Raw genomic sequence first — 113571 nt, forward strand, 5'->3', positions numbered from 1 at the left:
GCGTGGGACAGTGCCCGCATCTGCTCGACGCCCATGGGGGTACTGCCGGGTGCGCTCCCCCAGATCTCCTCGAACAGCGCGTCGACGCGCACGAGTTCATGCAGTTCGTGCAGTTCCCGTATGTCGAGGGTGTTCACCGGGTGACCTCCTCGACGAGGGCGGCGAGGAGCCGGGCGCGGGGGGCCAGCTCGGCGACGACCACGTGCTCGTCGTCGGCGTGGGCGCCGCCGCCGACGGCACCGAGGCCGTCCAGGGTGGGGCAGCCGAGTCCGGCCGTGAAGTTCCCGTCGGACGCCCCGCCGACCGCCGCGGACAACAGCGGCCCCAGACCCTGCCGCCGGGCGAGGAGGTCGGCACGCGCGAACAGGCCGGCGGAGGACGCCTCCTCCAGCGGGGGCCGGTTGGGTCCGCCGCGGACCTCCACCCGCGCTCCGGGGACCGTGGGTTTCATGGCGCGTATCGCGGTGTCCATCCGCTCCTGGGCCTTGCGGGAGGGGACGCGGACGTCCACGCTGACCGTGGCTTCGGCGGGCACCGTGTTGGTGGCCGAGCCGGCCTTGACCACCGTGGGGACCACGGTGGTGCGCCAGCCGTCGCGGGCACCGGCGTCGGCCACCTCGGCGAGACCGTCCAGGGCGAGGGTCAGGTGCGCGGCCTCCACCGCCGCGTTGACGCCCTTGTCCGGCTCCAGACCGGAGTGGGCCGCTCTGCCGCGTACCACCAACTCGTAGGCGGAGGTGCCCTTGCGGGCGGTCTTCAAAGCACCGCCGTCCGCCGACGCCTCCAGGACGAAGGTCGCCGCACACTGCCGCGCCATCTCCTCGATCAGCGCCCGCGACGTGTCCGAACCGACTTCCTCGTCCCCGGTCACCAGGACGCAGACGCCTTCCAGGGAGGGCAGCGAGGCGAGGGCGTGGAACATCTGCACCAGACCGGCCTTCATGTCGAAGACCCCGGGGCCGCGCGCGATGCCGTCGGTCACCGACCACGGATGAGTGGCCAGCGAGCCCATCGGCCACACCGTGTCGTGATGTCCGAGCAGCAGCACGCGGGGCGCGCCGAACGTCCACCGCAGGTGCGTGACGCCGTCGACGACGAGGCGTTCCGGCGAGGCGCCGAGGAGGCGTGCTCCCTGGGTGGCCACGACGTCCGCGCTGCGCGCCACGGCGGCCAGGTCGGCGGAGAAGGACTCGCACACCACGAGTTCTTCGAGGTCCGCGAGCATCGCGGGCAGCTGAGGCGCCGGCCGCCCCGGCAGCGCGCCGCTCACCGGGCACCGCCCGGCCTGCCGAGCTGCTCGCGGAAGAGCCGGTGCACATTGCCGCCGAGGACCGCGCGGATCGTGGAGTCGTCGAGCCCCCGCTCGGTCAGCGCCGCCGTCAGGGCGGGGAGCTCGGCGGGCCCGTCCAGGCCGGGCAGCGAGGCGTCGAGGGCGACCCCGGTGTAGTCGCCGCCGTCGCAGCACGGCGGGGTGATGTCGGCGGCGACCTCCCGCAGGAAGTCCGGGCCGATGCCGACGTGCTCGGCGCCGACCAGCTCGATGACGTACTCGATGTGGTCGACGACCCGGTCGACGGTCTGCCGCTCCGGCTCCGCCGCCAGGAAGTCGGGGACGAAGTTGACGCAGACGACGCCGCCGGTGGCCGCGACGCCCCGGATCTGGTCGTCGGTGAGGTTGCGGTGGTGATCACAGAGGGCGCGCACCGCGGAGTGCGAGGCGATCAGCGGCCGGGAGGCGAGCTCCAGGACGTGCGCCACACCGGCCGCCCCCAGATGCGAGATGTCGAACATGACGCCGAGGCGCTCCAGTTCACGGAGCGCCGCGACGCCGTCGCCGGTGAGCCGGGAGCCGGTGGCGTCCTCCCCGCTGCCGTCGGCGAGCGCGGACCGCCCCCAGTGGGCGAGCGAGGCCATCCGCACCCCGAGCCGGTGCAGCGTCCGGAACAGCTCCACGTCCGCGTCCACCCCGGGCGCACTCTCCAGCGCGAGCACGAGCGCGATCCGCCCCTCCGCCAACGCGGCGTCGATGTCCGCGCCGTCCAGGCACAGGCGTACGTGCTCGGGGTTCCCCTCGGCGAGGGCGTGCGCGCACTCGATCATCCGCAGGGTGCGGCGCAGCGCTCCCTCGGGCCGGAACTGGTCGTCCACGAACACCGGAAGCACCTGTATGTCCACGCCCCCCTTGCGCAGCTGCGGCAGCCACCGCTCGCGGAAGAACGCCGCCCAGCGGTGCGGGGGCCGCTCCACCACCGACATGAGCAGGTCGTTGTGCGTGTCGGCGACGAGCGCGCGCCCGTGCAGATCTTCGGTCACCTTCGGCTCCTCCTCGAATCCATGCCTGTGACGCTAGGCGAGAGGGAAGAGCCGGGGTTCGTCGTGAAGACCCAATTCCGGCGGAGTTCTCCGTATCCCCGAACGACAGCCGCGGCCCGTCAGCAGGGACGGATGAACCACGCGTCCGACCAGTTGCCCCAGCCCTTCTTGTTGTTCGGGGGTATCTCCGGCCACACGGACCAGAACTCGTGGATCTTCCAGCTCCTCTTCACCGGGTCCCATGTCTCGGTGCAGAAGCGGCCCTTGGGGCAGGAGCTCAGCCCGTCCGTCGTGTGATAGATCCTCTCGGGTGCGGGCTTGACCGTCGGTGAGACCGCCTGTGGCGACACCGGGGCCGCCTGGGCCTAGGTGCCCGCCAGGGCTGTTCCCGTCAGTGAGGCCAGGGCGACGGCCGTCGCACATGGTTTTGGCTCCGGCCGAAACGTCGGGCGGGCGCCGGCGGCTCAGCAGCTGCCGAGGAGCTGCTGACCCAAGGGTGTCGCGGTGTGCAGGACGCGTTTGCCGTCGCGTCGGGACGCGATGAGTCCGCCTTCGCGCAGCACGGCGAGCTGCTGGCTGACGCTGGGCAGCGACACCCCTGTCGCGTGGGCGAGTTCGGAGGTGGTGGGACAGGCGCGCGCGGCGGCCTCGTACAGGAGTGCGGCGCGGGTGGGCCCCAGCAGGCGGGCCAGCGCCGCCGGGGAGGCGGCGGACCATGGTGGCGTCTTGTCGACCGGGTAGATGAGCACGGGCCGCAGTTCGCTGTCGGCCAGGGTGATGGGGCGCCGCCAGCAGAAGTACGACGGGACCAGCAGCAGGCCCCGGCCCTGGAGATACAGGTCGTACTCGACCGGATAGTCGACCGTCAGCACGGGCGGCTCCCACACCGCCATCGGCCGCAGACTGTTCAACAGTGCCCGCGTCCCACCGTCCACCAGGGCGCGCATGCGCAGGGCCCGGTCCGTCGCCGTCGCCACGTCGATGTGCTGCCACACCGGCGCGATGAACTGCCGGTGGTACGTCCGGAGGTGCCCGCCCAGCGCGGTCAGCGCGGCCGTGTCTCCGCGCGCCAGCTCCGCGCCCGACCGGGGCCGTCCGCCGCCCGCCGACAGCAGCGCCAGTTCGTGGCGCAGTCGGCGCCTCGGTGTCGCGAGTACCCGGTCGATGCCTTCCCTCAGCTCAGGAGGGCCGCCTTCGACGGGCGGGGTGAGGAAGTCCGGGAAGTACGCCGCGCGCGGGACCAGGCTGGACAGTGCCGACGCCGCCCTTCGGGCCTCCTCGCCCCGGCGGACCAGCCCGCCGGCCATCCGCCGCCACGGCGCGAAGGCGAGGGCGCCCTCACGGGTCTGCAATCGGCACAAGCTGCACACGATCTCCCACAGAGGGTCCGGTCGCCGGGCAAGCCTCACGTTCCCCAGGTCACTGCCGGTGAAATGGATGCGCAGCATGGCTCCCCCGTCGGCCTTCGACGCTCCGACCAACACTGTGACACGCACGGAATGAAGGGGTGAGTGTCCATCCCGACACGGGCATGGTCCTGCGCCAACCGTCAGGCGCGCGTGCCCGGACCGCAGACCGAGGTCTTGCGGAGCATCTGGCCGGCCGCCAGTTCGCGGTAGAGGGGGCTGGCGGTGAGCAGTTCCTCGTGGTGTCCGGCGGCGGTGGTGCGGCCGCCGTCCAGTACGACGATGCGGTCGGCGTGCTGGACGGTGGAGAGCCGGTGCGCGATCACCAGCAGGGCGCATTCCCGCGCGACGTCCTTCATCACCGTGGTGAGCGCGGTCTCGTTGATGGCGTCGAGGTGGGAGGTGGGTTCGTCGAGCAGGAGCAGCGCGGGGCGGGCGAGGAGGGCGCGGGCCAGGGCGACGCGCTGGCGTTCGCCTCCGGAGAGGGTGTTGCCGCGGTCGCCGAGCATGCCGTCCAGGCCGCCGCTCAACCGCCGCACGACATGGTCGAGTTGTGCGAGCTCGACGACGCGCCGCACTTCGGCGTCGGTGGCGTCGGGCACGGCGTAGGCGATGTTGTCGCGCAGGGTGCCGTGGACGACGTGGGTGTTCTGGTCGACGACGGCGATCCGCTCGCGGCATTGCGCGCGGGTCAGTTCGGTGGCGGGCCGCCCGTCGAAGAGGAGTGTTCCGGAGTCCGGTTCGTAGAACCTGGCCACCAGGGCGAAGACCGTGCTCTTGCCGGCGCCCGACCGCCCGACCAGCGCCGTCTGGCGCCGGTGGGGCACGGAGAAGGTGACACCGCGCAGGACCGGCCGTCCGGGGTCGTAGCCGAAGGTGAGGTCCTGGAGTTCCAGGGCGGGTGCCTCGTCCGGTGTGGCGTCGCTCGTGCGGGCGCGTACAGAAGCGCGTACGGAAGGACGTTCGGCAGGTTGTCCGGCCGGTGCGGGCTCCGCGGGCAGGCGCAGGCCTTCTTCGATGCGCTGGTAGGCGCCCATGCCGCGCTGGATCAGGCCGACCGCGCGGAAGACCGAGGACAGGGGCAGGACGAGGTACGAGGCGTACAGCAGGAAGGCCACGAGATCGCCGAGCGAGTTGGCGTGGCCGGTGACGCGGAGGCCGCCGATGACCAGGACGAGCAGGAAGGAGCCCTGGACGGCGAGTTCGACGGCCGGGCTCATCACGGACGCGAGCTTCGCGGTCCGTACGCCCGCGTCGTGAGCGGAGTCGACGCGCTCACCGATGCGCCGCGCCTCGCGGTCCTCGGCCCGGTGGACGCGGACCATCGGCAGGGCGCCGAGCGCCCGCTCCAGGTCGGCGGCGATCGCGCCGACGGAGGCCTGCATGTGCTCCGACGCGGCCCGGATGCCCTTCAGGAGCGAGGCGACGACCGCGGCCGCGGTGGCCACGGTGAGGGCGACCAGGGCCAGCAGCAGCGGGTCGATCCACATCATGAGGGCGATCGCGCCGGCCGCGACGAGGGCTCCCGTGACGAGGTCGACGAGGGCCTGGGAGACCACCTCACGCAGCAGGGTGGTGTCGGTGGTGACGCGGGAGATCAGGTCGCCGGTGCGGTGCTTGTCGTACTCCCGCATCTCCAGTCGCAGCAGTCGCGCGACGAGGCCGTGACGGAGCTGTCGTACGACTCTTTCGCCCATGCGTTCCAGGACGAAGCGGCCGATGGCGCCGGTGGCCGCCTCGCCGACGAAGAGCGCGGCCAGGGCGAGCAGCAGGGGCCAGTACGCGCGCCCGTGCCCGCTCGCGTCCACGATCTGCTTGGCGACGAGGGGCTGGGCGAGCCCGAGGGCGGAGCCGGCGAGGGTGAGCACGGTGGCCACGACGACGGAGGCGCGGTGCCCGGTGGTGAGCCGGTACATGGTCGCCACCGCGGCCCGTGTCGAGCGGTCCGGCGCCTTCGCCGAGGGCTTCGCCCGCGTGCTGCGGTCCTCCTGCGCCCGGGAGTCGGTCATCGGCGGGGCGGCCGTTCCGCGGGCGGCGGCTCCACCGCGAGCAGCCGCGCGAAGTAGTCGTCGGGCACGTCCTCACCGACGGGGTGGCCCTCCGCCTCCAGCCACGCGTGCGCGTTGAAGGGCGGGACCACGCTCGCCCCGGTGCACCAGGTGGCCCAGCGGCCGGTCAGCCGGCACAACAGGGCGGCGCCCAACGAGCGGGGCAGACACCCTTTCGGGCCGGCGCAGAGCAGGCTGACCGCGCACATCGCGTCCCGGGCGCTCCTGGCCTGTGCGGCGGTGGCCGGTGCGGCTCCCCGGCGTACGACCTCCAGGACGGCACGGATCGTGCGCGGGGGCAGGAAGGAGAGCGCGACGGCCGGCAGCAGCACGAGGCGGGCGGCCAGCCGCCGGGCGAAGGGGACACCGGTGGGCCGTTCCAGGGCGCTCGGTGTCGTCATGAGGCCAGCCCTGACTCCCGGAGCTCCCGCACGAGTGCCGTGACGTCCTGCTCCGCGCGGGTGCGGCCGATGTCGAACTCGGTGACGAGCGCGTCGACGGCCGCCGTTTCATCGCCTCCGTCGAGGAGGGTCCGCACCACCAGGGTGCCGGTGGGGTTGAGCTCCCAGTAGTTTCCGCTGCGCTGGTCCAGGAGGACGGTGCCGTAGTCGGTCTCCGCGGTGGAGACGTCGGGGCCGAACCGCAGTGCCATGGTGGGTGACTGCCTTTCTCCGGGGGCGGGCGGGCCCGGTGGGCGTGGGCTCAACGGGCGCGCGCGGGGGACGTACCGCGCAGCCATACTTCGGCGGCGATGGTGGAGTAGAGGATGGCGTCGCGCAGCCCGGGGGCCGAGGGCCGCTGCGCGAGGTGGCGCAGCGCCGCGCCGTCGACCAGGCCGAGCCGCTCCAGCCGGGAGTCCTCCCACAGGGCCAGCAGGTCGGCGCGGTGCCGTCGCAGGCCGTCGGCCGCGTCCATGGCGGCGGCGGCCTTGGTGGTGCGCCGCAGGCAGGTCTCGGGCACGATGCCGCGCATCGCGGCGGTGAGGACGGGCTTGTACGCCCAGGGCGTGACGCGCTCGTCCGGCCTGATCGCGAGGCACGCCTCGATAACGCGGTCGTCGAGGAACGGCGACGCCATGGGGACGCCGGCGCGGGCCGCCATCCGGTCCCACTGGCGGATGATGCGCGTGCAGGAGCGGATCTGTTCCAGGTCGGTGTGCAGGCCGCGGTCCGGGTGCAGCGGCGCGGCCGTCTCGGCGGCTTCTCGCAGCGCCCGCCGGACCATGTGCTCGGCGTCGGGGGTGACCCAGTCGAAGAGGCGTGGGGGCATGCCCCAGCCGAGGCTGGTCGTGGCGGTGGCGGGGAGCGGTGCGCGGAGGTGGCCCGCCGCGTCGGCGAGGCACCTGCCGTAGGGGCGGGAGTCGGCGAGGGCACGGGCCGTGGCGCCGAGCGGCCACTGCCACAGGGCCCGGAAGCCGCGCAGCTGCCGCAGCGCGAACAGTGGGCGGGTGCGCGCCAGCCGGTGGTAGTACGCCTCGGAGCACCAGGCCACATGGTCGCCGCCGATGCCCGTGAGGTGCAGCCGACTGCCGCGTTCCGCCATGGCCGGCAGGTGGTGCAGCACCCGCGAACGGTCCATCACGCCGATGGTCGGTTCGTCCAGCAGGTCGTCGATGCCCAGCAGGTCGTCGTAGACCAGCGGGGAGGCGTCGGCGTCCCACACCACGTGCTCGACGTCCGGCAGGTGCTTCGTCGCCTGCTGCGCCCAGTGCAGGTCGGTGTCGGCCGGATCGCGCCCCGGCCAGGTGTTGGCCACCACCTTGGCGGGCGACCGGTCGGCCAGGAAGCAGATGGAGGTGGAGTCCAGGCCGCCGGACAGGTCGCAGCTGACCACGCCGCCCTGCCGGGTGCGGGCGTCGACGGCGGCGCCGAGGGCTTCGCGGACCAACGGGGCGCCGTCGGCGAGCGTACGGACCGGCTCCGGCGGGGTCCACCACCGCGCGTGGCGTACGGTTCGCCCGTCCGCGGCGACGAGCAGCGCGTCCTGCGGCGGTACGGCGGTGACGGCCCGCCACAGGGACGCCTCGGACAGCGGATGGGGCACCGGCCACAGCAGGCGGATGGCGAGCTGCTCCTCGTCGGGTTCGTGGCCCAGCGCGGCGGCGAGGACGTCGGCGCGGGTGGCGGCCACCCGCACGCCGTCCACGGCGGCGTGGAAGACCAGGCGGAGCCCGGACGCGGTGCCCTGCACCCTGAGCCGTCCGTCCATGGCGGCGACGAGGTGGAAGCTGCCGTGCAGGGAGCGGGCCACCGCGTCCAGCTCCGCGAGGTCGCGCAACCGGCCCGCCACGCCCTCCAGTTCGGCGGCATCGACGGGGCAGCAGCCGATGACGGCCAGTGCGGTGCGTCCGGCGCGTGCCGTGACGATCTCCTGGTCGTCCCACTGCCCCACCAGCCAGGGCCGGCCCGACGGATGTGCGAGGACGCGAGTTCCATGAGTTCCGTGTGTTCCGGAGTGGACGAAGGACCGGGCCACGGCGGCCGCGTCCTCGCGGTCGGTGAAGACCGCGAAGTGCGCGTCGCCGGGGCCCGTCCCCGCACTCTCGTGCGCTTCAGTCATGACGTCGGGTCAAGGACCGTCGGTCGTCAGTTCTTGCTCAGGATGAGCCGGTCGTTGCCGGACCGCTGCAGCAGCCCGGTCTTCTTCCGGAATGTCCCGAGCCGGACGAGTGCCGGCGCTTCGTAGGCCTTCTTCATGACTTCTCCTCGGGTTGAGGATGGACGCCCCTCCCCTGGTCGACGGCGCACTGGGCTCCGTCGACCTGCCCGGGACTCATCGGGAACCCCGGGGCGAGGAAGTGGTCGCAGCACCTAGGTATGTGCACAACCGGAACGCATGACAAGACCGCAGACATAAATATGACAATACGGAGAATTCAGGAAAAACGTTTCGACCTGCATTCCTGTGCAGGACCTGCATCCCCATAAAGTCCGATGAAATTGCAAGCGTCAGCTGCTGAACGGAACGGCGTCGGCGGGGTCGGCGTGCCAGTTGGTGCTCAGCGGCCTGTCGATCAGGGTCGTGCTGGGCAGCCGGACGGAGACGGCGCCCTCCTCGTCCCCGGCGACGGCGATGATCAGCTGGTCGAACTCCGCGCCGCCGTTGCCGTCGGTCGACTTGGGGTTGATGCCGGCATAGGCGGCGGTGGCACCGGAGAGCCTGACGGTCTCGGTCACGGCCTGCTCGACGGGGGCCACCTGCCGGTCGGGGTGCGAGCCGAACGAGGCGGAGGGGATGGTGCCCTCCAGGTAGCAGGTGATGCCCGCCTTGGCCTTGGCGGTCACGAGGAGGTAGCCACCGGCCTGGGTCTTCTCGGTGACCTTGAACGTCAGGTCGTTGGTCCCGCAGAGCTGCTCGACGGGGGCCTTGCTCTGGCCGCCGGCGGCGAGCGCGGTACCGGCGGCGGTGGTGGCGAGGGCGGTGGCGGCCACGGCGGTCAGGGCGAGACGGGCGGTACGGGTGGCAAGGCGCGAACGCATCGGGAACTCCATGGGTGCGGTGAGTGGTTCGTCCGGCGAGCCGCTCGGACGGACCACAGCCTGGGCCGTGATCCGTCCCGGCCGCCACAACAGGCCGGTGGTACGGAACGCTGGAACACCGGAACGGCCGCTGACCAGCACAGATGCACACACCCTGGAACGGGCGGCTGGAACGGGCGGCCGGGACGGACCGCGCAGGCGGCCCCGATGCCGTGCGGAGCGGTGGAGGCGGCCGTCGCCGTGTTCAGCGCAGCCGCGCGGCATGCGCCGGCTGCTCGCCCGTCCGCGGGCCCGCTGCCGCCGAGGGGCGCCACAGGGCTGTCGCGAGCCGTACGAGGGTGGCGCCGACCAGCATGTGCAGGGCACTGGCGAACACGGAGTCGGGCAGGGCGATCAGGAAGGCGAAGAGGGGCAGCACTGTCGCGTACGCCCAGGACGCAACCCGCGGCAAGACCCGGGCGCGGACCGTTGCCGCCCCGAACAGGGCGCAGCCCACGGCGAAGACGGCGGCGGAGCCGATGAGCGCGGCGACGGTGGCGCCCGTCAGGGTCTCCTCGACGACAGCTTCGTCGAAAGGGAACAGCACCAGGTTGGAGGCGAACGCGGCCCCGCCGAACAGGCCGAGCCCGATGAGGTTGACGACGTACGCCCGTTCGCCGAAGCGACCGGTGACCGCGCCCTGGCGCCGGTGCAGCGCCGCGAGCAGTGGCAGGGCGAAGGCGGGCGACAGTGCGAGGAAGAAGCTGGTCGTGGCGGTCTCCCCGGTGAAGGCCTCGGCAAGTGCGGGCACCGCGATGAGCAGCCCGGACAGCACGCCGCAGAGCGCGCCGATGCGGTCGGGACCGTAGCGGTCGCGGGGGTGTGCGGGTGAGGAGGTGGGCATGGGGTGCTCCGGTATCTCGATGGCGGGCCCGGCCGGTAAGTGCCCGGGCCGGGGCCGAGAACGCTAGGAAGCCGACGTCCACCGCCGACAGGTGCCGAACGGCGAAACCGGCTGCCGGTCGTCATGAAGTGACCGCCGCGGCCCGGCCGATGGACACATGCCGCTCGGCCGGTCCACACCTCGACCGCCGCCTTCCCCTCGCCCCCCGGCCGCCGCCGCGCCTAGCGTGGGCGGCACACGGGAGGGGGTGGCGCATGGTGGCGTACGTGCCGGTGGCGTGGGTGTCGCCCCTGCTTTACGGAGCGGTGCTGTCCGGTGGCCTCTACTACGTGGTGACCGGGATGGATTCCGGACCCGGGCCGGGCGCTTCGGGCTGGCGGGCGGTGGGGTTCGTCGTGGGGCTGGCGGCGCTGTTCGGTCTTGAGGCAGTGGAACGGTGTGCCGCGGCACGCGGGGCACGCTTGCAGGCGTCGCTGCTGTTCGGGCGCGGCGTCCTCATCGCCGCCGTGGCCGCACTCGACGTGTCCGGGCTCGCCCAAGTGCTGTTCGTACTGCTGCCGTTCACCGCGTACTTCGTGTTCGGGCGCGGTGTCGCGCTCGCGCTGGGGGCGCTGTGCGTAGCCGGTGCGCCGGCCGGATGGGCGCTGACCGCTCCCGGATGGCACCGCGACCCGGAGCACGTGTCGGATCTGCTGATGCTCTGCGTGGGCCTCGTCCTCGCGCTCTCCATGGCGGCCGTCGCCGTCCGCGAGCAGCGGGCGCGGCACGCTTTGGAGGCGTATGCCGAGCGGGTCGCGGAGCTCTCCGCGGCGGCCGAGCGCAACCGGCTGGCGCGGGACATCCACGACAGCCTCGGGCACCATCTGACCGCGGTCTCCGTCCAGTTGCAGCTCGCCTCCGAGTTCCGGGACCTGGACCCCGGCTCCGCCCGGGGCGCGCTGGACGAGGCGCGGCGGTCCGTGAAACGCGCGCTGGGTGACGTACGGAAGTCCGTACGGGCCCTGCGGGACGAGGTGCCGCGCGCGTCACTGGCGGAAGCGCTCGCGGAGCTCGCGCGGGAAGACGGTGCCGGCCCGCCACGCGTCACCGTGTCGGTCGACGGAACCGAAAGCGGTTATGGCGCGGCCGAGTTGGCCGCGTTGTACCGCGCGGCGCAGGAGGGGCTGACCAATGCCCGTCGGCACGCGCGGGCCTCGCGGGTGACGGTGTCGGTCCGGCTGGCGGAGCGTGCCGCGCGGCTTGAGGTGCGCGACGACGGCCGCGGCTTCGGCCCGGACGCGGACGTCGCGGGGTCCGGACTGGTCGGGATGCGGGAGCGGGTGGGCCTGGTGGGCGGCAGCGTGGTCGTCGACAGCGCACCCGGCGCGGGGACGCGGCTGACCGTGACGGTGCCGCGCGGCACCGGCGAGGGGGCGACATGAGCGAGGAGGGCGCACAGGACACGGCGGTGCGGGTGCTCGTCGTGGACGACCAGCGGCTCATCCGGGACGGCATCGCCTCTTTGCTCTCGGTCCGGCCGGGCATCGTGGTCGTCGGCACGGCCATGGACGGTCGCGAGGCCGTCGCGAAGGTGCTCGAACTGCGTCCGGACGTCGTCCTGATGGACGTCCGGATGCCCGGGATGGACGGCGTCGAGGCCGTCGCCGTCCTGAGCGGCGAGGCGCCGGAGTGCCGGGCGGTGATGCTGACGACGTTCGACGACGAGGAGTACGTCGTGCAGGCGCTGCGCGCGGGCGCCTGCGGCTATCTGCTGAAGGACCTGCCGGCCGACGACCTCGCCCGCGCGGTCCGCCTCGCGCACGCGGGCGTCACCCAGCTCGACGCCGCGGTCACCCGGCGCCTCACCGCGTCGCTGCCCGCCCCGGGCCCCGCCGCGGAGTCGGCCGCGGCCCTCAGCCCGCGCGAGGTCGACATCCTGCGGCTCGTGGCGCGCGGCAGGACCAACCGGGAGATCGCGGCACAGCTGTTCCTCAGCGAGGGCACCGTGAAGAACCACGTCTCCCACATCCTGGCCCGTCTCTCCCTGCGCGACCGCACCCAAGCCGCTCTGTACGCCCGTGACCTGGGTCTGCTCTGACCGGCTCTGCTCTGCCCCGGGGCTGCTCCGCCCTGGCGGTCCACTCGGCCGTTCGGGGCGCGTCCGAGGCCGCGTCGCCCGTACGGAGAGGGGTGGGAACGGAGCCGCCGCGGTAGGCATTCCGCGTGCAGACCTTCCTCCCGTACTCCGACTTCACACGATCCGCCGCGGTCCTGGACCGGGCCCGCCTCGGCAAACAGCGGGTCGAGGCCCTTCAGGTGCTGCGCGGCCTGACCGTGCCCGGCTACGGCTGGCGCCACCACCCCGCCGTGCGCATGTGGACCGGCTACGAGGAGGCCCTGGTCCGCTACGGCCTCGACGTGTGCGCGGTGTGGGTGGCGGAGGGACGCCCCGACACCTGTGCCGCCACCCTGGTCACCGACTTCACCCGGCACCGTCCCGGTGCATCCGTGCGGACCCGTGAGGAGCTCGCCGACGACGGCGAGCTGCCTCCCTGGCTGGGTGACCCGGCCTTCCACCGCAGCCACCAGTCGGCCCTGGTGCGCAAGGCGCCGGAGGTCTACGCCCCGCTCTTCCCGGGCGTCCCCGACGACCTGCCCTACGTCTGGCCGGGCTCCGACCGGGACCCCTCCTGACCCTTGTGCCGCCCTGCTCCGGCGCTCCGCTCCGGGCGCGCGGGACCACGCACCGGCCTACGCTTGCCCCCATGCATCTGCTGCTGACCTCCGACACGCACGTGCCGGCGCGGGCGAAGCGTCTGCCCGACGATCTGCTCGCGGGGATCGACCGGGCGGATGTGGTGATCCACGCCGGGGACTGGATCGACGAGGCCACGCTCGATCTGTTCGCGTCCCGGTCGCGCCGGCTGATCGCCGTGTACGGCAACAACGACGGCCCGCCGCTGCGCCGTCGGCTCGCGGAGGTCGAGCGGGCCGAGCTGGCGGGGCTCCGGTTCGGTGTCGTCCACGAGACGGGACCGGCTGCCGGGCGCGAACGCCGGTGCGCGGAGCGCTTCCCCGACCTGGACGTGCTCGTGTTCGGCCACAGCCACATCCCCTGGGACACCGAGGCGCCCGGCGGGCTGCGGCTCCTCAACCCCGGCTCCCCCACGGACCGCAGGCGTCAGCCGTACTGCACGTTCCTCACTCTGACGGTCGCGGACGCCGCGCTGCACGACCTGACCTGGCACCGGCTGCCGCTGAGGCACTGAGCGCTGAGCACTGAGCACGCCGAAGGCGCCGACCCGCGCGTGCGGGTCGGCGCCTCGGGGCGGAGTGCGGGTCAGAATTGCAGGGACCAGGCGTTGACGGTGCCGGTGTCGTTCGTCCAGTTGTCGGTCACGCGCAGCCGCCACGTCCCGTCGGCGGTCTCACTGGAGGCGTCGACGCGGTAGGTGGCCCGGACGTCGTCGGCGCTGTCGTCGCTGTCGTAGTCCTTCAGGACGTACGCGGTGCCGTCGGGGGCGACGAGCTCGACCTTGAGGTCCCCGCGGAAGGTGTGGCGGATGTCCACCGCGACGGACAGGTCGGCCGGGGCCCTGCCCGTGACCCCGGTGACCGGCAGGGGGGACTCGACGGTGGCGTTGTCACGGATCTGGTAGTCGTCGGTGTTCTCGAACTTCTTGCCGGTGGGCGGGGTGCCGTCACCCGCGCCCGTGTGCAGGAGCTTGTTCGGGGAGCCGGTGCGGGCGTCGGTGACCTTGCCGGACGTGGCGTCCGCGACCAGCTTGTCGCGGACCTGGGCCGGGGTCCACGTCGGGTTGGCGGCGAGCAGCAGGGCGGCGGCGCCCGCGACGTGCGGGGCGGCCATCGAGGTTCCGCTCATCGACTGGGACGCGCTGTCACCGGAGTTGGACGTGGAGACGATGCTGTCGCCGGGCGCGAAGAGGTCGAGGCAGGTGCCGTAGTTGGAGCCCTGGCCGTTGGACCAGCCGGTGGCACGGGCGTCCCGGCTGTTGGTGGCGCCGACCGTGATGGCCGACGGGGTGGAGGACGGGGAGTACGAGCAGGAGTCGGCGTTGTTGTTGCCGGCCGCCACGACCCAGGTGACGCCGGAGGATATGGACGTCGCCACGGCGTCGTTCACGGACTGGGTCCTGCCGCCGCCGATGCTCATGTTGGCCACGGCCGGCTTCGCCGCGTTCTTCGTCACCCAGTCGATGCCCGCGAGGACGGGGGCCCAGGTGTCGCCCGAGGTGCCCTGGCAGTTCAGCACGCGCACACCGGTCAGCCTGACCCCCTTGGCGACGCCGTGCGCGGCGCCGCCGACGGTCCCGGCGACGTGGGTGCCGTGGCCCTGGCAGTCGGAGGCGTTGGAGTCGTTGTCGATGAAGTCGTAGCCGCTGACCGCGCGGCCGCCGAAGTCGCGGTGGCCCATGCGGATGCCCGTGTCGAGGATGTACGCGTTCACGTTGGCGGCGGTCGTGTCGTAGGTGTAGCTCCTGTCCACGGGCAGGTCGCGCTGGTCGACGCGGTCCAGGCCCCAGGAGGGCGGGTTGGTCTGGGTGTCGACGGCGTGGGCGGCGGCGTCGGCCTCCACGCGGGCCACCGACGGGTCGGCGGCCAGCTCTCGGGCCTCGCCCTCCGCCATCCGCACGGCGAAGCCGCGCAGGGCGGTGGTGTACGTGTACCGCAGGCTGCCCGCGTGCCGCGCGGCCAGAGCCTTCGCCGAGGCGGGGATGTCGGCGCGGGCGACCGAGTTCTTGAAGGTGACGATGTACGAACCTTCGACCGCGCCGGGGCGGTCCGCGCCGACGATGCGGCCTTCGCCGTCGCCCGGCGGTACGGGAGCGGCGGCGGCCCCGGAGGTCGCGGCAACCCCTGCGAGCAGGGCGGTACTTGCGCCGACGGCGAGTACGCGCCGGACGGCGCGAGCGTCGATCTTCATGGTTTCTCCCTCAGAGCCGGCGTCACCGGTGTGTCGGACGGGCCAGAGCCTCGGACACGCCGGAGGAGCCGAGCAATCCGTAGCGCTACCCAAAGAGCGGCGGGCGGGGCCGGGCGCCCCTCCAGGGGCGCGGGGAACCGCGCGAGCAACCAGGGGCGGAGCCGCACCCGCGCGGCGGCCGCCGTAGGCAGACGCGGCCGCGGGTCCGTCGGCCCATTCCGTAGGTGGTGAACCCCTATTGCGACTCCGCCCGAGGGACGGGTAGACCACCGTTCAACGAACGCCGTGCTCCGGCGAGAAGGTGGCCTTCCCGGAGCGACGGCAGGTGAGAGGCGGAGCCGTGAGCAGACCTTCCTTCGGTACGGGCCGGGTCCCGGAGACGTCCGGGCGGCGCGAGGAGGCGCACCGGCTGCGGGAGGCACTGCGCGAGGGACCGGTCGTCGCGGTGGTACGGGGAGAGCCCGGCACGGGCGTGTCCCGCCTGGTGGACGAGGTTCTCGACACACCGGAGTTCACGGAGTGGCCACAGCTGCGCGGGACTTGCCCGGAGGTGGCGAGGTCCGCGACGGTCCCCGCACCGCCCGGGGCGGACGACGACGTACCTCTTGCCGGGGTCCCGGGGCCCGCTCCACACGCACCGGACACCGCACGTCGCGGCCGTTGCCTGGGCGTCGCGCCGGCCACGCCCAGCGGCGGCACCATCGGCGATGAGACCACTCCCCTCTCCCCCATCGCGGACGCGCTCGCCGGGTTGCCGTACCGGTGCCCTGTTCCCGGCCCGTCCCTGCCTGCCGTGGCCGGGGTCGTCGGGCTTCTCGTGCCCGAGTTGGCCGACCGGCTGCCGGAACCGCCCCCGGCCGCCGCCGACCCGGCGGTACGGCGAGGGCTGCTGCCGCGGGCCGTCGAGGCGCTCCTCGCCTCACTCGGGGACGCCGTGCTCGTCGTGGAGGACGTCCACCGCGCCGACCCGGCCACCCTCGCCCTGCTCCGTCACCTGATGACCGCGATGCCGCCCGGCCTGCGGCTGGTCCTCACCGAGGAGGCCGCTCCCGGGCTGCCGGTCCTCGGTGTCGGTCTGCCGGTGCGGGCCCGGGTCGAGGAGATCGACGTACGGCCCTGGACGTGCGGGGAGACGGAGGAATTCGTACGCCGGTGGCTGCACGCGCACCGGCCGCAGCCCGCCGAGGACCTGCACGACCTGGTCGTACTGGTGCACGAACTGACCGGTGGACTGCCGGAGGTGGCCGAGGCGTTGCTGCGGGCCGCCGGAGAGCTGCTGCGGGCGCGAGAGCAGGGCGGACCGCGGGCGGCGCGGGCGGAGGTGGCCCGGTGGAAGGTCCGGGACATCGGGGACGCCGGTGCGCTGACGGCGGCTCGGGAGCAGGGCGGTTCGAGCAGTGGGTGGCCCGGCGGTGACGGCACCGGACGAGCCGACGCGGGCATGCCGGGCCACGGTGACCGGTCCCCGGCACCGGACTCGGCACACCCCATGCTCGCGGCCCTGCGGGACGTCGACGTACCGCCGCCGCTGCGGCGCGACTTCGCCCTGCGGTCCGCGCGGCTCGACGAGGAGTCCCTGCGCATCGTGGAGGCGGCAGCGGTGCTCGACCGAGCCGTGCCCGTCAGCGTGCTCGCGGAGATCGCCGACATCGCCCCCGAACGCGCCGGGGCGGCCGTGGACGCCTGCGTACGGCAGTCCGTGCTGCGTGCCGACGGCGACCGCCCCGTCTTCCGGCACCCGCTGGACCGCCGTGCCGCGCTGGCGCGCATGCCGGGGACGCGGCTGGCGCGGCTGAGCCTGCGCGCCGCCCGCGCCCTGCACCGGGGCGGCGGCGAAGGCCCGTTGCCGCTCGTCGATCTCGCCCGGCTGTACCGGGCGGCCGGGCGCGTGGCCGAGGGCCTGCGCTGTCTCGTCGTGGCGGCCGACCGCGCGGCCACGGCCGGCGACTACTCCACCGCCACCAGCCTCTACACCCGGGCCGTCGCCGACGAGCCGCGCGCCGACGGCCGGATCCGCACCGCCGCGAAGCTGGCCCGCACGGCACAACTCGCCCGCGCCGGAGAGGAAGTGGTCGCCGCGGTACGGCACGTCCTCGACGAGGACGCGCCGCCGCCCCGGCTGCGCGGCGAGATCCGGCTGCACCTGAGCGTCGTGCTCCGCAACCAGAGCGGAGGCGCCCTGGACAGTCTGAACGAGGTCGCCCGCGCCATACCCGACCTGGAACTCTCGGACCCGCAGACGGCCGCCCGCGCCATGGCGGTCGCCGCCATCCCGTCCATCAAGGGCTGGCCCGTCGAACGCCACCTGCACTGGCTCGACCGCGGCGAGACGCTCACCGGCCAGGTCACGGATCCGGCCGCCCGGGCCGCCATCGCCGCCAACCGCGCCACCGCGCTGATGCTGCTCGGCGACCCCCGGGCCTGGGCCGCCGCCGAGGCGCTGCGCGGCCCGTCCCGCACCGCCATGGAGGCCGCGCACCACACCAGGGGCTGGACCAATCTGGCGCACGCCGCCACCGCCCTCGGCTACGACGTGCGGGCCCGCGAGTTCCTGGCACGGGCGGCGCACGGCCTCGCCGACACCAGCAGCCCCTACCTGGAAGGGCTCACACGGACCGCGGAGTTGGTGCTCGCCTGGCATGAGGGTCGCTGGCAGGAGCTGCACGCCACGGCCGACCGCACCACCCGGCTCTACGCGGAGATACCCGATCTGACCGCCGAGGCCATGCTGGTCCGCGGGCTGACGGCGCTGCATGTGCTGGGCGACGTCCCCGCGGCCCGCCGCGACCTCGCGGAGGCCGCCCGGATCACGCGGTACGACACCGGCGTCATCCTCACCGCGTCGGCCGCCGCCCTCGCCCGTGTCCACCTGGAGGCCGGCCGGCCCGGCCAGGCGTGCGAGGCGGTGGAGGAGACCCTGCACCGCCTGGAGCGCACGGGCGGCTGGGTGTGGGCCGGCGAGGTGGCGCCCACCGCCGTCGAGGCCCTGCTCGGCAGCGGACAGCCGGCGCGGGCCCGGCGGCTCGTCGCCGACTTCGCCGCGGGGACGGAGCGGTGTGACGCACCCGCCGCCCGTGCCGCCCTGACCGTGTGCCGCGCCCTGCTCGCCGAGGCCGACGGCAAGCCGGACGACGCCGTCGAACTGCTCGCCGACGCGGCGGGCCAATGGCGCGGGCTCGGCCGCCCCTTCGACGCCGCGCGGGCGGCGGAGGCCCGCGGACGCTGTCTGCTCGACCTGCGCGGGGAAGCGGCGGCCGACGGCGTCCAGGACGTGGTCGAGACCTACCGGGAGCTGGGCGCGCGCTGGGACGTGGCCCGCTGCCAGCGGCTGCTGCGCCGCCACGACATCGTCACCACCCACCGCCGCGGCCGCCTCGGCTACGGCGACCAGCTCTCCCCGCGCGAGCAGGAAGTGGCCCAACTGGTGGCCCAGGGCCGGGCGAACCGGGAGATCGCCGAGAGCCTGGTCCTGTCGACCAGGACCGTCGAGCACCACGTGGCACGCGTCATGCGCAAGTTGCACGTCACGTCCAGGACCGACATCGCCCGCGCCGAGTTGTCCGCGATTCCTCTCGGAATTGTCCGTGATCAGTAACAGACGCATCCCTTGGCCAACGTTCCTCGTCCTGCCGGGTGGTCACAGGGTGACCGCGGATCGGCGAGAGACAGCGCAAAGGGGCGGACATGGCACGGCACAGCGGCGGACGGAGCTGGTACGGCAAGATGGTCGGGGCGGCGCTCGGGGTCACGATGCTCGCCACCGGCGCCTCGGTGTGGACCGCGCAGGCCGGTTCCTCGGACGATGCCGCACCGGAGGCGACCGCGCCCGCCAAGCCGGGCGGCGCCGTCCAGCCGGTCGCGGAGACCATCGCGCACGCCTCGGAGAAGGGCAAGCGCGGCATCAACATCACCATCGACGACGGCCCCGACCCGGTGTGGACCCCGCGCGTGCTCGACCTGCTGCGGGAGCACGGCGTCAAGGCCACGTTCTGCATGGTGGGGACACAGGCGCAGGCCCACCCCGACATCGTGAAGAAGGTCGTCGCTGCCGGCCACCGGCTGTGCGACCACTCGGTGTCGCACAACACGGCCATGGACAAGGACACCCAGGCCTACCAGTCACAGCAGATACTCGACGCCGAACGCATGATCACCAAGGCGTCCGGGGGCGTCCGCCCGATGTACTACCGCGCGCCCGGCGGTGCCTTCACTCCGTACAGCCGCAAGCTCGCCGCTTCCCGTGGCATGCGCCCGCTGGGCTGGAACGTGGACACCAAGGACTTCGAACGTCCGGGCACGGACGCCATCGTCGCCACCGTCGAGCGGGAGCTGCCCAATGGGCCGACGCTCCTCTTCCACGACGCGGGCGGTGACCGCACCCAGACCGTCGAGGCCCTGCGCCGCCTCCTCCCGAGGCTCAAGGAGCAGGGCTACACCTTCGGCTTCCCGGTGCGCTGACCCGACCCCGTGGTGCGTCCGGCGCGCCCGCGCGCCCCCGTGGCCGTAGCGTTGCTGCCATGTGCTGGAGTGCTACGGCCGACCTCGTCGCGGGCACGGGCATCGCGGCCGTGGGCGTCGTCTCGGTCGCCCTGGCCGCCCGGCGCCCGCGTGACCTGCCGCTCGCCGCGCTGCCACTGCTCCTGGGGGTCCATCAGATCATCGAGGCCGAGGTCTGGCGCAACGACGGCGGCACCGGGTCCGCCACCCTCGCCTGGGCCGTCGTCGCGCTGCCGCTGCTGGCACTGTGGGTACCGGCGGCCGTGCTGAGCGCCGCGCCGCCGGGCGCCCGGCGCCGGCTGCTCGTGCCGCTTGCGGTGGGGGCCGCGACGGCGGCGGCACTCGCGCACGCCCTGGCGACCCGCACCGTGACGGCCGAGATCCGGGGGCACACCGTCGGATACTCCGTGGGGCTCCCGCAGCCCGGACTGCTCGTCGTCGGCTACCTCCTCGCCACCATCGGCTCGCTCCTCCTCTCCGGCGACCGGGGGCTCGTCCTGTTCGGTGTCCTGGTCGCCGTCGGGGCGGCGGTCTCCGCCGCGCTGTGGCGGCAGGAGTACATCTCGACGTGGTGCGCGTTCGCCGCGGTCTGCTCGGTGCTCCTGACGCTCTGGGTCGGACGGCGCCGCCCGCCGGTTCCGCGCGCGTCGGGACATGCGTCGCCTGGCTGACCAACTCGCAGCCAGAGAAGCCGACTTCAGTGCGTGTGACGCGGTTCCGCCGCGTGCGCACGGGCTCGTTCGCGCAGCGTGCCCGGGGCGAGGCCCAGGTGGATCTCGGCCGTCTCGATCACCAGGTCGCCCAGGTCCGGCACGGCCGACAGCGCGCCGCCGTCCTGACCGACGGCGTTGGCGTACGTTCCCATCCCGTCGACCGCGATCAGAATGTGCAGCGCCGCCCTGAGCGCACCCCCCGTGGTCTCGATGCCGCCCTCCTCGATCAGCTCGACGAGCGCCCCCCGCGTCCCCGCCTCCTGCGCGTCGACCGCCCGCGCCAGCGGCTCCTTGAAGCGGCTGAGGTGACGGGCGTTGAGCCACAGCCGGCTCAGGTCGGCGTACTCGCCGCCGGTGAGCCGCGCGAGGAAGAGCGCGAGCCGGTCGACCGGCGGCAGCTCCGCCTCCTCGCGCGGCAGCAGTGAGTCGCGCTCGCGCGTCGCGGCGTACGTGAACGCCTCGGCCACCAGGTCGTCGGCGGCCGGGAAGTAATGGCCGATCAGGCTGGGCCGCACCCCGAGTTCGTCCGCCACGCGGCGCAGCGTCACCAGTTCCAGGCCCTGTGCGAGGGCGATGCGCGCCGCGGTCCGCACGATCTCCGCGCGCCGCTCCTCGGGGGGCTTCCTGCTGCGCGCCGGTCGTTCCCGCAGGGGTCTTGACGTCATACCGCGCAGCCTATTGGATGAGCGACCAACAGCGAATTGGACAGCCGCCCAATAAGCGGGACCGGGCGTCACCCGAGAGGCCAGGATGACCACACAACCCCCAGTACGTGCAGGTCAGCCCGAGGCCCGGGGCATCGACGCGGTCTCCGACGCGGAACGCGTCGGACGCCCCCGCCAGCTCTTCGCCGTCTGGGCCGCCCCCAACGTCAGCTATCTGAGCTTCGCGGTGGGCGCCTCACTGATCCTGGCGGGGCTCTCGCTGCCGCAGGCCTTCGGCGTGATCCTGACCGGAAACCTGCTGTGGATCTGCACCGGCGTGGTGGCCGCGAGCGGCCCCGCGGCGGGTACGAGCGGTTCGGTGATCTCCCGGGCGTTCTACGGCGTGCTCGGCAACAAGATGGTCCTGATCGTGACCGGCTGGCTCATCGCCTCCGCCTACCTCGCCCTGAACTGGTCGGCCGCCTCCGTCGCCGGCATCGGCCTGGCCGGACAGTGGGGCCTGCCCGACTCCCCCGCCCTGGACGCCGCGGTGATCTGTCTGATCGCCGGCGTCACCCTCCTCGTCGCGATCTACGGCTACGCGACCATCGTGCGCCTCTACACCGCCCTGAGCGTCCTGCTCACCGTCGTCTTCGTCGTCGTGACCGGATACGTGCTGGACGCGGTCGACTGGTCGTACACCCCGGCGCAACCCCTGCACGGCGCCTCCCTCGCGGCCGCACTCGGCACCGGCTTCACCATCGTCGGGTCGACGGCGCTCTCGTACAGCAACAGCCCCGACCTGGCCCGCTATCTGCCGCGCGCCAGCTCCGTCACCGCCATCGCGGGCTGGACGGCCCTCGGCGCCTATCTGCCGAGCACCGTCTTCACCTCCGTGGGCGCGCTGGCGGCGACCGGCATCGACATGGCCGACCCGCAGGCCGCCCTGGAACAGCTCCTGCCCGGCTGGTTCGTGCCCGTCTTCGTGATCGCCGTCGTCCTCAACACCATCGCCAACAACGGCATGACGGCGTACAGCGCCGGCCTGTCCGTCCAGTCGGTGGGCGTACGCATCGCCCGCATCCCCGCGGTCCTCGTCATCGGCGGGCTCGGTACGGCGGCGACCCTGTACGCGATCCTCGTCTTCGACTTCCTGACCAGCGTCAACACGATGCTGCAACTGGTCGTCACGGTCACCGGACCGGCGATGGCGGTGGCCGTCACCGATCTGGCGCTGCGGCGCAACCGCTACGACGGCGAGCGCCTGCTGCACCAGGAGCGCGGCGGTCCGTTCTGGTACCGCGGCGGCTTCCACTGGCCGGGCCTCCTCGCCCTGCTCACCGGCGGTGTCGCCGCCCTGATGTGGGCGAACACGACCCTTTGGACCGGCCCCCTCGCGGCCGCGTCCGCCGGTGTCGACCTGGCGATACCGGCCGGAATGGGCGTCGCCGCCCTCGTCTACTTCTCCGCCGCGCGCGCCCTGCGCACCATCGGCGCCGACAGCCCCGAAACCCCTGACTCACCCGACTCCCCCACCACGAAAGGCACATCCCTGTGCACGCCGACGTCATCGTGACGGCCGCCCGTATCGAACCCCTGGAATCAGCCGGCCACCGGGAGGAGTGGGCCGGCCGCCCCGCCGACGCCCTCGCGATCACGGACGGCCGGATCGTCGCGGTCGCCGCCGCCGACGAGATCGCGGCGCTGCGCGGCCCCGCCACGGTGGTCCACCACTTCCCCGGCGCCACCGTCCTGCCCGGCCTCGTCGACGGACACGCGCACCCGGTGTGGGGCTCCATCGAGATCGGCAGGGGCGTGGACCTGTCGGGAGCGGCCACACTCGACGCGGTCCTCGCCCGCGTCGGCCAAGCCGCCCAAGACGCCCCGCACGATGCCTGGATCTCGGGTTACGACCTCGACGTGAACGTCTTCGCGGCCCTCGGCGAAGAGCCCTCGGGAGCCGTCCTCGGCGAACGCTTCCCCGGCCGCCCCGTCTCCCTCCTGACCCAGGACGCGCACGCCCTGGTCATCAGCCCCGAAGCCGTGGGACGCGCGGGGCTGACCGGCCGCGAGACCTTCACCGATGCCTCCTGCGTGGTCACCGGCCCCGACGGACAGCCGACCGGCCACATCCTCGAACTCCAGGCCATGGAGCTCGTCTTCGACCACTACCCCGAGGTGCCCGTCGCCACGGCCGCCGCCTACGTCCGCGAACAGCTGGAGACCCTCGCCCGCGGCGGACTCACCGGACTGCACGCCCTGGACTTCACCGACCCGTCCGAAGACGTCTACCGCTGCATCGAGGCGGACGGTGAACTCCCCCTGCGCATCCGCTGTTCCCCCCTCGTGCCCGCCGACTCGGGCCCCGCGGAGTGGCGGCGGGTCGCCGAGCAGCAGGGGCTCGGCGGCCACCGCTGGCACGTCGAGGGCGCCAAGTTCATGCTGGACGGCACCGCCGACAACGGCACCGCCTGGTTCGAGCACCCCGACCGCCACGGCGAGAACCGTGCGCCCCTCTGGCGCGACCTGGACGCCTACCGCGCCGCCGTCCGCTTCTTCACCGAACGCGGCATCCCCACCGCCACCCACGCCATCGGCGACCAGGCCGTGCGCCACGCGCTCGACGTCCTGGAGGAGGCGGGCCCCGCGGGCCGCGCCCCGCACCGCGTCGAGCACATCGAGTCCCTCCCTGACGACCTCCTCCACCGGTTCGCGGAACTCGGCGTCGTGGCCGGCCTCCAGCCCGTGCACGGCACCCGGCACACCCGCGCCGACGGCAGCGACAACTGGTCGCGCCGGATCGGCCCGGACCGTGCCGCGCGCGGCTGGCGCACCCGTGACCTGCTCGACCACGGCGCTGTCGTCGCCCTCGGTTCGGACTGGCCGATCGGGCCCGGCGACCCGCGCACCGGCCTCGCCGACTGCCAGCTGCGCCGCCCGGTGGACGAGCCGGAGACCGCACCGGTCCAGCCCGCCCAGGCGATCACCGCGCGGGAGGCGTACACGGGCATGACCCGGGCGGCCGCGCGCGCGGCGGGTGCCGAGCACGAACTCGGCCGGATCGCCCCCGGCTTCCTCGCCGACCTGACCGTCCTCGCGGCCAACCCCCTCGACCTCACCCCCGAGGAGCAGGCCCGCAACCCCGTCCTCGCCACCGTCGTCGGCGGCGATGTCCTGCTCCACTCCCGCACCGCTCACTGAGGAATCCCGATGCCCGCCATCCCCCGCCCTACCGACCGCCTCCACATCGCCGTGTCCGCCGCCGACCCGTACGCGCGCGGCGTGGCCCGCGGCACGCGCCTGCGCACCGGCATCCCCGCCGCCCTCGACGTCTACGCCCGTCTCTTCGCCCTCGGCGGCATCACCCCGGGCGGCGCCCGCGACGACGCCGAGCGCGCCCTCGACGTCATCGGCGGCTTCCGGCCCGCGGCCCGCGCCGAGATCGCGGGCCTCGCGCACGGCGCCGGTGTCGAGGAGTGGCAGGCCGGCGTCCTCAACGCGCGTACGGAGATCCTGGCCCGCTCCACCGCCGTGCCTCCCGGCGAGTGCACCACCGTCGTGCTCGGCGGTCTCGGCGCGCAGACCTGGGACTGGCACGTCGAGCTCGCCGACCACTGGCACACCCTGGAGTCGCGCGGCGCCCGCCACACCGTCGTCGGCCTCACCGAGCACGGCATCCTCGGCAAGATCGGTCTCAACAGCGCGGGCCTTGCCCTGCACTTCAACATCCTGGGCCATCTGCGCGACACCGTCGGCGGTGTCCCGATGCACGTCCTCGCCGCCGTCGTCCTCGCGGAGGCCGGCGGTGTCGCCGAGGCCGTCGAGCTCGTGCGCTCCGCGCCGCTCGCCTCCTCCGGCTCCTTCGCGCTCTTCGACGCGGCGGGGGACGCCGCGCTGCTCGACATCAGCCCCGCGGGCGTGCACGAGATACCACCCACCGACTGCGGTGTCCGCGGCGCCCTGCTGCGCACCAACCACTTCCTCACCCCGGCCCTCACCGCCGACGAGAAGTCCTGGCTCTACCAGCCCGACTCGGCCGAACGCCGCGCCTTCATGTCCGGCCGGCTGCACCGGACACCCCGGCTCCCCTCCGACCCCGACGCCCTGGCGTCCCTCCTCGTCACCGGCGCGGGCGAACCCCCGGTGACCTGCCTCCCCGACCCGGCCAAGCCCCTCGGCCAACGCTGGGCCACGCTCGCCACGGTCACCCTGGACCCGGCCACCCGCACGGCCCGGATACTGGACGGCACCCCGGCCGACATCGGCACCGCGGACTGGCACGTGCTGACCGCCACCCCCCGCCCGCCTGACTGAGGGATGCGGTGCCCGCTCATGCGACGGGCTCGGTGCGTATGCGGACGGCCGCGGCGAGCCGCCTGCTGTGGGCGATCGCCTCGGCGGCGGTGGCGCCGCGGGCGATGACGTGACCGGCCTTGTCCTCGTTCCAGGTGAGCGGCCGCACCCGGGCGCCGGGCCGCACCTCCAGGCGGAGGTCGACGCAGGCCGGGTCCGCGCGCACGGCGTCGACGCCGGTCACCTCCACGACCCGGCCGGGCTCCGGCGTGAGGAACCGGACGGCCGCACCGCCGCGCGGCGGGGGCGCGGCGGCGGGCGGGTCCAGCACGCCGAGTCCGGCGGCCAGGGCGTGGCGCTCCATGTCGACACCGTGGACGATGCGGGTCAGGTCGTTGATCCGGTCACCGCCGACGCGGTTGTGCGACTCCACGATCCGCGGGCCGCGCGAGGTCAGCTTGACCTCGGTGTGCGCGGGGCCGTCGCGCAGCCCCACGGCGTCGAGGAAGTCCGTCACCAACCGGGTGACCTCGGCCCGCGTCCCGGCCGGGCAGCCGCTCGGCTGGGCGTGTCCGATCTCGACGGAACCGGGGCCGCACTCCTTGTCCGTCATCGCGACGACCACGTGCCGGCCGTCGAAGGACAGGGTCTCCACGCTGATCTCCGGGCCGTCCAGGAACTCCTCCATGAGGAACTCGTCGAAGGCGCCGGAGCCCACCAGGTCGTGGGCGGACCAGGGCCTGTCGGCAAGGGACCGGAACCGTTCGGCGACGGCGTCCACGTCGGCCCGCTCGCGGACGTGGAACACGCCCAGGCTCCCCGACTCACGGACCGGCTTGACGACGACCGGCAGCCCGTGCGCCGCGGCGAACTCCCGGATGTCGCCCGCGTGGCGGCCGACCGCGGCGGCCACCGGGCCGATGCCCGTCGCCGCCAGGTGCCGGCGCATCCGCGCCTTGTCCGTCAGCAGCTCCACCGTGGCGACGGACGCGCCGCCGAGGCCGAGCGCCTCGTTGATCCGCGCCGCCGGGAGCAGCCCGAGCTCGAACAGCGAGACGGCGGCCCGGCAGGGGTACGCCTCGTGCACCGCTCGGACGAGCGGCAGCAGGCGGTCGGTGGCGCGGTAGTCGAGCAGCAGGGCCTGCTCGACGTGGGGCCAGTGGCCGCGGTCGTACGCGTCGGGGAACTGGATGTGCACCACGTCGAGGCCGAGCTCACGGGCCTTGCGCACATGCTGGAGGCTGCCGCCGACGACCATGACGCGGGGCCGTCCGGTGGCGGCGGCCGCCGGGGGCCGCGGGTCCGTCGCACCATGGTGGTCTGCCGCCCGGCCCGGGCCGAGCACGTGTCCGTCGGAGAAGCGCATGCCCTAAACGGTGCGTACGACCGCTCCGGTTGGCGCGCCGATTGACGAACGCCGCCAATCGGGGCGCCGGCCGCGGGCGGATCCGTGCACCATGAGGCCCATGAGCGTCGACATCGACATCTCCGGTCTCCCAATGGAGCGCATCGTCTTCGGGCCGTCGCCCCTCGCCGAGCTGGGGGCGGCTCTGCATGTGCTCTCCGAGCCGGCCCACCACCCCGGCCTGCACGGCTGGGCGACGACGACGGCCGCCGAGCTGAAGCCGGACCTGCTGGCCCGGATGTCGGAGGCGGAGTTCCTGTGGCGCTCGACGCGGTCCGACATCCTGCTGCCCCGCGGCCCCATGCCACCCGCCACGCTGGCCGAGGAGCTGGACCAGGTGGACGCCCTCGACGACGAGGCGTACGTCGCGGCCGCGCTCGAGATCAACGCCTCCGGCTGTGCGCTGCGCTCGGGCGGCGGGCGCTCCCCGCTGGTGGACGAGGCCGCCCGGGACGCCTCCCTGGAGCGGGCGTCCGCGCGCGGCCCGCGGCAGCTCGACTTCGCCCAGCACCTGCTGAAGGACCCGGCCGCGGTCCGCGCCTGGGTCCGGCGCCTCCTGGAGGACTGCGACGAGGCGTTCTTCGCCGACGTCTGGCAGCGGGTCCGCCCCCAACTCGCGGCGGACGCACGGCAGAAGACCGATCTGCTGCGCCGCAAGGGCCTCACCGACGCGCTGGCGGCGGTGTCGCCGACCGTCACGGTCGAGGAGAACGCGCGGGGCCGCCGCATCAGCATCGACAAGCTGGCCGACGGATGGACGGCGGCCACGCAGCCGGGCGTCGAACCCGGCGTCACGTTCGTGCCGAGCACGTTCGGCTGGCCGCACCTGATCGTGCGGCAGGCGCCGGGGTGGCGTCCGGTCGTCGGCTATCCGGTGGCCGCACCGGAGTTGAGGCCGGGGCCCCGCACGTCGCAGCTGACGGAGAAGCGCCTGATGGCGCTGGCCCATCCGGCCCGGATACGGCTGTGCTGGGCGCTGGCCCGGGCCCCGTACACGACGAGCGAGCTGGCGAAGGGCTTCGACCTCACCCCCTCCGAGGTGTCCCGTCACCTCAAGACCCTGCGCGAGGCCGAGATGCTCACCACGCGGCGGCACGGCAGGTACGTGCAGCACCAGTTGGACGTCACCGTGGTGGCACGGCTGGGCAGCGACTTCCTGGAGTCGATCCTGCGGTGACTCGTGGGAGAGTCGGGGCCATGACGACCGCATCCGGGGACTTCGAGCTGACCATGGACGAGCTGCGCGCCGTCGCGCGCTACGCCCTGGTGAGCGCCGAAGAAGTCCTGCCCGTCTTCGAGGCGGCGAGCCCCGACGACCTCCGGCCCCGCGCGGCCGTCGACGCGGCACGGGAGTTCGTGCACGGCGCCCGCAGGACCAGGCTCCAGCGCACCACCGCCCTGGACGCGCACCGCGCGGCGCGGGAGGCGCCCACGGAGGCCGCACGGCTCGCCGCGCGCGCCGCCGGCGATGCCGCTGCCGCGGCCTACCTCCACCCGATCGCGAAGGCGACCCAGGTGGGTCACATCCTGCGGGCCGCCGCGAGCGCGGCACGCGTGGGCGAACTGGCAGCGGGCGCCGATCCCGCCGTCGGCCTCGAACTGATCGAGCGGGCCCGGCGACGCGCCACCCCGGTCCTGATCGACGTCCTCGGCCGGTATCCGCTCGCACCGGCCGGCAAGAGCCGTGTCGCGGAGCTCATGAGCATCCTGGACGCGTCCTTGCGTACGACGGGCCGCTGAGCCACCCTCCGCCACCCCGGGGCACCCGGGCGCCGGTCGTGCCTATGAGGTCCGGTACGCCCGGAGGAAAGTCCGTACCCCCTCGACGACGAGTGGCCGCACGCGCGCGTCCTCCACGGCGTTCGCGGAACCGAGCCTGTTGATCGCGACGCTGAAGGTGAGCGCGATGAACTGGTCGGCCGCGAGCCGGGGGTCCGGGACGTCGAGCAGCCCGGCCTCGCCGAAGGCGGCGAACCGCTCGGCGAGTGCTTCGTCCGGGGCTTCGGCCAGGGGGTTCTCGCCCTGCTGCGGCGGATGGCCGCTCTCCGCCCGGACCAGTCGCTGCAACGTCGCGTACTCCGCCGAGCCGAGCATGTCGGTCGCGATGCGCATCGAGAACGCGACCAGGGCGTCCTCCAGTTCGGCGGCGTCGGTGAGGTCGGTCAGGGTGTCGTCGAGGGTGCGCCGGATCGTGGTGATCAGTGACTGGCCGACGACGTCCACGACGGCGTGCAGCAGCGTCCGCTTGTCGCCGAAGTAGTCGTAGACCGTCCGCTTGGACACCTCGGCCCGGGCGGCGACCGCGTCGACGCTGGAGCGGTCGAAGCCGTCGGCGAGGAACAGTTCCCGGGCCGCCGAGAGGATCGCGGCCCGCTTCGACGCGGATCCCTCGCGCAGGGTCTTCGTGGTCGACGTCTTGGTGGTCGGCGTCTTCGTCGTCGGCATGGGCACATCCTAACCGTCCTACACTGCACGGTGTAGTGTAGTTCTGGATCCTCCCCCCACACTTCGTCACCCGACCATGAGGGAAAGGAAGTCCATGACCGCAACACTGGCTCTCCCGGTACGCATCGGGAAGTCCGCTGTCGGGGCCCTCGGCGTGCTCGCCGTCGCCACCGGCGCCCTGGAGTCGGTGGTGACGCCGACCCTCCCGCTCCTGCAACGCGAGCTGGACATGAGTCCGGCCGAGGGGGCGCTGCTCAGCGTCATGCTCCTCATCACCGGCGCGCTCGTCACCCCGGTCGCGGGCAAGTTAGGTGACCGCTACGGCGGAAAACGGGTCCTGTTACGGCTGATGGCGGTGGTCTCGGCCGGTGGCCTGGTCTCCGCCTTCGCGCCGAACCTGCCCGTGCTGCTGCTCGGCCAGGTGTTGCAGGGAGCGATGGTGGGCGCGCTGCCCCTGTCGTTCATCCTGGTGCGCGCGCACCTCCCCGCCGGGGAGTCGAAGGTGGCCATCGGGGTGGTCAGCGGGTTGTTCGTCGGCGGCGGAATGGCGGGGACGCTGTCCGCCGGGCCCGTGGCGGAAGGGCTGTCCCGGCACTGGATGTTCGCGCTGCCGACGCTCGCGGTCATCGGGGCCACCGTGCTGGTGCACAGGCTGATGCCGCACGATCCGCCGGGCCGCCCGGACGGCGCGGGGATCGACTGGCCCGGCCTGCTCCTCCTGAGCGGGACGCTCGGCACGCTCATGCTCCTGCTGGCCCTCGCACCCGACCTCGGTGCGCAGCCGCTCGTACTCGGCGCCCTCGTCGTGATGCTGGCCGCCTTCGTGACCGGCTGGACGGCCGTCGAGCGCCGCGCGGTCTCCCCCATGGTCGACCTGCGCATGCTGGCACGGCCCGCGATGTGGAAGTCGTGTGTGCTGACGTTCGTGATCTGCCTCGGCACCTCGATGGCGGTCTATCTGATCCCGCAGCTCTTCGCGGTGTCCGCCGACGGATACGGCTTCGGCGCCGGCGCCACCGAGATCGGCTTCTTCCTGCTGCCGGGCGCCGTGGCCGCCGCACTGGCCGGGCCGCTCAGCGGGATCGGTGCGCGGCGTTCCGGCTCGCGGGCCGTGGTCGTCGCCGGGGCCGTCCTCATGACCGTCGGCCTGCTCGGCCTGGCGGCCGTGCACAGCGAGGTCTGGCACCTCGTCGTCGGCAAGCTGCTGATCGCGCTGGCCAACGGGTTGTGCGTCACGGCGCTCGTGACCAGTACCGCCACATCCGTCGACCGGGGCGACACCGGCATCGCCACCAGTCTGGTCCTGGTGACCCGCGTGGTCGGGTTCGCGGTGGGTGTGCAGATCGGCGGCGGCATCCTCACCGCCGGAACCCCTGCCGGGTCGGATGTCCCCGCGGAATCGGCCTTCACCACCGGATTCGTCCTGGCCGGTGCCGTCACGGCACTGTCCCTCCTCGTCGCCCGCACCATGAACAAGGGAGTCAAGTCATGACCCGCGCCGGCCTGTTGAAGAGCGTCCGTACCACGCCGAGGCGCACGGCCCTGATCTCCGGGGCCAGTGTCGCGGGGCCCGCCCTCGCCTTCTGGCTGAACCGCCACGGATTCGCGGTCACGGTGGTCGAGAAGGCGAGCGCGACACGCGGTGGCGGTTATCCCGTCGACGTACGCGGCACAGCACTCGAAGTCGTCCGGAGGATGGGCATCCTGCCGCGCCTCCGGGACGCGCACATCGACCTGCGCCGGCTGACCTTCCTCGACGGGGACGGCGGCGAGGTCGCCTCGATCGACCCGCACACCGTCACCGGCGGCGTCGCGGGGCAGGACCTGGAGGTGCGGCGCGGCGATCTGACCGACGCTCTCCACACGGCGGTCCGCGACGACGTGGAGTTCCTGTTCGATGACTCCATCGACACACTCGACCAGTCCGGCCACGGGGTCGACGTCACCTTCCGCGGCGGTGGCAGGCGTACGTTCGACATGGTCTTCGGGGCCGACGGCCTGCACTCACACACCCGCGAGCTCCTCTTCGGACCCGAAGAGCGGTTTCACCACTACCTCGGCTACTGCTTCGCCGGATTCACCCTGCCCAACACCTTCGGGCTGTCCCACGAGGTGCTGCTGTGGAACACCCCGGGCAGAGCCGCGGCACTCTACGCCCCGGGCGACCACGACGACGTGCACGCCCTCCTGACCTTCGCCCGCCCGGAACCGCCGTACGACACGTTCCGGAACCCGGCGGCCCAACGGGACCTGTTCTGCGCGGTCTTCGCCGACGCGGGGTGGGAGGTGCCGGGCCTGCTGGCCGCCCTGCGCGGCGCGGACGACCTGTTCTGCGACGTGGTGAGCCAGATCCGCATGCCCCGCTGGTCGAGCGGCAGGGTCGCGCTGGCGGGCGACGCCGCGTACGCGCCTTCGTTCCTCACCGGACAGGGCACCAGCCTCGCGCTCGTCGGCGCGTACATGCTCGCCGCCTCCCTGGCCGAGCGGGACCACGCCGCGGGCCTCGCCGCCTACGAACGCGACACCCGTGCCTTCGTGACCGTGAACCAGGAGCAGGTCGGCAAGGGCGACGCCGCGCTCTTCCCCACCACCGCGCGGGCCCTGGAGCAGCGCGACGCCATGCTGCGCGGACTCGCCGCCACGCCCCGCCCCGCGACGGGACGCCCGGCCCACACCGCGCTCACCCTGCCCGAACCAGCGCCCGCGCCGTGACCGGCTGACCGGCTACCGCCGCGCCTGTACGCCCGCGTGGGCCCGGGTGTAGGTGCGGATGCGGTAGCGCAGGCCGGAGCTGGAGGACTGCCAGCCCCTGTCCTCCGCGATGTGCCATGTCGCATCCGGTGTCGGTGCGTAGGTGTCGCCGGTGACCGTGGAGTCGACTTCGGTCACCGAGAGCGTCGTGGCGTGGGCCAGCGCGGCGCGGTAGATCTCGCCGCCGCCGATCACCCAGGTCTCGGCAGGGGGCGCCGGCTCGGACGTGTCGGCTCCGGGTGCGGGGAGCGCCGCCAGCTCCAGGGCCCCGGCGATCGACCCGGCGCGCTCCGCGCCGACGGCCGCCCACTCGGGGTCACGGGTCACCACGATGTTGCGCCTGCCGGACAGCGGGCGGAAGCGCGGCGGCAGCGAGTCCCAGGTTTTGCGCCCCATCACCACGGGGTGGCCGAGGGTGGTCGCCTTGAAGTGCGCCATGTCCTCGGGGAGCCGCCACGGAATTCCGTTGTCCGCGCCGATCACGCCGTCGAGGGTCTGCGCCCAGATCAGTCCGACGTTCATACGGCGACCGGGGCCTTGATCGCCGGGTGGTGCCGGTAGCCCAGCACCTCGACGTCGGCGTAGGCGTAGTCGAAGAGGGAGTCGGCCGCGCGCAGCCGCAGCTCGGGGAAGTCGAACGGGGTGCGGGAGAGCTGCTCGGTCACCTGGTCGACGTGGTTGTCGTAGATGTGGCAGTCGCCGCCGGTCCAGATGAAGTCACCCGGTTCGAGGCCGGCCTGCTGCGCCACCATGTGCGTGAGCAGGGCGTAGCTCGCGATGTTGAAGGGGACGCCGAGGAACAGGTCCGCGCTGCGCTGGTACAGCTGGCAGGAGAGCCTGCCGTCGGCGACGTAGAACTGGAAGAAGGCGTGGCACGGCGCGAGGGCCATCTTGGACAGCTCCGCGACGTTCCACGCGGAGACGATCATCCGGCGGGAGTCCGGATCGCGGCGCAGCGTGTCGAGGATCTCGCTCAGCTGGTCGATGTGTCCGCCGTCCGGCGTGGGCCAGGAGCGCCACTGGACTCCGTAGACCGGGCCGAGGTCGCCGTCCGCGTCGGCCCATTCGTCCCAGATGGTGACGCCGTGCTCCCGCAGCCAGCTCACGTTCGAGTCGCCGCGCAGGAACCACAGGAGTTCGTACACGATCGACTTCAGGTGCACCTTCTTGGTGGTGACCAGGGGGAAGCCCTGCGAGAGGTCATAGCGTAGTTGGTGCCCGAAAATGCTCCGGGTACCGGTGCCCGTCCGATCGGCCTTGGCCGTCCCGGAGGTGAGTACCGCTCGCAACAGGTCTTCGTACTGGGTGTCCGCCACAGTCGTCGAGTCTAACGGCACGCCGGGCAGGGGCCGACCCGGCGATACGTTTAGGCACCTGCCTCCATCGTGGCTGGTCAGCAGTGGAAGTAGCAGTGGGTCGTCGTGCCGTGGGCCGGGTCCGTGTGGACGCGGACGAGGTCGGCGATCACGTGCACCAGAAGGAGTCCGCGTCCCCCGCGCTGGTGCTTGGGAGGCGCGCTGCGGCCCGCGAGCGGATCGGCGAGGACGCCGGCGTCCTGGACCTCGAAGACGACGTGGCCGTCCTGGGCCCAGATCCGCAGCGCGCCCGTCCCTCCGCCGTGGATCACGCTGTTGGTCGTCAGCTCGGCGACGGCCAGGGCGAAGTCCGGCAGCCGGGCCTCGGGCAGGCCGAGCTCGGCCGCCCTGAGGATGGCGTGGTGCCGTACGTCGGACAGTGACTGCTTGGCGTAGGACATCTGGGGCACGTCGTCGGGCGCCGTCAGGGGCTGGTTGTAGCGGGAGACGACCGCCTCGGGGGCGTACGCCGTGCTGATGTCCTGCGTGCCGGACCGGATGATCGTGGGGTGGGTGGCGTGGGCGTCGGCCAGGACCGTCTCCGTCAGGTTCACCTCGTCGTAGGGACAGAGGATCGTCGCTTCGCGGCCCTGGAACGCCAGGTTGATCAGTGCCTCGTGCTGTGCGCAGGCGGGGTACTCGGTGTCGGTGCGCCCGGCCCAGATCGGTTCGCCGATGATGCGGACCCGCTCCCCGGGGTGCGCGTCGGCGAACGCCCGCAGCACTCGCGGGATGATCCGGCCGGGGTTGCGTCCCGCCTGCGCCATGTCGAGGAGCTGCACCTTCTCGGCGTGCACACCCAGGGCGGTGCGGATCAGGTCGAGGTTGGCCTCGGGGACGGCCACCGCCACGGCCTCGCCCGCGTCGAGCCCCTCGAGGACGAACGGCACGGTGCCCGCCAGGTACTCCTCTCGTCCCCGGTAGAACAGCGCCGGATGGACGAAGGGTTCGGTCTGAGCCGTGGCACTCATGGGGTGGACACCTCGATTGCTGACAGATCGGGCCAGAACAGCTCGAGCAGACGGGTCAGGGCGGGCGGCGGTCCTTCCAGCACGAGCCGCTGCCCGTCGGCCAAGCTCTGAGCGGCCACCGCGAGATCCGTGACTCCGGCCACATCGATGAAGGTCAGCGCCGAGAGATCCAAATGGTACGGCGGCTGCTGCTGCGGGGCCACCACCACCTGCTCCAGAGCCCGCTCCCACACGGGGTAGGTGGGCAGGCAGACCTCCCCGGCCACCTCCAGGCCGACCCGGTCGCTCAAGGGGCGGATCATCAGCCGAGAGTCCGAGGGCTCTGCTTCACCTGCTGACAAGTACCCCTCTTTCGGGTCTTCCACATCGCCCTCCCGCTTTCCTTCCAGGCACCACTAGTATCCCCCGCCTGGCTTGAAAGCAAGGCGAGTTGAAGTAGATCGACCGCCGCGGGCCCCTATCCGCCCCCTGTGCCGGCCCCCGTGTCGAGCTCGGCACCGACCGCGGTCAGGGCCGTGGTCACGGGCTGGAAGAACGTCTCACCGCCCGTGGCGCAGTCGCCGCTGCCGCCCGAAGTGAGACCGATCGCACTCCCGTCGCGGGTGAAGAGCGAGCCTCCGCTGTCGCCCGGCTCGGCGCAGACATCTGTCTGGATCAGTCCGGTGACCGTGCCCTCCGGGTAGTTGACGGTGGCGTCGAGCCCGGTGACCACTCCGTCGCGGAGCCCGGTGGTGCTGCCCATCCGGGACACTTCGAGGCCGACCGCCGCGTCGGCGGCCCGCACGATGGGGGTGACCTGTCCGTCGCCCGTGTCGACCTCGGACGGTCCGGCCGCGGCCGGGTCGTCGTACGTGACGAGAGCGAAGTCGCCGTCCCCCGGGAACGTCGCCGCCTCGACGGTGCCGATCGGCGGGCCGTCCGGCTCCTGCGACCACTGCCGGGCGGCGACCCCGCAGTGCCCCGCCGTGAGGAACCCGGGGCGCCCGTCCCCGGCCGTCACGTTGAACCCGAGCGAGCAGCGCGCGCCGCCGCCGAAGAGGGCGTCACCGCCCGAGGCGAAGGCCTTGAACTCGCCCGCGGACTTCTCGATGCGGGCCATGCCCGTGCCGAGCGACGCGACGGTCGCCTCCAGCTTGTCCCAGCGCTCCCCGGTGACCGTGCGGTCGGCCGTGACGAGGATCTGGTTGGTCCTTGGGTCGGTGGCCCACGCGGTTCCGGGCATGGCGGCCCGGCGGGCCAGTGTCCGCCCGGCGGCCCCCAGCGCGTCCGCGCTGTTGCGCACGTCGCGCGCCACCGCACCGGCTTCCCGCACCCGGGCGGCCGCGTCGTTGTCGTCGCCCGCGACGTTGACGACGAGCCGCCGCCTGTCCGCGTCGTAGTACGCCCCGCCGTAGGCGTCGCCCAGTCGCGGGGCCAGCCGTCCGGCGAGTTCCGTCGCCGATGCCGCGCCGATCCGGTGGGGCGCGGGCCCTGAAGCGGTCCCCTCCCCGGACTGTGCGGCACCGGCGTGCTGGAGCAGAACGCCCACTGTGGCGATGCCGGTCGCCGCGGCCACGGCCAGAACGGCCTTGCGCTTGGGTATGCGTTTGTGCCTCAACTCGTCGCCTCCTCTTGGGATACCGACCCCTGGTACGGATGCGACGAGAGGTGCGTTCAGGCCCGGCAAGGGGTCCTGCTGCGCCGGGGTGGCGGTGCCGGGCTTGCCCGGGGTGGGTGTACCGCAGTTGTGCCCGCCCCGGGGAGGACGGATTCTGTAGGGAATGAACGGGGCTGGTGTGGCGCCATGACGGCATGGAACGCATGGAACGCTGAGGCAAGCGCTGACTTCCGTGGTCCCCTCGATGTCACCAGGGCGGCCATGGCGGTCGTCGACGCGCAGAACACGGTGCTGGGGTGGAGCCCCGCGGCGGAGCGGCTCCTCGGGTACCGGCCGCAGGAGATCATCGGCCGGCCCCTGGCGACGTTCCTGCTGTCGCCGGGTCCGGCGCCCGCCGCCCGCCCGCTCTCCGCCGGCTCCCGGGGCAACGAGCTCCGCGTCGCCCGGCACCGGGACGGGCACGAGCTGACCGTCGCCACCGCGGTGTGCCCCCTGGCGGGCGCCGGGTCCACGGTGCGCGTCGTCGCCATCACGGAGCTGCGGGATCTGCGGCTGTGGGAGTCCCGGCAGGCGCTGCTGCACGGGCTGGCCACCCAGTCCCCCGTCGGCCTCGCCATCTACGACACCGACCTGCGTCTGACCTGGTGCAACACGGCGTACGAACTGGAGATGGGGCGGCCGTTCGAGGAGTTCCGCGGCTCCCGGGCCGACGAGATGTACTCGGAGGGACGGTTCGTGAGCAAGGGCCATCCGCCCACGCTCGACACGGTCATGCAGCATGTCCTCGACACCGGTGAGCCCTTCCTCGACCTGCACTTCCAGGGCCGGCCTCCCAGCGACCCGGAGAACGACCACCTGTGGTCCTGCGCGTACTACCGGCTCCAGGACGCCGACGGACATGTGTTCGGGGTCTGCGAGGACGCGTTCGACATCACCGACCGGTACAAGGCCCAGCAGCGGCTCGCCCTGCTCGTCGAGGCGGGCCGCGGCATCGGCACGGCCCTCGATGTGCGGGTCACCGCCGAGAAGATCACCGAGGTGGCCGTGCCGGAGTTCGCGGCCACGGTGACGGTCGACCTCGCGGAGGCGGTGCTCGACGGCGAGGTGCCGTCCACCAGCGGCGCGGCGGCGAAGTCGCTGATGCGGGTCGCCCGCTGCTCGGCCGGTGAAGCCGACTGCGCGCGGCAGCCGGGAGAGCCCCGCCCCGTGGAGTACCCGCCGGGTTCGCCGCAGTACCGCAGCCTCTCCTCCGGCGGTCTCGTGCTCGACGACGCGGCCCTGGTCGTGCCCCTGCGGGCCGGGAACAGCATCCTGGGCCTCGTCACCTTCGTGCGCGGCACCGGCCCGGCCACCTTCGACAGCGGCGAGGTGGCGCTCGCCGACGAATTGGTCGCCCGCACGGCCGTGTCCATCGACAACGCCCGCCGCTTCACCCGTGAGCGCACCGCCGCCCTGGCCCTCCAGCGGCAGCTGCTGCCGCAGCAGCTGCCGGAGCAGTCGGCGGTCGACCTGGCCCACCGCTATCTGCCCACGGACGACGTGACGGGGGTCGGCGGTGACTGGTTCGACGTCATCCCGCTCTCCGGGACCCGCGTCGGGCTCGTGGTGGGGGACGTGGTCGGCCACGGGCTCCAGGCTGCCGCCACCATGGGACGGCTGCGCACGACCGTACGCGCGTTCGCCCAGATGGACATGGACCCCGTGGAGCTCCTGTCGCGGCTCGACGATCTGGTGGGGCAGTCGGCGGAGGAGCAGTCGGGCGGGCACGGGCCGCCCGGCGGTTACACCGACGTGACCACCGGGGCGACCTGTCTCTACGCGGTCTACGACCCGGTGTCGCGGCGCTGCGTCATGGCCAGGGCCGGGCATCTGCCGCCGGCGGTCGTCGACCCGGACGGCCGGCTCTCCTTCCCCGATCTGCCGGCCGGGCCGCCGCTCGGCCTCGGCGGGCTGCCGTTCGAGTCGATGGAGATCGAGCTGCCGGTGGGCAGCCTGCTGGCTCTCTTCACCGACGGTCTGGTCGAGGCCCGTGACCGCGACATCGACCATGGACTCACCACCCTGGGACGGGTCCTCAGCGACCGACACGCGTCACTCGAAGAGCTGTGCGACCGGGCGGTGGCGGAGCTCCTGCCGGACGGGTCGACGGGCGACGACACCGCCCTGCTGCTCGTGCGCACCCGCGAACTCGACACCGCGCAGGTCACCGAGTGGGAGCTGCCCGCGGAACCGGTCGCCCCGGGCCACGCGCGGGAGCTGGCCACCCGTCAGCTGCACCACTGGGGCCTCGGGGAGCTGTCGTTCGCGACCGAGCTCGTCGTCAGCGAGCTGGTGACCAACGCGGTCCGGTACGCCGAAGGGCCGATCCAGGTGCGTCTGATCCGTGACCGCACCCTGCTGTGCGAGGTCGCGGACCGGGGCCACACCTCGCCGCACCTGCGCCACAGCGGCGACGAGGACGAGGGCGGGCGCGGCCTGTTCATCGTCGCGCAGCTCGTCCAGCGGTGGGGGACGCGCTACACCCGCTCCGGCAAGACCATCTGGACCGAACTGTCCTTTCCCCCTTAGCCGCGGTGATCTCGGGCATGCGGAGACGAGTGATCTTCGTTGCCGACCGCTGTTGGGGAGTGGCATGACCGTACCCATGCGCCCGGTTCGCCGGGCGGACCGTGAGCGGCGCTTCGATCTGCGGGTGACCGCCCTGTTCTTCGTGTTCGTCGCGATCATTCTGTGCGGCTCGGTGGTCGTGGTGCGTGTCGCGGCCCGGATGGTCGAGAGCAGCCCGCTGTGGATCGGCTCGCTCGCCGTCGTGGGCCTCGCGGCCTGTTTCCTCGGCCGGTCCAGGTGGCGCCGGTTCTCCGCGGCGAGGTACGCCCGTCGTACGGCCGAGGTGCTTGAGGAGGCGGCCGAGCGGGCGTCGGAGAGCCTGGAGAGCGTGCCGCCGCTCGTGCGGGAGACCGTGGAGGCCGCCGCCGTCGTGGTGGAGGCGCCGGTCGGTCCCGACTTCGCCGAGCTCGACCCCGACGCCTTCGAGCAGGCCATAGCCGAGCTGTGTGCCCGTGACGCGTGCCAGGAGGTGGAAGTCGTGGGCGGGGCCTGCGACTTGGGGGCCGATGTCGTGGCGGTCGCCCCCGACGGGCGGCGGATCGTCATCCAGTGCAAGCGGTACGGGGAGGACAACAAGGTCGGCTCGGAGGAGTTGCAGCGCTTCGGCGGCACGTGTTTCACCGTGCACGAGGCCGACATAGCGGCCCTCGTGACGACGAGCGACTTCACCGCTCCCGCCCTCGACTACGCGCAGCGGTGCGGCATAGTCTGCGTGACCGGTGCGGAGCTGCGGGCCTGGCGGGACGGCACCGGGCCGAGCCCGTGGGAGTCGGTGGTCCTCGACGCCTGACGGGGCTCGGCGCGGTCGCACGGGTCAGACCTTCGCTGCGTCCTTCTCGTGCGGGTGCGCGGTCGTCGGCGCGGGCGCGGGGCCGTGCTCGCTCAGGCCGAACCGGGCGTGGAGCCTGCGCAGCGGGCCCGGCGCGTACCAGGCCGTGCGGCCGAGCAGGCGCATGGCGGCCGGGACGAGGACGCCTCGTACGGCGATGGCGTCGATGAGGATGGCGAGCCCGCTGCCGAGGCCGAACAGCTGCATGAAGCTGATCTCGGCGGTGCCGAAGGCGAAGAAGCTCACCGCGATCAGGGCGGCCGCCGCGCTGACGATGCGTCCGGTGTGCCCGAGTCCGTTGACGACGGCGGTCTCGTTGTCCTCGCCCAGGTCGTGCAGTTCCTTGATGCGGCTGGTGACGAAGACTTCGTAGTCCATCGAGAGGCCGAAGGCGACGCAGAACATCAGGACGGTCATCGACGTCTCCATCGGCTGCGGGGTGAAGCCGAGCAGTCCGGAGAGGTGCCCGTCCTGGAAGATCCAGGTCATGACGCCGATGGTCGCCGCCAGGCTGATCGCGTTGAGGACGAGCGCGCGCAGCGGCTGCACGATGCTGCCGGTGAAGAGGAAGAGCAGCACGAAGGTGGTGACGGCGATCAGGCTTACGGCGAGCGGCAGCCTGCCGCCGATGGAGTCGTTGGAGTCGACGAGTTCGGCATCGGCTCCGCCCACCAGCGGGTGCGTCCCCGCGGGCGGGGTGGTTCCCCTGACCTCGGCGACCAGGTCCTTGGCCGCATCGGACTTCGGCGTCAGGTCGCTGACCACGTTGAGCTGCTGTGCCGTGGGGCGGCCTAGTGCCGCGTTGCCGGGGCCGGTCGGTTCGGGCCGCCCGTCGGCGTAGGTTCCGGTGCCGGCCTCGACGCGGGCGACGCCCTCCAGCGCGGAGAGCCGTGCGGCGTACGCCGCCAACGGCGCCTTGTCCACCGCCCGGTCGATGACGACGTGCAGGGCGGCGGCGTCGTTGCCGTCGAAGTTCTCCCGCAGGGCCGCCGAGACCTGGCGGCTCTCGGCGCCCTCGGGCAGCACGCGTTCGTCGGCCGTTCCGAAGGTGATGCCGAGGAGCGGGCCGGCCGCGAGCAGCAGTACGGCGAGCACGGGCAGCGCGGTGAGCGCGGGCCGCCGCATGACGGTGCGGGCCGCCCGTCCCCATCCGGAGGTCGCGGAGCCGGTGGCGCGGTCCGGCCTCGCCCACGGCATCCGGCCGCTGTTGACGCGGTGCCCCAGGACGTTGAGGAGGGCCGGCATCACGAAGAGGGTGGCGAGGGCCGCGATGACGACGACGCCGACGCCGGAGTATCCGAACGAGCGGAGGAAGTACTGGGGGAACACCATGAGCGCCGCGAGTGCGGCCGCCACCGTCGCCGCGGAGAACGCGACGGTGCGGCCCGCGGTGCTCATCGTCCCGCGCACAGCGTCCTCCACGCTCGCGCCCGCCGCGAGCTGTTCCCGGAACCGGCTGATCATCAGCAGGGCGTAGTCGACGCCGAGGCCGAGGCCGAGCGCGGTGGTCAGGTTGATCGCGAAGATGGAGACGTCGGTGACGCCGCCGACGAGCCGGAGCTCGGCGAAGACGCCCACGACGGCGATGAGCGCGACGGCCAGCGGCAGCAGCGCGGAGACGACGGTGCCGAAGACGACCAGGAGCAGCAGGAGGATGAGCGGTACGGCGATGGCCTCGGCGAGGACGAGGTCCTTCTCGGTCTGCGGCCCCATCTCGTGGCTCACGCCCGCGCTGCCGCCGGCCTTGACGGTGAGGGTGCCCTCGTAGGTTCCGGCGTACTTGTCGATGACGCCCTTGGCGTTCTCCTGCTGCTCGGCGTCGTGCCCCTTCACCCGGGCGAGCACGAGGGCCTCGCGGCCGTTCTCGGAGCGGAGGCCGGGGTTGTCCGTGTCCCAGTACGAGACCACGTTGTCGAGGTCCCGTTCGCCCTTGAGGTCGGCCACCAGGGCCCGGCCGGTCCGCTCGGCGGCCGGTGCGTCGACGCGGCCGTCGGAGGCACGGACCAGGAGCACCAAATTCGTCTCTCCGCCGAACCTCTCGTCGATGACGTCCCTGGCCCGGGAGGACTGGGAGGCCGGGTCGTCGAACCCGCCGCCCAGCAGCTTCCCGAACGCACCGGCGCCCAGGGCGCCCATGAGGACCACGACCACGGCGGTGACGACGAGTACCAGCCGGGACCGTCGAATCGTCAGCTCGGCTATGCGTTCGAACACGCGGGCTCTCCTTGTGTGTTGCGCGAGTGTGCGCGGAAACGTGCGCCGCCGCCGAACCTAGCGAGGATCAACTTCATTGAGCAGTGTTAGATTTTCTTCACAGGTCACATGATTCCGATGCGGTGTCAGGGACAGCCGTCGTACGGTCGCCGCATGTCCCCAGCCGAAACCCCCAAAGCCCCCATGTCCGGCCTGACGCTGCGCGAGCGCCGCCGGGCCGTCGCCGCGCAGGAGATCGTCGGCGCCGCCGAGTCCCACATCGTCGAGCACGGCCCGCACGCCCTGTCGCTGCGGGCGGTGGCCCGCGCCCTCGGCATGACCGTGCAGGCGCTGTACCACTACTTCCCTAGCCGGGACGACCTCGTCACCGCGCTGATCACCAAGGCGTACGACGACCTCGCCGACGCCGTGCAGGCCGCCACCGAAGCGCCGCCGGACGACCCGGGTCTGCCGGGCCTCGTCGTCGCGGCCGAGGGCTACCGCCGGTGGGCCATCGACCATCCGGAGCGGTTCCAGCTCCTCTACGGAGCGCCGCTGCGGCACTACCACGCGCCCGTCGACGGCCCCACCACGGAGGCGAACCGCCGGATGGCCGCGGTCTTCGAGCGGGAGCTGTTCCGCGACTTCACCCCGGCCCAACTGGCCGCCGCCGACACCCGGTCGCTCTCCCCCGCGTTCCTGGAGCACCTGGAGGATCTGTCACCGATGAGCGGCGACCCCCTGCCGCCTCCCGCGACCGCACTGCTCCTGAGCGTGTGGGGATACGTGCACGGCATGGTCGCCCTGGAGGTGTTCGGCCACACCGGGTTCCTCGGCACCCACCAGGCCGAGCTCTACCGCATGGCGATGCGGAACCTCCACGAGGACGTGCGCAGGCGGGTGGGGAAGCAGCCCTGACTTGTCGATTATCGATATGCCCGGCTAGGGTCTGGGCATATCGACAATCGATAGGAAGGGGCGCGGTGAACACGCGACTCACGAGGACTCTGGCCTCGGTGACCTTTGCACTGGCGGCGCTCTGCGGGCTCGCCTTCGCCGGCACGGCGCTCACCCACATGCTCGACGACGGAGCGGTCTGCGTGCAGACGGACTTCTGGGCCAACGCCTCACTCGGACCGGAGGCCCCACCGGTCGGCCGGGGCGTGGAGGCGTCTGCCAGCGCCACGCGCCTGTGTCAGGACAGCCCTTCCGTGGCGCAGCGCGCCGCCGACCTCGGGGGCCGCCTCCCCTGGCTGCTCTTCGGGGCCATCGCGCTGCTGCTCTTCTCCCGGCTGCTCAACGCGGTCGTGCTTCAGGGCCCGTTCACCGACACGGTGGCGCGCCGGCTCTCCGTCCTCGGCTGGTGTGTCGCCGTGGGCACGCCGCTGGCCGGGCTCGTCGTGGGCTGGTCGGAGTCCTGGCTCACCGGGAGCATGGCACCGGTCGCGGGTTCCGGGCCGACGGTCACCGGGCCGCAGGCACTCGTCCTCGCCGGTCTCGCCGCGGTGATCATGGGCAGGATCATGCGCGAGGGCGTGCGCATGCGGGAGGACCTCGAAGGGACCATCTGATGGCCGAAGAGGAACTGCACTCGATCCGGATCCATCTCGACCGGCTCCTCGCCGAGCGCGGCATGACACTCACCGAGCTGTCCGAGAAGGTCGGCATCACCGTCGTCAACCTGTCCGTGCTGAAGAACGGGCGGGCCAAGGCCGTCCGCTTCTCGACCCTGTCGCGGATCTGCGACGTCCTGCGGTGTCAGCCGGGGGACCTGATCACCCACGACCCGGCCCCGGCAGCGGACGTCGAGTAGGTCACGTCCGCCTGCCGGGGCCACTGCGCACCGCGCTCCTCCTCAGCGTGTGACGACGTGGCGCTCGTCGGGCACGCAGTGGGTCATGGTCAGACCGGAGACGTCCCGCGGCGGGTTCTTGCCCAGCCGCTCCAGGCGCGTGCGGTCCTCGTCCGTCAGCGTCTGGCTCGGCAGCGGTTCCAGGTGGGACACGTCGTCGGGCCCGATGCCGAGCCCTTCGCCGACGCGCAGCCCGAGGTCGTTCTCGACCAGCAGGAAGTGCCAGACCATGCGCTCCTGGACCTTCCGGTCGCACTGGGAGATCAGGTCCACGAAGTTGCGTACGAGATCGTCGCGCTCCCAGTCCTCCATCAGCAGGTAGCGCTGGCCGGCCTGGAGGTAGTCGTTGGTGAGCGGGATCCGCTTGCGGGTGAGCCGGCCCCGGATCTCCGGGCCCTGCTCGTCGTGCGTCGGGTACTGGCCCTCGCGGAGCCCGCCCGTGATCGACGGTTCGTAGTTGACCTCGGGGTTCTCGTTCGCCGCGCGGTTGTCGTACGCCATCGCGGCGTCGCGCTGGTTGGTGCGCACCTCCGCGTTCTTGGCCTGGTTCACCGGCAGTTGCAGGTAGTTCGGGCCGACGCGGTAGCGCTGCGTGTCGCTGTAGGAGAAGGTCCGCCCGACGAGCATCTTGTCGTCGGAGAAGTCGAGACCGTCGACCAGGACACCGGTGCCGAAGGCGATCTGCTCGTTCTCGGCGAAGTAGTTGTCGACCGTGCGGTCGAGCACCATGCGCCCGACGGCCTTCGGCGGGAAGTCCTGCTCCGGCCACGTCTTGGTGTCGTCCAGCGGGTCGAAGTCCAGCTCCGGGTGCTCGCCGTCCTCCATGACCTGCACGAGCAGCTCCCACTCTGGGTAGTCGCCCCGGCGGATCGCCTCGTACAGGTCCTTGGTGGCGTGGCCGAGCTCGCCGGCCTGCACGTTCGCCGCGTCCTCCTCGGTCATGCTGCGCACGCCCTGCTTGGGCATCCAGTGGTACTTGACGAGGACGGTGTCGCCGTCGGCGTTGACCCACTTGTAGGTGTTCACGCCGAAGCCCTGCATGTGCCGGTAGTCCGCGGGGATGCCCCGGGGACTGAAGAGGTTGACCAGCATGTGCATGCTCTCCGGGGTCTGCGACATGAAGTCGAAGATGCGGGAGGGCTTCTGCTCGTGCGAGACGGGGTCGGGCTTCAGCGCGTGGATGACGTCGGGGAACTTCACGGCGTCCCGGATGAAGAAGACGCCGAGGTTGTTGCCCACCAGGTCCCAGTTGCCGTCCTCCGTGTAGAACTTGACGGCGAAGCCGCGCGGGTCGCGGGCGGCCTCGGAGGAGTCGCGGCCGCCGATGACGGTGGAGAAGCGCAGGGCGACGTCGGTGCGCTTGCCTTCCTCCTGGAAGAGTTTGGCGCGGGTGTACCGGCTGATCGGTTCGTCGCCCCACTTCCCGTACGCCTCGAAGTAGCCGAAGGCGGTGACGCCCCGGGCGTGGACGACGCGCTCCGGGATGCGCTCGCGGTCGAAGTGGCTGATCTTCTCCAGGAAGTGGTAGTTCTCCAGCGTGGCCGGGCCTCGCGCGCCGACCGTGCGCTGGTTCTGGTTGTCGTAGATGGGATGACCCTGCCGGTCGGTGAGGACCGGCCGGGGGTCGTCCGCGGGTGAACCCATGCTGGATACGTCCGTCATGCCCATCGGCTCCTTGACGAGATGACCGCGTGCGCGGGCCTGCGGGCAGGCGCGCGTGCGGTCTGGATGGTTGAGCCCCAGTACCCCGCCCCGTCCACGATCACACACATGGGGCCGGGGCGCCGCGCCGGCCGCACGGGGTTCAGCCGTCCGGACGTCGGACCACACGAACGAGGCCGTCGCTCCCTGTTTCCGTCGGCGGCGACGGGTTACCTGTCGCCTGGGCGGCCCCCTCCTTGAGGCGCAAAGGCCGCCGACGCGCTTGAGTGGAGGCCTCGGTGTTTCATGACTCTCGTAAGGAAGGCACTGGCGTGCAGCGGTTCAGGGGAGTCCTACGGCGTGCGCGCAGGGCGTACTCCGGCGAAGAGGAACACCGGCTCGGCGGGCACCTCGGGGCCGTCGTCGCGTTCGGCGCGTACACGGCGGCCTGGGGCACGGCCGTCCACCTGCGCAAGACCAAGCTTCCCGAGCGGCCCGAGCCCTGGGACATCCTGCTCGCGGCGACGGCCACGTTCCGGCTCAGCCGACTGCTCAGCAAGGGATCGGTCACCAGCCCCCTCCGCGCGCCGTTCACACGTTACGAGGAGGGCACCGGCCCGGCGGAGGTGAAGGAGAGCCCGCGCGGCGGAGACCTCAAGGCGACCGTGGGCGAGCTCGTCACCTGCCCCTTCTGTCTGAGCGTCTGGCTGACGGCCACCGTCACCGGCGCCCATCTGCTGTGGCCGCGTGCCACGCGGACCGTGACGGGCGGCCTCGCCACGCTGGCGGTCGCCGACGTCATGCAGCTGGGGTACGACTGCCTGGTGCAGAAGAACGGCGAGTGAGCGCCGTGCACCACGAGACGGCCGTGCACCACGAGACGCCGGGCTCAGGTGCACAGGCGTCCGCGGGCCTCCGTCTCGTCGCCCGCGCGGCACGGGGCGTCGCGCGTCGCCGCCGCGCACCGGCCCTGCACCCCTCGGGCGTCAGCTGTGACGGCGTGCTCACCGTCCGGCCGGGCGGTGTCCCCTGGGGTGAGCCGTGGCTCGACGAACCCGGTGAGTACCGGCTCAGGATGCGGTGGTCGCGCGGCGTCGGCCTGCCGGGGAGGGTGCCGGACGCGCTGGGGCTCGCGCTGCGGGTGCGTGACGCGGGAGGCCCCGGCCGGCCGCTGGACCTGCTGCTGACCACCAGCGGCTCGGGGCGCCGCACCAGGCACCTGCCGGTGCCGCGGCTCAACGCGCTGGCGGGGCCGTACTCCACACTGCTCTCCTACCGCGTCGGCACCGGCGAGGCGCTGATCGCCGCACATCCCGACGTGACCTCGCCGTTCGTGCCCGGCGGCGTCGAGTCACTGCGCACCGCCCTTCGGACGGCTCCGCTCACCTTCCACCTGTGCGCGGCCCCGCCGGGACAGGCGTGGCGGGTGCTGGGCACCCTCACCACCGGCCGCGTCCACGGCGCGCCGCCCGCGGACGCGAATGCCGATGCGTACGACCCGTATGTGAACCGGCTGGCACAGCTGCGCCCCACGGCCAGGTTCGCCGCCCTGCGGGAAGCCGCCTATGCCGCGTCCAGGCAGGGCCGGCAGGCGGTCGACCCCGGAAAGCCGTGACGCGAAGGACAGCCGAGACGCGAAATATCCGACATGCGGAGGAATGCTGGCCGAGGGCCGGGACACAAGAGGCCGTGCACCCCTGCAAGCAGCGGATATGAGGGAGAACGACCCATGCTCATGGCCCATCTCGTCCTGAAGAACCTGCTCGAACAGTACGAGGAGCTGCGCGCTCTGCACGCCGAGACGGGCAGCGCGGCGGCGCGGCGGCGGATGGAGGACGTCGCCTACTCGCTGTGCGTGTCGACCGGCACGGGAAGCGTCGACGCCTCCCTCGCCGTCGCCCGGTTCCGGCTGCGCCGGGTCGGCGCGGGACGCGAACCTCTGGTCGCCGCCTGAGCCTCTGGCGCGCGAACGGCGTGCGGGGGGAGGGAGAGGCGGATGAAAATGCCTGGCGCCTTGGTCTACGCCAATGGGGTCCGTCCCAGTATTCTCATCCGTGGCCGGCCAGCACACCATGGTGACCTCCCCCCCCATTCGCCGCCTCCAGGAGGATCACGGTGAACGTTCGCACCAGAAGCTCGGCAGTCATCGGCAGCCTCTGCCTCGTCGTCTCCCTCGCCTTCACCTCGGCGTCCGCGGACGAGTCCGACCCGCCGCGCCAGGAAGCAGCCCCCAAGGTCGCGCTCAAGCAGGTGGCCATGGCCAAGAACCCGTCCGCCGGCGCCGCAGGCCCCGGGGGCACGGTCTGGATAGCCGAACGCGCGGGCACCGTAAGGGTCCTGGGGCCCCACGGGCTCGGCAGGCCCGTCCTCGACATCTCCGCCGAGACGACCACCGACGGCGAACGCGGCCTGCTGGGCATCGCGTTCGACCACAAGTTCGCGCACTTCTACATCTCGTACACGGACCTCGAAGGCACCAGCACCGTCGACGAGTTCGCCGTGCGGAACGGGCGGATCCGGCCCGAGACCCGGCGCACCGTCATCACCCAGACGCAGCCCTACGCGAACCACAACGGCGGCGACATCAAGTTCGGCCCGGACCGCTACCTCTACATCGCCCTCGGCGACGGCGGCTCGGGCGGTGACCCGCACGGCTACGGGCAGAACCTCGACACCCTGCTGGGCAAGCTGCTGCGGATCGACCCGCGCGGCGGCAAGCCGTACGCCATCCCGGCGGACAACCCGTTCGTCGGCGCCCCGAACGCCAGGGACGAGATCTGGGCGTACGGGCTGCGCAACCCCTGGCGGTTCTCCTTCGACTCGGGCACGGGCGACCTGCTGATCGGCGACGTCGGCCAGAGCGACTGGGAAGAGATCGACTGGGCCCCCGCGAAGAGCGACGGCGGCGAGAACTACGGCTGGGCCCGGATGGAGGGCAACCACCCCTTCCGCGGCGCCACCGAGCCCGCCAACCACGTACCGCCGGTGCACGAGTACGGCCGCGGCGGACTCGGCTGCTCGGTGACCGGCGGATATGTGTACCGGGGCAGGGCGATCCCGGAGCTCAGGGGTCAGTACGTGTTCAGCGACTACTGCGACGGCACCCTGCGCACCCTGCGGATCGAGAACGGCAAGGTGACCGGCGTCGGCGACCTCGGCGTCAACGGCGGCGAGGTCGTCTCGTTCGTGCAGGGCGGCAGGGGCGAGCTGTACGTGCTCGACATCGGCGGCAGCGTCGCCCGCCTGGACCCGGCGTGAGGGAGTAACAGCACACCCCGCGCGGTCCGGAGCGTCGGGAGGGCTACCGGCCGTTGGCCGAGAAGTGCTGGTAGTCCGGGGCGGGCCAGCGTCCGCCCCACCGCCAGCCCACCGCACGCATCGCCGTGGTGACGGCGTCGCCCGCCTGGATCATGCCCGGGGCGGTGCGGCGCCGGTCGAGGTAGGCGGCTCCCGCGGCGGGGTGAACGCGGCCGTTCCGGTCGACGTACGGGTTCTCCAGGGTGTTGATGTCGACCGCGTCCCCGTACGAGTGCCGGGAGAGCCTGGCCGGATTCCCCGTGACGCGGCGGCAGTTGAAGGCCGAGGTGTTGTCGTCCTTCATGGCCGCGACGTCGCTGCCGCCGTACTCCGCCATCGGCCGCATTTTGCGGATGGGGAAGCGGGCCACGAAGGCCCGGCCGAAGACGTGCAGCATCGGCCGCACGGCCTCCTTGCGCACGACGAGGCGGCCGGGGTGGACGCGGCCGTCGAATCCCCAGTGGTTCATCCGGATGAGCCGCAGCCCGGCGGGCGCGACCGGGCAGCCCGGATGCCAGCTGCGGCCCAGGTCGCGCGCGGAGACGGCCGTGACGCGCGCGTCGAGAGCGGGCGGCCTCGGTGCGTCGGCGGAGGCCGGGGCGGGGCCGAGTGCGGTGGGCAGGAGCATGGCCGGGGCGGTGAGCGCGAGGAGCGTGCGGGCGCGGAGCTTGGTCACCCCTCAGACATAACGCGCTCCCGCGGATCGACCCTGTCCGAAAAGCCGACCATCGGCCGCCATTCGCCCGATTGGTCCGCCGGGTGGGGCGCGAGGGCGGCAGCAGTTTTTCCTTTCTCTGGACAAAGTGTGGACGTCCTCGGACACCGTCCCTACGCTGAGCGTCGCTTTGCCACAGAAATCTGCGTAACCCATGCCGGAATCCACCGGAACCACGCAGGAGGAAGAGTGAAGCCACGCCACGGACCGATATCCGGCCGCACCCGCCGCAGAGCCCGAAGATCCACCGGACTGCTCCTGACCGCCCTGCTCGGCGGTGGACTGCTGACGCCCGCCGCCGCGGACGACGAGCCGCGGCCCTTCGCGGACCTGCCGCCGCAGGAACCCGGCGTCACCCTGCGGGTGTTCGACGTACAGACCCCGCTGAAGAAGCTGTGCGACCTCAAGCCCGCCCAGACCCCCAATGTCGACAAGCTGATTCCGACCGCCGACTGGACCTCCACGGACGGCTTCGGGTTCAGCAACAACTTCGTGTCGCAGATCATCGGCAATCTGCACGTGCCCGAGGCGGGCGCGTACGACTTCCGGCTGATCAGCGACGACGGTTCACGGCTCTTCCTCGGCGGCCAGCAGGTCATCGACCACGACGGACTGCACGGCGCCGAGCCCAAGGACGGCCGGATCACGCTCAACGCCGGGCCGCAGGCGCTGCGCATCGACCACTTCGACGCGGGCGGCGAGCAGCAGGTCACCCTCCAGTGGAAGCCGCCGGGCGCGAGCGGGTTCACGGTCGTGCCGAACTCGGTGCTCAGCACCGACGCCGATGTCGTCCGGGTCACGGCGCCGGGCCGCAAGGAGTGCGAGGGGACGTACGACACACCCGGCGACGGCCTGCCGCTCACCGAGGTCAACCCCGGCTACGACCTGACCGACCTGCGCCCGAAGGGCTTCGAGCCGCAGGTGTCCGCGATGGACTGGCTGCCCGACGGCCGGCTCGCGATCTCCACGTGGGGCGGCAGCCAGGAGACGAAGGGCGAGGTGTACCTCCTCGACCACGTCACCGGTGACACGAGCCCCGAGAAGGTCACGTACAAGAAGATCGCCGACGGGCTCAGGGAGCCTATGGGCATCAAGTACGTGGACGGGAAGCTGTATGTGTCGGAGAAGCACCAGCTGACCGAGTTGAACGACACGGACGGCGACGACGTCACCGACGACAAGCGGAAGATCGCCGAGTGGCCGTACGGCAAGAACTTCCACGAGTTCGCCTTCGGTCTGCTCTACGACAAGGGCGACTTCTATCTGAACCTCTCCGTCGCCATCAATTACGGCGGCGCGACCACCGACCCGCAGCCCGCCCCGAACCGCGGCACGACCATCAAGGTCAACAAGAAGACGGGCAAGGTCAGTTATCTCGCCGGAGGCCTGCGCACCCCGAACGGGATCGGACGCGGCCCCGAAGGCGACCTGTTCGTCACGGACAACCAGGGCGGCTGGCTGCCCGCGTCCAAGCTGGTGCACATCAAGCAGGGCCGCTTCTTCAACCACTACATGAACCCCGACGGGCCCTACGACGACAAGCCCGTCACCAAGCCGGTGCTGTGGCTCCCGCAGAACGAGATCGCCAACTCGCCCAGCACACCCATGCGGCTGAAGAAGGGTCCGTTCGCCGGGCAGATGGTCTTCGGTGACGTCACGTACGGCGGACTTCAGCGCGCGGACCTGGAGAAGGTGAAGGGCGAGTACCAGGGCGCGGTGTTCCGGCACACGCAAGGCCTGGAGTCCGGCATCACCCGGATCAGCGAGGGCCCCGACGGCGCGATCTACACCGGCGGGCTCGGCGCCGACGGCAACTGGGGCCAGGAGGGCAAGCTCCGCTTCGGCCTTCAGAAGCTGACACCGAACGGCACGACCGCCTTCGACGTCAAGACGATGCGCGCGACCCGCGACGGCTTCGAACTCGCCTACACCAAGCCCCTGTCCGAGGAGACCGCGGCCAAGCTCACCAAGGGCGCGTACGCCGTCGAGCAGTGGCGCTACGCCCCGACGCCGGCCTACGGCGGCCCGAAGATCGACGAGGAGGTGCTGCCCGTCACGTCGGCGAAGCTCTCCGAGGACCGGCGCAAGGTGCGGCTCACCATCCCGGGGCTCAAGAGCGACCGTGTCGTCCACGTCCGCTCCCCGCGCCCGTTCTCCGCGGCGTCGGGTGAGCGGCTCTGGTCCACCGAGGCCTGGTACACCCTGAACGCCAAGCCGGGCCCTGCCGAGCCCGTCACCACCTACGACGCCGAATCGGCGCGGCTGTCCGGCAGCGCGGACATCGACACCGAGCACGCCGGCTTCACGGGCGCGGGCTTCGTCGACGGTTTCGGTGCGCAGGGCGCCAAGGCGGCCTTCGACGTCGAGGTGGCGGAGAAGGGCGTGTACGACGTCGGCCTGCGGTACGCCAACGGCCCGCACCCCTCCCCCGGCACCAAGACGGTCGGCGTCAGCGTCAACGGCGCACCCGCCGAGCGGACGAGCCTGCCGTCGACGGGCCAGTGGGACCGCTGGTCCACCAGGACGGAACGCCTCGAATTGCGCAAGGGCCGCAACACCATCACCTACGGGGTGGGGGCCGGGGACACCGGGCACGTCAACCTCGACGCCGTCGAGATCCGGCGCCCCGGGGCGCGGATCGACCTCTTCTCCGGCGGCAGCGTCGCGTCGGCCTGGCAGCACACCGACGGCCGCAGCGCCGCATGGCCGCACACCGCCGAGCGGTCCATGGAGGTCTGCTGCGGCGACCTGCGGACGAAACAGCACTTCGAGGACTTCAGGCTGCACGTCGAGTTCCGGGTGCCGAAGCTGCCGGACGACGTCACCGGACAGGACCGCGGCAACAGCGGGGTCTACCTCCAGGAACGGTACGAGCTTCAGATCCTGGAATCGTACGGCGTGCCGAAGCTCGCGGACGACGAGGCGGGGGCGATCTACCGGAAGAAGGCCGCCGACCGCAACGCATCGAAGCCGCCGGAGACCTGGCAGACGTACGACGTGACATTCCGTGCCGCGCGCTTCGACGCGGACGGCAAGAAGACGGCGGACGCGCGGGTCACGGTGGTGTGGAACGGCGAGAAGGTCCACGACGACGTGGCCGTCGACGGCCCGACCGGCGGAGGTGACCCGGAGTCGGCGGCGGCCGGCGCCGTCAGATTGCAGGACCACGGCAACAAGGTCCGGTTCCGCGATGTGTGGGTGGAGCCGCTGACCTGAGCTGGCGGGGCCCGTCGGTTGCCGGTCAGCCGCCCGTGAAGAGCGCGGTCCCGTCGGGGCCCAGGGCCTCGACGCGCGCTCCGTGTTCGACGGTGCGGCTGACCGTGCAGTACTTCTCGTGCGTCAGCCGGATGGCGCGCTCCAGCGTCTCGGCGGCGCGGGGGTCGCCCTCCGCCATGTCGAGTTCGTAGGCGACCCGGACGACGCCGACACGGCCGTCGTCCTCGGGCCTCGACACCGACTCCACGACGATGCGGAGCCCGTCGTGGGGGACGGTGCGGGCCGTGCGGTCCACGACGAGGCCGCCGCATCCGCCGAGCGCGGCGAGGAGGAGCTCGACGGGGGTGAAGGAGGGCTGGGCGCCCGGGTCGTCGGCGGCGGCGACCCGGACCTCGGCGCCGCGGTCGTTGCGGACGGTCCAGTCGCGTTCGCCGTTGCGTACGGTCTCGATGCGGTAGTCGGCCATGACCGAACCGTAACCGGACATCTCCCCGCGAGCGGGGCGGCTTCCCCGGCTCTGGTCCGAACCAGGGAAACCTGGACCGGAGCGGCCCCCCGGGGGAACGCCACCGCCGGCCCTGTGCGCCAAGTCCCCCGATTCGCAATCTTCACGCATGCGCGCCCTGGAGCGTCCCACCCACGCGTTCCAGGCGGCTTGCGTTTCCCCTGGTCACAGCGGGTTTTCGTGTTCCAGCGTCCCCAACTTCCCGGCATTCGTGGCGGTCGGGACGGCTCGCCCCGCAGGGTGGATCCGTGCTCGCCGGGCGGCGTCCGCGGCCCGGTCCGCGAGCACTGTTCCGCAGCAACGACTTTGGGAGTACGCACATGGTTCGCAAGCGCTCACGTCTGATCGCCGTGCCGGTCGCGGCCGTCGCCCTGACCCTGACGCTCGCCGGTCACCAGGCCGGCGCGGCCGAGGCGTCCGCGGCGGCCCCGTGCCTCGCCGGCGCCACGACGCTGGTCGGCGACCTCGACGGCGACGGCCGCCCGGACAGGATCACGAATCCGGGGCACACCGGCACCAAAATGACGGTCCAGTGGGGAGCCGCCGACGGCACGTTCGGTGTGAAGCACAGCGTCGGCAAGCTGGTCGGCGCCAAGCCCGGCGAGGTCGCCACCGCCGCGGTCGCCGACTTCCAGAACGACGGAAAACTGGACATGGTCGTCAACATCGTCGAGCCGTCCGGCGGCGACGACCCGGCGACCGCCCGCGTCGCCGACTACCGCCCCGGCCCGCTCAAGCGCGCGAACCTGGCCTCGGCCCGCGCCCGGCACCTGGACATCGGTGAGGCCGGTGAGGCCCGCGAGCTCCGCGTCGCCAACTACGGCGACGACGCCTACCCGGACCTCGCGATCCTGAACTACGCCGGTGACGGCGTCCTGGAGCGGAACGTCCGCCTGTCGAAGCCGGCCAGTGGCCCGGGCGCGTACGACCAGGAGCACGAGCAGAAGTACGGCGACTGGGGCACTCCGGCCGAGCCGCCGGCCATGCCCGGCGACGGCTGGAAGCACTTCTACAAGTCCTGCTCCTGATCCACCCCTTCGGGCGCCGCCGGGTCCTTTCGGCACCGGCGGCGCCCTCCGCCCACGTGAGGAAGATCCCTTGTCCACGTCAGTCACCGACACGCCCGTCACCGGCATGCCTGTCGCCGAACCGAAGACGAACCGGGTGCGGGTCGCCGTCACCGCGCCCGACCCGATCAGCCGCGAAGGAGTCCTCAGCCAGCTGCGCCGGCACCCGGACGTCGAGCTGTGCGAGAACTCCGGGCCCGCCACCGTCGCCCTGCTCGTCGAGGACACCATCGACGAGGCGGCGCTCGCCCGGCTGCGGCGCACGGTGCGCAGCGAGGGCGCGCGGGCCGTGCTCGTCACGGGTGCCGTCCGCGAGCACGAGCTCATCGACGTCATCGAGTGCGGTGTCAAAGCCGTCGTCTGGCGCCGCGAGGCGACCGCCCAGCGCCTGGCGCAGGCGGTGCTCACCGCCGCACGGGGAGGCGGCGACCTGCCCGCCGACCTGCTGGGCCAGCTGATCGGCCAGGTGCGGCGCCTGCACCGGGGCGGCGCCGACGAGCCGGGCTTCTTCGCGGGCTTCACCCAGCGCGAGATGGACGTGGTGCGCCTGGTGGCCGAGGGGCTCGACACCGCGCAGATCGCGCTGAAGCTGGCGTACTCCGAACGGACCGTCAAGAACGTGATGTACGGCCTCACCACCCGCCTGCACCTGCGCAACCGCGCGCACGTGGTGGCGTACGCGCTGCGCGAGGGCTATATCTGAGGGTTCCACTCTCACACGGTGAAGCGGACCGATTCGAGCTGGAGGTTCAGCTCCATCGGGCTGCCGCCGTACTTCCAGTCGCCGGGATCGGTGCACACCTCGCCCGTCCACTGCCGTTCCTTGACATAGGTGTCGTGGCACACGGAGCCGTCGAAGACCTTGAGGGTGAATCCCTGAAGGGCGGGGTCCGCCTCCTCGGTGCTGCCGAGGACCATGTCCTCCTCGTCGTCCGCGTTCTCCCACTGGTCGCCGTTGCGCCAGCCTTCACCCACGTAGGCGCCGGCGCCGGTGACACCCTGGGTGTCGGAGACGGCGACGTCGAGGGCCTTGACGGCCGTGCCCGCCGTGCCGGCCTCGGCCCCGTCGCACACCGGGGCCTGCCAGCCGTCGCCCTCGACGAAGACGCGGTAGCAGATGTGGCGGCCCTCGCTGCCGCCCGCGAGGTCACGCACCGCGGTGGCCGCCGTCTCCTCCTCCGGCTCTTCCTCCCCGCCGCCACCGCCGTCTCCGCCGCCCTCCGGTTGTGCGGGTTCCTCCTTGTCGGGCTTCTCCGCGGGCTCCTCGGGTTTCTCCGCGGGCGGGGACGGCGCGCTGCTCGCCGGCGGGGGCGGTCCGGCCGGCTCGACCTTGCCTGCCTCCTGCGGCTTCTCGCGGGCCGTGGTCTGCAACTGCGGCCGGTAGGTCAGCCAGATCGTCACGACCGCGACCGTCACCGCGAGGAGCAGGCCCAGGGCGGCGGCCAGCCACCCCGGCAGCACCCCGCGCTGCACGAACGTTCCGGCCACGTCCACCGGCTCGGCGCCGGAGCGCCGCACGGCCAGCGAGTAGGGCTGCTCCTGTTTCGCGCCGAACCAGATGATCTGCTGGGGCCGCAGGGTCGCCTTCACGAACGCGGCCCGGCCCGGCGCGATCTGTACGTTGCCGGGCTCCAGGTCGTACGTCAGGTCGCCGCTGTCACCACCGCCGAGCGACGCGGTGACCGCGGTGTTGCCGAGGTTGTCCACCGCCAGCTGCGGCCGCCCCCGGAACCACCCCCTGACCGTCGGCGGCACGAGCTCGGCGCGCACCTCGGTGAACGGTGTGACGGTGAGGCTGCCCTCCGGGACGGTGACGGCGCCCGGCTGTTCCGTCGGCGTGATCCGTACCGCGTACAGGACCGGTCCCGCGAGCGCGTCCGGCGTGCGCGGCGGGGCGAACGTCAGCTCCACCGTGCCGGTCGTCCCCGGGTAGAGCCGCAGCACCGTCGGCTCCACCCTGGTCCAGGGGGCGGCGTCGCCGACCGGTTCGAAGCGGTAGGCGTCGACGATGTCACCGGTGTTGCGCACCCGCAGCAGCACCGTGGCGCTGCCGCCGGGGTCGACGGTCGTGGAGGCGGGTTCCAGAGAGGTCCAAAGGCTCACGTCACGACGGTAGGAAAGCCCGCGCCGCCCGTCAGGAGCCCACCGGGCAGATCCGGCTGCCCGAACAGGCAGGCGCGCCGCGCGCTCGTCAGACGGCGGGGTAGGGGTGGTCGTTGAGCAGGCGGGCGAGGTGGACCGCGTTGGCGGCGAGGGTGCGGGTGGTCTCGGCGACCTGCTCGGGGGTGGCTTCGAGATCCTGGTAGTCGGTGCCGTGCTGGGCTTCGCCGACCCAGTACGTGACGGCGTTGGGGGCCAGCGAGAAACCGATGTCGTTGAGGCCCTGGAACGTGTCGGCGCTGACCTTGTGCGCCCCGTCCTCGTTGCCGACGACGGCGACCACGGCGACCTTCCCGTAGGTGAAGGGGCGTCCCTGCTCGTCCGTCTCCGACGACTCGGCGTTGAGCCGTTCGAGGACGCGCTGGCAGATGCTGGAGGGGTGGCCCAGCCAGATGGGGGTGGCGATCAGGAGGATGTCGGCCTGGAGGACCTTCTCCCGCAGCCGCGGCCAGGCGTCGTCGCCGCCCATGTCGACGGCGACGCCGGGGAGCACGTTGTGGTCGGCCACGCGCACGGTCTCGGTGGTGACGTCGAGCTTTTCGAGCTCGCGCAGCACCTGGTCCGACAGGAGCTGGCTGCTGGAGGGTTCGGGGGACGCGTTGAGGGTGCAGACCAACGAGAGGGCGCGCATGGCTTTTCCTTCTGTGCTGTGACGTCGGAGGGTCCGCCACCAGGCTGCGCACAGGGTCGGCGGTGCCGCCAGGTGGCCGCCGGGGGCGGAGACCACCTCGCGTACCCGGGACCGGCCCCGTGATGCGCGCCGATGGGAGCGCGGCCGGGCGGCCTACTCCTCCGCCTCCTCGCTCTCGAAGTGCAGGGCGATGGACCTCAGCACGTCCGCGGAGGACACGTCGGTGCGTCCCTCGTCGTGGACCTCGGCGAGCTGTGCGAAGGAGAAGGCGAAGGCGGACGTGATCTGTTCGATGACCGGTCCCAGCTCCTGGCCCACCACCGCGGCGACCTCGATGGGGGTGGCCTCGGCGGGGAGTTCGATGCGCGGCAGCATCTCCTCGAGCATCGCGCCGACCGCGCCGCTGTTCTCGATCTCTCCGCCCGGGTTCTCCCGTACCTGCCTGCGCATTTCGAGCGACTCGGTCAGGATGCCGACGACTCGTTGAATGATCTCGCGCTGCTCCATACGGCGAAGCCTAGACGCAGGAGAGTGGGCGGGCGGGGACCGAGGAGCCAGCTCGCCGGTCCGCCGGGCGGGCGGCGGTCAGCCGTCGGGCGCGACGAAGTCGCACCAGACGGCCTTGCCCTCGCCGCGCGGCTCGACTCCCCAGCGCGAGGCGACCGCCTCCACCAGGAGCAGGCCGCGGCCGGAGGTTGCGGTCTCGGCCGGGGATCTCCTGCGGGGGCGGTCGCTGGACCGGTCGCCCACCGAGAGGCGGACGCGGCGCGGCGGGCCGGAGAGGACCTCCAGCGTGAGGATGGCGCCCGCGTCGGTGTGGACCAGGGCGTTGACGAGGAGTTCGCCCGCCGCCACCTCCACGTCGTCGGCGACGGCGCCGAACCCCCACGCCGTGAGGTGTTCGCGCAGCGCCGCGCGCGCGTCGGTGAGCCCTTCCGGGTCGGCCTGGTGGACGTACCGGTGGATGCGGGGTTCCTGGGGTGTGCCGGGGTCGGGGAGCCGGCGCAGGACGAGGAGCGCCACGTCGTCGCCGGTGCCCCAGCGCTCCCACAGGGCGTGCGAGAGGTGGTCCGCCAGGTCCTCGGCCGCCTCGGGGCCGGCGCGCATCTCGTCGGCGAGGTTGCGGATGCCGGTGTCGAGGTCGAGGCCGGCGTCCTCGACGAGTCCGTCCGTGCAGAGCACCATGGTCTCGCCCGGCACGAGGTCGAGCCGCACCTCGGGGTAGTCCTCCATGCCGAAGTCGGTGGCCAGGCCCAGGGGCAGGCCGCCGGCGACGCGCGGCACGCCCACCCTGCCGTCCACGTGCCGCACGAGAGGCGGCAGATGTCCGGCCCGCACGGCGCGCACGATGCCGGTGGCGGGGTCGAACTGGGCGTACGTGCAGGTGGCGAACCGCTCGGTGTCCAGCTCGGCCAGGAAGCGGGAGGCGCGGGACAGCACGGTGCCGGGCGGGTGTCCCTCGCCGGCGAAGGCCCGCAGGGCGATGCGCAGCTGGCCCATGATGGCCGCGGCGTGGGTGTCGTGTCCCTGTACGTCTCCGACGACCAGGCCGATGCGGCCCCGGGGCAGGGTGATGACGTCGTAGAAGTCGCCGCCGACCTCACGGCCGCCCCAGGCGGCGTGGTAGCGGACGGCGACCTCGGAGTCCGGGACGGCGGGGATGCCCCGCGGCAACATCGTGGCCTGGAGGCTCTTGGCGAGGTCGCGTTCCTCGTCGAAGAGCATGGCGCGTTGCAGCGACTGGGCGACGATCCCGGACAGGCCGATGCAGAGGTTGCGGTCGGCGTCGGTGAAGTCCTTCCTGCCGCGGTAGAAGAGCGCGAGGCCTCCGATGGCGCGGTTCTGCGCGACCAGCGGCAGGAACGCCGCCGAGTCCAGCTTCAGGTGCTCCATGTACGGCCGCAGGTGCGTGAGGCGCCGCGCGAGGTCGGGCAGCGAGCCCACGAAGCGGGGCTGCCGGGTCATGACGGCCTCGGCGAGCGGCAGCGACTGGTCGAACTTGTGCAGCTTGAGTTCGTCGAGTGCCTGCATCGTCTGGCCCACCAGGGCGATCAGCTTCAGGTTCTCGCCCTCGACCAGGCCGAGGACGAGGCCGTCGGCGGCGAACCGGTCGAGGCCGCTGGCGCCGGACAGCACGGCGACCACGTCGTCGACCGTGACGGCCCGCGAGAGCGCCTCCGTGGTGCCCTGCACCATCAGGGCGATGCCCTGGCGCCGCTCCTCCCTGGGGTCGATGGCGGCCAGTTCCGATCCGTCGTTCTCGGCCGTCCGCAGCACTCCGAGCACCCGTACGGCCCGGCCGTCGCCGTCGCGCAGGATGTGGCCCCGCGCGTGGCCGAGGTGGATGGAGCCGTCCCGGTGCCGGGCCCGGAAGTAGACGCCGTACAGGTCCTTGCCTTCGGTGACGGCCTGGGTCACGGCGTAGTTGATGCGCACGGCCTCCTCGGGCGGAATGCGCCGCTGCAACGAGGTCACGAAGCCGTCGAATTCGTCGGGCCGCAGGTCGAGCACCGCGAGGGCCCCGGCGTCGAGGCTTAGTGCGCCGCTCACCAGGTCCCAGTCGAAGCTGCCCACACCGGTCAGGAGCAGGCGCTCGGCCGGCTCGACGGGTGGCTTCTTGGCTGACGTCATGGCTGTCTCCGTAGGCCGCTCGGCCACCCTATGCGCCGGGTGCGCCACCCGCCTGCCGGGAACGGGCCCGGCCTTTCGTCCCGCGTCAAACAGGACCTTGGTCCTGTGTGAGCCGCTCTCGAAGGGACATTCGATGTGTGATGTCGGCCTGGCAACCCAGCGCCGACCGGTGCACAAGGAAAGGAACGTGCTCGTGGGCATCATCGCCTGGATCCTGATCGGCCTCATCGCCGGGGCAATCGCCAAGGCCCTCACTCCCGGCAAGGACCCGGGGGGCTGCCTGGTGACCATCTTGATCGGCATCGTGGGCGGCCTGCTGGGTGGCTGGCTGGGCAAGGTGATCTTCGGCGTCCACTCGATCAACGGGTTCTTCCACCTGTCGACCTGGATCGCCGCCATCATCGGCTCCGTGATCGTCCTGTTCGCCTACCGCCTGTTCACGGGCAAGCGGTGACCGTCGCCGCGGTATTCGGAAGCGCGCACCCTCGCGGGGTGCGCGCTTCCGCGCTTTCCGGGGCGGGTTACGCGCCTTCCGGGAAGGGTTCCGCGCTTTTCGGTGAGGGGCACCCGAACGCCTATTAGCTCAAGCGTTCGATTCGCGCGGTACAGTGGACGCATGGCAACGCACCAGCTCCAGGGATCGCTCTTCGACCAGAGCGACGACGTGCGCCTGGGCTCCCTGGACGGCATCCGCAGGACGGTCCTCGGCGACGGGGCCTGGCTCGACCTGCTGCCGGGCTGGCTCGGCGGCGCCGACATCCTGTTCGAACGGCTCGCCGCGGACGTCCCGTGGAAGGCCGAACGCCGGCAGATGTACGAGCGGGTCGTGGACGTACCGCGCCTCCTCGCCTTCTACGGCGCCGGGGAACCGCTCCCCCACGCCGTGCTCGACGAAGCCCGGCGGTCCCTCTCCGCGCACTACGCCGCCGAGCTCGGCGAACCGTTCACGACGGCCGGCCTCTGCCACTACCGCGACGGGCGCGACAGCGTGGCCTGGCACGGCGACCGCATCGGCCGCGGGGCCCGCGAGAACACGATGGTCGCCATCCTCTCCGTGGGCGCGCCCCGGGACCTGCTGCTCCGCCCGCGCCGCGGCGGCGCGACCGTCCGGCACCCGCTCGGACACGGCGACCTGATCGTGATGGGCGGCTCCTGCCAGCGCACCTGGGAGCACGCCGTCCCCAAGTCGGCCCGGGCGGCCGGAGGGCGCATCAGCATCCAGTTCCGGCCGCACGGGGTCCGCTGACGCACCGCCGCGCCGCTCGCCCCGCGTGCGGCCGCCCCGCCCGTCACCGCCCTGCCCGTCACCGCCTCGACCGCAGGGCGAAGAGCCGGGTGAGCGGGTGGAAGCGGTAGCGGCCCGGAGCGCGGGACTCCAGGAGCTGCACGTCGACCAGCTGCTCCAGGATCACCTCGGTCGCCGCCACCGCCCCGCCCGTCGTCGCGGCCGCCCCCGCCACCGTCAGCTCGCCCTGCCCCGCGGCGAGCAGCGGGAGCGCGAGCGCCGCCGCCCGGCCGGTGGCACCACGGGCCAGCAGGTCCCGGTGGCCCGCCTCCAGGGCCGCGTGCATGTCCAGATCCGCGAAGGACAGCTCCGCGAGGCGGCGCGCCGGATCGGCCAGCCGGTCGGCGAGCTCCCGCACCGGCCACCGGGGGCGCGCCGCGAGGCGGGCGCCCGCGATGCGCAGGGCGAGGGGGAGGTGGCCGCAGTGGCGCGCGATCGACTCCGCGGCGCCGCGCTCGGCGGCGAGCCGCCCCGGACCCGCCCAGAGGTCGAGCACCGCGACGGACGCCGGGGGCGGCAGCGGCGCCAGGTGGAGGTGGGTGGCGCCGTTCAGGGTGGCGAGGACGCCGAGGCTGGTCACGAGGACGGCGCAGCCGTGTGCCGCGGGCAGCAGGGGCCGCACCTGGGCCGCGTCCGCGGCGTTGTCGAGGACGATGAGCACCCGTCGTTCGGTGAGCAGCGTGCGGTAGACGGCCGCCGCGTCCGCCGCGCCGCCCGTGACCGGCCGCGGCGCGCCCAGCGCGGACAGGAACCGCCTGAGGACGACGGCCGGCGGCACGGGACGCTCGCCGCGGTGCGAGCCGCGCAGGTCGGCGTAGAGCTGACCGTCGGGGAACCGTTCGGCGAGCCGGTGGGCCGCGTGCACGGCGAGCGCCGACTTGCCGACACCGCCGGGCCCGTCGAGCGCGACCACGACGGGGCCACTGCCCCGCGGCCCCGGGCGCAGTACGTCGAGCGCCGCCGACTCGGCGCCCCTGCCGAGGAGTTCGGGGATGTCGGGCGGCAGCTGACGGGGCACGGGCGGCACGGCACAGGCGTCGCCCGCGCCCGGCGGACCCGTCCGGCCGTCGGCCGCCGTGCGGGAGCGGCGCGCCTCCTCCACCCGGTCGCGGGCCGTCGCGAGCAGCCGCAGCTCGCGGCCGGTCGCGCCCAGCAGCTGGACCAGGGTGTCGAAGCGGTCCGTCGGCGGCAGGGTCTTGCCCGCGAAGTAGTCGCCGATCACTCCGTGCGCCCAGCCGGTCCGCGCCGCCAGCTGGCGGTAGGTGAGCTGCGCGCCGCCGTTCCTGCGCGCGGCCCGCCTGCGCAGCTGCCGCAGCAGCGCGGCCAGCGCGTCGGCCGTGTCCACGGTGTCGACGGGGCCGAGGCCCGCGGCCGCCTCCCGCGGCTCCCCGCCCGCCGGGCGACCCGCCCCCGTTGCATCCGTCGCTCGTGTCGCACCTGTAGCTCCTGCCGCCCCCGTTGCCCCCGTCACTCCCCGCGTCCCCCTCCGGCCGTCAGCTGGCCGAGGTCATCCGGGGCTGCCCGGCGGTGCCCGATTTCGAGGGTCGCCCCGAAGACGCGTTGCGAGCATCCAGTCACCGCTCGGGCCCCGCGCTCCGGCGACCGGGCACCTCATCGGCCGTCACTACGGCATTCGTGGAATGCCACCCGCCGGTTTGGCCCCGGGTCTCCCTCGCGGGCGGCACCGGGCGGCGAACACCGCACGACCGACATCGGAGAACGAAGGAGACACGACCTATATGAGCAGGGTCTGCAACAAAGCACCCGGCCTGCCGGACGGCAGCATCGCCGAACAGTCCCTCTACGAGCGCGTGGACGGCCCCATCGCCACGGGCTCGGCCCACTTCATGCGGGCGGGCAGCGAGCTCCACCTGATGCACGCCGACCTGGAGCTCAACGACCAGCGCCAGGCCGCTCTGCGGGTGCGCTGCGCCGCCGCGGCCGTCCGGGCCGCGCTGGTGGAGTACCGCGCCTCGCACCGCATCGCCCAGGAGCTGGGCTTCTACCCGGTCCACGACGAGCGGCTGCGGGTCGCGGGCGGCGGTACCGCCCCGGTGCGCGAGACGCTGGACACGGCCCGCGGGACGGACCTGGTGCAACTGGACGAGGTCGACAGCGAAGCCCTCGCGCTGCGCTACGAGTCGGGCGGGGACGAGGCGGCGTACGGCCACTTCGTGACCGAGCTGACCGGGTTCTCGACGGAGCTCGACGGCTTCGCGGCGCGGGCCGAGCAGGCGCCGCCCGCCGACTGGCAGCGGCTGGCCTGGCAGTTCCTCACCGCCTTCGACCGCATCCGCATCTACGGCCAGGCGCTGGCCGTCATCAACATCCTCGGTACGACCCCCGGCGCCGTCACCGGCGCCGGACACGGAAGGAGCGACCGGACATGAGCGCAGTCTGCAACAAGGCCCTCGGCCTCAGCGAGGAGGGCCTGCGCGACAAGAAGCGGTACGCGCAGACCGCGGGCACCGAACTGACCGCTGCCACCAGTGAGTTGTGCCGGGCGCTGGAACTCGCCGAGCACGGCGACGGCACGGCGAGCGCCTCGGTGTATGCCGCGGCGGCGCAGGACCGGCTCGCCAACGCCGTCCGGATGCTGTCCGAGGTGGCCGGCATCCTGGCGACGGGCACCCTCACCGAGGAGACGGCCGCCTGGTACCGCAGGCTCGACTACGACCGGCTCTACCGGTCGGGCCTCGCCCTCGGGCAGGTGCCGCACGCGGCCGAGCTGTGGCAGTCGTTCGCACGGCAGGCCGCGACGGGCGGCCCCGTGGCCATCTGCCGCGACATGCGCGGGCGCACCGCCGCCGTGGCCGCTCTGATCGGCGCGTGGCTGGAGCGGGCCGACGGCCCCGACTCGGAGACCGAACTGCTGCGCATCCAGTCCGCGATGGCCGACCTGGCGGCGTACGCGCAGTTCGTGGCCTTCGCCAACAAGGTGGAGCCAAGGGACCCGGCGTGGCTGGTGCCGCTGGGCGCCGCCGCGTAGGACCAGCCTCCGCGTGGGACCACAGGTATGAGGGGAGCGCCGGCCCGGGGGGCCGGCGCTCCTTCCGCGTGCCCGTCACCGGTAGGCGCGTGTGCGCGTCACCGGTAGGCGCGCGCCTGAAGCCCGTACATCCGCGCGTAGTGGCCGCGCCGCGCCAGCAGTTCCTCGTGGCCGCCGGTCTCGACGACCCGCCCGTGGTCGAGGACGACGATGAGGTCGGCGCCGCGCACCGTGGAGAAGCGGTGCGAGACCAGCAGCGTGACCGTGCCCCGCGGGTGGGCGCGCGCCGCTTCGATGTACCGCTCGAAGACGAGGTGTTCGGTCTCCGCGTCCAGGGACGCGGTCGGCTCGTCCAGGATGCGCAGCAGGGGTGCCGGACGCATCAGGGCCCGGGCGACCGCCAGCTTCTGCCACTGGCCCGTCGACAGGTCGACCCCGCGCTCCCAGCGGCTGCCGAGCCGGGCGTCGAGGCCGTCCGGCAGCGTGCCGGGCAGGTCGGCGGCGCCGGCCCGGCCGAGCGCGCGGGTGACCGCCCGCCGGTCGGCGATCCGCGGCAGGTCCCCGACGCCGACGGTCTCGCGGACGGTGAACTCGAAGCGTACGAAGTCCTCGAACGCGGCGCCGAGCCGCTCGCGCCACTGCTCGGGGGCCAGGTCGGCGAGCCGGACGCCGTCGACCGTGATGTGGCCGAGGGTCGGCTCGTACATCCGGCACAACAGCTTGACCAGCGTGGACTTCCCCGAGCCGTTCTCACCGACCAGGGCCACCACTCCCCCGGCGGGCAGCCGCAGATCGACGTCCGCGAGCGCGGCCGACGCGGTGCCGGGATAGCGGAAGGACAGCCCCTCGACGGTGATGCCCTGCCGCAGCGTCGACGGCACGGCCGCCGAGGGCGTGCGGCTCTCCCCCTCCGCGTACGCCTGGAGCCAGCGCAGCCGTTCGGCGCTCTGGAGGAGTTCGACGACGGCGCCCGTGGCCTGTACGAGTCCGGCGGCGTGGCCGGTGAACCGGCCGGCCAGGACGACGGCGAGCAGGACCGCCCCGAGGCCGGTGCGGCCCGTCGCGGCGAGGTGCACCGCGAAGGCGACCGCGCCGAGCAGGCCGAGGGAGTTGAGCAGCCCGGCGGCGGCGCCGATCGCCGTGACCCGCCACTGCGCCCGGGTCCTGACACGGTCCGCGCGGCGGCGTGCGGCGGCGGCTCTGGCGCGCACCTCGGGTCCTGCTCCGTAGACGCGCAGTTCCTTGCCCGCCGACGGGGAGGTGGCCAGGTCGGCGAGGAGCGCGGCGAGGCGGTGGTCGGCCGCCGTGGTGTCCTGCGCGCGGGCGACGATGCCGCGTGCGGCGATCTGCACACGCATGGCGAGCAGCCCGATGAGCGGCAGCGCCAGCAGGGCGGGGTGGACGGTGGCGAGGAGCACGGCGGTCACCAGGAAGCCGCCGAGCTGTTCGAGCAGGTTGAGCACCCAGTTGAGCAGCGCGCCGATGGCGAGGGTGCGGTCGCGCAGCAGGTGGAGCCGGTCCTGGAAGGCGGGCGACTCCTGGTGGCGGACGCCGGGGATGCCCGCGGCGAGCCGGGCGAGGAGCCGGTCGAAGGCGAAGCCCACCCGCTCGCTGAGCCCGATCCTGGCCCCGAGGGCCGCCAGTTCGACGGCCTCCCACACGCCGAGGCTCACCACGAGCAGGAGCGCCGCCGACACCGTGGTCTCCAGGAGCCCTTGGTGCGCGCCCTCTGCCATGGACCTCAGCCACAGGCCCTGGAGGGCGGCGAGCCCGGCCGCCGCGGGCACGAGCAGCAGCCCGAGCACGGCCAGCCGCCAGGACTCACGGAAGGAGCCGACGACGAGGGTGCGCAGGGCGTCGAGCACTCCGCGCCCGCCGCGTCCGGGCGCCTCGGGCTCGTCCGCGTCGGTGGGTCCCGCCGGCGCCTCTCGCAGCGGCGGCCGGGGGTCGTCGGCGTCCGCCGCGTCCAGGGCGTACTGTTCGGTTCCTTCGTCGACAAATCGATCCGCCTGTAGCCGGTACATCCGCGCGTACGTGCCGCCGAGCGCCATGAGGGCGTCGTGCGTGCCGCTCTCGACGATCCGTCCGTGGTCCAGGACGTGGATGCGGTCGGCCTTGCGCACGCCCGAGAAGCGGTGCGAGACCAGGATCGTGGTGGCGCCCCCGCCGAGCGTCAGGAGCCGGTCGAAGAGGGCCGCCTCCGCGCGTGCGTCGAGGTGCGCGGTGGGTTCGTCGAGGACGAGTACGGCGCCGGGCCGTGCGGCGAGGAGCGCGCGGGCGAGCGCGACCTTCTGCCACTGGCCCGCGGACAGGTCGGCGCCGCCCGCGAACTGCCGGGAGAGCACGGTGTCCCAGCCCGCCGGGAGCCGGTGGAGCAGCTCGGCCCCGTCGGCCAGTTCCAGGGCGCGTGCCAGGTCGTGCGGGTCGCCGTCGGGGTCCGGGGCGCCGTCGGGGTCCGGGGCGCCGATCGCCACGTTGTCGCGCAGTGTCAGCGGGTACTTGACGAAGTCCTGGAAGACGACGGAGAGGCCCCGGCGCCACTGCCGCGCGTCGCAGTCCCGGATGTCCGTGCCGTCCGCCGTCACACGGCCGGCGTCGGGCTCGTACAGCCGCGCGAGGAGCTTGATCAGTGTCGTCTTGCCGGAGCCGTTCGCCCCGACGAGCGCCACGGACGTCCCGGCCGGGATCTCCAGGTCGAGCCCGCGCAGCACGGGTTCGTCCGTGCCGGGGTAGGTGAAGTCGACGGATTCGAAGGCGATGCTCCCGCGGAGTGCCGGGGCGCCGCCGCCCGGGGTGTCGTCGCGGGCCTCTCGCGGGCCGTCGCCCGCGGTGCCCCGCGACTCCAGCGCGGCGAGGGACCGGAGGCCCAGCAGGGCGTCCCGCACCATGAGGTCGTCGTCGCCGATCCAGCCGAGCGCGGGCAGGGCGAGCGCCGCCTGGACGCTGATCACGAGCTGGGTGAGGCCCACATCGCCGCGTGCGGCGGCGAAGGCCGCGTGGCCGAGGACCGCGCCCTCCGCCAGCACCACGAACCCGACCGCGCCGTACGCCTGCCGCGCGGCCCGCCCGCGGGTGGCCCAGACCCCGGCCATGCCCGACCGCCAGACGGCCGTCATCCGGTCGGCCAGCCAGTCGCCGAGCCCGAAGATCCGTATCTCCTTGGCGGGTCCCGGGTCCACGGCCAGTGACCGCAGGTAGCCCGCCTCGCGGAGCACCGCGCCCGCCTTCTCCATGCTGCCGTGCACGTTCCGTGCGAGGCGCAGGTAGGAGCGGTGGGTCAGGACCGCCGCGAGTCCGAGCAGCGGCGGCGCCCACCAGGCCAGCGGCGCCAGCAGGAGGAGCAGGCCGAGCCCTTCGAGCCGGGGCCGCACGATCTCGGGGAGCAGGGTGGCGAGTCGGTCCGGCCGGGTGCCCGGTTCGGTGGCCAGCCGCAGGGTGTCGGCGTAGCCGGGCTCTTCGAGGTGTCCGATGCCGTCCGGGCCCGTCCCGGCCGCGACGGCCCGGTCCTCCACCACACCGGCGGCGCGCAGCCGCAGCACCGCGGCGAGCCCGCTGTCCAGGGCACGCAGTCCCGTGCGTACGAGGATCAGCGCGCCGAACAGCGTGAGGGCGGCCAGGACGCGGCGGGTCTCGGCCGACCCGGCGCCCGCCCCGACCGCCGCGGGGAGCGCGCCCACGAGCCGCCCGGTGGCGACGACGACGAGGGGCCCCGCGAGCGCCTCGCAGACGACGGTCGCGGCGAGCGCGACCGTGTGCCGGGGACCGGCCCGCCACAGCAGCCGCACCGCTGCCGCCCACTCCTGCCACGTACGCATACCGGCCTCCTCGACCGCGCCCCGCTGCTGGGAGCCCGATGCTCACAGAGGAGGCGGGCGGCCGGACGACGGTCCCGGCCCCGGCCGGACACGGCCGGTCGGGGCCGCGTCGATCCGTCTCAGCCCGTGCGGCGGGTGAGCAGGCGGCGCACCACCTTGGCGAGCACGGCGGGACGGAACAGCAGCGTGGGCGGGGCCGTCATGTTCAGGACCCGCACGAAGCGCGCCCACACGTCCGGGTCGTGCACGGCGAGTGCGAACACCTGCTGGTTGTACCAGTGGGCGAAGCGCGCGGGCAGCGGCTGCCTGCCGGGTGCCCACATGAGGTCCGAGCTGGTGGCCATGGTCCAGGGGACCTGGATGACGCGGGCCGCCGCGCGCTGGTAGTCGCGGCTGAGGCCGTCGAGTCCGGCCGCCCGGCCCCGGCAGCGGTGCAGCAGCCGGCCGAGCAGTTCCGCTTCGAGCGCGGCGACCGTGAGCCCTTGGCCGTAGACCGGGTTGAAGACGCAGAGCGCGTCGCCGAGCGCGATCAGGCGTTCGGGCCAGCGGGCGTTCTTGTGGTGCAGGCGCCATTCGTTGCCGGGGTTGGTGTAGCGGTGCACCGGTCCCTGACGGGTGCCGCGCTTGATCTGTTCGGCGAGGCGGGGGTTGTCGAGGGTGTGGGCGAATTCGAGGTAGCCCTCGTCGTCGGTGGGCGGCACGTGCTCGTCGACGCCGAGCAGTGAGCACATCCAGCGGTGGTGTTCCACGGCGAGCACCACGCCGCCGCGGGTGATCTCGGGCGCGAAGGCCATCTGGTAGGCGACGTCGAAGTCCTGGTGGTCCTGCGGCGGGCGTTCGTAGAGCGCGGAGGTGTAGGTGATCTTCGCTTTGATGACGGTCTTGGCGGAGACGGGCAGGCCGGCGTCGGTGAGCCAGCGGTCGACCGAGGTGGCGCGGCCCGAGGTGTCGACGACCAGGTCGGCGGTGATGTCGGTGGCCTCGTCGGCGCCCTCGGTGCGGTAGCGGACCCGGTCGAGGCGGCCGGGGGCGCTCGCGGTCACCGTCTCGCAGCGGGTCGCCGCGAGCACCCGCACGGCCGGGAGGGCCGCCACGCGCTGCCGCAGGCGCCGTTCGAGCTCGTCGCGCGTGAAGGTCTGCACGGGGACGCCGACCGTGGTGACAGGGGCGTAACCCGTCGGCAGCAGGAAGTTGATCCGTTCGCCGTAGTCGAAGACGGGCGCGCCCAGCTCGGCGAGTTCCGTCCGGAGCCCGGGGAAGAGCCTCTCCAGGGCTTCGCCGCCCCGGGCGAGCAGTGCGTGCGCGTGGTAGCCCTGCGGAACGTGGGGGTGGACTCCGGTGTCCGACCGCACCGGGTCGCGCTCCAGTACCAGCACCTCGGCGAAGTGGTCGGCCAGGACCCGCGCGGTCACGAGTCCGGCGTACCCCCCGCCGACGACGACAGCCCGCTCCCAGCGGGTCTCGGGCGACGGGCTGTGCTGCTTCGTGGTCATGGCCGTCCCATTCCTCTCGGCTGAGGTCCACGCCACTCCAGCGGGTGACGGCACGGTGTTCAAGACCGCCGGGGGAGCGCACTGAAGCACGCGCCGGGCGGGGGATCCGGCGTCCCGGGTCTCATGCCGAAGATCCCGGGTACACGTCACGGGCCGCTCCCGCCCATGTGGCGGACCGGCGCACTGTGTGGGCAGCCTGGGAGGAGCCCACACCCGGCCAGACGCAAGCCAGCAAGGAAGGTACGTCCTCATGCGTGCTCTCACATGGCAAGGCAAACGCGACGTACGCGTCGACGAGGTGCCCGACCCCCGTATCGAGAAGCCGGACGATGTGATCGTCCAGGTGACGTCCACCGGCATCTGCGGTTCGGACCTGCACCTCTACGAGGTCCTCGGGCCGTTCCTCGACGTCGGCGACATCCTGGGCCACGAGGCCATGGGGATCGTGGCGGAGAAGGGTCCCGACGTCACCGAGTTGGCCGTGGGCGACCGCGTGGTGATTCCGTTCAACGTCTCCTGCAACACCTGCTGGATGTGCCGGCAGGGGCTCCAGTCGCAGTGCGAGACGACGCAGGTCACCTCCATGGGCAGCGGAGGCTCCCTGTTCGGCTACACCAAGCTCTACGGGCAGGTGCCCGGCGGGCAGGCCGAGCTGCTGCGTGTTCCCTTCGGCAACACGTTGCCCATCAAGGTGCCGCAGGGGCCGCCGGACGATCGGTTCGTGTACCTGTCCGACGTGCTGCCCACCGCCTGGCAGGCCGTGGAGTACGCCGACATCCCGCGCGGCGGCAGCGTCACGGTGATCGGCCTCGGCCCCATCGGCGACATGGCCACGCGCATCGCGCGGCTGCGCGGCGCGGAGCTCGTGATCGGCGTCGACCTCGTGGACACGCGGCTCGAACGCGCCCGGCGCAACGGCGTCACCGTCATCGACCTGCGGCACCACGAGAAGGACCTGGGCGACGCCGTCCGCGAGCTCACCCAGGGGCGCGGCACCGACGCCGTGATCGACGCGGTCGGCCTCGAAGCGCACGGGGCGCCGGTGGCGAAGGCCGCCCAGTGGGCGACCGGGCTGCTGCCCGACAAGCTCGCCCGCCCCCTGATGGAGAAGGCCGGTGTCGACCGCATGGGCGCGCTCCTCGCGGGCATCGACGCGGTCCGGCGCGGCGGCACCCTCTCGATCAGCGGTGTCTACGGCGGGGCGGCCAGCCCGATGCCGCTGCTGACCATGTTCGACAAGCAGCTCCAGGTGCGCATGGGCCAGGCCAACGTGTGGCGCTGGGTCGATGACATCCGCCCGCACCTCACGGACGACGACCCCCTCGGCGTCGACACCTTCGCCACGCACCACCTGCCGCTCCAGGACGCCCCGGCCGCCTACGCGACCTTCCAGGCCAAGGAGGACGGCATGGTCAAGACACTCCTGAAGCCATGACCGAGCGGCACGGTGACCGGAGCGCCCTGGTCGTGATCGACATGATCAACACGTACGACCACCGGGACGCGGAGCTGCTCCTGCCCTCGGCACGCAAGGTCGTGCCGGTCCTCGCGGATCTCCTCGCGGCGGCCCGCGCGAGCGGCGTCCCGGTGATCTACGTCAACGACAACTTCGGCCAGTGGCGCTCCCACCAGGGAGAGCTGATCGACGCCGCCATGGCGGGGCCCCACGCGGACCTGGTCGAGCCGATCCGGCCCGACGACGACTCCCTGTTCGTCGTCAAGGCCCGCCATTCGATCTTCTACGAGACCCCGCTCGCCTATCTCCTGTGGGAGCTGGGCGTCCAGGACGTGACGCTGTGCGGTCAGGTGACCGAGCAGTGCGTGCTGTACTCCGCGCTGGACGCCCACATCCGGCATTTCGACGTGACGGTGGTGGTCGACGCGGTCGCCCACATCCACCCGCACCTCGCCGAGGCCGCCCTGGAGATGATGCGGATCAACCTCGGAGCCCGCCTCGCCCACGGCAGCGAGGTCGCCTTCACCGAACGGCCCACGCAAGCAACCGAACGGCCCACGCAAGCAAAAGGATCATGACGCGTTTCGTAACGGTGGGCCTTCTGACGGCCTGCGCGGTGGGCGGTGTGCTGCTCGCCCTCCTGGTGTCCCCGTGGTGGTGGGCGGCCGCAGGGCCGCTGGCGGCCGTGGCGCTGACCGGGGTGTACGACCTCGTGCAGAGGCGCCACTCCGTGCTGCGGAACTACCCCGTCCTGGGCCATCTGCGGTTCCTCATGGAGGCGATGCGCCCGGAGCTCCAGCAGTACTTCGTGGAGCGCAACTACGACGGCAGGCCCTACGACCGCGACACCCGCAGCATCGTCTACGAACGGGCCAAGGGTGTCGCCGCCGAGGAGCCCTTCGGCAGTGAGCGCGACATGGACAACCGCGGCTACGAGTTCCTCGTGCCGTCCATGGCGCCGGTGGACGTCCGCGACGACCCGCCCCGGGTCAGGATCGGCGGCCCCGACTGCGCCGAGCCGTACGACATGGCTCTCCTCAACGTCTCGGCGATGAGCTTCGGCTCGCTCTCGGCCAACGCCATCGTGGCGCTCAACACCGGTGCGGCGCGCGGCGGGTTCGCGCACGACACCGGCGAGGGCGGCCTGTCCGGTTACCACCTGCGGCCCGGCGGCGACCTGATCTGGGAGATCGGGACCGGCTACTTCGGCTGCCGCACCCCCGACGGGGGCTTCGACGCGCGGCAGTTCGCCGAGAAGGCGGCCCACCCCGCCGTGCGCTGTGTGTCGCTCAAGCTGTCGCAGGGGGCGAAACCGGGGATCGGAGGCGTCCTGCCCGGCGGCAAGGTCAACGCCGAGATCGCCTCGGTACGCGGTGTGCCGCAAGGTGAGACCGTCGTCTCGCCGCCGTACCACCGCGTCTTCTCGACCCCGCGCGAACTGGTCCACTTCCTCGCCCGGATGCGGGAGTTGGCCCACGGCAAACCGGTCGGCTTCAAGCTGTGCCCCGGTTCCCGCGCGCAGTTCCTCGCCGTGTGCAAGGCCATGGAGGCGGAGGGGATCACCCCCGACTTCATCGTGGTGGACGGCGCCGAGGGCGGCACGGGCGCGGCGCCCCTCGAATTCGCCGACCACCTCGGGATGCCGCTCACCGACGGGCTCATCACGGTGCACAACTCCCTCGTCGGCGCCGGGCTGCGGGACCGGATCCGGGTCGGCGCCAGCGGCAAGGTGGCGACCGGCACCGACATCGTCAAGCGGCTCGCCATGGGCGCCGACTACACCAACGCCGCCCGCGCCATGATGTTCGCCGTCGGATGCATCCAGGCCCAGCGCTGTCACACCAACCACTGCCCGACCGGTGTCACCACCACGGACCCGCACCGGGCCCGCGCCCTCGACGTCGTGGACAAGGCCGCCCGCGTCACGCGGTACCAGCGGGCCACGGTCCACAGCGCGCTCCAGATCATGGCCGCGATGGGCGTCCGCGACCCGTCGGAACTGGGCCCGCACCACCTGCGGCGCCGCGAGGACCGCGGCAGGTTCCGGTCCTACGCCGAGCTGTACGACTGGCTCTCCCCCGGCGAACTGCTCGCGGCGCCGCCACAGGGCTGGGCCGCCGACTGGCGGGCGGCGGACCCGGACAGCTTCACCTCCTGACCGTCCGGGTCCCCGGCAGCCTGGTGGCGCCCGCGGCGGCGAGCAGGCAGAACCCGAGGACCCACCAGAAGGTGTCGGCGAACGCCGAGGCGACGTCCGGGCCCCGGGCGGCCAGCCGGTCCTGGAGGACCACCGCGAGAGCGGCCGTGCCGACCGACCCTCCCACCGTGTTCAGGAGGTTGAGCGCCCCGGACGCGCGGGGCAGGTGCTCGGGGTCGATGCGGCTGTAGACGATGTTCATCACGGGTGCGCCGATCATCGCCATGCCGACGCCGCGGACCGCGAGCGCGGCGATGATCAGCACGTCCGGGGGCTCGTGGCCTAGCAGGGTGAACGGGACCGTGCCCATGAGGATCAGCGTGATGCCGGTGACCACCAGGGTCCGCGGCGCGACCTTGTCGATGGTGCGGTTGACCAGGACGGACCCGGCCGCCGCGCCCAGTCCCTGCGGGGCGAGCAGCAGCCCGGCCTCCCATGCCGTGAGGCCCCGGCCGGTCTGGAAGTACAGCGGCAGCAGGAACGTCGTGCCGAACACCGAGGCGCCGAGGACGAGCAGCGCGAGGGCGGCGGCCCCGAAGGGCGGCCGGGTGAACAGCAGCGGGTCGACCAGCGGGGTGCCCCGCGTCCGCAGCCCGTGCACCGCGAAGCCCACCAGCATCGCGACGCCCGCCGTCACCCCGAGCACCGCGGGCAGGCCGCGGCCGTGGGCGACCTCGGTCAGCCCGTACACAAGGACGGCGAGGCCGGGTGAGAGCAGCGCGGCTCCCCGCAGGTCGAACGCCGTCCGCCTGGTCGACGGCGGTACGTCGGGGACGTAACGGCGTGCGAGGAGGACGGCGGCCGCGCCGATGGGCAGGTTGACCAGGAACAGCCACTGCCAGGACGCCACCCCGAGGAGGGCACCGCCGACGAGCGGGCCGAACACCGGCGACAGGAGCGGGACGACCGCGACGACGCTGATCACCCGGCCGGTGCGGCCGCGCCCCGCGATGCGGGCGAGCAGCGCCTGGCCGGTCGCGGGAAGCAGGCCACCGCCGAGCCCCTGGACCACCCGGAACACGACCAGGCCGGCCGCCGACCAGGCCAGCGCGCACAGCACCGAGCCGAGCAGGAACACCCCCACGGCGGCGAGCCACGTCCGCCGGCCGCCGAACCGGTCGGCCAGCCAGCCCGAGGCGGGCACGGCGGCGACGACGGCGAGCAGATAGGCGGTGCTGACCCACTGGATGTCGGCGACGGACGCGTCGAACTCCTCCGTCAGCCGGTCGATGCCGACGCTCACGATGGTGGCGTCCAGCGTGGCCATGAAGGTGCCGAGTACCAGGATGAACGCGATGCGCAGCAGCTGCCCGTCCACCCGCTCCCGCTCGGCGGGTGGTGCGACGTCCTTGGTCATCGGCGCTCCAGAAGGTCGCGGACGTCGTGGTCGAGGTGCTTGTCCAGGGTGCGGAGCACGTCGAGGAGTTCGTCGGCGAGCCCGTCGACGGCCACGCCCGCCCGGTGGGCGAGTACGCCGGTCCAGCCGTCGCCGTCCGGCATGACCGTCAGGGTCGCCGGATGGTGCGTGGCCTCACGGAAGCGGGTGCCGACCAGGGTGAGTCCGGGGGCGGGTTCGCGGAGGCGGTCCGGATCGACCGGGTAGTTCTCGAACACCACCAGGCTGTCGAAGAGTTTGCGCCGCCCGGTCAGCCGCTCCAGGTCGGAGAGCGCGACGTGGTGGTGCTCGACCAGGGCGCGCTGGCGGGCCTGGAGGTCGGCGAGCGTGTCGGCGAGGGTGCCGGTGAGGCGTGCGCGTACCGGCACCGTGTTGGCGAGGAGACCGACGATCTCCTCGACGCCCGCGAGCTCCGGCGGACGGCAGGCCACCATGGCGCCGAAGCACACGTCGGCGCGGCCGGAGCGCCGGGCGAGCAGCACCGACCAGGCGCCCTGCACCAGGGTGTTGCGGGTCAGGCCGCGCCGCGCCGCGAGGTCGGTCAGCTCGGCCACCAGTGCCGCGTCGAAGGTGATGAGCGTGGGCTCCTGCCAGGCCGGGCCGGGCTCGCCGCCGCCGAGGTGGTCCCCTTCGGGCAGTCCGGCCAGCTCGGCGGCCCAGATGTCGAGGTCGGGCTCGTGGTCGGCGCGCCAGCGCAGGTAGTCGCCGAACGGCACGGGGGCGGGCAGGTCGGCGGCGACGCCGCGGACGCGTGCGGTGTAGAGGTCGAACAGTTCGGTGAGGATGCGCGGGGCCGACCAGCCGTCGGAGAGCACGTGGTGACTGGTCATTACCAGGTGGGCGAGGTCGGTGCCCTCCCGGATCACGGTCAGGCGGAGCAGCGGGCCGCGTGCGAGGTCGAACGGTTCGGCCAGGTCGGCCGCGAGGACGTCCTCGGCGGACCCGTCGACCACGCGGAAGTCCGGCACGGGCGACTCGGGGAGCACCGCCAGGTCGGCGGGGAACACGGCGCCCAGGTTCGGGTGCCGGGCCAGCAGGTCGCCGCCCGCGGCGCGCAGGGCGTCGGTGTCGAGCGGTCCCGCGAGGGAGAACGCCGACTGCACGGTGTACGGGTCGGGGCGTTCGGTGCGCGAGTGCCGCAGCATCACTTCCTGGAGCGGGGTGAGGGGCTGGACCGCGGCGATGGGCCGGCCGTGGTCGAGTGCCCTGATCTCCGGTGCGGCGGCGAGCTCCTGTAGCGCGCTCCGCAGGCACGCGGCGAGCTCCGCCACTTCGGCGGCGGTGAACAGCGCTTCCGGCCAGGTGATGCGGATGCCGAGCGCGTCGTCGCGCACCAGGGCGTTGACCATGAGGCTGTGCGGCAGCGGCAGCGCGTCGGTGCCGCCCGAACCGAGCGGGTCGGCGTCCGGCGGCGCCTGCCACGGTGTCTCGTCGGCCGGGGCGCCGGGGAACCGACCGAGGTAGTTCCAGGCGACCTCCGGCGTCACGGGGTCGAGGAGGCCCGCCGAGGTGAGGATGCCGTGCCCGAGGCCGTCGCCCTGGGCGCGCAGCCGCTCCCCGACCGCCCGCACGTCGTCGTCGGCGTCGAGGCGCACGGGGTGGACGGCGGTGAACCAGCCGACGGTCTGGGAGAGGTCGACGTGCCGCGGGCGGCCGTGGCTCTCCAGGGCGACCAGGACTTCCCGGGCGCCGCGCCAGGCCCGTACCGCCTTCGCGAGCGCCGTGAGGAGCACGGCGTCCGGGGTGCTGCGGCAGGCGGCGGGCAGAGTCGTGACGAGGGCGCGGGTCGAGGCGGTGTCGAGCCGGATCTCGTGGTGCCGCGCGGTGGCGACGGTGTCCCGGGCGGGGTCGAGCGGGCGGGCGAGCGCCGGGGTGGCGGTCATCCGCCGCCAGTGGGGCAGTTCGGACCGGCGGTCGGCGGCGCGCAGCGACCGCGCCCAGCCGAGGAACGACTGGCCGTGCCGGGTCAGTTCGCCGCCGGAGTGGGCGTGCTCGACGTCGTCGAGGAGGACGCGCCAGGAGACACCGTCGACGACCAGGTGGTGGGCGATCAGGACGAGCCTGCCGGGCCGGTCGGGTCCCGCGTCCACCCACACGGCGCGCAGCAGCGGGCCGGTGCGCGGATCCATCGCGTCGCGGACCCCGGTGACGAGGGCGTCGACCGTGGCCCGCACGTCGTCGGCGGCGCGGACGCAGGTCAGGACGTCGGCCCCGGTCACCGCGCCGGCCGGCGGAATGTGCAGGGCGTCGTCGGTCAGGCGGGCCCGCAGCGCGTCGTGCCGGGTCAGGAGCGCGTCGAGGACGGCCTGCCAGGTGGCGGAGTCGCCGCCCGGCGGGACGCAGATCTCCACCCACTGGCAGAACCCGTCGGCGGCGGTGCCCGCGCGGCGCAGCAGGTCCCGCATGAGCGGGGTGAGCGGCGCGTCGCCGGTCGCGGGCGCCGCACCGCCGTCGAGGGCCCGGGCCCGTGCCGCGATGCCGGCGACCGTCGCGCCCTCGAAGACGTCCCGCGCGGTCAGGCCGAGCCCTTGGCGGCGGGCGCGGGAGACCACTTGCAGCGAGACGATGCTGTCGCCGCCGATGGTGAAGAAGTCGTCGTCGGGGCCGATGGCGTCGGTGCCGAGGACGTCCCGGAAGACGCCGAGCAGGACGGCTTCGGCCTCGGTGGCGGGTGCGCGCCGGGCCGCGGCGGCGGTCTCGGGGGCGGGCAGCGCGGTGGGGTCGAGCTTGCCGCTGGGGCCGAGCGGCAGCCGGTCGAGGGGGACGAGCGCCGTCGGCACCATGTGGTCGGGCAGCTCCGCGGCCAGGTACTCGCGTACGCGGGCGGTGTCCGGGTCGGCGCCGTCGGTGGGGATGACGTAGCCGACGAGGCGTCCTTCGCGGACGATCACGGCGCAGGCGCGGACGTCGGGGTGGCCGGTCAGCGTGGCCTCGATCTCGCCCAGCTCGACGCGGAAGCCGCGCACCTTGACCTGGTGGTCGACGCGGCCGAGGAAGACCAGCTGCCCGTCGGGCCGCCAGCGGACCAGGTCGCCGGTCCGGTACATCCGCTCGCCGGGCGGTCCGAACGGGTCGGCGACGAACCGCTCGGACGTCAGCCCGGGACGGCCGAGGTAGCCGCGGGCCAGGCTCGGCCCGGCGAGGTACAGCTCGCCGGTCATGCCGACGCCGGCCGGCTGGAGCCCGCCGTCGAGGACGTAGGCGCGGACGCCCGGGTCGGGGCGGCCGATGGGCAGCGGTCCCGCGTCGTCCGGGTCGTAGTGCCAGGTGACGGAGTTGATGGTGACCTCGGTGGGGCCGTAGGCGTTGAAGAGCGCCCGGCGGCCCCTCCCCCAGCGCCGGGCCAGTTCGGGGTCGAGGCGCTCGGCGCCGACGACGAAGAACACGTCGGGGTCGACGGTGCGGTCGTCGGGCATCGCGGCGAGGAACGACGGCAGCAGGTTCACGCCCGTCACGCGGTGTTCGACGATGTAGTCGAGGAGTTCGTCGCCGGGGACGCGGACCTCCTCGGGGGCGATCACGGACGTGCCGCCGGACAGGAGCGGCACCATGGTCTGCCAGAACGCGACGTCGAAGCTGGTCGACGCGAAGTGCAGGTACCGGTCGTGCTCGGTGACGCCGACGACGTCCTCCTGGAGCGCGATCAGGTCGGGTACGCCCCGGTGGGTCACGCCGACGCCCTTGGGGCGCCCGGTGGTGCCGGAGGTGTAGATGACGTACGCGAGGGCGTCCTCGGTGAGCCTGGCGCGGGCCTCGGCCGGGTCGGTGTCGGGCACGGAGGCGAGGGTGGCCGGGTCGTCGAGGCGCAGGACCGGGATGTCGCGGTCGACGGGGAGTTCGGCGCCGGTGGAGACGACGGCGGCCGGGGCGATGTCGTCGAACATGAACGCGAGCCGCTCGCGCGGGTAGGTCGCGTCCATCGGCACGTACACCGCGCCCGCCTTGGCCACGCCGAACAGCGCGACGGTCATCTCGATGTCGCGCCCGAGCAGTACCGCGACGGGGTCCTGGGGCCGTACGCCGCGTGCGATCAGCGCGTGGGCGAGCCGGTTCGCCCGCCGGTCCAACTCCGCGTAGGTGAGGCTGCGTTCGCGGCAGACGAGAGCCTCGGCGGCCGGCTTGCGCAGGACCCAGGCGGTGAACTCGTCGAGCCAGTGGCCGCGTTGCCGCGCGGGGACGATTCCGGTGCCGGTGCGCAGGACGCGCTCGCGTTCGTCGGGGTCGAGCGCGGGCAGCCGCAGCGCGGGGCGTGCCGGGTCGTCGACGATCTCGCGCAGGATGGTGCGGAGCCAGCGGCCGTAGTCGCGCACGGTGTCCGCGTCGAAGGCGCGCGGCTGGTAGCCGAGGCCGATGGTGATCTCTTCGTCGGGGATGACGATGACGGTCAGCGCGTAGTGCGTGGCGTCGGTGATGTCGACGCCCGTCAGGTCGAGTCCGGGGGCGAGCGGGGTGCGCCGGCGGCTGGAGAGCGGGAAGTTCTCCATCACCAGCATCGTGTCGAAGAGCTCACCGACGCCGGCCGCCCGCTGGATCTCCGGCAGGCCGACGTGGTGGTGCTCGGCGAGGGCGACGCTCTCGGCGTGCACTCGGGCCATGAGGTCGCTCGCGGTCTGGTCCTGGGTGTGCCGGACGCGGACCGGGATGGTGGTGCCGAGCTGGCCGATCATCGACTCCACGCCGTCGACCTCGGCGGGCCGGCCGGAGACGGGGCAGCCGAAGACGACGTCGCGGCGGCCGGTGAGCTTGCCGAGGAGCAGGCCCCAGGCGGTCTGGAGGACCGTGGTGAGGGTGACGCCCTGTTCGCGGGCGAAGGCGCGCAGCCGGTCGCTGAACTCGCGCGGCAGGGTGAGGGTTTCGCGGCCGGGCCGCTCGACGCCGGTCCCGGCGGCGGCGGGGGCGAGCCGCGTCGCGTCGTCGACTCCGGCGAGCGCGTCGCGCCACGCGGCGAGCGACGCCTCGTGGTCCCGTCCCGCGAGCCACCGGAAGTACTCCGACAGCGGCGGGGCGGTGGGGGCGGCGGGGCCGCCGCCCAGCTCGGCGTAGAGGGCGAGGAGGGTGCGGCCGACGACCGGCATCGACCAGCCGTCAAGAAGCGCGTGGTGGTTGGTGATGACGAGCTTGTGCTCGGCGGGGCCGACGCGGGACAGCAGGAAGCGGATCAGCGGCGGCCGGGCCGGGTCGAAGGGGCGCTCCAGGTCTTCCCTCGCGGCCTCGGGGAACCGGTCGTCCTGCCGCCAGTCGAGGGTCACGTCGGCGGGGATCACCTGCACCACGTCGTCCCCGGCGGTGCCGAGGTACCCGCGCAGCGCGGGGTGGCGGCGCAGGAGTTCGCGGGCGGCCTCGGCCATCCGGTCGGGCCGCACCTCGCCGGCCAGGGTCGTCACGGCCTGCACGACGTAGACGTCGGCGTCGTGGTCGTCGCGGACGAGGGTGTGGAAGGAGAGTCCGACCTGTAGCGGTGTGGCGGGCAGTACGTCGGTGATGCGGCCGGTGCGTTCGAGGGCGTCGATGGCGGGCTGGTCGAGGGCGACGAGCGGCAGGTCCGAGGGGGTGAGGCCGCCCTCGGTGTGGCGCGCGTGCTCGGCGAGCGCGTCGAGCGCGGCGGCCCAGGCGTTCCGCAGCGCCAGTACGGCGTCGGCGCCGAGCACCTCGGTCGCGGCCGTCCACTCGACGGCGAGGCGCGGCGCGCCCTCCTCGTGGACGAAGCAGTTGAGGGCGAGGACCTGCTCCAGTGCCTTGGCGCCCGGCTCGGTCACCGAGAAGGCGTCGTGCTCGGGCAGCCGCCAGCCGGTGCCGGGCGGTGAGGCGAAGCGGCCCAGGTAGTTGAGGAGAACGTCGGGCGGCGGCGTGGCCGCGAGCTCGGGGCCGGCCTGCGGATCGAGGTGACGCAGGACGCCGTAGCCGATGCCGTTGTCGGGGACGCCGCGTCTGGCTTCCTTGGCCGCACGCAGCACCTGTTCCACGCCGTCGGCCAGGGGGACGCGGACGGGGTACTCGCTGGTGAACCAGCCGACCGTGCGGGACAGGTCGAGGTGTTCGCGGCCGTGGCCCTCCATCGACACGGTCACCGCGTCGCCCGGCAGGCCCCATTCGCGCAGGGCGAGCACGAGCGCGGCGAGCAGCACCTCGTCGACACCGGCGCGGTACGCCGCGGGCAGCGTCGTCAGGACCGCCTCGGTGACCTCGGGCGAGGCCACGGTGACCGACCGGTGGGCGGTCGCCACGGTGTCCCGTGCGGGGTCGAGGGGCCGGGCGCCGAGCCGGGAGGCGGCGGCGAGCGCGGTCCGCCAGTGGTCGAGTTCGTGTCGTCGGGCGCCGGACGCGCCCTGCTCGGCGAGGAGTGCGGCGTGCCGGCGCCAGGACGCCCCGGCGGGTTCGAGGGTGCCGCCCGTGCAGGCCGCGTGCAGGTCGGGCAGCAGGATGCGCCAGGACACACCGTCCATGGCGAGGTGGTGTACGACGACGACCAGCCGGTCGGAGGTGTCACGAGCCGCGGCGGGGTCTTCGGTACGGAGCAGGGCCGCCCGCACCAAGTCGCCCGAGCGCGGGTGGAGTTGTGCGGCGAGGCGCTCGGCCAGGGCGGTCACGTCCTCGCCGTGGACCTCGTCGACGACGGCCCGTACGGCGCCGCGCGGCAGCACTTCGAGGCCGTCGCCCGCCCGCAGGCGCAGCGCGTCGTGGTGGTCGAGCACCGCCTGTACGCCCGCGGTCAGGTCGGCGCGGGTGAGCCCGTCGACGTGGAGGGCGGTCCACTGGGCGTAGGAGGCGACGACGTCGACGTCCGGGTGCGGGTCGAGGAGGCCGCGCACGATGGGCGGCGCGGGCACGGGTCCTGTCGGGTCGTCCACCGGCGCGGCCACGTCCTCGGCCCGGCCCGCCGACGCGGCGAGGGCGGCGAAGGTGCGGCGTGCGAGGAGGTCCCGTGGCCGTAGTTCGAGGCCTCTGGCCCGCAGTCGGCTGCTGATGGTGATCGCGGTGATGCTGTCGCCGCCGAGGGAGAAGAAGTCGTCGTCGACGCTGACGCGCTCGACCTCGAACACGTCGGCGAGGACCGCGCAGAGCAGGCGTTCCCGCTCGGTGCGCGGCGCGCGGCCGCCGCCGGCGGAGACGGGTGCGGGCAGGGCGGCGCGGTCGAGCTTTCCGTTGGCGGTGACGGGCAGTTCGTCGAGGACGACCACGGCCGCGGGGACCATGTGCTCGGGCAGCGTCGCGGCCAGCCGGACGCGCACTTCGTCACCGGTGACCGAGGCGGACGCGACGTACCCGATCAGCCGGGACGACCGGACGGTGGCGGCCGCCGCGGTGACGCCGGGCACGGCGCCGAGCGCGGCCTCGACCTCGCCGGTCTCCACCCGGTAGCCGCGGATCTTGACCTGGCCGTCGCCGCGGCCGAGGTAGTCCAGGCCCCGGCCCGGCACCCACCGGGCCAGGTCGCCGGTACGGTACATGCGTGCGCCGCGCGGGCCGAAGGGGTCGGCGACGAACCGGTCGGCGGTCGCCCCCGGCCTGCCGAGGTAGCCGCGCGCCAGGTGCGGTCCCGCCAGGTAGAGCTCGCCCGTCCTGCCGTGCGGTACGGGTTGCAGCGCGCTGTCGAGCACGTAGACGCGGGTGCCGGCGAGCGGGTGGCCGATCGTCGGTTCGCCGGCGTCGACGCGGGCCGTGGTGGCGTCCACGGTGGCCTCGGTCGGCCCGTACATGTTCCGCGCGGTGACGCCGGAGTCGGCGATGCGCCGCCAGAGCGCGGGCGGGGTGGCCTCGCCGCCGAGGACGAGCAGCGTCGGCCGCCGGTCGAGGAGGCCGCCGTCGACCAGCGGCGCGGCCATCGAGGGGGTGGTGTCGACGATGTCGATGCCGTCGCGGGCGTACGCGTCGAGCAGGGCGTCGGCGTCGCGGGCGGTCCCGGCGTCGTACACGTGCAGTTCGTGCCCGCACAGCAGCCACATCAGATGGTCGAACGCGGAGTCGAAGGCGAAGGAGTAGGTGTGCGCGACGCGCAGGGTGCGCTTCGCGGCGCCCTCGGCCTCGGCGATGACCGTCGACCGCTGGTGGTGCAGGAGCGCGGCCAGGCCGCCGACGCGGCCGAGCACGCCCTTGGGGCGGCCGGTCGAGCCGGAGGTGTGGATCACGTAGGCGAGGTGGTCGGGGTGGCGGGGCGCGGCGAGTTCAGCGGAGGTGAGGGGGGTGCCGGGCAGTGTCGCGGCCTCGTCGACGAGGGTCTTCCAGGGCAGTCCGTCGACCGTGTCGGTGGCGGTCAGGACCAGTGCGGGGCGGGTGTCGTCGATCAGGCCGCGCAGCCGCTCGGGCGGGTGGGCGGTGTCGAGGGGCAGGAAGGCGGCTCCCGCGTCGAGGACGGCGAGGAGGGCGGTCACGGAGTCGGCGGAGCGCGGCAGCGCCAGCGCCACGACGTCGTCGGTCCCGATGCCGCGGGCCCGCAGCGCGCGGGCGAGCCGGTGCACGCGGTCGGCGAGGTCCCGCGCGGAGAGCCGGTCGTCGCCGCAGACCAGGGCGGTGTGCCCGGGGTCGGCGGCGGCCATCGCGTCGAACGCGGCCGGTACGTCCACGGGTGTGCCGGGCAGCGCGGGCGGGCACCAGTCCGCGACGATCCGCCGCACGTCGTCGGCGAGGGCGATCCGGCCGACGGTCCGCCCGGCGATCAGCCCGGTCAGCAGGGCCCGCAGCCCGGCCAGCGAACTGTCCACCGAGGCCTGGTCGTTGGTCCTCGCGTCGACCTCGAAGCCGAGCAGCAGGCCGCCGTCGCGGGCCGGCAGGACGCTCAGTCCCATGTCCTCCGGCGGGCCGCCCGCCACGTTGCGCATGACGCCACTGGAGCCCGCGAAGTCGAGCGCCAGGTCGAACGCCTTGAGGTTGATGCCGCGGCCGTGGAGCAGCGCGCCCGCGCCGGGTACGCCGAGGTCCCGCGGCAGGTCCTCGCCGCGGTAGCGCTGGTGGTCGCGCATCTCCTTCATCGCGGCGGCGACCCGGCGGCTCAGCTCGCCGAACCCGTCGCCGGGCCGCACGGTCACCCGCAGCGGCAGTACGTTGACCGCCATGGCGGGGGTGCGCAGTGCGACGGAGCCCGTGCGGCACATCAGCGGCAGCGCGAACACCACGTCGGTGCGGCCGAGTACGCGGTGCAGGAAGGCGGCGTAGCAGGCGATCAGCGCCTCGCCCCAGGTGACGCCCTCGGTGTCGGCGAACGCGCGGAGCCGGGCCGTCTCCTCGGGCGTGAGGGCGGCGCGGGCGGTCAGGGTGCGGTCGGGCGCGCCGGCCGCCGCGTCGGTGTCGCCCAGGTCGGGCAGGGGGGTGAAGCGCTCGACCCAGTACGCCCGGTCCTCGGCGAACCGGTCGCTGTCGCGGTAGGCGCGGTCGGCGGCGACGAGGTCGGCGAACCCGCCGAAGGGTGCCTTCCGCGGCTCGGTGCCCCGCACCAGGGCGGTGTAGCGGGCGGCGGTGCGACGGGCGAGCATCGCGGCGGTGTAGCCGTCGAAGACGAGGTGGTGGCCGAGCTGGGTGTACCAGACCTCGCGGTCGGAGAGTCTGATGACGGTGCGCGCGTACAGCGGGCGGTCGACCATGCCGCGGCAGGCCTCGCCCACCCGGGCCCGTTCGGCGTCGACGAGGGCGTGGGCGGCGGCCACGGGGTCGTCCTCACCGCTGACATCCACGAACCCGGGCGGCGCGGCCGGCTCCTGACTGATCGTCTGGCGCGGGCCCTCGGGGGTGTCGTACACCCGCAACCGCAGGGTCTCGGCTTCCTCGGTGGTCGCCCGGACCGCCTCGGTCAGCGCGTCGACGTCGACCGGCTCGCCGCCGGATATCTCGATGACGTCGCCGACCACGTAGTACGGCGAGTCCGGTTCGAGGCGCTGCGCGTGCCAGATGCCCGCCTGGGCGCCGGTCAGGGGGAGCAGGCCGTCCGAGGAGACGCTTGCGGTGCTCAACTTACTCTCCTTGCAGTGTGGGGACGACCATCGGCGTATCGGTCACCGGGTCGGGGACGATGACGCTCGGCAGGTCGAACACGTCCTTGATCAGCGCGGCGTCCACGATGTCCCCGGGGTCGCCCTCGGCGACCACCCGGCCGTCCTTCATGGCGACCAGGTGGTCGGCGAAGCGGCAGGCCTGGTTGATGTCGTGGAGGACGGCGATCACCGTGCGGCCCTCGTCGCGCAGCCTGGCGAGCAGGCCGAGCAGTTGGTACTGGTGTGTGATGTCGAGGAACGACGTCGGTTCGTCGAGCAGCAGGTACGGGGTGCGCTGGGCGAGGACCATGGCCACCCAGACGCGCTGGCGCTGTCCGCCGGACAGCTCCTGCACCGGCCGGTCGGCCAGGTCCGCGACGCCGGCTGCGGTCATCGCCCCGGTGACGGCCGCCTCGTCGTCGGGCGACCTGAGCGCCAGCAGCGACTGGTGGGCGAACCGGCCGCGGCCCACCAGGTGGCGGACCTTGATGTCGTCGGGGGCCAGCGGGTCCTGCGGCAGGAAGCCGAGTTGCCTGGCGAGCGCCTTGGCCGGGTAGCCGCGGACGTCGCGGCCGTCGAAGCGCACGTGTCCGTCGTCGGGGCGCAGCAGGCGGACGAGCGCGCGCAACAGGGTGGATTTGCCGCAGGCGTTGGGGCCGACGATGGCGGTGAACGCGCCGTCGGGGACGTCGAGGCTCAGCCGTGTGGAGACGACCCGGTCTCCGTAGCGCAGGGTGATGTCCCGCGCGGTCAGGCGTGCGGTCACGCGCGCCCCACCTCCTTGGTCAGCAGCCAGATCAGGTAGCAGCCGCCGATCGCGGTGCTCACCACGCCGACCGGCAGGGCGACCGGCGCGAGGAGCATCTGGGCGAGCAGGTCGGCGCCTTGGAGCAGGACCGCTCCGGTCAGCGCGGCCGGGAGCAGGGGGACTCCGGCGGCGCCCGCGAGTCTGCGCCCGATCTGCGGGGCGGCGAGGGCGATGAACGCGATGGGTCCCGCCACCGCGGTGACGGTGGCCGTGCAGCCGACGCCGACGAGCACCATCAGCAGGCGCAGCCGGTTGAGTCCGACGCCGGTGGCGACCGCGATCGCGTCGCCGAGCGATGCCTGGTGCATGGCGTGGGCCCGCGACGCCATGAGGGCGAGGAGCACGGCGATCACCGCGAAGGGGATGCCGAGGTCCTCCCACCCGACGCCGGCCAGTGAGCCGGCGCTCCAGCCGACGGCGGCGATCGCGACCTCCAGGTCGGCGCGGAGCACGATCCACGAGTTGACGGCGGTCACCATCGCGTTGACCGCGATGCCGATCACGACGAGGCGCAGTCCGGAGAAGCCCCGGTCGAACGAGAGCAGGTAGATCACGGCCGCGACGAGCAGTCCGCCGAGCACGGAGCCGGTGGCCAGCTGGGCGGATGTGCCGGACAGGACGGTGAGGGCGACCAGGGCGCCGGTGTAGGCGCCGGCGTCGAGGCCGATCACGTCCGGGCTGCCGAGCGGGTTGCGTGTGAGGTTCTGGAAGATCGCCCCGGCCACGCCGAGCGCGGCGCCGAAGACAAGACCGGCGAGGACGCGCGGCAGCCGCCAGTCGGAGATCACCACGGAGCGGTCGGTGCCGGTCAGCGAGGCGAACACCTCGCCGGGCGTGGACCATGACGTGCCGTAGCAGAGACCGAGCAGGCCCAGGCCGAGCATCAGGGCGGTCAGGGCCGCGACGAGCAGCACGGTGCGGCGTTCGGCTCTCAGTACGAGTGTGCTCACAGTGACCCCGCCCCGTAGCGGCGGACGGCCCAGATCAGCATGGGTCCGCCGAGGAACGCGGTCACGACGGCCACCGGCACCTCGCCGGTGGGCAGCAGGACCCGTGAGCCGATGTCGGCGAGCAGGAGCAGGATCGGGCCGAGCACCATCGAGTGGAGGACGAGCCAGGGCACGGAGCCTCCGGCGGGTCTGCGCACCAGGTGCGGCACGATCAGGCCGACGAAGAGGATCGGTCCCGCGACCGCCGTCGCCGCGCCGCTGAGCACGGTGATCAGTACGAGTGCGGCGGCCCGCACCCGGCCGACGTTCGCGCCCAGGGTGTGCGCGACGCTCTCGCCGAGCGACAGGGCGTTGAGCGCCCGGCTCAGCAGCAGCGCGCCGAGCAGGGCGGCCCCGATGACGGTCAACGGCAGGGCCAGCGGGGCCTGTTCGCGTGCCGCGAGGGAGCCGACCGACCAGAAGCGGTAGGCGTCGAAGGTGTCGGGGAGCATCAGCCGCAGGCCCAGCGCGACGCCGCTCAGCACGGCGGTCAGGGCCACACCGGCGAGCACCAGGCGCAGCGGCGAGTGCCGTCCGACGGCGGCGACGAGGAGCGCCGCGCCGACGGAGCCGAGGACCGCGAAGCCCAGTTCACCCGCCTGACCGGCCGTCAGGCCGAGCGCGGAGCCGACGGTGACGGAGAATCCGGCGCCCGCGGTGACCCCGAGGATGCCGGGCTCGGCCAGCGGGTTGCGGGCCAGCGTCTGGATGAGCGCGCCCGCCACCGCGAGGGCGGCGCCCACCGCGACGGCGAGCAGGGCCCGCGGCGCCCGGACGTCGCGCACGACCACGTGGTCGTCGGTGCCCCGGTAGTCGAAGAGGGCCCGCACGACCTCACCGGGTGCGACGTGGCGGGCTCCGACGCCGATGCTGAGCACGGCGACGACGGCCAGCAGCACGAGGCCGCCGACGAGCAGGCCGGTCTGCGGGACGGCCCGTCTGGTTGCGGCCGCCTCACAGGCGCGGCCCGCGGCGGTCACCGCTTCAGGAGCGGCGCGAACGACGTGTCGATCGCGTCCAGGGTCTGCATGGCCTGCCCGTAGGTCGCGGCCTCGGTGCAGCGGATCGGGAAGGTCTTGCCTGCCTTGACGGCGGGCAGGTTCTTCCACAGCTTCGAGTCCATGACGTACTTCACCGGCTTGGGGACGCTGCCGTCGGCGTTGACCGAGTAGGTGATGGCGTCGGCCTCGCCGAGCGCGGCCGGGAGTTCCTCGATGGACGGGTACTCGCTGACGGCCTTCGAGCCGGGGCCGGGCTTCTTGACCTTGCCGTAGTACTTGGCGCCGATGTCCTCGGCGATGTTGGTGCCCCAGGAACCGCCGAACTCGCGCTGGAAGGTGCCCTTGGCGGTCTCGCCGTACGCGCCGACGTGCCCGAGCTTCAGCTGCGGGAGCACGTCCTTGTACTTCTTGGCCAGCTTGCCGGCCTCGGCCTCGTAGGTGTCCTTGGCGACGTCGAACTTCTTGAGCGCGCCCGCCGCGTCGGACTGCTTGTGCGTCAGCTCGCGCCACGCGGACGGCACGGTCGGGCCGATCGCCACGACCGGGGCGATGCCCTCCAGCCGCTTGACGTCGATGTCGCCGAGCACCGGGGCGGGGACGCCGATGACGATCAGGTCGGGCTCGGCCTCGGCGATGGCCTCGTAGTTGGTCTCGGTCGCCAGCTCGCCCGCCACCTTGGGCGTCTTCTTGTACGTGGCGAGGTCCCGCTTGCTCATCATCGGTTCGCCGCGCTTCCACGAGGAGATGCCGACGAGCGGGGCGCCGCCCTCGATCAGGGCCGGTACGGCGTAGCCGGTGGCCACCACACGCTTCGGGTCGGCCGGGATGGTGATCTTGCCGTTGTCGGCGGCGAACACCCGGGTCCCGCCCTTGCCGGAACCGTCCGATCCCTTGTCGGACGACCCGCATCCGGTGACCACGAGGGCCAGCGCCACGGCGCCGACCAGGGCCGACGATCTGCGTATGGACATGTTTCGCTCCTTGCTACTTAGGTAAGGCTAACCTTAATTGATGAACGGACAGGTAAGGCAAGCCGACGGGCGGCGGTGGCGGTGGTGCGCCGCTCGTCTTGTGCGAGGCGGTGGATCAGTGGTCCTCTTCGTCGAAGTCGGCGACGCCGCGCTTCCAGTAGCCGGTGATGTCGTGGTCGGCCTTCTCCAGCCCGAGCACGTCGCGGACCCAGCGGCGCAGGGGCTTGATCTGCCCTGCCTCGCCGGCGATCCACACGTACACCCGCTCCCCCTCGGGCACGGCCACGGCGGTCACGGCCCGCTCCAGCGCGCCACCCGTGCCCGCTGGGGCGCCACCCCGGTGCAGCCAGCGCACCTCGACGCCCGCGGGCGCGGACAGCTCGATCTCCTCGGCGGCGTCGGCGACTTCGACGAACGCCCAGCCCCGCGCCGTCCGGGGCAGCTCTTCGAGCCATCGTGCGATCGCGGGCAGCGCCGTGATGTCGCCCGCGAGCAGATAGCGGTCGTACGTGTGCGGGACGATCAGTCCGCCGGGCGGGCCCGCGACATGCACGACGGCGCCCGGCTCGACCCGGTGCGCCCAGTCCGACGCGAGCCCGCCCGCGTGCGGGACGATGTCGATGTCGAGCTCGCCCGTGACGGGGTCGTAACGGCGCACGGTGTACTCCCGCGAGGTGGGCGCCGGCCGCGGCCAGCGCAGCATCGCCCCGTTCCGCTCGGGCAGCCGCAGCGAGCCGTCCGGCTCCGGGAAGACGAGCTTCACGTGCTCGTCCGGGGCGTGCGCCTCGAACCCCTCGGTGCCGGGCCCGCCCAGGGTCAGCCTCAGCAGACCGGTGCCGACCATGGCGGTACGGACGACCTCGACCGCGCGGATGCCGATCGGGTAGCCCACCTTCTCGGCGTGCAGGCCCGCGCGGACCTCGGCGATCCGCTCCAGGTGCCGGTGGCGGTGGTCGACCCGGCTCATCCGGCACGCCCCGTCAGGAGCACCGTCCAGTGGCCGAGTTCGGGCTGCTCGGCGAGGTCGGGGAACTCCAGCGCGGTCGCCCCCGCCGCACGCCAGCGCTGGACCAGCGTCATGATCCGCACCGAGTCGAGACCGAGGTCGAAGAGGTCTTCCCCGGGGGTTATCTCGGCGGGTTCGCAGTCGAGCAGCTCCGCAATGTCGGCGCGGACACGCTCGGGCGACAGGGTCTGGCTCATCGGACGGCTCTCCTTCGAAAACGGGTGCCGACAGCACGGCCGGCCCGTCGACCCCTGCGTTACTGAGGCAAGGCTAACCTAACTTAATCTTGGTCATGGCGTGAAAACGGGAGGCCCACTCGGTGAGCCTCCCGTGGTGCTACAGCGCCTGACGGCCCGTCACATGGCGGGCGACCGCCGCTGGTTGTCCGGCGCCAGGTCGAGGAGCGCGTTCTCGACGACCTCGGTGAGGGCCGGGTGGATCCACAGCGGACGGGCGGCGACGTCCCGGGCCGGCAGCCCGAAGGTCATGGCGAGGACGAGCGGCTGGATGAGCGTGGCGGCCTGCGGGCCGAGCACGTGCGCGCCGAGCAGGCGGCCCGAGCCCCGGTCGGCGAGCACCTTGCAGAAGCCCTGCCCGTCCTCCAGCGCCCAGCCGTACGCCACGTCCTCGTACCGGCACGAACCGACCAGGTAGTCCTTGCCCTGCTCCCTGGCCTCCTGCTCGGTGAGCCCCACCTGGGCGACCTCGGGGCGCGCGAACACGGCGGCGGGCACGACGTCGTACGACATCGTGCGCGGCTCGTCGGGGTGGAGCAGATTGTGGGCCACCACCTCGCCCTCGCGGTTCGCCACGTGCTTCAAGGGCGGCCCGGTGGCGATGTCGCCGAGCGCCCAGATACCGGCGGCGCTGGTGCGCAGCTGCGCGTCGACCTCGATCAGGCCCTTGTCGTCGCAGGCGATGCCGGCCCGGTCCAGGTCGAGCCGGTCGCTGTTCGGCTTGCGGCCCGCCGCGACGAGCAACGTGTCCGCTTCGAGGACCGAGCCGTCGTCGAGGGTCAGCCGCAGCTGTCCGGGGCTCCCCTCCACGCGCGCCAGTTCGCGGCCGAGACGCAGGTCGTAGCTGTCGCGCACGCTGTCGGTGAAGGCGGCCGCGATCGACTCGTCCTGCTCGGAGAGCAGCCTGTCCTGCTTCTCCACGACGGTGATCGCGGTGCCCGCGGCGTGGAAGACGTGCGCCAGTTCGGCGGCGATGTAACCGCCGCCGAGCACCACCATGCGCTCGGGAACCTCGTCGAGCCGCATCACGGTGTCGGAGGTCTCGTAGGGCAGACCGGACTCCGCGACCACCGGCGGGACCACGGGGCGGCCGCCCGCGACGACGACGATCCGGTCCGCGCCGACCCGTTCGGTCCCGTCCGCCGTCTCCACCAGGAGCTCGCGCTCCCCGGTGAACCGGGCACGCCCGCGGTACACGGTCACGAAGTCCGAGGCGCGGCGGCCCTCCTCGCCGTCGCGCGCGACGGCGTCGAGCCGCCCGAAGACGCGTTCCTGGACCCCCGCCCAGGAGACCCCGTCCGGTTTCGCCCGTACGTTGTGCCGTTCGGCCTCGCGGACGGTGTCGGCCACCTCGGCCGTCACCGCGAGCATCTTGCTGGGGATGCACCCCGCGTTGAGGCAGGTGCCGCCGAAGGGGCCCTCCGCGACCAGAGCCACGTCCAGGTGCGAGAAGCGGTCGTCGATCAGCGCGTTGCCGGTGCCCGCGCCGAGGACCAGGAGATCATGATGTCTCATATGTCCAGCGTATCCGCGTATGCCCGTGACACACCCGAGAGGCGGCCGTCCGTCACAGATGCCTCGGCGGGCTGTTGCGGACGGCCGAGCGGCGCGCCCACAGCGCGCACGCCAGCAGCACCAGTCCGGCGAAGCTGTACGCCCACGCGTTGGACGCGCCCGTCGCCGCACCGATACCCCAGGCCAGCGACCACACGGCGAAGAGCACGCACAGGGCGCTCCACGCCAGCGTCCACATCGAGTGGCGCGCCTCGAGACGCTGCGGGGTACCGCGCTCCATCTCCCCCATGCCGGGCTCGCCGCCCGGCTCGTCACGTATCGTCATGAGGCCCCGGGTGCCCAGGAGTTGAGGGGTGAATCACGCACTTACAGACGCCGTGCGACGGCCTGCTGAGCGCTCGCGGACGCCGAGCGGACGGCCCCCGCCGCGTTGCCCGCCACACCGCTCAGCGTGTGCGCGGCGTCGCGCCGGGTGCGGCGAACCGCCCGTCGGCTGCCGGCCGCCGCGGTCCGGGTGCGGTAGGCGACGGACGGCTTGCCGTGGGTGTCGGCCGCCGCGAGCAGCAGCCCGCCGAGCAGCGAGACGTTCTTGATGAACTGCGTGCGCTGGGCCGCGCGTTGCTCGGGGTCCTTCTCCTTCCACCAGGCGTGCCCGGCCAGGGTGGTCGGCACGAGGGTGCCCGCCAGCGCGAGGGCAGCCACGCGCGGCAGGCGCCCGGTGGCCAGCATCAGGCCCGCGCTCAGCTGCACGGCGCCGTTGACGCGGACCAGCTGCTCCGGATCCTCCGGGAGCCAGGGGATCCGGGAGCTCAGCGGAGCCGCGACGGGCTCGGCGGCGGGGGCCACGCGCTGGGGGTCCCTGAGAGTGTGCAGCCCGCCCGTGACGAAGACGGAGGCGAGCATCGGGCGTGCGCATTTCCTGAGAACAGCCATGCCTTCCGGCTGCCCGCAATGGACCCACTCAGACACGGTTTCGAGGATCCGCTCGGGGTACGGGGAACAGGACTCACACGACAACCCGATGACACCCCACCGCCACGGCGGTGCGACCACAGGAGGACCCATGGCCGGACTGCTCGGACGCATCAGGGCGTACAGCCGCACCCCGCAGGGCCGACGGACCATCAGCTCCGTGCGCCGGGCCGCCGCCGACCCGCGCAAGCGCGCCCAGGCCCGCTCCCTCCTCTCCCGGTTGCGCGGACGCCGCTGCCCCGGCGCGCGGACCGAAGAGGCGGGCGAAGAGACGGGCGAAGATCGATGAGTTTCTCCGTGTCCCGCGGTCTTCAGTGATAATCAGCGACCCGGACCACTCAGGAGAACTCAGATGCGCACGTTGATCAGCACTGCCTTCGTCTCGCTCGACGGCGTCGTGGAGGCCCCCGGCGGCGAGCCCGGCTACCGGAACTCCGGGTGGACGTTCAAGGACATCGAGTCCGTCCCGGAGGCGTTCGAGATCAAGGGCCGGGAGCAGCAGGAGGCCTCCGCGATACTGCTGGGCCGGGTCAGCTACGAGGCGTTCAGCCCGGTCTGGCCCGACATGGCGGACTTCGCCGACTACAAGCTGATGCCCAAGTACGTCGTCTCCACCACGCTCGGCGAGGACGACCTGGTGACGAACTGGGGCGAGACCACGATCCTGCGCTCGCTCGACGAGGTCGCCGCGCTGAAGGAGACGGAGGGCGGCCCCATCATCGTCCACGGCAGCGCCGCCCTCAACCGGAGCCTCTCGGACGCCGGCCTGATCGACCGTTACCACCTGCTCGTCTTCCCGCTCCTGCTGGGCGCGGGCAAGCGCCTGTTCAGCGACGCGGACAAGGACACCCAGAGGCTGAGGCTCGTCGAGCACGAGGCGTACGCCAACGGCCTTCAGAAGAACGTCTTCGACGTGATCCGCTAGCCGGGCCATGACTGTGCGAACGTTGCTCTACGCCCCGGCGGCGCTGCTCTTCCTCGTCTTCTGCTGGCGCATGGCGTGGGAGCGCCGCCGGTTCGGCAACGCGGTGCTGCTGGGGCTCGCCGCGCTCTGCGGCCTCGCGGCCTGGATGTACGAACTGGTCTCGTCCGGCTCCACCTCGGGGCTGGTCGTCGCCGCCTCGCTGCTCGCTCTCGGTGGCGTGGGCATTCTCGTGCTCGTGTACCTGCTCTTCGTCAACGGCTTGCGGATGGTGCGCAAGGAGGGCAGGAGCCCCACCAACCTGCTCTCCCTGATGGGCGCTCTGTGCATCGTCGCCGTCGTGGCCCTGGTGGTCACGGCCGCCGTGCTGCGGACGCCGGTGATGATCGGAGTGGGCGTGGCGGCGCTCGGACTCGCCTGCTACGTCTCGTTCCTGTTCCTGAGTTTCGTGGTGTACGCGTTCCTCTACGGCCGGCTGCGCATCCGCCGCAAGGCCGACTTCGTGGTCGTCTTGGGCTCCGGCCTCATCGGCGGGTCCACGGTGCCGCCGCTGCTGGCGAGCCGGCTCCTGCGGGCGCAGGAGGTGCACGCGCTGCTCAGCAGGCGCGGCGGCGCTCCCGTGCTCATCACGTCCGGAGGACAGGGGCCGGACGAGGACCTGCCGGAGTCCCACGCGATGGCCGACTTCCTGACGGAGCGCGGCTTCCCCGCCGACCTGATCGAGCGCGAGGACCGGTCGACGACGACGGAGGAGAACCTGCGGTTCAGCAAGGCGATCATGGAGAAGTCCGATCCGGACTACCGGTGCGTCGTCGTGACGAACAACTACCACGCCTTCCGCGCCGCGCTCACCGCCCGGCGGCTCGGCGTCAGGGGTCAGGTCGTCGGCTCGGCCACGGCGCCGTACTTCTGGCCCAACGCGACGATCCGCGAGTTCGCCGCCGTCCTCGTCGCCTACAAGCGGACCAACCTCGCCATGTGTCTGCTGTTCGTGCTCGGCGGCGTCCTGGCCTGGGCGGCACGCTGAGCTGAGCCGTGCGTGTGAGCGGCCGCGCTCCTGCCCCGTTCTCCGCATGTCATTTCAGCATAAGAGTCCTTTTTCTCCCTACGGTGAGCGGGTCGTACACCGAACCCACCCTGGAGTGCCCATGCGTCCCGCCCTGTTCCGTACCGCCGCCCTCTCCGCCGGTCTGCTGCTCTGCGCCACCCCGGTGACCGCGGCGCTGGCCGTCGACGATCCCGCGGCCCCCGCCCACGGCCGCCAGCACACGGCGCCCAAGAAGGCGACCCTGACGGCGAAGGCCACGGTCAGGTCGGTCAAGGCATGGCAGCAGTTCCGGGTCCACGGTTCGAGCACCGGGATGCGGCCGGGGACCCAGGTGACGCTGCAGCAGTTGCAGTACAAGCGCTGGGTGTCGCTGCCGGCCCGGATGAACACCAACCGGGACGGCAGCTACAACCTGCGGGTCCAGCTCGGTCTCAAGGGCCTCAACAAGCTCCGCGTCGTCGGCGGGGGCGCCGTCTCCAACGTCGTGCAGGTCACCGTCCGCTGACGCGGTCGGTCCCGATCGACACGCAGAGTCCCGCACCACCAGCCTGAAGTCGCCCTCCGCGATCTGTACGTCGACGGTGGCCTCCGGCCCGTGATCCGCGAGCTACAGGCAGCCTGAACAGCTGAACCGCTGCGGATGCGGCCGTGCGGGCCGCGCCCGCTCCGGCGCCCCGCGGACGATGACGTGCATGTCGTCGTCCGCCGTGCCGAGCAGGTCCAGGAAGTTGCTGTCCGCCTCCAGGTGGCGGTCGAACTCGGCGATGCCCAGGCGCGGGTGGGCGGCGATCCACACGGCGGCGGTCCGCAGGGCCAGGGGGAGATAGCCGCAGCGCAGTGCCACGCTGGCCAGCGCGTCCGGCTCGGCGTCGGCCCGGGGCGCGCCGATCACCGACCGGAGCAGGTCCGCCGCGTCCCTGGGCGCCAGCGGGCCGAGCGTCAGGCGCATCACCGGGGCCGGTGAGATCTGCAGTCCGGCGAGGTGTCTGCGGCTGGTCACCAGTACCGCGCAACCGTCGGATCCGGGCAGCAGCGGCCGGACCTGGGCGGAGGTCGCCGCATTGTCCAGCACGACGAGGACCGACCGGCCCGAGAGGAGCGAGCGGTACATCGCGGACCGCTCCTCCTGATCGTCCGGTATGCGGTCCGAGTGGACGCCGAGTGCCCGCAGGAAGCCGCTCAGCACTTGTCCGGAATCCAACGGGCCTCCGGCGCTGTCGTCCCCGCGCAGGTCCACGAACAGCGCGCCGTCGGCGAACTCGCTCGCCACGGCGTGGGCGCACCGCAGGACGAGGGTCGTCTTGCCGACACCCGGCAGCCCGTCGACGCAGACCATGGGCACTCTGCCAGGGACGTCGGCCCGGCCGAGGAGCAGCCTCTCCAGGCGGGTCGACGCCTCGGCGCGGCCGAACAATCCGCGTGGCGCGGCGGGGAGTTGGGCCAAGGGAGGCCGGTCGTCACACCGTCCCCTGGCGGCGGCCTGGGCCCGCTCGGCGAGTTCGCCTCCGGTGCCGAGCACCTCGTCGCACACCTGGGCGAGCTCGGCACTCATGGGCTTTCTGCCGTTCTCGACCTTGGACAGATATCCCTTGTCGTAGTGGGCCAGCTCCGCCATCCGCAGCAGGGAGAGACCGGCTTCCTTCCGGCGTCGCTGCAGTAACTGGCCATCGGTCGCCATGGTCGCTGTCTCGTCCGACACGTGTTTCCCCTCTGTGCGGCGCCGACGGCACCGCGGCCACGCCCCCCGGGCGCACACCGATGCATTGCCGTTCGGTGTGCCCTCATCAGGCTCAGCGGTCTCACAGCAGGTCCCGGCCTGCGGGGACCCCATGGACGGCGGCCATGCCGCCGTGCGCGGTAATCGGCTGCTGCGATCGCTCAACCACCCAGGGTGATCACACATGTACGGATGATCCCCCGGCCTGCGTGTACCCTGCAACTGGACAAAACGGGCAGGCGGTTGAACCACGCCACTATCGGCGGACGACAAAGAACCCATGCCGGACGGTCGGACCCGATCACCGGACGGGCCTCCCGGACCATCCGGTGTATGCCTCGGCGAGGTAGGCAGAACCGGCGGCGGACTCCACCACTGAGGCCAGCTCTCCGAGTTGGCGGCGCACGTCGAAGCCCGTGGAGCCGGGCACTCTGTGCAGCATCGACGTCATCCAGTAGGAGAAGTGCTGGGCCCGCCAGACGCGGCGCAGCGCCTGCGGGCCGTAGGCGTCGAGGACGGCGCGGTCGCCCGTACCGACGGCGCTCTCCAGCACCTCCGCGAGCACCCGCACGTCGGCCAGCGCGAGGTTGAGGCCCTTCGCCCCGGTGGGCGGGACGGTGTGCGCGGCGTCGCCGGCCAGCAGCATGTTGCCGTAGCGCATCGGCTCGCACACCAGGCTGCGGAAGCGCAGGACCGAACGGTCCGTCACCGGGCCCTCCTTGAGGGAGAAGCCGTCCGGGCCCGCCACCCGCGCCTGCAATTCCGCCCAGATCCGGTCCTGCGACCAGGTCCCCGGGTCCTCGTCCGGATCGCACTGGAAGTACATGCGCTGCACCGAATCGGTGCGCTGGCTGATGAGGGCGAAGCCGCGCTCGGAGTGGGTGTAGACGAGTTCGGCGGCGCTCGGCGGCGCCTCGACGAGAACGCCGAACCAGGCGAACGGGTACTCGCGGAAGAAGTGCGTGCGGGCGGCCTCGGGCACCGCGGACCGGCACACGCCGTGCGACCCGTCCGCTCCGACCAGGACGTCGCAGCGCACCTCCTGGGAGCACCCGTCGGCGTCGTCGAACAGGATGCCGGGGCGGTCCGTCGTCAGGTCGGCCACCCGGGTCCCGGTGACGCCGAAGCGTATGTCTCCCCCGTCGCGCTCGCGGGCGTCGGCGAGGTCGGCGAACACGTCGGTCTGCGGGTAGAGCCATACGCTCTCGCCGACCAGCTCCTGGAAGTCGACGCGGTGGCCTGCCCCTTCGAAGCGCAGCTCAATGCCGTCGTGCCGTTGCCCGTCACGGAGCACCCGGTCGGACACCCCGGTGTCGGTGAGCAGCCGAACGCTGTCGGCTTCGAGGATGCCCGCCCGGCCGGTGGCCTCGATCCGGGCGCGGGTGCGGTTGTCGACCACGGTCGAATCGATGCCCCTGCGGGCCAGCAGGTGCGACAGCATGAGGCCCGCCGGGCCCGCGCCCACGATGCCGACGGTGGTACGAGTGAGAGCTGGGGGCATGGCCCGTCCCTTCTGGTTCGGTGTGGGTTGTTCCAGTTGCCCGCTGCACAGGACAACCAGGCAACTACTTGCCCCTCGCCGAATCACTGACGAAGGCTTGTGGAGTTGCCCAAAGGCCGTTCGTACGCGCCGACATCGAGTGGCCGTACTCACTCCATCGCCACTTGGGGGATCATGTCGACTGCTCCTGACCCGACTCGGGACGATGCCCGTGCCGATCACTTCCTGGCGCTCCGGCATCGCGTCAGTGACGCCTGCGTGTCCCTGCCCATCGCATCACTCCTGCCCGCGGACTCCCCACGTCTCGACGGCGAGAGCCCACACCATGTGCGGCTGATGGCGGAGCTGCACGACGAGATGCAGCCCATCGTCGTACACGAAGGCTCCCTGCGGGTCGTCGACGGCATGCACCGGCTGCGTGCGAGGGCCGCACGCGGTGACGCCACCATCCGGGCCCGCTACTTCCACGGCACCGACGACGAGGCGTTCCTGTTCGCCGTCCAGGCCAATACCCGGCACGGCCTCCCTCTCACCCGCGAGGAACGCAGGGCCGCCGCGAGACGCATCATCGAGACCTTTCCCGCCATGTCCGACCGGGCCCTTTCGAAGCTCACAGGACTCGCCCAGCAGACCATCACAAAAATTCGGCAGCAATCCCCGTCCGCCTGCGCCGAACAGAAACGGATCGGGGTCGACGGGCGGGCCCGGCCCATAAATCCCGACGAGCACCGAAGGATTGCCGAACAGTACCTCAAAGAGAATCCGAACGCGTCTTTGCGGGAGATCGCGCGGGCCGCGAACATCTCGCCGTCGACGGCCCATGACGTACGCCGGCGCGCGGCGCCCCGGGACGACGCGCGGGAGTCCCCGGCACAACGCCCCGTGCCCACGCACCGGGGCGGTCCGGGGCCACTTCGCACGCTGGAGCTGCTGGCCCGCGACCCGTCCGTCCGGCACACGGAGGCCGGCCGTCTCCTGGTCCAGTGGCTGCGGCTGACCGCGGCCATCAACCAGAACCACAAGCTGATCGTGAGCAGCATCCCGGAGCACTGCACCGAGATCGCGGCGCAGGCCATGCGGGTCTGCATGTCCAGCCTGGACGAGTTCGCCAGGAGGCTGGAACAGCAGTAGAGCGGTGTTCGACTGCACAACTTCGTGCAGTCGAACACCACTTGACCCACCACTTCGGCGCCTCATAGCCTGCTTTTCGTATTCCTCGTGAATGCATGCACATTCCCGAGGAATTACGCAGGCATTCCATCGCTCGATTCAGACCGCTCGATTCGACCAGAGTGACGAGGGGCGCCATGATTTTGAATGTCTCGAAATGACAGAGCAGTTGAAGGAATTCCCGTCGGCTCCGCCGCAGACCCGGATGCTCGTGTGCGCGGACGGTTCGACGACCGTTCTGCTCGACGCCCTCATGGGTGAGCAGTTGAGCGTGCGGGTCGACCACCAGCGCCAGGTGCCCGCCGCACGCGTCGAGCGCATCGGATGCCGGATCCTGGGCGCCTCCCCGGGCACTTTGGTGGTCGATCGCCAGTCCCGCATCCTCACGTCGGACCGGGCCGTGATCAGCGTGAACCGGGTCGTGATCGCCGGGCGGGGCAGCGACAGCCTCGTACCGCCTCCCGAGGAGCTCCTCGGCCCGTACTTGAAGAGGGCCGGGCTCGCCCTGAAGCGGGAGCTGATAGCCGTGTCACGCGGCAACTGGCCGCTGGCCGGTCCGCCGTCCGACTGCGTGAGCAAGGAGTACGTCATCGACTGCGGCGAGGCAGGCCGGGTCTACGTCCACGAGAGGTTCAACCCCAGGTTCGTGCCTCTCGAAGGGAGGGGATCGGCGTGAAGCGGGCACTGATCACCGGCATCACGGGCCAGGACGGTTCCTACCTCGCCGACCTGCTGTTGGAGAAGGGCTACGAAGTCCACGGCATCGTCCGCCGCAGCTCCACCTTCAACACCCGCAGGCTCGACCACATCTACCGTGATCCGCACGACGCGAGCCGGCGCCTGTTCCTGCACTACGGCGACATCGGCGACGCGAGCCGCCTCGTGACGCTGCTGATGCGCATCCGGCCCGACGAGGTCTACCACCTGGCCGCGCAGTCCCATGTCCGGGTGAGCTTCGACGAGCCCGAACACACCGGTGACACCACCGGGATGGGCACCACCCGGCTGCTCGAGGCGATCCTCATGTCCGGCACGGACATCCGCTACTACCAGGCATCCTCCTCGGAGATGTTCGGCGCCACACCGCCGCCGCAGAGCGAGGAAACCGTCTTCCACCCCCGCAGCCCCTACGGCGCCGCGAAGGTCTACAGCTACTGGATGACGCGCAACTACCGTGAGGCACACGGCATGTTCGCGGTCAACGGCATCCTGTTCAACCACGAGTCCCCGCGGCGCGGAGAGACGTTCGTGACGCGCAAGATCGCCCGTGCGGCGGCGCGCATCAAGACCGGCCTCGAGGAGTACGTCTACCTCGGCAACATCGACGCCGTCCGTGACTGGGGATACGCCCCCGAGTACGTCGAGGGCATGTGGCGCATGCTCCAGCTCGACGAGCCCGACGACTACGTGCTCGCCACCGGAGTCGGCTCCACCGTGCGGGAGTTCGCCCAGCACTGCTTCACCCACGTCGGGCTCGACTGGCGCGACCACGTCCGCTACGACGAGGCGTACGTGCGCCCGACGGAGGTCGACGCGCTGGTGGGCGACGCGAGCAAGGCCCGTCAGGACTTCGGCTGGACGGCGCGCACACCGGTGGACCGCCTGGCCCAGATCATGGTGGACGCCGAGCTCGGGCAGCTCGGGTCCAGCGGCCGGGACACCTGGAACGCCATCCCCTTCACCGACTCCCGCGCCCACTTCGAACGCTCGCGACCGGTACTCCCCCGCTGACCCCACAGGGCCCCTACCCGGAGCAGGTTGTGCCATGACCAAACCCGACCGCACCGTCTGGCGGACCGAACTCGACCGGCGCTCCCACACCGCAGGGATGCGCGGGCTCGCGCACCGTCTGCGCCACCCGGTCCGCACGTCGTTCCCGAGCACGCGCACCCTGCGGGCCCAGCGGCACCGCGGCGAGGGCCGCCCCTCGACCGCGAAGACCTTCTGGGGCCGGCGGATGGCGATCGCGCTGCCCGAGGAGGTCTCCCTATCCATCCACCGCTACGGATACGTGGACTACGACCTCACCGCGTTCCTGCTCTCCCATCTGCGCCCCGGTTCGACCGTCCTCGACGTCGGCGCCCACATCGGCTACTACACGATGCTGGCCGGCGCCCTGGTCGGCCCCGGCGGCCGCGTGGTCTCCTTCGAGCCGACACCATCGACGCTCTCGGTCCTGCGGACCAACGCCCGGAACCTGCCCCAGGTGACGGTGGTTCCCGCGGCGGTCTGGTCGAAGCGGGACGAGCTCGAGTTCTTCGACCGCGGCCTCGGCTACAGCGCCTACAACTCGGCGTTCGAGGCGCGGCTGCCCGATGTCGTGCGCCGGCGTGTGCCGTCCGAGCGGATCTCCGTGGCGGCGGTCAGCCTGGACGACCACGTGAGCTCCGAGGGCCTGCACGTCGACTTCGTGAAGATCGACGCCGAGAGCGCCGAGGCCCACGTCCTGGCCGGCATGCGCGGCCTGCTCACCAGCGGGCAGCCGGTGATCTCCCTGGAGGTCGGCGACCTCGACGTGACCGACGCGCCGTCCAGCCGGGAGCTCGTCGACACCCTCATGGACGCCGGATACGAGCCCTGGGAGCTGCGCCGCGGCACCCCCGTGCCGCACCGGCCGCAGACCCGCTACTCCTACCAGAACCTGCTCTTCGCACCGACGGGCCAGTGGCCCGCGCCCCACACGAAGGAGGCCTGACCTCAGTGCACGACCTGATTGTTCGGAACGGCTCGGTCTGCGACGGGTCCGGCATCCCCGCCCGCAGGGCCGACATCGCGGTGGACCACGGTGTGATCACCAAGGTCGGCCGGGTCACCGGGCGCGGCCGCGAGGAGATCGACGCCGGCGGCCTTCTCGTCACGCCGGGCTTCGTCGACATCCACACCCACTTCGACGGGCAGGTCAGCTGGGACCCCCGGCTCACGCCGAGCTGCTGGCACGGTGTCACGTCGGTGGTGATGGGCAACTGCGGAGTCGGGTTCGCGCCCGCCCGCCCCGACCGTCACGACTGGCTGATCGGTCTCATGGAGGGCGTCGAGGACATCCCCGGTGCCTCGCTGTCCGAGGGGATCACCTGGGAGTGGGAGACCTTCCCCGAGTACCTCGACGCCGTGGAGCGCGTGCCCCGGGTGATGGACGTCGCCGCGCAGGTCCCGCACGGCGCGCTGCGCGCCTATGTGATGGGCGACCGCGGTGCCGACAACGAAGCGCCGACCGAGGACGACCTGCGGCGGATGTGCGCGCTCGTGCGGGAGGGGCTCGAAGCGGGCGCCATCGGCTTCTCCACCTCGCGCACCCTCACCCATCTCGCCATCACCGGCGTCCCGGTGCCCGGCACCTTCGCCGCCGAGGACGAGCTGTTCGCGCTCGGCGGTGTGCTCGGCGAGGTGGGCACCGGAGTGTTCCAGCTGGTGCCGCTCGGGGCGGGCGGCGAGAAGGTCGACGACCCGCTGGGCGAGATCAAGTGGATGCGCAGGCTGTCGGCGGCGGTCGGCAGGCCCATCACCTTCGGCCTCTTCCAGAACGACAACGACCCCGACGGGTGGCGCGAGCTCCTACAGATCGCCGAGGACGCGGTGGCGGGCGGCGCGGACCTGCACCCGCAGGTCGCGGGCCGGCCGTTCAGCGTCATCATCAGCCTCGACTCGACGCACCCCTTCCACAAGCGCCCCTCGTACAAGAAGATCGCCCATCTGCCCGCGGCCGAGCGGCGCATGGCGATGCGCGACCCCGCGCTGCGGGAGAAGATCCTCGCCGAGCTGCCGGAGAACGCCGACCCCCGTTCGGCGCTGTTCCCGCAGGGCTACGAACGGCACTTCCCGATGGACTCGAACGCGCCGGACTACGAGCCCGCTGCCGACCAGTCCTTCGACGCCCTCGCCCGGCGGACCGGCGAGAACCCGGAAGCGCTGATCTACGACTTCCTCACCTCCGAGGAGACCAGCGGCATGATCTTCCGGCCGCTGCTCGGGTACTCGGAGTACACGCTCGACCCGATCCGCGAGATGCTGCTGCACCCCCAGGCCGTCCTCGGACTCAGCGACGCCGGAGCGCACTGCCGGCTCATCTGCGACGCCAGCACGCCGACATCGATGCTGACGCACTGGGCACGCGACCGCAGCCGCGGGGAGCGGCTGCCGCTGGAGTTCATCGTCAAGAAGCAGACCTCGGAGCCCGCGCGGCTCTACGGGCTGCGCGACCGCGGTCTGCTGCGCCCCGGCTACCGGGCCGACATCAACGTCATCGACCTCGACCGGCTGAGCCTGCGCGCCCCCGAGTTCGTCCACGACCTGCCCGCGGGCGGCGGCCGGCTGATCCAGAAGGCGGACGGATACGCGGTCACGGTCGTCGCCGGCGAGGTGACCTTCCGGGACGGCACGGCGACCGGCGCGCTGCCCGGCAAGCTCGTGCGCGGCACCCGGCCCGGGCCGGTCACCCTGTGACCGCGGAAGCGGTGGACAACCCGCACGCCGCGAGGCGCGCGAACCGAGGACGTCAAGCGACAGAGGAGAGCAGGCCGTGACCGACATGACCGGAGAGCTCCGGCTCGACAATTCGACGAAGCTGCTCACCCGCGGCCGGCTCGTCGACGCGACGCTGTCCGAGGAGGATTACGTCATCGAGCGGGACCGGCTGGTGGACGGGGCCTACCCCGTGTACGGCGAACGGGCCCGGGGCGCCCGGGTGTGGGACGCCGACGGCAACGAGTACCTCGACTACATCCTGGCCTACGGCACGATCATCCTCGGCCATGTGGACCCGGTGGTCACCGAGGCCGCGCAGCGGGAGATCGAGGAGGGCTTCTCGATCACGCTCCGCAAGCGGACGCACATCGAGCTCGCCGAGCGGCTGGTGCGCGTCATCCCGGGCGCGGAGCGGGTGTTCCTCCTCAAGACCGGCTCGGACGCCACCAGTGCCGCGGTGCGACTGTCCCGCGCGTACACCGGCCGCGACCGTGTCGTGCGCTGGGGCTACAACGGCTGGCACGACTGGGCGGCGCAGCGGCCCGGCGGCATCCCCGACACCGTGCGGACGCAGGTCGACTCCTTCCGGTACAACGACCTCGACAGTCTGCGGGAGGTCTTCCTGCGCCACCCCGGCGAGGTGGCCTGCCTGCTTCTGATGCCGTTCGAACTGGACAGCCCGGAGCCGGGTTTCCTCCAGGGCGCGGTCGATCTGGCGCACGAGCACGGGGCGTTGGTCGTCTTCGACGAGATGCGTTCCGGGTTCCGGGTGGCGCTCGGCGGCGCGCAGGAGCTGTTCGGTGTGCGGGCCGACCTCGCGACGTTCAGCAAGGCGATGGCGAACGGCTGGGCGGTCTCGGCGCTCACCGGCCGGGCCGACGTGATGGCCATGGTCGGCCGGACGCACATTTCGTCGACGTTCTACTCCAACACGGTGGCGATGGCCGCGGCGGTGGCGACGATCGACCAGCTGGCCGACGGGGTCCTCCTGAAGCGGGTCCGCGGGCTCGGCGAACGGCTTCAGAGCGGCCTGCACGCGCTGGTGCGGCGCCACGGCGTGCCGGCCGAGGTGCGCGGTGTGCCGCAGATGCCGTTCCTGACCTTCACACACCCCGACCCGGGCCGCGCCCGGCTGATGCAGGACACGTTCTTCCGGGAGACCACCCGCCGCGGCGTGCTGCTGCACCCCACCCACCACTGGTTCATCTGCGCCGCCACCACCGACGCGGACCTCGACCACACCCTGACGGCCTGCGACGAGGCGTTCCGGGCCGCGGCGAAGGTGGCGTGACATGCGTGACACGGAAGTGGACACGCATGAGGCGATGCTGACCCGGGTGCGGGCCAAGATCGCGGGCCGGTTGCAGGAGGAGCCCGGCCTGCCGTGGCTCTCCGACACCGAGCCGCTGTCCTCGGCCGGGATCGACTCGGTGCTGCTCATCACCGTGGTCGGCGAGCTGGAACAGGAGCTCGGCGTGGTCCTGCCGGACGACGCGGTCCTGGAGTCGGCGAGCATCGAATCGCTGGCCACGGCCCTGTTCCGAGGTGATCGGCGATGAGCGGCGCACGGGGCGCGGTCGCCGTCACCGCGCTCGGCGTGTGCAGTCCGGGCGGCGTCGGCGTCACCGCGCTGTGGGAGGCGCTGGCCACGGGCCGGGCGCACCATCCGCCGATCACGGAGTTCGACGTCGAGGGCGCCACTCTCGGCTCGGCGGGGCAAGTGCCCTGCCACACCGGCGCGGACGGCGCGTGGCGCGCCCTCGACCTCGCCGAGTCGGCCGTACGGGAAGCCCTCGACGGTGTCGACGACGACGGGCGCCGGCGCACGGCCCTCGTCCTCGGTACGACGGATCCCGGAGTGGTACCCGCCGTGCCGGGGCACCTCGCGGGCGACCTGGCCGCGGCCTGCGCGGAGCGGACCGGGTTGGGCGGCGAGGCCGTCACCGTCGCCAACGCCTCGGCCTCGGGCGCCGCCGCCATCGCGGTCGCCCGTGACCTGGTGGCGGTCGGCGACGCGCCGGCCGCGGTGGTCGGCGGTGCCGACGCCGTCACCGACATGGCCTTCCTCGGTCTCAACTCGCTGCGCACGCTCGGCCCGGAGGGGTGCAGGCCGTTCAGCACCGAGCGCCGGGGCATCGGCCTGTCCGAAGGGGCTGCGGTGCTGCGGCTCGAACCGGTCGACGACGCCGCCGAGCCGCTTGCCGTGCTGGCGGGGTGCGGGCTGACCAATGCCACGGGGCATCTGGCGGCGCCGGGGGCGGACGGCATCGAGCAGGCGGTGCGGATCGCGCTGGCCGACGCGGGCCTCGAACCGGACGACGTCGACTTCGTCAACACACACGGGCCGGGCACGCGGCGCGGTGACACCGCGGAGGTCACGGCGCTGCGCGCGGTGTTCGGCCCGCGGCTGTCCTCCGTGCCGGTGAACAGCGTCAAGGGTGTGCTCTGGCACCTTCAGGGCGGCGCGGGCGCCGTGGAGGCGCTGGCCTGTGTCCTGTCCCTGACCCATCGCGCCGTCACCCCCACCTGGGGTGCCGAGCCGGTGGACCCGATCTGCGCCGACCTCGACCTGGTCCTCGGAGACGGTCCGCGGCACGTTCCGGAGCTGCGGACCGCACTGAGCGTCTCCTGCGGTCTGGGCGGCATGAACACCGCGCTCATACTCCGGAGGCCCTGATGGACGACACCTTCGTGATCACCGCCGCGTCGTCGGGCGAGGTCGACGCCTCGGAGCTGTGGCGCGCGCACGGCGAGGGCGCCGACGGCTGGCGCGACGTGAACAAGTGGACGCAGGAACTACCGGAGCGGATCGCCGAGTTGGCGGGCCGGGCGCTGGTGCGTGCGGCTACGGGCGACGGAGGCGACACGGGTGACGCGGGTGACGTCAGCTGTGTCATCGGATCGGTGTACGGCTCGGGGCATGTGGCGGAGACCATCCGCGCCCGCCTCGACTCGGGTGCCCGCTCGTCGCTGGCGCCGGAGGCGTTCCTGTACTTCAACGCGCACGGCGTGACGTCCCTGATCTGCCTGCGCCACCGGCTGCGCGGCCACTGCGCCACCCTGCTCGGTGCCGGTGCGGGCCTTCAGGCCCTGGCGGTCGGGCAGCGCAGGCTCCGGATCGCACCGGACGTCCCGGTGCTGTGCGGTGCGTACGAACTGCTCAGTCCGGCCGCCGCCCGCGCGTGCGGCAGCGAACACCTGCCCGGGTGGGCGGCGTTCGTGGTCCTGGAGTCCGCCGCACGGGCGCGGCGGCGGAGCGCCCGCGTACTGGCGCGGCTCGACGCCGTGGAGACGTGCCCTCCGTCCGACGCGCGCTCGGCCGACGTGCGGGCCACCGCCCCGCTGGCCGGACTCGTCTCGGCCCTCACCGACGACCGGGCCGCGCCCTCGGTGACCGTGGCCGCGGCGGGCAGCCGGCACGGCTACCGCTGCACGGCGCACAAGGAGGGATGACCGTGGACGACACCCTGGTGGATGTGCTGGCCGGGCACCGCCGCGCCGGACGGGGCGACCGCCCCGCACTCATCGACGACCGGCGGACGGTGACGTACGCCGAGCTGGAACGCGAAATCGTCGATCGCGTGCGGGAGTTGCGCGATGCCGGGGTCCGTCCCGGTGTCCGGATCGGCGTCGTGCTGACGTCGTCGCTGGACTCGGTGGTCGACTTCGCCGCGGTGACGTCGCTGCACGCGGCCACACTGGTCCTACAGGAACGCACGGGTGCCGCGGAGCGCTCGGCCGCGCTCACCGACTTCGGCGCCGAACTGAGCCTCGTCGACGGGCTCGTGACCGCGCTGCGGCCGGACGGGCCGGGTGACGGCGGCTGGTCCTTCGCGGTGACGAGCTCGGGCACCAGCGGCCGGCCGAAGGTGATCTCGCGCGAGTGGCAGGGCACGCTGCGCAACTCCGCCGGGTTCGCCCAGGAGTTCGGCCTCGGACCCGAGGATGTCGTCCTCACCACCAGTCCGCTCGGGCACAGTTACGCGATCGAGGCGGGCACCCTCGCCGTCCTGTCGGCGGGCGCCTGCCAGCTGGTGCCGCCCGGGCCCCTGACTCCCGCGCGGGCCGTGCTCCTGGCCGAACGGCACCGGCCCACCGTCCTGCAAAGCGTGCCGGTGGTCCTGGACTGGTGGGGGCGGGGCGAGGTACCGCGCGCGGGCGGCTGGAAACGGTGCGTCAGCGCGGGCGACGCCCTCCCCGCCCAAGCCGTCGCGGCCTGGCACGACGCGGGCGTGCCCGTGTACGACCACTACGGCAACTCCGAGCTGGGCCAGCTGACCCTCACCCCGGCGGGTGGCAGCGGCTGCGTCGGACGCCCGCTGCCCGACGTGGGGCTGATGGCGGGCAGCGGTGAACCGGCGCCGGTCGCGGCCCAGTTCCCCGGTCTTTCCCCGGTCCGGATGGAGGCGGGGCGGCCGGTGCCGCTGGCCGACGCCGACGGCTGGGTCACCACCGGCGACCTCGGGGTGCTCGGCGACGACGGGCTGCGGCTGACCGGCCGCAGCGACCTGATCATCAACATCGGCGGCAACAAGATCTCCCCCGCCGAGGTGGAGAACGTCCTGCGCGGGGCGCCGGGCGTGAGCGACTGCGCCGTGGTGGGGCGGACGGGGCCGGCGGGCGAGAGCCAGGTGTGGGCCTTCGTCGAGGCCGGCGCCGACGAGTTCGACGCCGCGGCGCTGCGCCGCAGGGCCCGCGAGCTGCTGATGGCGGTGAAGGTGCCTTCGGTGATCCGACGGGTCGACAAGCTGCCCCGGACGGGCAGCGGGAAGATCCGCAGGGGTCTGCTCATGGAGGCCGACGCCTGAGACGACTCCCCCTCATGCGTGCAGACAACGAAGAGAGGAACCAAGAACATGACCGACGCCACGACCCCCCAGAAGACCGACCGCGACCTCGTCCTGGATCTCATCACGACCGTGCTCGCCGAACGGCCCCATCTGCCCGACCGGCTCGACGAGTCGACCACGCTCGACGAGATCGGCATGGACTCGCTGGATCTCATCGTGGTGCTCTCCCGCTTCGAGGAGCGGTGGGGCGTGCCCTACAGCGACGAGGAGACCGACTGGACGGTCTTCAAGAACCTCGGGCACCTGGCCGACAGCCTGGTGGCCCGCGCCCGGGCCGCGGGCCGCGAGCTCCAGTGACCGGCGCGAACGCCCCGCGGTTCGACCAGGCGGGGGCACTGGGCTGGCGCGACCGCGCCCTGGACGGCCTGAACTGCGTGCTGCGCTGCGTGGAGGCCGTCCTGCGGTACCGGGGCCTCGACCCGCTCGCGGTCGCCCGCGCACTGAACGGCCCTCTCGACCCGGTGGGCCGGGACCTGGCCAAGGACTTCGACGGCTGCCGCGTGGACTACCGCACCGCGTTCGACGACGGCACCCGCAACGTGCCGTTCGTCCTGGAGCGGGTCGGCGCGGGCGAACCGGTGATGGTGCTGCCCGACCGGTTCCACCTGCCCGGCGACGTGTACGAGGGCCGCTACCACTTCCACGACCACGCGGTCCTCGCGTCACACTGGTCACCGGACGACGGTGTCATGACCGTGCTGGACACCGACGCCGACCCGGACGACGGATTCCGCCGCTACTGGACGCTGACTCCCGCACTGCGGGCGCTGTTCACCTGGGTCGGCACGGTGACGGTGACCGACGCCCCCGACACGAGCGATCCCGAGGAGTACTTCGCCGCGCGCCTCGACCGCGACACCGCGCTGCTCTCGGTCGGCGCGACCGCCCTCGGTGAACTCCTCGACGAGCTCACCGAGGCCGGCCTCGGTCTGCGGACGGCCAGGGCCCTGCACGTGCTGGTGCTCGGCGACATCCAGCCCCAGCTGTTCGTCTACGGCAACGCGCTCGCCGTCCCGCCCGCCGATGGCGGGACCCTCGCGCTGCCCCCTGCGATGGCGGCGGTGCGGACCGCGGCGCTCGGCGCCCGGGTCTGCGCCAAACGGCTCGGCATCGCCCTGATCGCGGCGCACGAGCAGGCTGACCCCCTGGCCGCGTACCCGCGCGTCATGGAGCTGGCCCGTCCGCTGCGCACCGCGCTCGACCGGCTGCGGGAGGCGCTCGTCGCCGCGGGCGGCCGGGAGGGTGCCGCGGACCCGGACGCGACCGACCGGCTGCGCAAGCGGTTCGCGCACATCGAGACGACCTGCTTCCCGCTGCCCGAGGGCGCGACCGCATGAGCGTACGGTCCGCGCTGGTGACCGGGGGCTCGGGCCCGCTCGGCCGGTCCATCGCGCACGAACTGGCCCAGCGGGGTTACGCGGTGGGGGTGCACGCCCACCGGAACGAGGAAGCGGCACAGGCCGTGGTCGGTGAGCTCAGGGCTGCGGGCGCGGCCGCGACGGCGGTGACGGCCGACCTGTCACGGCCGGGCAGCGGCCGGCGGGTCGTGGAGCGGGTGGTCGAGGAGTTCGGCCGTCTCGACGCCCTCGTGGTCAACGCCGGGGTCCACCGGGACCGGCTGCTGCTCGCCGTGTCCGAGGACGAGTGGGAGGAGCAGCTCGCGGTCAATCTGACGGGGGCGTTCCGGTGCGTGCAGGCAGGGGTGCGGGCGATGACGCGGCACGGGGGCGGCCGGATCGTTCTCGTGTCGTCGGTGGCGGGGCTGCGCGGGCAGCCGGGCCAGGCGGCCTACGCGGCCTCCAAGTCCGGCCTGCACGGGCTGACCTGGACGACCGCCAAGGAGTACGGGCGGTACGGCATCACCTGCAACTGCGTGGCGCCCGGCCTGGTCGCCGACACCCCCGCTCATGACGGCATGCCCGAGCGGGCCCGACAGGACGTGGTGGCCAGGACGCCGCTCGGCCGGGCGGGCCGCGCGGAGGAGATCGCCTCGGTCGTGGCCTTCCTGTGCTCCCCCGCGGCCTCCTACGTCTCCGGGCAGGTGATCGCGGTGGACGGCGGGATGACGGCCTGACAGTCACCTGACAGCGAGGACGAGCACGACCCGAACGAGCAGGAGGACGTGTGACCGAGCGAGTGTTGTTCTTCCCCTGGGGCTGGGGCGGTGGGGCCGCCTACACCGGCCGCTGCCTCGTCCTGGCCGCGGCGCTGGCCGAGGCGGGCGACGAGGTGGCGTTCGCGGACTGCGGCATCAACGCCATGGTCCGGGAGGCCGGGTTCCCGGTCCTCGCGTCGGAGCCCGAGGCGCCGAGCCCGCCGGACCGGCACCCGATGCCGCCGTTCCTGCCCTTCGCCGACGTGGAGCGCGTGTTCGCCGTGGCGGCGACGTACCACCGGATCGAGCGCGTCCGGCAGCGAATCGCGGCGGACACCCGGCTGATCGCGGAGTTCCGGCCGACACTCGTCGTCATCGACATGTGTCCGACCGCGGCCCTCGCCGCGCGGGCCAGGGGCATCCCGGTGGTCTCCCTCGCCGACGCGGACTTCGTCACGCCGCGCGACAACGGCTGGATGCCGTGGTCGACGGTGGCGCCGCGCGACCTGCTGCCGCACCCGTCGAGCCTGCCCGTCTGGGACGAGGTCTCGCGCGAGCTGGGTCTCGGCCCGGTGGCGCGGGCGGAGCACCTGCTGTGGGGCGACGTCACCCTGGTGTCCAGCCTCCCCGGCCTCGAACCCCTCGAAGGACCACCGCACCGCGGGCGGCTGCACTACGTGGGGCCGATGTACTGGAATCCGGTGAAGCCCGTCGAGGGCCCCCCGCCGCCGCTCACCGACCGGCCCCGCGTGTACGTGACCATCGGCAGCGGCGGCACGGTGGGCCGGCAGGCCCTGCAAAACGTCCTCGACGCCTGCGCCGACGAGCCGTGGAGCGTGTACGTCTCCAGCGGATTCGCGTTCGAGGGCGGCCTGAAGGTGCCGGGCAACGTGGTGGTGGCGGGCTTCACCGGCCTGGACACGCCGTTGGAGTGGGCCGACGCGGTGGTGAGCCACGGGGGTTCGGCGACGGTTCTCGCCACGCTGCGGCACGGCAAGCCCTCGGTCGTCATGCCGTTCATGTCCGAACAGGAGATGAACGGGCGGCAGTTGGTCGAGGACACCGGAGCCGGAGTGCTGCTGCGGACCAGTGAGACCACCCCGCGCGGACGGTTGAACTTCCGGGACCGGTACTCCGGCCCGTCCGACCAGCCGTGCGTGCGCGTCGGCGACATCAGGCGCGGCGTCGCCGAGGTCCTCGGCGACGCGGGGTTCACCGAGCGCGCCGCGCTGTGGGGCGAACGGCTGCGCGCCTGCCAGGAGTCGACCGACCTGGCCGCCCTGGCCCGGTCCGCGGCCACCGCCCCCGCGGAGGTGGGCCGATGACCGCCGGGTTGCGCGTCGGCCTCGTGGGCTGCGGCCGGATCGGCGCGATGTACGCCCACCACCTTCAGGCGCTGGGTCCGCACCGGCTGGTCTGTGTGGACGCGGATGCGGCCCGCGCCGAGAAGGTCGCGCAGGACGTGGATTCGGCGACCGTCGCGGACACCGTCGGCGACCTGGTCTCCCGCGGCTGCGACGCGGCGCTGGTGACGGCGGGCACCACAGCCCACCCCCGCCTCGTCGAGGAGCTGGTCGAGGCCGGTGTGCCGACGCTGTGCGAGAAGCCGCTGGCCGTCGACCTCGACCGCACCGAGCAACTGGGCCTGCTGGCCGAACGGCGCGGTGTCCCGCTGTGGGTGGGTTTCCAGCGGCACTTCGACCCGGGCTTCGCCGACCTGCGGGCCCGCACGGTCGGGCGGGAGCTGGGCCGCGTACAGCTGCTCAGGCTGGTCTCACACGACATGGAGCCGCCCCCGGTGGCCCGGCTGCGGCAGAGCGGCTCGGTCTTCACCGACCTCATGCTGCACGATTTCGATCTGGTGCAGTGGCTCACCGGCCGCAGGATCGCCCAGGTCGCGGCGGACGGCGCCGCGCTGTCCTGCCCGGAGCTCGCCGACATCGGCGACTTCGACACGGTCACCGCGATGGTCCGGCTCGACGACGACACCCTGGCCGTCCTCTCCGCGGGCCGGTGGCAGCCGCTCGGCTATGACGTGCGGGCCGAAGTCCTCGGCGACCGGGGCAATGTGGAGGTGGGCGCGGCCGGACCCGAGCGGACGGCGCCGCCCGGCTCCGGCGGCGCGCCGCACTTCCGCGGGTACTGGGACCGGTTCGCGGTCGCCTACCGCGCGCAGGTGCGCTCGTTCCTCGCGATGGCGGCGGGCGGGCCCGCCGATCCGGCCGCGGGCACCTGGCGCGACTCGCACGACGCGCTGCGCTGCGCGCTGGCCGCCGAACGCTCCGCCAAGACGGGATCCGTCCCGGTGGCGCCCTGACCGGTGTGGGGCGGGTCTCCCCCGGCCCCGTCCCGCACCTCCCCCCGAACCCCGATTCCGCGAAGGGAAAACGATGGGCAAGATACGTGTGGCCATTGCCGGCGTCGGCAACTGCGCCGCCTCACTCGTACAAGGAGTCCAGTACTACGCCGAGGCCGACCCCGCGAGCCGGGTACCCGGCCTCATGCACGTCGACTTCGGCGGCTACCACGTGCGTGACCTGGAGTTCGTCGCCGCCTTCGACGTGGACGCCAAGAAGGTCGGACAGGACCTCGCATCCGCCGTCTTCCGGTCGGAGAACAACACCATCAAGATCTGCGACGTGCCGCCGACCGGCGTCACGGTGCGCCGCGGCCCCACGCTGGACGGCCTCGGCCGCTACTACCGCGAGACCATCACGGAGTCGGACACGGAGCCGGTCGACGTCGTCGCCACGCTCCGCGAGACCCGGGCCGACGTGCTGATCTCCTATCTGCCGGTCGGCAGCGAGGACGCGGACCGCTTCTACGCGCAGTGCGCGATCGACGCCGGCGTCGCCTTCGTCAACGCGCTCCCGGTGTTCATCGCGTCGGACCCGCAGTGGGCCGCGAAATTCACCGAGGCGGGCGTGCCGATCATCGGTGACGACATCAAGTCGCAGGTGGGGGCGACCATCACGCACCGGGTGCTGACCCGGCTCTTCGAGGACCGCGGGGTACGGCTCGACCGGACGATGCAGCTCAACGTCGGCGGCAACATGGACTTCCGCAACATGCTCGAACGTGAGCGTCTGGAGTCGAAGAAGACGTCGAAGACCCAGTCGGTGACGTCGCAGATCGACCGCCCCATGAGCCGCGACTCCGTCCACATCGGCCCGTCGGACCACGTGCCGTGGCTGGACGACCGCAAGTGGGCCTATGTGCGCCTGGAGGGGCGGGCGTTCGGCGACGTACCGCTGTCCCTGGAGTACAAGCTGGAGGTGTGGGACTCGCCGAATTCGGCCGGTGTCATCATCGATGCCGTGCGGGCCGCGAAGATCGCGCTCGACCGCGGGATCGGCGGCCCGCTCCTGGCGCCGTCGTCGTACTTCATGAAGTCGCCGCCCGAGCAGTACCGCGACTCGGACGCCTTCGACGCGGTCGAGGCGTTCATCGCCGGTCCTCCGTCGGCGTAGGAAGCTTCCAGAGGCAGCCCGCGGTGGAAGCTCGTAGAGGGAGAAGAGGGCACCGTCATGTCCGGTTCCGCCACCCTGGCGGCCGAGTCCGTCCGCCTGCGGGACTTCCGCCTGTTGTGGATCGGCAGCAGCATCAGTCAGCTGTGCGGTATGGCCACGGTGGTCGCCTTCCCGCTGCTGGCCGCCCAGGCCCTCGGCGCGTCCGTCGGCGAGGTCGGCCTCATCACCGCGGCCGGCTATCTGCCCTGGCTCCTCATCACCCTGCCCGCGGGCGTCTACAGCTCGCGGCTGCCGCCGCGCACCGTGCTGCTCCTCACCGACCTCAGCCGCGCCGCGATCGTGACCATGGTGCCGGTCCTGTCCGCCACGGGCCATCTGGCCCTGTGGCACCTCTACTTGTCCAATGTCCTGGTCAGCTGCGCGACGGTGTTCTACGAGATCGTGTACCTCTCCATGCCGCCCCGGCTGCTGCCCAAGGACAAGCTCGTCTACGGCAACGTCCGTCTACAGATGGCGCGTGCGATGTCGCTCGCCTTCGGCCCGACGCTGGCGGGTTTCACCGTGCAGCTCCTCGGCGCCGAGCACGCGCCGCTCCTCAACACGGCGGGCTTCCTGGTGTCCTCGTCCTGCAATCTGCTGATGCGGGACCGGATCGAGCCGTCCACCACGGGGGCCCGCGCCAAGGGCATGTGGGCCGAACTCGCCGAAGCCGCCCGGTTCATCACCCGAAGACGGGTCATCCTGGCGTCGATCGCGGGCTCGGCCGTCGGTAACTGCTGCTTCGCCGCGTACGAGGCACTCGTCGTCATCTTCCTCGCCCACGACGTCGGGGTCGCCCCCGGCACGCTGGGCATGCTGCTCGGGTCCGTCGGCATCGGCGGACTGATCGGGGCGTTCGGCGCGGGCCGCGTCAGCCGCCGCCTCGGCACGGCGCGGGCCGTCTGGCTGCCGGCCGCCACCATGGCGCCGGCGGGCCTGCTCCTGCCGCTGACCCAACCGGGCTCCGGCCTCTTCCTGTTCCTGAGCGGCGCCCTGCTCTTCCACGCCGGCTACGCCGTGTTCACGGTCGGGCAGGCCACGCTCGTACAACTCCTGACGCCACCCGAACTCCTGCAACGGACGGTCGCCTGCGTCCGGTTCATCAGCCGCGGAATGCTCTTCGTCGGCGGACTGGTCGG

At 72.8% G+C, this 113571-nt stretch carries 99 protein-coding genes (2 of these 99 running past the window's edge); 54 read left to right on the forward strand and 45 right to left on the reverse strand.

The annotated features are described in order from the left end of the window. The 12 genes from ACZ4Z4_RS23715 to ACZ4Z4_RS23770 all read right to left on the reverse strand — a co-directional run. Window positions 1-137, reverse strand: the start of a protein-coding gene (locus ACZ4Z4_RS23715; RefSeq protein WP_468330584.1) for a GNAT family N-acetyltransferase. Its footprint begins 652 nt before the window's first position; only the first 137 of its 789 coding nucleotides appear in the window; its start codon is at window positions 135-137; its stop codon lies beyond the left edge, outside the window. Then, window positions 134-1225, reverse strand: a complete 1092-nt coding sequence (locus ACZ4Z4_RS23720; protein WP_468331460.1) for a M20 family metallopeptidase — start codon at window positions 1223-1225, stop codon at window positions 134-136. Before ACZ4Z4_RS23720 ends, ACZ4Z4_RS23715 begins: the two co-directional genes overlap by 4 nt. Window positions 1226-1266: 41 nt before the next feature. After that, window positions 1267-2313: a dipeptidase gene (locus ACZ4Z4_RS23725; protein WP_468330587.1), complete on the reverse strand. Its 1047-nt coding sequence runs from the start codon at window positions 2311-2313 to the stop codon at window positions 1267-1269. Window positions 2314-2432: 119 nt separating this feature from the next. Then, a complete protein-coding gene (locus ACZ4Z4_RS23730; protein ID WP_468330590.1) occupies window positions 2433-2663 on the reverse strand; it encodes a hypothetical protein in 231 nt (76 codons plus the stop codon). A gap of 114 nt (window positions 2664-2777) precedes the next feature. Continuing rightward, entirely contained in the window at window positions 2778-3665 is an 888-nt protein-coding gene (locus ACZ4Z4_RS23735) for an ArsR/SmtB family transcription factor (RefSeq protein WP_468330593.1), read from the reverse strand. Window positions 3666-3862: 197 nt separating this feature from the next. Next, window positions 3863-5728, reverse strand: a complete 1866-nt coding sequence (locus ACZ4Z4_RS23740; protein WP_468330596.1) for an ABC transporter ATP-binding protein — start codon at window positions 5726-5728, stop codon at window positions 3863-3865. Continuing rightward, window positions 5725-6168 (reverse strand): lasso peptide biosynthesis B2 protein, encoded by a 444-nt coding sequence (locus ACZ4Z4_RS23745; protein ID WP_468330599.1) that lies wholly within the window; start codon window positions 6166-6168, stop codon window positions 5725-5727. Before ACZ4Z4_RS23745 ends, ACZ4Z4_RS23740 begins: the two co-directional genes overlap by 4 nt. Beyond that, window positions 6165-6419 (reverse strand): lasso peptide biosynthesis PqqD family chaperone, encoded by a 255-nt coding sequence (locus tag ACZ4Z4_RS23750; RefSeq protein ID WP_468330602.1) that lies wholly within the window; start codon window positions 6417-6419, stop codon window positions 6165-6167. The genes ACZ4Z4_RS23745 and ACZ4Z4_RS23750 overlap by 4 nt, the downstream gene beginning before the upstream one ends. A gap of 50 nt (window positions 6420-6469) precedes the next feature. Then, window positions 6470-8326, reverse strand: coding sequence for a lasso peptide isopeptide bond-forming cyclase (locus ACZ4Z4_RS23755; RefSeq protein ID WP_468330605.1), 1857 nt, complete (start codon window positions 8324-8326; stop codon window positions 6470-6472). 26 nt (window positions 8327-8352) lie between these two features. Further along, the gene (locus ACZ4Z4_RS23760; RefSeq protein ID WP_107098009.1) at window positions 8353-8463 is read right to left on the reverse strand and encodes a keywimysin-related RiPP; all 111 of its coding nucleotides are present in this window, start codon (window positions 8461-8463) and stop codon (window positions 8353-8355) included. 252 nt (window positions 8464-8715) lie between these two features. Then, window positions 8716-9246, reverse strand: a complete 531-nt coding sequence (locus ACZ4Z4_RS23765) for a DUF4232 domain-containing protein (RefSeq protein WP_468330608.1) — start codon at window positions 9244-9246, stop codon at window positions 8716-8718. Between the two features lie 244 nt (window positions 9247-9490). After that, the gene (locus tag ACZ4Z4_RS23770) at window positions 9491-10129 is read right to left on the reverse strand and encodes a hypothetical protein (RefSeq protein ID WP_468330611.1); all 639 of its coding nucleotides are present in this window, start codon (window positions 10127-10129) and stop codon (window positions 9491-9493) included. 254 nt (window positions 10130-10383) lie between these two features. On the opposite strand from ACZ4Z4_RS23770, the gene ACZ4Z4_RS23775 reads away from it, so the two are divergent. The 4 genes from ACZ4Z4_RS23775 (at window position 10384) to ACZ4Z4_RS23790 (ending at window position 13377) form a co-directional block, all read left to right on the forward strand. Next, window positions 10384-11550 (forward strand): sensor histidine kinase, encoded by a 1167-nt coding sequence (locus tag ACZ4Z4_RS23775; RefSeq protein ID WP_468330614.1) that lies wholly within the window; start codon window positions 10384-10386, stop codon window positions 11548-11550. After that, window positions 11547-12206, forward strand: coding sequence for a response regulator (locus tag ACZ4Z4_RS23780; RefSeq protein WP_468330616.1), 660 nt, complete (start codon window positions 11547-11549; stop codon window positions 12204-12206). Before ACZ4Z4_RS23775 ends, ACZ4Z4_RS23780 begins: the two co-directional genes overlap by 4 nt. Window positions 12207-12331: 125 nt before the next feature. After that, window positions 12332-12802, forward strand: a complete 471-nt coding sequence (locus tag ACZ4Z4_RS23785; protein WP_468330619.1) for an MSMEG_6728 family protein — start codon at window positions 12332-12334, stop codon at window positions 12800-12802. A gap of 71 nt (window positions 12803-12873) precedes the next feature. Beyond that, window positions 12874-13377, forward strand: coding sequence for a metallophosphoesterase family protein (locus ACZ4Z4_RS23790; RefSeq protein WP_468330622.1), 504 nt, complete (start codon window positions 12874-12876; stop codon window positions 13375-13377). Window positions 13378-13448: 71 nt separating this feature from the next. On the opposite strand, the gene ACZ4Z4_RS23795 is transcribed toward ACZ4Z4_RS23790, so the two are convergent. Beyond that, a complete protein-coding gene (locus tag ACZ4Z4_RS23795) occupies window positions 13449-15053 on the reverse strand; it encodes a S8 family peptidase (RefSeq protein WP_468330625.1) in 1605 nt (534 codons plus the stop codon). A 340-nt stretch (window positions 15054-15393) separates the two neighbouring features. On the opposite strand from ACZ4Z4_RS23795, the gene ACZ4Z4_RS23800 reads away from it, so the two are divergent. From ACZ4Z4_RS23800 to ACZ4Z4_RS23810, 3 genes are all read left to right on the forward strand, one after another. Further along, window positions 15394-18648, forward strand: a complete 3255-nt coding sequence (locus tag ACZ4Z4_RS23800; RefSeq protein ID WP_468330628.1) for a helix-turn-helix transcriptional regulator — start codon at window positions 15394-15396, stop codon at window positions 18646-18648. Between the two features lie 89 nt (window positions 18649-18737). Beyond that, the gene (locus ACZ4Z4_RS23805; protein ID WP_468330631.1) at window positions 18738-19511 is read left to right on the forward strand and encodes a polysaccharide deacetylase family protein; all 774 of its coding nucleotides are present in this window, start codon (window positions 18738-18740) and stop codon (window positions 19509-19511) included. A 59-nt stretch (window positions 19512-19570) separates the two neighbouring features. Beyond that, window positions 19571-20221, forward strand: coding sequence for a DUF6629 family protein (locus tag ACZ4Z4_RS23810; RefSeq protein ID WP_468330634.1), 651 nt, complete (start codon window positions 19571-19573; stop codon window positions 20219-20221). Window positions 20222-20247: 26 nt separating this feature from the next. Here the strand turns inward: ACZ4Z4_RS23810 and ACZ4Z4_RS23815 are convergent, their stop codons facing one another. Beyond that, the gene (locus ACZ4Z4_RS23815; protein WP_468330637.1) at window positions 20248-20928 is read right to left on the reverse strand and encodes a TetR/AcrR family transcriptional regulator; all 681 of its coding nucleotides are present in this window, start codon (window positions 20926-20928) and stop codon (window positions 20248-20250) included. Window positions 20929-21013: 85 nt separating this feature from the next. Between ACZ4Z4_RS23815 and ACZ4Z4_RS23820 the strand changes: the two genes are divergently transcribed. The 3 genes from ACZ4Z4_RS23820 to ACZ4Z4_RS23830 are packed head-to-tail and all read left to right on the forward strand — an operon-like array spanning window position 21014 to window position 25221. Then, window positions 21014-22483, forward strand: coding sequence for a purine-cytosine permease family protein (locus ACZ4Z4_RS23820; protein WP_468330640.1), 1470 nt, complete (start codon window positions 21014-21016; stop codon window positions 22481-22483). Beyond that, window positions 22462-24108 (forward strand): amidohydrolase, encoded by a 1647-nt coding sequence (locus ACZ4Z4_RS23825; RefSeq protein ID WP_468330643.1) that lies wholly within the window; start codon window positions 22462-22464, stop codon window positions 24106-24108. Before ACZ4Z4_RS23820 ends, ACZ4Z4_RS23825 begins: the two co-directional genes overlap by 22 nt. Before the next feature lie 9 nt (window positions 24109-24117). After that, window positions 24118-25221: a C45 family autoproteolytic acyltransferase/hydolase gene (locus ACZ4Z4_RS23830; RefSeq protein WP_468330645.1), complete on the forward strand. Its 1104-nt coding sequence runs from the start codon at window positions 24118-24120 to the stop codon at window positions 25219-25221. Between the two features lie 16 nt (window positions 25222-25237). Here the strand turns inward: ACZ4Z4_RS23830 and ACZ4Z4_RS23835 are convergent, their stop codons facing one another. Then, entirely contained in the window at window positions 25238-26566 is a 1329-nt protein-coding gene (locus tag ACZ4Z4_RS23835) for an ATP-grasp domain-containing protein (RefSeq protein WP_468330647.1), read from the reverse strand. Window positions 26567-26666: 100 nt separating this feature from the next. On the opposite strand from ACZ4Z4_RS23835, the gene ACZ4Z4_RS23840 reads away from it, so the two are divergent. Together ACZ4Z4_RS23840 and ACZ4Z4_RS23845 are read left to right on the forward strand one after the other, a co-directional pair. After that, window positions 26667-27782, forward strand: a complete 1116-nt coding sequence (locus ACZ4Z4_RS23840) for a DUF5937 family protein (RefSeq protein ID WP_468330650.1) — start codon at window positions 26667-26669, stop codon at window positions 27780-27782. 20 nt (window positions 27783-27802) lie between these two features. Continuing rightward, window positions 27803-28345, forward strand: a complete 543-nt coding sequence (locus ACZ4Z4_RS23845; protein ID WP_468330653.1) for a putative immunity protein — start codon at window positions 27803-27805, stop codon at window positions 28343-28345. 42 nt (window positions 28346-28387) lie between these two features. Here ACZ4Z4_RS23845 and ACZ4Z4_RS23850 read toward each other — a convergent pair whose 3' ends face one another. Then, window positions 28388-29050 carry a TetR/AcrR family transcriptional regulator gene (locus ACZ4Z4_RS23850; protein WP_468330656.1) on the reverse strand — a complete coding sequence of 221 codons (663 nt, stop codon included), beginning with the start codon at window positions 29048-29050 and terminating at the stop codon, window positions 28388-28390. 94 nt (window positions 29051-29144) lie between these two features. Here ACZ4Z4_RS23850 and ACZ4Z4_RS23855 point away from each other — a divergent pair, with 94 nt between their 5' ends. Continuing rightward, entirely contained in the window at window positions 29145-30542 is a 1398-nt protein-coding gene (locus ACZ4Z4_RS23855; protein ID WP_468330659.1) for an MFS transporter, read from the forward strand. Next, a complete protein-coding gene (locus ACZ4Z4_RS23860; RefSeq protein ID WP_468330662.1) occupies window positions 30539-31762 on the forward strand; it encodes an FAD-dependent monooxygenase in 1224 nt (407 codons plus the stop codon). The genes ACZ4Z4_RS23855 and ACZ4Z4_RS23860 overlap by 4 nt, the downstream gene beginning before the upstream one ends. 12 nt (window positions 31763-31774) lie before the next feature. Here the strand turns inward: ACZ4Z4_RS23860 and ACZ4Z4_RS23865 are convergent, their stop codons facing one another. From ACZ4Z4_RS23865 to ACZ4Z4_RS23885, 5 genes are all read right to left on the reverse strand, one after another. Further along, window positions 31775-32323, reverse strand: a complete 549-nt coding sequence (locus tag ACZ4Z4_RS23865) for a dihydrofolate reductase (protein ID WP_468330665.1) — start codon at window positions 32321-32323, stop codon at window positions 31775-31777. Continuing rightward, complete coding sequence (locus tag ACZ4Z4_RS23870; RefSeq protein ID WP_468330668.1) at window positions 32320-33117, reverse strand: thymidylate synthase; 798 nt, start codon at window positions 33115-33117, stop codon at window positions 32320-32322. Before ACZ4Z4_RS23870 ends, ACZ4Z4_RS23865 begins: the two co-directional genes overlap by 4 nt. A 77-nt stretch (window positions 33118-33194) precedes the next feature. Then, window positions 33195-34127 (reverse strand): anti-sigma factor RsbA family regulatory protein, encoded by a 933-nt coding sequence (locus ACZ4Z4_RS23875; protein ID WP_468330671.1) that lies wholly within the window; start codon window positions 34125-34127, stop codon window positions 33195-33197. After that, window positions 34124-34429 (reverse strand): STAS domain-containing protein, encoded by a 306-nt coding sequence (locus tag ACZ4Z4_RS23880; protein ID WP_468330674.1) that lies wholly within the window; start codon window positions 34427-34429, stop codon window positions 34124-34126. The genes ACZ4Z4_RS23875 and ACZ4Z4_RS23880 overlap by 4 nt, the downstream gene beginning before the upstream one ends. Window positions 34430-34584: 155 nt before the next feature. Then, entirely contained in the window at window positions 34585-35724 is a 1140-nt protein-coding gene (locus ACZ4Z4_RS23885) for a S1 family peptidase (RefSeq protein WP_468330677.1), read from the reverse strand. 186 nt (window positions 35725-35910) lie between these two features. On the opposite strand from ACZ4Z4_RS23885, the gene ACZ4Z4_RS23890 reads away from it, so the two are divergent. Together ACZ4Z4_RS23890 and ACZ4Z4_RS23895 are read left to right on the forward strand one after the other, a co-directional pair. Further along, window positions 35911-38292 (forward strand): SpoIIE family protein phosphatase, encoded by a 2382-nt coding sequence (locus tag ACZ4Z4_RS23890; protein ID WP_468330680.1) that lies wholly within the window; start codon window positions 35911-35913, stop codon window positions 38290-38292. A 64-nt stretch (window positions 38293-38356) separates the two neighbouring features. Further along, window positions 38357-39121: a restriction endonuclease gene (locus tag ACZ4Z4_RS23895; protein WP_468330683.1), complete on the forward strand. Its 765-nt coding sequence runs from the start codon at window positions 38357-38359 to the stop codon at window positions 39119-39121. A gap of 24 nt (window positions 39122-39145) precedes the next feature. Here ACZ4Z4_RS23895 and ACZ4Z4_RS23900 read toward each other — a convergent pair whose 3' ends face one another. Then, entirely contained in the window at window positions 39146-41374 is a 2229-nt protein-coding gene (locus ACZ4Z4_RS23900) for an MMPL family transporter (protein ID WP_468330685.1), read from the reverse strand. A gap of 153 nt (window positions 41375-41527) precedes the next feature. Between ACZ4Z4_RS23900 and ACZ4Z4_RS23905 the strand changes: the two genes are divergently transcribed. The 3 genes from ACZ4Z4_RS23905 (at window position 41528) to ACZ4Z4_RS23915 (ending at window position 43166) form a co-directional block, all read left to right on the forward strand. Further along, a complete protein-coding gene (locus tag ACZ4Z4_RS23905; protein ID WP_468330688.1) occupies window positions 41528-42271 on the forward strand; it encodes a TetR/AcrR family transcriptional regulator in 744 nt (247 codons plus the stop codon). 98 nt (window positions 42272-42369) lie between these two features. Further along, window positions 42370-42924 carry a DUF2975 domain-containing protein gene (locus ACZ4Z4_RS23910; RefSeq protein ID WP_468330691.1) on the forward strand — a complete coding sequence of 185 codons (555 nt, stop codon included), beginning with the start codon at window positions 42370-42372 and terminating at the stop codon, window positions 42922-42924. Beyond that, on the forward strand, window positions 42924-43166 hold the full coding sequence (locus tag ACZ4Z4_RS23915; protein ID WP_468330694.1) for a helix-turn-helix domain-containing protein: 243 nt from the start codon (window positions 42924-42926) through the stop codon (window positions 43164-43166). The genes ACZ4Z4_RS23910 and ACZ4Z4_RS23915 overlap by 1 nt, the downstream gene beginning before the upstream one ends. Window positions 43167-43208: 42 nt before the next feature. On the opposite strand, the gene ACZ4Z4_RS23920 is transcribed toward ACZ4Z4_RS23915, so the two are convergent. Next, window positions 43209-44867 carry a catalase gene (locus ACZ4Z4_RS23920; protein ID WP_468330697.1) on the reverse strand — a complete coding sequence of 553 codons (1659 nt, stop codon included), beginning with the start codon at window positions 44865-44867 and terminating at the stop codon, window positions 43209-43211. A 311-nt stretch (window positions 44868-45178) separates the two neighbouring features. Between ACZ4Z4_RS23920 and ACZ4Z4_RS23925 the strand changes: the two genes are divergently transcribed. From ACZ4Z4_RS23925 to ACZ4Z4_RS23940, 4 genes are all read left to right on the forward strand, one after another. Continuing rightward, complete coding sequence (locus ACZ4Z4_RS23925) at window positions 45179-45691, forward strand: DUF1360 domain-containing protein (protein ID WP_468330700.1); 513 nt, start codon at window positions 45179-45181, stop codon at window positions 45689-45691. Beyond that, window positions 45688-46461, forward strand: coding sequence for a phosphodiesterase (locus ACZ4Z4_RS23930; RefSeq protein WP_468330703.1), 774 nt, complete (start codon window positions 45688-45690; stop codon window positions 46459-46461). Before ACZ4Z4_RS23925 ends, ACZ4Z4_RS23930 begins: the two co-directional genes overlap by 4 nt. Before the next feature lie 114 nt (window positions 46462-46575). Further along, window positions 46576-46800: a DUF5133 domain-containing protein gene (locus tag ACZ4Z4_RS23935; RefSeq protein ID WP_468330706.1), complete on the forward strand. Its 225-nt coding sequence runs from the start codon at window positions 46576-46578 to the stop codon at window positions 46798-46800. Window positions 46801-46961: 161 nt separating this feature from the next. Further along, the gene (locus ACZ4Z4_RS23940) at window positions 46962-48104 is read left to right on the forward strand and encodes a PQQ-dependent sugar dehydrogenase (RefSeq protein ID WP_468330709.1); all 1143 of its coding nucleotides are present in this window, start codon (window positions 46962-46964) and stop codon (window positions 48102-48104) included. A 43-nt stretch (window positions 48105-48147) separates the two neighbouring features. Here the strand turns inward: ACZ4Z4_RS23940 and ACZ4Z4_RS23945 are convergent, their stop codons facing one another. Further along, window positions 48148-48819, reverse strand: coding sequence for a M15 family metallopeptidase (locus tag ACZ4Z4_RS23945; protein ID WP_468330712.1), 672 nt, complete (start codon window positions 48817-48819; stop codon window positions 48148-48150). Between the two features lie 228 nt (window positions 48820-49047). Here ACZ4Z4_RS23945 and ACZ4Z4_RS23950 point away from each other — a divergent pair, with 228 nt between their 5' ends. Continuing rightward, window positions 49048-52074: a 3-keto-alpha-glucoside-1,2-lyase-like domain-containing protein gene (locus tag ACZ4Z4_RS23950; RefSeq protein WP_468330715.1), complete on the forward strand. Its 3027-nt coding sequence runs from the start codon at window positions 49048-49050 to the stop codon at window positions 52072-52074. 25 nt (window positions 52075-52099) lie between these two features. Here ACZ4Z4_RS23950 and ACZ4Z4_RS23955 read toward each other — a convergent pair whose 3' ends face one another. Further along, window positions 52100-52540, reverse strand: coding sequence for an OsmC family protein (locus tag ACZ4Z4_RS23955; RefSeq protein ID WP_468330718.1), 441 nt, complete (start codon window positions 52538-52540; stop codon window positions 52100-52102). A 359-nt stretch (window positions 52541-52899) separates the two neighbouring features. On the opposite strand from ACZ4Z4_RS23955, the gene ACZ4Z4_RS23960 reads away from it, so the two are divergent. Together ACZ4Z4_RS23960 and ACZ4Z4_RS23965 are read left to right on the forward strand one after the other, a co-directional pair. Then, entirely contained in the window at window positions 52900-53607 is a 708-nt protein-coding gene (locus ACZ4Z4_RS23960) for an FG-GAP repeat domain-containing protein (RefSeq protein WP_468330721.1), read from the forward strand. 106 nt (window positions 53608-53713) lie between these two features. After that, the gene (locus tag ACZ4Z4_RS23965; RefSeq protein ID WP_468331463.1) at window positions 53714-54349 is read left to right on the forward strand and encodes a helix-turn-helix transcriptional regulator; all 636 of its coding nucleotides are present in this window, start codon (window positions 53714-53716) and stop codon (window positions 54347-54349) included. Between the two features lie 11 nt (window positions 54350-54360). Here the strand turns inward: ACZ4Z4_RS23965 and ACZ4Z4_RS23970 are convergent, their stop codons facing one another. The 4 genes from ACZ4Z4_RS23970 to ACZ4Z4_RS23985 form a co-directional block, all read right to left on the reverse strand. Beyond that, window positions 54361-55749, reverse strand: coding sequence for a hydrolase (locus ACZ4Z4_RS23970; RefSeq protein ID WP_468330724.1), 1389 nt, complete (start codon window positions 55747-55749; stop codon window positions 54361-54363). 88 nt (window positions 55750-55837) lie between these two features. After that, a complete protein-coding gene (locus tag ACZ4Z4_RS23975; RefSeq protein ID WP_468330727.1) occupies window positions 55838-56437 on the reverse strand; it encodes a flavodoxin family protein in 600 nt (199 codons plus the stop codon). A 153-nt stretch (window positions 56438-56590) separates the two neighbouring features. Beyond that, a complete protein-coding gene (locus ACZ4Z4_RS23980; RefSeq protein WP_468330730.1) occupies window positions 56591-56944 on the reverse strand; it encodes a hypothetical protein in 354 nt (117 codons plus the stop codon). 78 nt (window positions 56945-57022) lie between these two features. Further along, a complete protein-coding gene (locus ACZ4Z4_RS23985) occupies window positions 57023-59068 on the reverse strand; it encodes a SpoIIE family protein phosphatase (RefSeq protein ID WP_468330733.1) in 2046 nt (681 codons plus the stop codon). A gap of 193 nt (window positions 59069-59261) precedes the next feature. Between ACZ4Z4_RS23985 and ACZ4Z4_RS23990 the strand changes: the two genes are divergently transcribed. Beyond that, a complete protein-coding gene (locus ACZ4Z4_RS23990; RefSeq protein ID WP_468331466.1) occupies window positions 59262-59522 on the forward strand; it encodes a GlsB/YeaQ/YmgE family stress response membrane protein in 261 nt (86 codons plus the stop codon). A 162-nt stretch (window positions 59523-59684) separates the two neighbouring features. Further along, window positions 59685-60314 carry an alpha-ketoglutarate-dependent dioxygenase AlkB gene (locus ACZ4Z4_RS23995; RefSeq protein WP_468330736.1) on the forward strand — a complete coding sequence of 210 codons (630 nt, stop codon included), beginning with the start codon at window positions 59685-59687 and terminating at the stop codon, window positions 60312-60314. Between the two features lie 58 nt (window positions 60315-60372). On the opposite strand, the gene ACZ4Z4_RS24000 is transcribed toward ACZ4Z4_RS23995, so the two are convergent. After that, window positions 60373-61698 carry a helix-turn-helix domain-containing protein gene (locus ACZ4Z4_RS24000; RefSeq protein ID WP_468330739.1) on the reverse strand — a complete coding sequence of 442 codons (1326 nt, stop codon included), beginning with the start codon at window positions 61696-61698 and terminating at the stop codon, window positions 60373-60375. Window positions 61699-62092: 394 nt separating this feature from the next. On the opposite strand from ACZ4Z4_RS24000, the gene ACZ4Z4_RS24005 reads away from it, so the two are divergent. Both ACZ4Z4_RS24005 and ACZ4Z4_RS24010 read left to right on the forward strand, forming a co-directional pair. Further along, window positions 62093-62743, forward strand: a complete 651-nt coding sequence (locus ACZ4Z4_RS24005; RefSeq protein ID WP_468330742.1) for a hypothetical protein — start codon at window positions 62093-62095, stop codon at window positions 62741-62743. Continuing rightward, window positions 62740-63342 (forward strand): hypothetical protein, encoded by a 603-nt coding sequence (locus ACZ4Z4_RS24010; RefSeq protein ID WP_468330745.1) that lies wholly within the window; start codon window positions 62740-62742, stop codon window positions 63340-63342. Before ACZ4Z4_RS24005 ends, ACZ4Z4_RS24010 begins: the two co-directional genes overlap by 4 nt. Window positions 63343-63440: 98 nt before the next feature. Here ACZ4Z4_RS24010 and ACZ4Z4_RS24015 read toward each other — a convergent pair whose 3' ends face one another. Next, the gene (locus ACZ4Z4_RS24015) at window positions 63441-67157 is read right to left on the reverse strand and encodes an ATP-binding cassette domain-containing protein (RefSeq protein WP_468330747.1); all 3717 of its coding nucleotides are present in this window, start codon (window positions 67155-67157) and stop codon (window positions 63441-63443) included. 119 nt (window positions 67158-67276) lie between these two features. Continuing rightward, complete coding sequence (locus ACZ4Z4_RS24020) at window positions 67277-68650, reverse strand: NAD(P)/FAD-dependent oxidoreductase (protein ID WP_468330750.1); 1374 nt, start codon at window positions 68648-68650, stop codon at window positions 67277-67279. Window positions 68651-68900: 250 nt separating this feature from the next. On the opposite strand from ACZ4Z4_RS24020, the gene ACZ4Z4_RS24025 reads away from it, so the two are divergent. From ACZ4Z4_RS24025 to ACZ4Z4_RS24035, 3 genes are read left to right on the forward strand one after another with little or no spacing between them, the layout of a single operon-like run. After that, a complete protein-coding gene (locus ACZ4Z4_RS24025) occupies window positions 68901-70085 on the forward strand; it encodes an alcohol dehydrogenase catalytic domain-containing protein (RefSeq protein ID WP_468330753.1) in 1185 nt (394 codons plus the stop codon). Next, on the forward strand, window positions 70082-70684 hold the full coding sequence (locus ACZ4Z4_RS24030; RefSeq protein WP_468330756.1) for a cysteine hydrolase family protein: 603 nt from the start codon (window positions 70082-70084) through the stop codon (window positions 70682-70684). The genes ACZ4Z4_RS24025 and ACZ4Z4_RS24030 overlap by 4 nt, the downstream gene beginning before the upstream one ends. Beyond that, entirely contained in the window at window positions 70681-72264 is a 1584-nt protein-coding gene (locus ACZ4Z4_RS24035; protein WP_468330759.1) for an FMN-binding glutamate synthase family protein, read from the forward strand. The genes ACZ4Z4_RS24030 and ACZ4Z4_RS24035 overlap by 4 nt, the downstream gene beginning before the upstream one ends. Here the strand turns inward: ACZ4Z4_RS24035 and ACZ4Z4_RS24040 are convergent. The 11 genes from ACZ4Z4_RS24040 to ACZ4Z4_RS24090 form a co-directional block, all read right to left on the reverse strand. Next, entirely contained in the window at window positions 72254-73660 is a 1407-nt protein-coding gene (locus tag ACZ4Z4_RS24040) for an MDR family MFS transporter (RefSeq protein ID WP_468330762.1), read from the reverse strand. The genes ACZ4Z4_RS24035 and ACZ4Z4_RS24040 overlap by 11 nt on opposite strands. Further along, window positions 73657-83640: an amino acid adenylation domain-containing protein gene (locus tag ACZ4Z4_RS24045; protein WP_468330765.1), complete on the reverse strand. Its 9984-nt coding sequence runs from the start codon at window positions 83638-83640 to the stop codon at window positions 73657-73659. Before ACZ4Z4_RS24045 ends, ACZ4Z4_RS24040 begins: the two co-directional genes overlap by 4 nt. Before the next feature lies 1 nt (window position 83641). Continuing rightward, the gene (locus ACZ4Z4_RS24050) at window positions 83642-84427 is read right to left on the reverse strand and encodes an ABC transporter ATP-binding protein (RefSeq protein ID WP_468330768.1); all 786 of its coding nucleotides are present in this window, start codon (window positions 84425-84427) and stop codon (window positions 83642-83644) included. Continuing rightward, window positions 84424-85353 (reverse strand): FecCD family ABC transporter permease, encoded by a 930-nt coding sequence (locus ACZ4Z4_RS24055; protein ID WP_468331470.1) that lies wholly within the window; start codon window positions 85351-85353, stop codon window positions 84424-84426. Before ACZ4Z4_RS24055 ends, ACZ4Z4_RS24050 begins: the two co-directional genes overlap by 4 nt. Window positions 85354-85415: 62 nt before the next feature. Beyond that, a complete protein-coding gene (locus tag ACZ4Z4_RS24060) occupies window positions 85416-86438 on the reverse strand; it encodes a FecCD family ABC transporter permease (protein WP_468330771.1) in 1023 nt (340 codons plus the stop codon). Then, the gene (locus tag ACZ4Z4_RS24065; protein ID WP_468330774.1) at window positions 86435-87430 is read right to left on the reverse strand and encodes a TroA family protein; all 996 of its coding nucleotides are present in this window, start codon (window positions 87428-87430) and stop codon (window positions 86435-86437) included. Before ACZ4Z4_RS24065 ends, ACZ4Z4_RS24060 begins: the two co-directional genes overlap by 4 nt. A 115-nt stretch (window positions 87431-87545) precedes the next feature. Then, window positions 87546-88397, reverse strand: coding sequence for a siderophore-interacting protein (locus tag ACZ4Z4_RS24070; RefSeq protein WP_468330777.1), 852 nt, complete (start codon window positions 88395-88397; stop codon window positions 87546-87548). Then, on the reverse strand, window positions 88394-88633 hold the full coding sequence (locus tag ACZ4Z4_RS24075; protein WP_468330780.1) for a phosphopantetheine-binding protein: 240 nt from the start codon (window positions 88631-88633) through the stop codon (window positions 88394-88396). Before ACZ4Z4_RS24075 ends, ACZ4Z4_RS24070 begins: the two co-directional genes overlap by 4 nt. 159 nt (window positions 88634-88792) lie before the next feature. After that, window positions 88793-90187 (reverse strand): mycothione reductase, encoded by a 1395-nt coding sequence (locus tag ACZ4Z4_RS24080; RefSeq protein WP_468330783.1) that lies wholly within the window; start codon window positions 90185-90187, stop codon window positions 88793-88795. 52 nt (window positions 90188-90239) lie between these two features. Further along, on the reverse strand, window positions 90240-90512 hold the full coding sequence (locus tag ACZ4Z4_RS24085) for a hypothetical protein (RefSeq protein WP_468330786.1): 273 nt from the start codon (window positions 90510-90512) through the stop codon (window positions 90240-90242). 41 nt (window positions 90513-90553) lie between these two features. Next, window positions 90554-91120, reverse strand: coding sequence for a DoxX family protein (locus ACZ4Z4_RS24090; protein WP_468330789.1), 567 nt, complete (start codon window positions 91118-91120; stop codon window positions 90554-90556). A 130-nt stretch (window positions 91121-91250) separates the two neighbouring features. On the opposite strand from ACZ4Z4_RS24090, the gene ACZ4Z4_RS24095 reads away from it, so the two are divergent. The 4 genes from ACZ4Z4_RS24095 (at window position 91251) to ACZ4Z4_RS24110 (ending at window position 93634) form a co-directional block, all read left to right on the forward strand. After that, on the forward strand, window positions 91251-91448 hold the full coding sequence (locus tag ACZ4Z4_RS24095) for a hypothetical protein (protein WP_468331525.1): 198 nt from the start codon (window positions 91251-91253) through the stop codon (window positions 91446-91448). Window positions 91449-91511: 63 nt separating this feature from the next. Next, entirely contained in the window at window positions 91512-92084 is a 573-nt protein-coding gene (locus tag ACZ4Z4_RS24100) for a dihydrofolate reductase family protein (protein ID WP_468330792.1), read from the forward strand. Window positions 92085-92091: 7 nt separating this feature from the next. After that, window positions 92092-93108, forward strand: a complete 1017-nt coding sequence (locus ACZ4Z4_RS24105) for a YdcF family protein (RefSeq protein WP_468330795.1) — start codon at window positions 92092-92094, stop codon at window positions 93106-93108. A 121-nt stretch (window positions 93109-93229) separates the two neighbouring features. Beyond that, a complete protein-coding gene (locus ACZ4Z4_RS24110; protein ID WP_468330798.1) occupies window positions 93230-93634 on the forward strand; it encodes a hypothetical protein in 405 nt (134 codons plus the stop codon). Window positions 93635-93736: 102 nt separating this feature from the next. Here the strand turns inward: ACZ4Z4_RS24110 and ACZ4Z4_RS24115 are convergent, their stop codons facing one another. Together ACZ4Z4_RS24115 and ACZ4Z4_RS24120 are read right to left on the reverse strand one after the other, a co-directional pair. Next, entirely contained in the window at window positions 93737-94828 is a 1092-nt protein-coding gene (locus ACZ4Z4_RS24115; RefSeq protein ID WP_468330801.1) for a helix-turn-helix domain-containing protein, read from the reverse strand. A gap of 319 nt (window positions 94829-95147) precedes the next feature. Further along, window positions 95148-96347, reverse strand: coding sequence for a 4-hydroxybenzoate 3-monooxygenase (locus ACZ4Z4_RS24120; protein WP_468330804.1), 1200 nt, complete (start codon window positions 96345-96347; stop codon window positions 95148-95150). A 336-nt stretch (window positions 96348-96683) separates the two neighbouring features. On the opposite strand from ACZ4Z4_RS24120, the gene ACZ4Z4_RS24125 reads away from it, so the two are divergent. The 17 genes from ACZ4Z4_RS24125 to ACZ4Z4_RS24205 all read left to right on the forward strand — a co-directional run. Then, a complete protein-coding gene (locus tag ACZ4Z4_RS24125; protein ID WP_468330807.1) occupies window positions 96684-97478 on the forward strand; it encodes a ParB/RepB/Spo0J family partition protein in 795 nt (264 codons plus the stop codon). Between the two features lie 196 nt (window positions 97479-97674). Further along, window positions 97675-98193: a hypothetical protein gene (locus tag ACZ4Z4_RS24130; RefSeq protein ID WP_468330810.1), complete on the forward strand. Its 519-nt coding sequence runs from the start codon at window positions 97675-97677 to the stop codon at window positions 98191-98193. Beyond that, on the forward strand, window positions 98190-99248 hold the full coding sequence (gmd, locus tag ACZ4Z4_RS24135; protein WP_468330813.1) for a GDP-mannose 4,6-dehydratase: 1059 nt from the start codon (window positions 98190-98192) through the stop codon (window positions 99246-99248). Before ACZ4Z4_RS24130 ends, gmd begins: the two co-directional genes overlap by 4 nt. A gap of 34 nt (window positions 99249-99282) precedes the next feature. Then, the gene (locus ACZ4Z4_RS24140) at window positions 99283-100212 is read left to right on the forward strand and encodes an FkbM family methyltransferase (protein ID WP_468330816.1); all 930 of its coding nucleotides are present in this window, start codon (window positions 99283-99285) and stop codon (window positions 100210-100212) included. 5 nt (window positions 100213-100217) lie between these two features. Beyond that, entirely contained in the window at window positions 100218-101957 is a 1740-nt protein-coding gene (locus ACZ4Z4_RS24145; protein ID WP_468330819.1) for an N-acyl-D-amino-acid deacylase family protein, read from the forward strand. A gap of 85 nt (window positions 101958-102042) precedes the next feature. Further along, window positions 102043-103269: an aspartate aminotransferase family protein gene (locus ACZ4Z4_RS24150; protein WP_468331473.1), complete on the forward strand. Its 1227-nt coding sequence runs from the start codon at window positions 102043-102045 to the stop codon at window positions 103267-103269. A 1-nt stretch (window position 103270) separates the two neighbouring features. Next, on the forward strand, window positions 103271-103537 hold the full coding sequence (locus ACZ4Z4_RS24155; RefSeq protein WP_468330822.1) for an acyl carrier protein: 267 nt from the start codon (window positions 103271-103273) through the stop codon (window positions 103535-103537). Further along, window positions 103534-104655 carry a beta-ketoacyl synthase N-terminal-like domain-containing protein gene (locus ACZ4Z4_RS24160; protein ID WP_468330825.1) on the forward strand — a complete coding sequence of 374 codons (1122 nt, stop codon included), beginning with the start codon at window positions 103534-103536 and terminating at the stop codon, window positions 104653-104655. The genes ACZ4Z4_RS24155 and ACZ4Z4_RS24160 overlap by 4 nt, the downstream gene beginning before the upstream one ends. Continuing rightward, window positions 104655-105431 (forward strand): 3-oxoacyl-ACP synthase, encoded by a 777-nt coding sequence (locus ACZ4Z4_RS24165; protein WP_468330828.1) that lies wholly within the window; start codon window positions 104655-104657, stop codon window positions 105429-105431. Before ACZ4Z4_RS24160 ends, ACZ4Z4_RS24165 begins: the two co-directional genes overlap by 1 nt. After that, window positions 105428-106786, forward strand: coding sequence for a class I adenylate-forming enzyme family protein (locus ACZ4Z4_RS24170; RefSeq protein WP_468330831.1), 1359 nt, complete (start codon window positions 105428-105430; stop codon window positions 106784-106786). Before ACZ4Z4_RS24165 ends, ACZ4Z4_RS24170 begins: the two co-directional genes overlap by 4 nt. 48 nt (window positions 106787-106834) lie before the next feature. Beyond that, window positions 106835-107125 (forward strand): acyl carrier protein, encoded by a 291-nt coding sequence (locus ACZ4Z4_RS24175; RefSeq protein ID WP_468330834.1) that lies wholly within the window; start codon window positions 106835-106837, stop codon window positions 107123-107125. Continuing rightward, window positions 107122-108165 carry a cysteine peptidase family C39 domain-containing protein gene (locus tag ACZ4Z4_RS24180; protein ID WP_468330837.1) on the forward strand — a complete coding sequence of 348 codons (1044 nt, stop codon included), beginning with the start codon at window positions 107122-107124 and terminating at the stop codon, window positions 108163-108165. Before ACZ4Z4_RS24175 ends, ACZ4Z4_RS24180 begins: the two co-directional genes overlap by 4 nt. Continuing rightward, a complete protein-coding gene (locus ACZ4Z4_RS24185; protein WP_468330840.1) occupies window positions 108162-108902 on the forward strand; it encodes an SDR family oxidoreductase in 741 nt (246 codons plus the stop codon). Before ACZ4Z4_RS24180 ends, ACZ4Z4_RS24185 begins: the two co-directional genes overlap by 4 nt. A gap of 50 nt (window positions 108903-108952) precedes the next feature. Continuing rightward, on the forward strand, window positions 108953-110248 hold the full coding sequence (locus ACZ4Z4_RS24190; protein WP_468330843.1) for a glycosyltransferase: 1296 nt from the start codon (window positions 108953-108955) through the stop codon (window positions 110246-110248). Beyond that, window positions 110245-111240, forward strand: a complete 996-nt coding sequence (locus tag ACZ4Z4_RS24195) for a Gfo/Idh/MocA family protein (RefSeq protein WP_468330846.1) — start codon at window positions 110245-110247, stop codon at window positions 111238-111240. The genes ACZ4Z4_RS24190 and ACZ4Z4_RS24195 overlap by 4 nt, the downstream gene beginning before the upstream one ends. A gap of 73 nt (window positions 111241-111313) precedes the next feature. After that, a complete protein-coding gene (locus ACZ4Z4_RS24200) occupies window positions 111314-112393 on the forward strand; it encodes an inositol-3-phosphate synthase (RefSeq protein WP_468330849.1) in 1080 nt (359 codons plus the stop codon). Window positions 112394-112450: 57 nt separating this feature from the next. Further along, window positions 112451-113571, forward strand: the 5' portion of a protein-coding gene (locus ACZ4Z4_RS24205; protein ID WP_468330852.1) for an MFS transporter. The gene runs 130 nt beyond the window's last position; the window shows 1121 of its 1251 coding nt (coding positions 1-1121); the start codon lies at window positions 112451-112453; the stop codon falls past the right edge of the window.

The sequence above is a fragment of the Streptomyces sp. NPDC030245 genome (assembly GCF_055572995.1).

Excerpts from the sequence above, each read along its gene's own strand:
- ACZ4Z4_RS23985 (WP_468330733.1), bottom strand. The coding sequence starts at position 59,068 with ATGACGTCAGCCAAGAAGCCACCCGTCGAGCCGGCCGAGCGCCTGCTC.
- ACZ4Z4_RS24200 (WP_468330849.1), top strand. The coding sequence starts at position 111,314 with ATGGGCAAGATACGTGTGGCCATTGCCGGCGTCGGCAACTGCGCCGCC.
- ACZ4Z4_RS24075 (WP_468330780.1), bottom strand. The coding sequence starts at position 88,633 with ATGAGCCAGACCCTGTCGCCCGAGCGTGTCCGCGCCGACATTGCGGAG.
- ACZ4Z4_RS23790 (WP_468330622.1), top strand. The coding sequence starts at position 12,874 with ATGCATCTGCTGCTGACCTCCGACACGCACGTGCCGGCGCGGGCGAAG.
- ACZ4Z4_RS23860 (WP_468330662.1), top strand. The coding sequence starts at position 30,539 with ATGACCCGCGCCGGCCTGTTGAAGAGCGTCCGTACCACGCCGAGGCGC.
- ACZ4Z4_RS23905 (WP_468330688.1), top strand. The coding sequence starts at position 41,528 with ATGTCCCCAGCCGAAACCCCCAAAGCCCCCATGTCCGGCCTGACGCTG.
- ACZ4Z4_RS23880 (WP_468330674.1), bottom strand. The coding sequence starts at position 34,429 with ATGATCCGCCCCTTGAGCGACCGGGTCGGCCTGGAGGTGGCCGGGGAG.
- ACZ4Z4_RS23840 (WP_468330650.1), top strand. The coding sequence starts at position 26,667 with ATGAGCGTCGACATCGACATCTCCGGTCTCCCAATGGAGCGCATCGTC.
- ACZ4Z4_RS24040 (WP_468330762.1), bottom strand. The coding sequence starts at position 73,660 with ATGACCAAGGACGTCGCACCACCCGCCGAGCGGGAGCGGGTGGACGGG.
- ACZ4Z4_RS24095 (WP_468331525.1), top strand. The coding sequence starts at position 91,251 with ATGGCCGGACTGCTCGGACGCATCAGGGCGTACAGCCGCACCCCGCAG.
- ACZ4Z4_RS23890 (WP_468330680.1), top strand. The coding sequence starts at position 35,911 with ATGACGGCATGGAACGCATGGAACGCTGAGGCAAGCGCTGACTTCCGT.
- ACZ4Z4_RS23760 (WP_107098009.1), bottom strand. The coding sequence starts at position 8,463 with ATGAAGAAGGCCTACGAAGCGCCGGCACTCGTCCGGCTCGGGACATTC.
- ACZ4Z4_RS23805 (WP_468330631.1), top strand. The coding sequence starts at position 18,738 with ATGGCACGGCACAGCGGCGGACGGAGCTGGTACGGCAAGATGGTCGGG.
- ACZ4Z4_RS23750 (WP_468330602.1), bottom strand. The coding sequence starts at position 6,419 with ATGGCACTGCGGTTCGGCCCCGACGTCTCCACCGCGGAGACCGACTAC.
- ACZ4Z4_RS24065 (WP_468330774.1), bottom strand. The coding sequence starts at position 87,430 with ATGTCCATACGCAGATCGTCGGCCCTGGTCGGCGCCGTGGCGCTGGCC.
- ACZ4Z4_RS23755 (WP_468330605.1), bottom strand. The coding sequence starts at position 8,326 with ATGACTGAAGCGCACGAGAGTGCGGGGACGGGCCCCGGCGACGCGCAC.
- ACZ4Z4_RS24100 (WP_468330792.1), top strand. The coding sequence starts at position 91,512 with ATGCGCACGTTGATCAGCACTGCCTTCGTCTCGCTCGACGGCGTCGTG.
- ACZ4Z4_RS23775 (WP_468330614.1), top strand. The coding sequence starts at position 10,384 with ATGGTGGCGTACGTGCCGGTGGCGTGGGTGTCGCCCCTGCTTTACGGA.
- ACZ4Z4_RS23740 (WP_468330596.1), bottom strand. The coding sequence starts at position 5,728 with ATGACCGACTCCCGGGCGCAGGAGGACCGCAGCACGCGGGCGAAGCCC.
- ACZ4Z4_RS24025 (WP_468330753.1), top strand. The coding sequence starts at position 68,901 with ATGCGTGCTCTCACATGGCAAGGCAAACGCGACGTACGCGTCGACGAG.
- ACZ4Z4_RS24010 (WP_468330745.1), top strand. The coding sequence starts at position 62,740 with ATGAGCGCAGTCTGCAACAAGGCCCTCGGCCTCAGCGAGGAGGGCCTG.
- ACZ4Z4_RS24130 (WP_468330810.1), top strand. The coding sequence starts at position 97,675 with ATGACAGAGCAGTTGAAGGAATTCCCGTCGGCTCCGCCGCAGACCCGG.
- ACZ4Z4_RS24160 (WP_468330825.1), top strand. The coding sequence starts at position 103,534 with ATGAGCGGCGCACGGGGCGCGGTCGCCGTCACCGCGCTCGGCGTGTGC.
- ACZ4Z4_RS23955 (WP_468330718.1), bottom strand. The coding sequence starts at position 52,540 with ATGGCCGACTACCGCATCGAGACCGTACGCAACGGCGAACGCGACTGG.
- ACZ4Z4_RS24005 (WP_468330742.1), top strand. The coding sequence starts at position 62,093 with ATGAGCAGGGTCTGCAACAAAGCACCCGGCCTGCCGGACGGCAGCATC.
- ACZ4Z4_RS23845 (WP_468330653.1), top strand. The coding sequence starts at position 27,803 with ATGACGACCGCATCCGGGGACTTCGAGCTGACCATGGACGAGCTGCGC.
- ACZ4Z4_RS24120 (WP_468330804.1), bottom strand. The coding sequence starts at position 96,347 with ATGCCCCCAGCTCTCACTCGTACCACCGTCGGCATCGTGGGCGCGGGC.
- ACZ4Z4_RS23765 (WP_468330608.1), bottom strand. The coding sequence starts at position 9,246 with ATGCGTTCGCGCCTTGCCACCCGTACCGCCCGTCTCGCCCTGACCGCC.
- ACZ4Z4_RS23745 (WP_468330599.1), bottom strand. The coding sequence starts at position 6,168 with ATGACGACACCGAGCGCCCTGGAACGGCCCACCGGTGTCCCCTTCGCC.
- ACZ4Z4_RS23875 (WP_468330671.1), bottom strand. The coding sequence starts at position 34,127 with ATGAGTGCCACGGCTCAGACCGAACCCTTCGTCCATCCGGCGCTGTTC.
- ACZ4Z4_RS24175 (WP_468330834.1), top strand. The coding sequence starts at position 106,835 with ATGACCGACGCCACGACCCCCCAGAAGACCGACCGCGACCTCGTCCTG.
- ACZ4Z4_RS23795 (WP_468330625.1), bottom strand. The coding sequence starts at position 15,053 with ATGAAGATCGACGCTCGCGCCGTCCGGCGCGTACTCGCCGTCGGCGCA.
- ACZ4Z4_RS23855 (WP_468330659.1), top strand. The coding sequence starts at position 29,145 with ATGACCGCAACACTGGCTCTCCCGGTACGCATCGGGAAGTCCGCTGTC.
- ACZ4Z4_RS23975 (WP_468330727.1), bottom strand. The coding sequence starts at position 56,437 with ATGCGCGCCCTCTCGTTGGTCTGCACCCTCAACGCGTCCCCCGAACCC.
- ACZ4Z4_RS24070 (WP_468330777.1), bottom strand. The coding sequence starts at position 88,397 with ATGAGCCGGGTCGACCACCGCCACCGGCACCTGGAGCGGATCGCCGAG.
- ACZ4Z4_RS24015 (WP_468330747.1), bottom strand. The coding sequence starts at position 67,157 with ATGCGTACGTGGCAGGAGTGGGCGGCAGCGGTGCGGCTGCTGTGGCGG.
- ACZ4Z4_RS24085 (WP_468330786.1), bottom strand. The coding sequence starts at position 90,512 with ATGACGATACGTGACGAGCCGGGCGGCGAGCCCGGCATGGGGGAGATG.
- ACZ4Z4_RS24055 (WP_468331470.1), bottom strand. The coding sequence starts at position 85,353 with ATGCTCGGCCTGGGCCTGCTCGGTCTCTGCTACGGCACGTCATGGTCC.
- ACZ4Z4_RS23810 (WP_468330634.1), top strand. The coding sequence starts at position 19,571 with ATGTGCTGGAGTGCTACGGCCGACCTCGTCGCGGGCACGGGCATCGCG.
- ACZ4Z4_RS24105 (WP_468330795.1), top strand. The coding sequence starts at position 92,092 with ATGACTGTGCGAACGTTGCTCTACGCCCCGGCGGCGCTGCTCTTCCTC.
- ACZ4Z4_RS24185 (WP_468330840.1), top strand. The coding sequence starts at position 108,162 with ATGAGCGTACGGTCCGCGCTGGTGACCGGGGGCTCGGGCCCGCTCGGC.
- ACZ4Z4_RS23850 (WP_468330656.1), bottom strand. The coding sequence starts at position 29,050 with ATGCCGACGACGAAGACGCCGACCACCAAGACGTCGACCACGAAGACC.
- ACZ4Z4_RS24140 (WP_468330816.1), top strand. The coding sequence starts at position 99,283 with ATGACCAAACCCGACCGCACCGTCTGGCGGACCGAACTCGACCGGCGC.
- ACZ4Z4_RS23895 (WP_468330683.1), top strand. The coding sequence starts at position 38,357 with ATGACCGTACCCATGCGCCCGGTTCGCCGGGCGGACCGTGAGCGGCGC.
- ACZ4Z4_RS23820 (WP_468330640.1), top strand. The coding sequence starts at position 21,014 with ATGACCACACAACCCCCAGTACGTGCAGGTCAGCCCGAGGCCCGGGGC.
- ACZ4Z4_RS24110 (WP_468330798.1), top strand. The coding sequence starts at position 93,230 with ATGCGTCCCGCCCTGTTCCGTACCGCCGCCCTCTCCGCCGGTCTGCTG.
- ACZ4Z4_RS24165 (WP_468330828.1), top strand. The coding sequence starts at position 104,655 with ATGGACGACACCTTCGTGATCACCGCCGCGTCGTCGGGCGAGGTCGAC.
- ACZ4Z4_RS23995 (WP_468330736.1), top strand. The coding sequence starts at position 59,685 with ATGGCAACGCACCAGCTCCAGGGATCGCTCTTCGACCAGAGCGACGAC.
- ACZ4Z4_RS24020 (WP_468330750.1), bottom strand. The coding sequence starts at position 68,650 with ATGACCACGAAGCAGCACAGCCCGTCGCCCGAGACCCGCTGGGAGCGG.
- ACZ4Z4_RS24080 (WP_468330783.1), bottom strand. The coding sequence starts at position 90,187 with ATGAGACATCATGATCTCCTGGTCCTCGGCGCGGGCACCGGCAACGCG.
- ACZ4Z4_RS24125 (WP_468330807.1), top strand. The coding sequence starts at position 96,684 with ATGGCGGAGCTGCACGACGAGATGCAGCCCATCGTCGTACACGAAGGC.
- ACZ4Z4_RS23830 (WP_468330645.1), top strand. The coding sequence starts at position 24,118 with ATGCCCGCCATCCCCCGCCCTACCGACCGCCTCCACATCGCCGTGTCC.
- ACZ4Z4_RS24090 (WP_468330789.1), bottom strand. The coding sequence starts at position 91,120 with ATGGCTGTTCTCAGGAAATGCGCACGCCCGATGCTCGCCTCCGTCTTC.
- ACZ4Z4_RS23720 (WP_468331460.1), bottom strand. The coding sequence starts at position 1,225 with ATGCTCGCGGACCTCGAAGAACTCGTGGTGTGCGAGTCCTTCTCCGCC.
- ACZ4Z4_RS23960 (WP_468330721.1), top strand. The coding sequence starts at position 52,900 with ATGGTTCGCAAGCGCTCACGTCTGATCGCCGTGCCGGTCGCGGCCGTC.
- ACZ4Z4_RS23935 (WP_468330706.1), top strand. The coding sequence starts at position 46,576 with ATGCTCATGGCCCATCTCGTCCTGAAGAACCTGCTCGAACAGTACGAG.
- ACZ4Z4_RS24170 (WP_468330831.1), top strand. The coding sequence starts at position 105,428 with ATGACCGTGGACGACACCCTGGTGGATGTGCTGGCCGGGCACCGCCGC.
- ACZ4Z4_RS24155 (WP_468330822.1), top strand. The coding sequence starts at position 103,271 with ATGCGTGACACGGAAGTGGACACGCATGAGGCGATGCTGACCCGGGTG.
- ACZ4Z4_RS23965 (WP_468331463.1), top strand. The coding sequence starts at position 53,714 with ATGCCTGTCGCCGAACCGAAGACGAACCGGGTGCGGGTCGCCGTCACC.
- ACZ4Z4_RS24030 (WP_468330756.1), top strand. The coding sequence starts at position 70,082 with ATGACCGAGCGGCACGGTGACCGGAGCGCCCTGGTCGTGATCGACATG.
- ACZ4Z4_RS23980 (WP_468330730.1), bottom strand. The coding sequence starts at position 56,944 with ATGGAGCAGCGCGAGATCATTCAACGAGTCGTCGGCATCCTGACCGAG.
- ACZ4Z4_RS23815 (WP_468330637.1), bottom strand. The coding sequence starts at position 20,928 with ATGACGTCAAGACCCCTGCGGGAACGACCGGCGCGCAGCAGGAAGCCC.
- ACZ4Z4_RS23920 (WP_468330697.1), bottom strand. The coding sequence starts at position 44,867 with ATGACGGACGTATCCAGCATGGGTTCACCCGCGGACGACCCCCGGCCG.
- ACZ4Z4_RS23770 (WP_468330611.1), bottom strand. The coding sequence starts at position 10,129 with ATGCCCACCTCCTCACCCGCACACCCCCGCGACCGCTACGGTCCCGAC.
- ACZ4Z4_RS24195 (WP_468330846.1), top strand. The coding sequence starts at position 110,245 with ATGACCGCCGGGTTGCGCGTCGGCCTCGTGGGCTGCGGCCGGATCGGC.
- ACZ4Z4_RS23835 (WP_468330647.1), bottom strand. The coding sequence starts at position 26,566 with ATGCGCTTCTCCGACGGACACGTGCTCGGCCCGGGCCGGGCGGCAGAC.
- ACZ4Z4_RS23780 (WP_468330616.1), top strand. The coding sequence starts at position 11,547 with ATGAGCGAGGAGGGCGCACAGGACACGGCGGTGCGGGTGCTCGTCGTG.
- ACZ4Z4_RS24035 (WP_468330759.1), top strand. The coding sequence starts at position 70,681 with ATGACGCGTTTCGTAACGGTGGGCCTTCTGACGGCCTGCGCGGTGGGC.
- ACZ4Z4_RS23865 (WP_468330665.1), bottom strand. The coding sequence starts at position 32,323 with ATGAACGTCGGACTGATCTGGGCGCAGACCCTCGACGGCGTGATCGGC.
- ACZ4Z4_RS23915 (WP_468330694.1), top strand. The coding sequence starts at position 42,924 with ATGGCCGAAGAGGAACTGCACTCGATCCGGATCCATCTCGACCGGCTC.
- ACZ4Z4_RS24150 (WP_468331473.1), top strand. The coding sequence starts at position 102,043 with ATGACCGGAGAGCTCCGGCTCGACAATTCGACGAAGCTGCTCACCCGC.